Origin of the sequence: Mesorhizobium muleiense, assembly GCF_900099905.1 — a bacterium.
Classification (GTDB): domain Bacteria; phylum Pseudomonadota; class Alphaproteobacteria; order Rhizobiales; family Rhizobiaceae; genus Mesorhizobium; species Mesorhizobium muleiense.
In genome coordinates, this window is sequence record NZ_FNEE01000018.1 from 1 (window position 1) to 115,343 (window position 115,343).

General features: G+C 58.7%; 83 protein-coding genes and 31 pseudogenes. 37 read left to right on the forward strand and 77 right to left on the reverse strand.

What is annotated here, in order from left to right; translation table 11 throughout:
• The 17 genes and pseudogenes from BLT09_RS24505 to BLT09_RS24585 form a co-directional block, all read right to left on the reverse strand.
• Window positions 1–226: transposase (locus tag BLT09_RS24505; RefSeq protein WP_139172671.1), on the reverse strand; the 226-nt coding region annotated here is incomplete at its 3' end.
• 77 nt (window positions 227–303) lie between these two features.
• A pseudogene (locus BLT09_RS35870) lies at window positions 304–453 on the reverse strand (hypothetical protein); the annotation flags it as partial.
• Between the two features lie 183 nt (window positions 454–636).
• Window positions 637–1,332 carry an HAD family hydrolase gene (locus BLT09_RS24515; RefSeq protein WP_091597848.1) on the reverse strand — a complete coding sequence of 232 codons (696 nt, stop codon included), beginning with the start codon at window positions 1,330–1,332 and terminating at the stop codon, window positions 637–639.
• Complete coding sequence (locus BLT09_RS24520; RefSeq protein WP_029354781.1) at window positions 1,329–2,111, reverse strand: metallophosphoesterase; 783 nt, start codon at window positions 2,109–2,111, stop codon at window positions 1,329–1,331. Before BLT09_RS24520 ends, BLT09_RS24515 begins: the two co-directional genes overlap by 4 nt.
• Before the next feature lie 577 nt (window positions 2,112–2,688).
• On the reverse strand, window positions 2,689–3,420 hold the full coding sequence (locus tag BLT09_RS24525; RefSeq protein WP_051695327.1) for an HAD family hydrolase: 732 nt from the start codon (window positions 3,418–3,420) through the stop codon (window positions 2,689–2,691).
• A complete protein-coding gene (locus BLT09_RS24530) occupies window positions 3,417–4,226 on the reverse strand; it encodes a phosphodiesterase (RefSeq protein WP_091597850.1) in 810 nt (269 codons plus the stop codon). The genes BLT09_RS24525 and BLT09_RS24530 overlap by 4 nt, the downstream gene beginning before the upstream one ends.
• A 61-nt stretch (window positions 4,227–4,287) precedes the next feature.
• Window positions 4,288–5,523 (reverse strand): ABC transporter substrate-binding protein, encoded by a 1,236-nt coding sequence (locus BLT09_RS24535; protein ID WP_236387751.1) that lies wholly within the window; start codon window positions 5,521–5,523, stop codon window positions 4,288–4,290.
• Window positions 5,524–5,581: 58 nt separating this feature from the next.
• Window positions 5,582–6,415 (reverse strand): carbohydrate ABC transporter permease, encoded by an 834-nt coding sequence (locus BLT09_RS24540; protein ID WP_029354774.1) that lies wholly within the window; start codon window positions 6,413–6,415, stop codon window positions 5,582–5,584.
• The gene (locus tag BLT09_RS24545) at window positions 6,415–7,365 is read right to left on the reverse strand and encodes a carbohydrate ABC transporter permease (RefSeq protein ID WP_091597853.1); all 951 of its coding nucleotides are present in this window, start codon (window positions 7,363–7,365) and stop codon (window positions 6,415–6,417) included. Before BLT09_RS24545 ends, BLT09_RS24540 begins: the two co-directional genes overlap by 1 nt.
• Before the next feature lies 1 nt (window position 7,366).
• A complete protein-coding gene (locus BLT09_RS24550; RefSeq protein ID WP_091597856.1) occupies window positions 7,367–8,515 on the reverse strand; it encodes an ABC transporter ATP-binding protein in 1,149 nt (382 codons plus the stop codon).
• 74 nt (window positions 8,516–8,589) lie between these two features.
• Window positions 8,590–9,366, reverse strand: a complete 777-nt coding sequence (locus BLT09_RS24555; RefSeq protein ID WP_236387750.1) for a MurR/RpiR family transcriptional regulator — start codon at window positions 9,364–9,366, stop codon at window positions 8,590–8,592.
• A 197-nt stretch (window positions 9,367–9,563) separates the two neighbouring features.
• Window positions 9,564–11,042, reverse strand: a complete 1,479-nt coding sequence (locus tag BLT09_RS24560) for a sulfatase family protein (protein ID WP_091597859.1) — start codon at window positions 11,040–11,042, stop codon at window positions 9,564–9,566.
• A gap of 79 nt (window positions 11,043–11,121) precedes the next feature.
• On the reverse strand, window positions 11,122–12,423 hold the full coding sequence (locus BLT09_RS24565; protein WP_091597862.1) for an ABC transporter substrate-binding protein: 1,302 nt from the start codon (window positions 12,421–12,423) through the stop codon (window positions 11,122–11,124).
• 24 nt (window positions 12,424–12,447) lie between these two features.
• A complete protein-coding gene (locus BLT09_RS24570; protein ID WP_167366531.1) occupies window positions 12,448–13,272 on the reverse strand; it encodes a carbohydrate ABC transporter permease in 825 nt (274 codons plus the stop codon).
• A gap of 166 nt (window positions 13,273–13,438) precedes the next feature.
• Window positions 13,439–14,317 (reverse strand): carbohydrate ABC transporter permease, encoded by an 879-nt coding sequence (locus BLT09_RS24575; protein WP_091597867.1) that lies wholly within the window; start codon window positions 14,315–14,317, stop codon window positions 13,439–13,441.
• A 368-nt stretch (window positions 14,318–14,685) separates the two neighbouring features.
• Window positions 14,686–15,699 (reverse strand): SIS domain-containing protein, encoded by a 1,014-nt coding sequence (locus BLT09_RS24580; RefSeq protein ID WP_091597870.1) that lies wholly within the window; start codon window positions 15,697–15,699, stop codon window positions 14,686–14,688.
• Window positions 15,696–16,640, reverse strand: coding sequence for an N-acetylglucosamine kinase (locus BLT09_RS24585; protein WP_051695319.1), 945 nt, complete (start codon window positions 16,638–16,640; stop codon window positions 15,696–15,698). Before BLT09_RS24585 ends, BLT09_RS24580 begins: the two co-directional genes overlap by 4 nt.
• A gap of 290 nt (window positions 16,641–16,930) precedes the next feature.
• On the opposite strand from BLT09_RS24585, the gene BLT09_RS24590 reads away from it, so the two are divergent.
• On the forward strand, window positions 16,931–17,758 hold the full coding sequence (locus BLT09_RS24590) for a MurR/RpiR family transcriptional regulator (RefSeq protein WP_029354755.1): 828 nt from the start codon (window positions 16,931–16,933) through the stop codon (window positions 17,756–17,758).
• On the opposite strand, the gene BLT09_RS24595 is transcribed toward BLT09_RS24590, so the two are convergent.
• The 6 genes and pseudogenes from BLT09_RS24595 to BLT09_RS24620 form a co-directional block, all read right to left on the reverse strand.
• Window positions 17,755–18,972, reverse strand: a complete 1,218-nt coding sequence (locus tag BLT09_RS24595; RefSeq protein WP_164783573.1) for a D-arabinono-1,4-lactone oxidase — start codon at window positions 18,970–18,972, stop codon at window positions 17,755–17,757. The genes BLT09_RS24590 and BLT09_RS24595 overlap by 4 nt on opposite strands.
• 485 nt (window positions 18,973–19,457) lie before the next feature.
• Window positions 19,458–19,728, reverse strand: a pseudogene (locus BLT09_RS24600) (transposase); the annotation flags it as partial.
• Between the two features lie 224 nt (window positions 19,729–19,952).
• Window positions 19,953–20,683 (reverse strand): annotated as a pseudogene (locus tag BLT09_RS34660) (IS110 family RNA-guided transposase); the annotation flags it as partial.
• Between the two features lie 97 nt (window positions 20,684–20,780).
• A pseudogene (locus BLT09_RS34670) lies at window positions 20,781–21,421 on the reverse strand (restriction endonuclease); the annotation flags it as partial.
• Between the two features lie 217 nt (window positions 21,422–21,638).
• Window positions 21,639–21,998: pseudogene (locus BLT09_RS35875) on the reverse strand (M48 metallopeptidase family protein); the annotation flags it as partial.
• Window positions 21,999–22,223: 225 nt separating this feature from the next.
• A pseudogene (locus BLT09_RS24620) lies at window positions 22,224–22,505 on the reverse strand (DDE-type integrase/transposase/recombinase); the annotation flags it as partial.
• Between the two features lie 218 nt (window positions 22,506–22,723).
• Here BLT09_RS24620 and BLT09_RS24625 point away from each other — a divergent pair.
• Window positions 22,724–22,936 (forward strand): annotated as a pseudogene (locus BLT09_RS24625) (twin-arginine translocation signal domain-containing protein); the annotation flags it as partial.
• 485 nt (window positions 22,937–23,421) lie between these two features.
• Here the strand turns inward: BLT09_RS24625 and BLT09_RS24630 are convergent.
• Window positions 23,422–23,922 (reverse strand): hypothetical protein, encoded by a 501-nt coding sequence (locus BLT09_RS24630; RefSeq protein ID WP_029354753.1) that lies wholly within the window; start codon window positions 23,920–23,922, stop codon window positions 23,422–23,424.
• Here BLT09_RS24630 and BLT09_RS24635 point away from each other — a divergent pair.
• From BLT09_RS24635 to BLT09_RS35090, 3 genes and pseudogenes are all read left to right on the forward strand, one after another.
• Window positions 23,916–25,052 (forward strand): ImmA/IrrE family metallo-endopeptidase, encoded by a 1,137-nt coding sequence (locus BLT09_RS24635; protein WP_084831477.1) that lies wholly within the window; start codon window positions 23,916–23,918, stop codon window positions 25,050–25,052. The genes BLT09_RS24630 and BLT09_RS24635 overlap by 7 nt on opposite strands.
• 4 nt (window positions 25,053–25,056) lie before the next feature.
• On the forward strand, window positions 25,057–25,500 hold the full coding sequence (locus BLT09_RS24640) for a hypothetical protein (protein ID WP_029354749.1): 444 nt from the start codon (window positions 25,057–25,059) through the stop codon (window positions 25,498–25,500).
• 301 nt (window positions 25,501–25,801) lie between these two features.
• A pseudogene (locus tag BLT09_RS35090) lies at window positions 25,802–26,141 on the forward strand (Arm DNA-binding domain-containing protein); the annotation flags it as partial.
• 202 nt (window positions 26,142–26,343) lie between these two features.
• Here the strand turns inward: BLT09_RS35090 and BLT09_RS24650 are convergent.
• On the reverse strand, window positions 26,344–26,715 hold the full coding sequence (locus BLT09_RS24650; RefSeq protein WP_127220022.1) for a hypothetical protein: 372 nt from the start codon (window positions 26,713–26,715) through the stop codon (window positions 26,344–26,346).
• A 340-nt stretch (window positions 26,716–27,055) separates the two neighbouring features.
• Here BLT09_RS24650 and BLT09_RS24655 point away from each other — a divergent pair, with 340 nt between their 5' ends.
• Both BLT09_RS24655 and BLT09_RS35710 read left to right on the forward strand, forming a co-directional pair.
• Entirely contained in the window at window positions 27,056–27,439 is a 384-nt protein-coding gene (locus BLT09_RS24655; protein WP_091597881.1) for a hypothetical protein, read from the forward strand.
• Window positions 27,440–27,507: 68 nt separating this feature from the next.
• Window positions 27,508–28,407 (forward strand): annotated as a pseudogene (locus BLT09_RS35710) (DUF6615 family protein).
• Window positions 28,408–28,561: 154 nt separating this feature from the next.
• Here the strand turns inward: BLT09_RS35710 and BLT09_RS24665 are convergent.
• The gene (locus BLT09_RS24665) at window positions 28,562–28,864 is read right to left on the reverse strand and encodes a hypothetical protein (protein ID WP_127313414.1); all 303 of its coding nucleotides are present in this window, start codon (window positions 28,862–28,864) and stop codon (window positions 28,562–28,564) included.
• A gap of 62 nt (window positions 28,865–28,926) precedes the next feature.
• Here BLT09_RS24665 and BLT09_RS24670 point away from each other — a divergent pair, with 62 nt between their 5' ends.
• From BLT09_RS24670 to BLT09_RS24700, 7 genes and pseudogenes are all read left to right on the forward strand, one after another.
• Entirely contained in the window at window positions 28,927–31,923 is a 2,997-nt protein-coding gene (locus BLT09_RS24670) for an N-6 DNA methylase (protein ID WP_036268033.1), read from the forward strand.
• A 188-nt stretch (window positions 31,924–32,111) separates the two neighbouring features.
• Window positions 32,112–32,444 carry a hypothetical protein gene (locus BLT09_RS24675; protein ID WP_029354736.1) on the forward strand — a complete coding sequence of 111 codons (333 nt, stop codon included), beginning with the start codon at window positions 32,112–32,114 and terminating at the stop codon, window positions 32,442–32,444.
• A pseudogene (locus BLT09_RS24680) lies at window positions 32,429–32,980 on the forward strand (IS110 family RNA-guided transposase); the annotation flags it as partial. The gene BLT09_RS24675 and the pseudogene BLT09_RS24680, both read left to right, overlap by 16 nt.
• Window positions 32,981–33,136: 156 nt before the next feature.
• On the forward strand, window positions 33,137–33,517 hold the full coding sequence (locus BLT09_RS24685) for a hypothetical protein (protein ID WP_236473639.1): 381 nt from the start codon (window positions 33,137–33,139) through the stop codon (window positions 33,515–33,517).
• A complete protein-coding gene (locus BLT09_RS24690; protein WP_135927944.1) occupies window positions 33,462–34,205 on the forward strand; it encodes a hypothetical protein in 744 nt (247 codons plus the stop codon). Before BLT09_RS24685 ends, BLT09_RS24690 begins: the two co-directional genes overlap by 56 nt.
• Before the next feature lie 306 nt (window positions 34,206–34,511).
• Window positions 34,512–35,278 (forward strand): IS5 family transposase gene (locus BLT09_RS24695; RefSeq protein ID WP_236370666.1). Its coding sequence is split into 2 segments (ribosomal slippage): window positions 34,512–34,845 and window positions 34,845–35,278, totalling 768 coding nucleotides; the frame shifts between segments, so codons are not numbered across the junction.
• Between the two features lie 93 nt (window positions 35,279–35,371).
• Window positions 35,372–36,406 carry an IS110 family RNA-guided transposase gene (locus tag BLT09_RS24700; RefSeq protein ID WP_029354722.1) on the forward strand — a complete coding sequence of 345 codons (1,035 nt, stop codon included), beginning with the start codon at window positions 35,372–35,374 and terminating at the stop codon, window positions 36,404–36,406.
• 687 nt (window positions 36,407–37,093) lie between these two features.
• Here BLT09_RS24700 and BLT09_RS24705 read toward each other — a convergent pair.
• The gene (locus BLT09_RS24705; RefSeq protein WP_091597890.1) at window positions 37,094–37,798 is read right to left on the reverse strand and encodes a hypothetical protein; all 705 of its coding nucleotides are present in this window, start codon (window positions 37,796–37,798) and stop codon (window positions 37,094–37,096) included.
• A gap of 212 nt (window positions 37,799–38,010) precedes the next feature.
• Here BLT09_RS24705 and BLT09_RS24710 point away from each other — a divergent pair, with 212 nt between their 5' ends.
• From BLT09_RS24710 to BLT09_RS24730, 5 genes are all read left to right on the forward strand, one after another.
• A complete protein-coding gene (locus BLT09_RS24710) occupies window positions 38,011–38,508 on the forward strand; it encodes a hypothetical protein (RefSeq protein ID WP_051695310.1) in 498 nt (165 codons plus the stop codon).
• Between the two features lie 35 nt (window positions 38,509–38,543).
• Window positions 38,544–40,307, forward strand: coding sequence for a hypothetical protein (locus BLT09_RS24715; protein ID WP_091597893.1), 1,764 nt, complete (start codon window positions 38,544–38,546; stop codon window positions 40,305–40,307).
• Entirely contained in the window at window positions 40,274–40,522 is a 249-nt protein-coding gene (locus tag BLT09_RS24720) for a hypothetical protein (RefSeq protein WP_051695306.1), read from the forward strand. Before BLT09_RS24715 ends, BLT09_RS24720 begins: the two co-directional genes overlap by 34 nt.
• Before the next feature lie 367 nt (window positions 40,523–40,889).
• Window positions 40,890–43,052, forward strand: a complete 2,163-nt coding sequence (locus BLT09_RS24725; RefSeq protein ID WP_091597896.1) for a prolyl oligopeptidase family serine peptidase — start codon at window positions 40,890–40,892, stop codon at window positions 43,050–43,052.
• Between the two features lie 38 nt (window positions 43,053–43,090).
• The gene (locus BLT09_RS24730; RefSeq protein WP_091597899.1) at window positions 43,091–43,789 is read left to right on the forward strand and encodes an OmpW/AlkL family protein; all 699 of its coding nucleotides are present in this window, start codon (window positions 43,091–43,093) and stop codon (window positions 43,787–43,789) included.
• Between the two features lie 284 nt (window positions 43,790–44,073).
• Here the strand turns inward: BLT09_RS24730 and BLT09_RS24735 are convergent, their stop codons facing one another.
• From BLT09_RS24735 to BLT09_RS24775, 10 genes and pseudogenes are all read right to left on the reverse strand, one after another.
• A complete protein-coding gene (locus BLT09_RS24735) occupies window positions 44,074–44,301 on the reverse strand; it encodes a hypothetical protein (protein WP_236473638.1) in 228 nt (75 codons plus the stop codon).
• 410 nt (window positions 44,302–44,711) lie between these two features.
• On the reverse strand, window positions 44,712–45,137 hold the full coding sequence (locus BLT09_RS24745; protein ID WP_091597902.1) for a hypothetical protein: 426 nt from the start codon (window positions 45,135–45,137) through the stop codon (window positions 44,712–44,714).
• An 89-nt stretch (window positions 45,138–45,226) separates the two neighbouring features.
• Window positions 45,227–45,882, reverse strand: a pseudogene (locus BLT09_RS24750) (IS630 family transposase); the annotation flags it as partial.
• Window positions 45,883–45,950: 68 nt separating this feature from the next.
• Window positions 45,951–46,185, reverse strand: a pseudogene (locus BLT09_RS24755) (aldehyde dehydrogenase family protein); the annotation flags it as partial.
• Window positions 46,186–46,308: 123 nt separating this feature from the next.
• Window positions 46,309–46,452, reverse strand: coding sequence for a hypothetical protein (locus tag BLT09_RS35095; protein ID WP_236473637.1), 144 nt, complete (start codon window positions 46,450–46,452; stop codon window positions 46,309–46,311).
• Between the two features lie 41 nt (window positions 46,453–46,493).
• Entirely contained in the window at window positions 46,494–46,703 is a 210-nt protein-coding gene (locus BLT09_RS35550; protein WP_280141222.1) for a hypothetical protein, read from the reverse strand.
• Window positions 46,704–46,767: 64 nt separating this feature from the next.
• Window positions 46,768–46,926 (reverse strand): annotated as a pseudogene (locus tag BLT09_RS35555) (aminotransferase class III-fold pyridoxal phosphate-dependent enzyme); the annotation flags it as partial.
• A gap of 242 nt (window positions 46,927–47,168) precedes the next feature.
• Window positions 47,169–49,130, reverse strand: a complete 1,962-nt coding sequence (locus tag BLT09_RS24765; protein WP_236473636.1) for an argininosuccinate synthase-related protein — start codon at window positions 49,128–49,130, stop codon at window positions 47,169–47,171.
• Entirely contained in the window at window positions 49,127–50,044 is a 918-nt protein-coding gene (locus tag BLT09_RS24770; protein WP_236473635.1) for a DMT family transporter, read from the reverse strand. The genes BLT09_RS24765 and BLT09_RS24770 overlap by 4 nt, the downstream gene beginning before the upstream one ends.
• A 681-nt stretch (window positions 50,045–50,725) precedes the next feature.
• Window positions 50,726–50,944: a helix-turn-helix transcriptional regulator gene (locus tag BLT09_RS24775; RefSeq protein WP_029354714.1), complete on the reverse strand. Its 219-nt coding sequence runs from the start codon at window positions 50,942–50,944 to the stop codon at window positions 50,726–50,728.
• 109 nt (window positions 50,945–51,053) lie between these two features.
• Here BLT09_RS24775 and BLT09_RS24780 point away from each other — a divergent pair, with 109 nt between their 5' ends.
• Window positions 51,054–51,320: a DNA -binding domain-containing protein gene (locus BLT09_RS24780; RefSeq protein WP_029354712.1), complete on the forward strand. Its 267-nt coding sequence runs from the start codon at window positions 51,054–51,056 to the stop codon at window positions 51,318–51,320.
• A gap of 481 nt (window positions 51,321–51,801) precedes the next feature.
• On the opposite strand, the gene BLT09_RS24790 is transcribed toward BLT09_RS24780, so the two are convergent.
• Entirely contained in the window at window positions 51,802–52,035 is a 234-nt protein-coding gene (locus BLT09_RS24790) for a helix-turn-helix domain-containing protein (protein ID WP_091597910.1), read from the reverse strand.
• Between the two features lie 116 nt (window positions 52,036–52,151).
• Between BLT09_RS24790 and BLT09_RS24795 the strand changes: the two genes are divergently transcribed.
• The gene (locus BLT09_RS24795) at window positions 52,152–52,433 is read left to right on the forward strand and encodes a DNA -binding domain-containing protein (RefSeq protein ID WP_091597912.1); all 282 of its coding nucleotides are present in this window, start codon (window positions 52,152–52,154) and stop codon (window positions 52,431–52,433) included.
• A 547-nt stretch (window positions 52,434–52,980) separates the two neighbouring features.
• On the opposite strand, the gene BLT09_RS24800 is transcribed toward BLT09_RS24795, so the two are convergent.
• Complete coding sequence (locus BLT09_RS24800) at window positions 52,981–53,706, reverse strand: helix-turn-helix transcriptional regulator (RefSeq protein ID WP_413468423.1); 726 nt, start codon at window positions 53,704–53,706, stop codon at window positions 52,981–52,983.
• Between the two features lie 970 nt (window positions 53,707–54,676).
• Window positions 54,677–55,168 (reverse strand): annotated as a pseudogene (locus BLT09_RS35100) (DDE-type integrase/transposase/recombinase); the annotation flags it as partial.
• Window positions 55,169–55,876: 708 nt separating this feature from the next.
• Between BLT09_RS35100 and BLT09_RS24810 the strand changes: the two are divergent.
• Complete coding sequence (locus tag BLT09_RS24810) at window positions 55,877–58,321, forward strand: GcvT family protein (protein WP_091597918.1); 2,445 nt, start codon at window positions 55,877–55,879, stop codon at window positions 58,319–58,321.
• 754 nt (window positions 58,322–59,075) lie between these two features.
• Here the strand turns inward: BLT09_RS24810 and BLT09_RS24815 are convergent.
• From BLT09_RS24815 to BLT09_RS24840, 6 genes are all read right to left on the reverse strand, one after another.
• A complete protein-coding gene (locus BLT09_RS24815) occupies window positions 59,076–59,813 on the reverse strand; it encodes a class I SAM-dependent DNA methyltransferase (RefSeq protein ID WP_091598019.1) in 738 nt (245 codons plus the stop codon).
• Window positions 59,814–59,913: 100 nt separating this feature from the next.
• Window positions 59,914–60,333 carry an SET domain-containing protein-lysine N-methyltransferase gene (locus tag BLT09_RS24820; protein WP_091597921.1) on the reverse strand — a complete coding sequence of 140 codons (420 nt, stop codon included), beginning with the start codon at window positions 60,331–60,333 and terminating at the stop codon, window positions 59,914–59,916.
• A gap of 1,284 nt (window positions 60,334–61,617) precedes the next feature.
• Window positions 61,618–63,618: a coiled-coil domain-containing protein gene (locus BLT09_RS24825; protein ID WP_091597924.1), complete on the reverse strand. Its 2,001-nt coding sequence runs from the start codon at window positions 63,616–63,618 to the stop codon at window positions 61,618–61,620.
• Window positions 63,619–64,086: a hypothetical protein gene (locus BLT09_RS24830; RefSeq protein WP_091597927.1), complete on the reverse strand. Its 468-nt coding sequence runs from the start codon at window positions 64,084–64,086 to the stop codon at window positions 63,619–63,621.
• Entirely contained in the window at window positions 64,083–64,994 is a 912-nt protein-coding gene (locus tag BLT09_RS24835) for a hypothetical protein (protein WP_091597930.1), read from the reverse strand. The genes BLT09_RS24830 and BLT09_RS24835 overlap by 4 nt, the downstream gene beginning before the upstream one ends.
• A gap of 1,358 nt (window positions 64,995–66,352) precedes the next feature.
• Window positions 66,353–66,511: a helix-turn-helix domain-containing protein gene (locus tag BLT09_RS24840; RefSeq protein ID WP_245497214.1), complete on the reverse strand. Its 159-nt coding sequence runs from the start codon at window positions 66,509–66,511 to the stop codon at window positions 66,353–66,355.
• A 190-nt stretch (window positions 66,512–66,701) separates the two neighbouring features.
• Between BLT09_RS24840 and BLT09_RS24845 the strand changes: the two genes are divergently transcribed.
• On the forward strand, window positions 66,702–66,983 hold the full coding sequence (locus BLT09_RS24845; protein WP_091597932.1) for a DUF2285 domain-containing protein: 282 nt from the start codon (window positions 66,702–66,704) through the stop codon (window positions 66,981–66,983).
• 710 nt (window positions 66,984–67,693) lie between these two features.
• On the opposite strand, the gene BLT09_RS24855 is transcribed toward BLT09_RS24845, so the two are convergent.
• From BLT09_RS24855 to BLT09_RS24900, 11 genes are all read right to left on the reverse strand, one after another.
• Entirely contained in the window at window positions 67,694–67,996 is a 303-nt protein-coding gene (locus BLT09_RS24855; RefSeq protein WP_236473633.1) for an autoinducer binding domain-containing protein, read from the reverse strand.
• Window positions 67,997–68,621: 625 nt separating this feature from the next.
• Window positions 68,622–68,918: a cupin domain-containing protein gene (locus BLT09_RS35880; RefSeq protein ID WP_091597935.1), complete on the reverse strand. Its 297-nt coding sequence runs from the start codon at window positions 68,916–68,918 to the stop codon at window positions 68,622–68,624.
• A 63-nt stretch (window positions 68,919–68,981) separates the two neighbouring features.
• Complete coding sequence (locus tag BLT09_RS35885; protein WP_353830040.1) at window positions 68,982–69,164, reverse strand: hypothetical protein; 183 nt, start codon at window positions 69,162–69,164, stop codon at window positions 68,982–68,984.
• Between the two features lie 472 nt (window positions 69,165–69,636).
• Complete coding sequence (locus BLT09_RS24865) at window positions 69,637–71,043, reverse strand: aminotransferase (protein ID WP_091597938.1); 1,407 nt, start codon at window positions 71,041–71,043, stop codon at window positions 69,637–69,639.
• A 158-nt stretch (window positions 71,044–71,201) separates the two neighbouring features.
• Complete coding sequence (locus BLT09_RS24870; protein ID WP_091597942.1) at window positions 71,202–71,699, reverse strand: Lrp/AsnC family transcriptional regulator; 498 nt, start codon at window positions 71,697–71,699, stop codon at window positions 71,202–71,204.
• 226 nt (window positions 71,700–71,925) lie between these two features.
• Entirely contained in the window at window positions 71,926–73,470 is a 1,545-nt protein-coding gene (locus BLT09_RS24875; RefSeq protein ID WP_091597945.1) for a fumarate hydratase, read from the reverse strand.
• 6 nt (window positions 73,471–73,476) lie between these two features.
• On the reverse strand, window positions 73,477–74,910 hold the full coding sequence (locus BLT09_RS24880) for an NAD-dependent succinate-semialdehyde dehydrogenase (RefSeq protein ID WP_091598024.1): 1,434 nt from the start codon (window positions 74,908–74,910) through the stop codon (window positions 73,477–73,479).
• A 201-nt stretch (window positions 74,911–75,111) separates the two neighbouring features.
• Window positions 75,112–76,038 carry a LysR family transcriptional regulator gene (locus BLT09_RS24885; protein WP_091597948.1) on the reverse strand — a complete coding sequence of 309 codons (927 nt, stop codon included), beginning with the start codon at window positions 76,036–76,038 and terminating at the stop codon, window positions 75,112–75,114.
• 123 nt (window positions 76,039–76,161) lie between these two features.
• On the reverse strand, window positions 76,162–77,064 hold the full coding sequence (locus BLT09_RS24890) for an HpcH/HpaI aldolase/citrate lyase family protein (RefSeq protein ID WP_236473632.1): 903 nt from the start codon (window positions 77,062–77,064) through the stop codon (window positions 76,162–76,164).
• Window positions 77,065–77,194: 130 nt separating this feature from the next.
• Window positions 77,195–78,346, reverse strand: coding sequence for a CaiB/BaiF CoA transferase family protein (locus BLT09_RS24895; protein WP_091597951.1), 1,152 nt, complete (start codon window positions 78,344–78,346; stop codon window positions 77,195–77,197).
• A gap of 15 nt (window positions 78,347–78,361) precedes the next feature.
• The gene (locus BLT09_RS24900; RefSeq protein WP_091597954.1) at window positions 78,362–79,612 is read right to left on the reverse strand and encodes a methylaspartate ammonia-lyase; all 1,251 of its coding nucleotides are present in this window, start codon (window positions 79,610–79,612) and stop codon (window positions 78,362–78,364) included.
• 316 nt (window positions 79,613–79,928) lie between these two features.
• Here BLT09_RS24900 and BLT09_RS34435 point away from each other — a divergent pair, with 316 nt between their 5' ends.
• Together BLT09_RS34435 and BLT09_RS24905 are read left to right on the forward strand one after the other, a co-directional pair.
• Complete coding sequence (locus BLT09_RS34435) at window positions 79,929–80,231, forward strand: hypothetical protein (RefSeq protein ID WP_164891671.1); 303 nt, start codon at window positions 79,929–79,931, stop codon at window positions 80,229–80,231.
• A 96-nt stretch (window positions 80,232–80,327) separates the two neighbouring features.
• Window positions 80,328–82,118: pseudogene (locus BLT09_RS24905) on the forward strand (recombinase family protein).
• Between the two features lie 21 nt (window positions 82,119–82,139).
• Here the strand turns inward: BLT09_RS24905 and tnpC are convergent.
• The 3 genes and pseudogenes from tnpC to BLT09_RS24920 all read right to left on the reverse strand — a co-directional run.
• A pseudogene (gene tnpC / locus BLT09_RS24910) lies at window positions 82,140–83,405 on the reverse strand (IS66 family transposase); the annotation flags it as partial.
• A 99-nt stretch (window positions 83,406–83,504) separates the two neighbouring features.
• Window positions 83,505–83,849, reverse strand: a complete 345-nt coding sequence (gene tnpB, locus BLT09_RS24915) for an IS66 family insertion sequence element accessory protein TnpB (RefSeq protein ID WP_091597957.1) — start codon at window positions 83,847–83,849, stop codon at window positions 83,505–83,507.
• An 8-nt stretch (window positions 83,850–83,857) separates the two neighbouring features.
• Entirely contained in the window at window positions 83,858–84,187 is a 330-nt protein-coding gene (locus tag BLT09_RS24920; RefSeq protein WP_236473631.1) for a transposase, read from the reverse strand.
• Window positions 84,188–84,396: 209 nt separating this feature from the next.
• Here BLT09_RS24920 and istA point away from each other — a divergent pair.
• Window positions 84,397–85,967, forward strand: a pseudogene (gene istA, locus BLT09_RS24925) (IS21 family transposase).
• Window positions 85,900–86,203 (forward strand): annotated as a pseudogene (locus BLT09_RS35115) (ATP-binding protein); the annotation flags it as partial. The pseudogenes istA and BLT09_RS35115, both read left to right, overlap by 68 nt.
• A gap of 531 nt (window positions 86,204–86,734) precedes the next feature.
• Here the strand turns inward: BLT09_RS35115 and BLT09_RS24940 are convergent.
• A pseudogene (locus tag BLT09_RS24940) lies at window positions 86,735–87,561 on the reverse strand (IS110 family RNA-guided transposase); the annotation flags it as partial.
• A 107-nt stretch (window positions 87,562–87,668) separates the two neighbouring features.
• On the opposite strand from BLT09_RS24940, the pseudogene BLT09_RS24945 reads away from it, so the two are divergent.
• Window positions 87,669–89,058 (forward strand): annotated as a pseudogene (locus tag BLT09_RS24945) (IS701 family transposase).
• A 260-nt stretch (window positions 89,059–89,318) separates the two neighbouring features.
• On the opposite strand, the gene BLT09_RS24950 reads toward BLT09_RS24945, so the two are convergent.
• Both BLT09_RS24950 and BLT09_RS24955 read right to left on the reverse strand, forming a co-directional pair.
• Complete coding sequence (locus BLT09_RS24950; protein ID WP_091597960.1) at window positions 89,319–90,320, reverse strand: D-alanine--D-alanine ligase family protein; 1,002 nt, start codon at window positions 90,318–90,320, stop codon at window positions 89,319–89,321.
• A gap of 81 nt (window positions 90,321–90,401) precedes the next feature.
• On the reverse strand, window positions 90,402–91,142 hold the full coding sequence (locus BLT09_RS24955) for a condensation domain-containing protein (protein WP_091597964.1): 741 nt from the start codon (window positions 91,140–91,142) through the stop codon (window positions 90,402–90,404).
• Between the two features lie 377 nt (window positions 91,143–91,519).
• On the opposite strand from BLT09_RS24955, the gene BLT09_RS33880 reads away from it, so the two are divergent.
• The 3 genes and pseudogenes from BLT09_RS33880 to BLT09_RS24965 all read left to right on the forward strand — a co-directional run.
• On the forward strand, window positions 91,520–91,621 hold the full coding sequence (locus BLT09_RS33880; RefSeq protein ID WP_206629987.1) for a transposase: 102 nt from the start codon (window positions 91,520–91,522) through the stop codon (window positions 91,619–91,621).
• Window positions 91,622–92,485: 864 nt separating this feature from the next.
• On the forward strand, window positions 92,486–93,226 hold the full coding sequence (locus BLT09_RS24960; protein WP_091598030.1) for a class I SAM-dependent methyltransferase: 741 nt from the start codon (window positions 92,486–92,488) through the stop codon (window positions 93,224–93,226).
• A 214-nt stretch (window positions 93,227–93,440) separates the two neighbouring features.
• Window positions 93,441–93,569, forward strand: a pseudogene (locus BLT09_RS24965) (ATP-binding protein); the annotation flags it as partial.
• Window positions 93,570–93,656: 87 nt separating this feature from the next.
• Here BLT09_RS24965 and BLT09_RS24970 read toward each other — a convergent pair.
• The 6 genes and pseudogenes from BLT09_RS24970 to BLT09_RS24995 form a co-directional block, all read right to left on the reverse strand.
• Window positions 93,657–93,836: a transposase gene (locus BLT09_RS24970; protein ID WP_091597966.1), complete on the reverse strand. Its 180-nt coding sequence runs from the start codon at window positions 93,834–93,836 to the stop codon at window positions 93,657–93,659.
• A gap of 553 nt (window positions 93,837–94,389) precedes the next feature.
• Window positions 94,390–95,625 carry an ATP-grasp domain-containing protein gene (locus BLT09_RS24975; RefSeq protein WP_091597969.1) on the reverse strand — a complete coding sequence of 412 codons (1,236 nt, stop codon included), beginning with the start codon at window positions 95,623–95,625 and terminating at the stop codon, window positions 94,390–94,392.
• Window positions 95,626–95,855: 230 nt separating this feature from the next.
• Window positions 95,856–96,578 (reverse strand): annotated as a pseudogene (locus tag BLT09_RS24980) (ATP-binding protein).
• 15 nt (window positions 96,579–96,593) lie between these two features.
• Window positions 96,594–97,848, reverse strand: a pseudogene (locus BLT09_RS35120) (Mu transposase domain-containing protein); the annotation flags it as partial.
• Window positions 97,849–98,116: 268 nt separating this feature from the next.
• The gene (locus tag BLT09_RS24990; RefSeq protein WP_091597972.1) at window positions 98,117–99,145 is read right to left on the reverse strand and encodes an IS110 family RNA-guided transposase; all 1,029 of its coding nucleotides are present in this window, start codon (window positions 99,143–99,145) and stop codon (window positions 98,117–98,119) included.
• A 179-nt stretch (window positions 99,146–99,324) separates the two neighbouring features.
• Window positions 99,325–100,523: pseudogene (locus tag BLT09_RS24995) on the reverse strand (IS256 family transposase).
• Between the two features lie 906 nt (window positions 100,524–101,429).
• On the opposite strand from BLT09_RS24995, the gene BLT09_RS34440 reads away from it, so the two are divergent.
• Window positions 101,430–101,573 (forward strand): hypothetical protein, encoded by a 144-nt coding sequence (locus tag BLT09_RS34440; protein WP_164891740.1) that lies wholly within the window; start codon window positions 101,430–101,432, stop codon window positions 101,571–101,573.
• 90 nt (window positions 101,574–101,663) lie between these two features.
• Here BLT09_RS34440 and BLT09_RS25000 read toward each other — a convergent pair whose 3' ends face one another.
• The 8 genes and pseudogenes from BLT09_RS25000 to BLT09_RS25035 all read right to left on the reverse strand — a co-directional run bounded on the left by BLT09_RS25000 (window position 101,664) and on the right by BLT09_RS25035 (window position 111,958).
• Window positions 101,664–102,662 (reverse strand): succinylglutamate desuccinylase/aspartoacylase family protein, encoded by a 999-nt coding sequence (locus tag BLT09_RS25000; protein WP_091597975.1) that lies wholly within the window; start codon window positions 102,660–102,662, stop codon window positions 101,664–101,666.
• 171 nt (window positions 102,663–102,833) lie between these two features.
• Window positions 102,834–104,192 carry a CapA family protein gene (locus BLT09_RS25005; RefSeq protein WP_091597978.1) on the reverse strand — a complete coding sequence of 453 codons (1,359 nt, stop codon included), beginning with the start codon at window positions 104,190–104,192 and terminating at the stop codon, window positions 102,834–102,836.
• A gap of 80 nt (window positions 104,193–104,272) precedes the next feature.
• The gene (locus tag BLT09_RS25010; RefSeq protein ID WP_091597981.1) at window positions 104,273–105,298 is read right to left on the reverse strand and encodes an ABC transporter ATP-binding protein; all 1,026 of its coding nucleotides are present in this window, start codon (window positions 105,296–105,298) and stop codon (window positions 104,273–104,275) included.
• A pseudogene (locus BLT09_RS25015) lies at window positions 105,295–106,301 on the reverse strand (ABC transporter ATP-binding protein). Before BLT09_RS25015 ends, BLT09_RS25010 begins: the two are co-directional and overlap by 4 nt.
• Before the next feature lies 1 nt (window position 106,302).
• On the reverse strand, window positions 106,303–107,184 hold the full coding sequence (locus tag BLT09_RS25020) for an ABC transporter permease (RefSeq protein ID WP_091597984.1): 882 nt from the start codon (window positions 107,182–107,184) through the stop codon (window positions 106,303–106,305).
• Between the two features lies 1 nt (window position 107,185).
• Window positions 107,186–108,125: pseudogene (locus BLT09_RS25025) on the reverse strand (ABC transporter permease).
• Between the two features lie 5 nt (window positions 108,126–108,130).
• Window positions 108,131–109,727 (reverse strand): annotated as a pseudogene (locus tag BLT09_RS25030) (ABC transporter substrate-binding protein).
• A gap of 1,379 nt (window positions 109,728–111,106) precedes the next feature.
• Window positions 111,107–111,958, reverse strand: coding sequence for an alpha/beta fold hydrolase (locus BLT09_RS25035; protein ID WP_091597986.1), 852 nt, complete (start codon window positions 111,956–111,958; stop codon window positions 111,107–111,109).
• A gap of 522 nt (window positions 111,959–112,480) precedes the next feature.
• Here BLT09_RS25035 and BLT09_RS25040 point away from each other — a divergent pair.
• From BLT09_RS25040 to BLT09_RS35895, 5 genes and pseudogenes are all read left to right on the forward strand, one after another.
• A pseudogene (locus BLT09_RS25040) lies at window positions 112,481–112,802 on the forward strand (ABC transporter substrate-binding protein); the annotation flags it as partial.
• The gene (locus BLT09_RS25045) at window positions 112,792–113,736 is read left to right on the forward strand and encodes an acetamidase/formamidase family protein (protein WP_091597989.1); all 945 of its coding nucleotides are present in this window, start codon (window positions 112,792–112,794) and stop codon (window positions 113,734–113,736) included. The pseudogene BLT09_RS25040 and the gene BLT09_RS25045, both read left to right, overlap by 11 nt.
• A pseudogene (locus BLT09_RS35890) lies at window positions 113,733–114,152 on the forward strand (ATP-binding cassette domain-containing protein); the annotation flags it as partial. The gene BLT09_RS25045 and the pseudogene BLT09_RS35890, both read left to right, overlap by 4 nt.
• 80 nt (window positions 114,153–114,232) lie before the next feature.
• Window positions 114,233–114,666, forward strand: a pseudogene (locus BLT09_RS35125) (IS3 family transposase); the annotation flags it as partial.
• 175 nt (window positions 114,667–114,841) lie between these two features.
• Window positions 114,842–115,341: pseudogene (locus BLT09_RS35895) on the forward strand (transposase); the annotation flags it as partial.
• Between the last annotated feature and the right edge of the window lie 2 nt (window positions 115,342–115,343).

Genomic DNA, 115,343 nt, shown 5'->3' on the forward strand with positions numbered 1-115,343 from the left:
CCAACGGCTGACGAGCGGCCCGACGCCAGGCGAACAGCTGCTGCGGGGACAAAGCGTATCGCCGCGCCACCGCACTCACGGTCGCGCCGGCTTCGTAGCTTTCCGCCACGATCCGCACCTTCTCCTCCGGCAGCCATTCGCGCCGCCGACCGGAGCCCGTGAACACCTCGAACCGGCGCGCGGGCTCGTGATCGCTGGATGTAAGCGTAAGCTCTGAAATCGTCATGTGTCGAAGCCCTCAAAGGCTCCGAACATCGTCCCTCACGTCAACGCGCGAAAGGTGCCACCGGAACAGCGCTTACGTCAGTCGCCGGGCTTTATCGCGCTCAATCTCCCCGGTAACGCCACCCTGAACTCGCGAAACCCAGAGAGGCCAAGAGTACGGCAAAAACGCAAAACCGACGCTTCTCCGCTGTTTGTTTGACTTACGAGTTTGGAGATAGATAAGTCCCCAAGAAGCTCGGGGTTTTAGGCAACAAAATGCGCGATTCTGGATTGTGAGCTAGGCCCGCTGGCGACCAGACCGCATACCGCATCCCGCACCAAGCTTGATGACCTGTCCGCCATTGCACTGCCGCCGGGGTATGGTGTTCCGGATGCAGGCGCGGGCGGACCGTCCACGCCGCTGCCCTCTTTCTACATTGGGCAAAGCAAACCTTTAAGTTCCGCCAAGTTCAGCAACAATGCCTCCGGCTCAAAGGTCCGGAGGTCATTCCTCAGTCGACTCGTATGGTGGCGGGCGCCCCCGAATGCGCAGTAGCGCATATTTGCATTTCGCGCGGCACTAAGACCGATGACGCTGTCCTCAATGACAAGGCACTCTCTGGCAGACACGCCCATGATTTCCGCCGCCAATAGCAGCACAGAAGGGTCAGGCTTCCGGACACCGATGTCATCGGAGGAGAAGAACCGTGAGCCAACAAGCCCCAAGAGATTGGCGGCTCTCATGCGGTGGATGAGTTCGAAACGAGATGTGTTCGATGCGACACAAAAGGGAATGGAAAGCCACTGGAGCAGTTCAACCGCGCCAGGTGTCGCCGACAGGATCCCAGAGGCGGCCAGCTGGATCTCAGCCGCGGCCGTTTCCATGAAGTTCTTCGGCAGGCTTACACCGACAAGTCTTTCCAGATGCCGTTGTTGATCGTCTCGCTCAACACCGGAGAGCGTTGCCGTTATTTCATCTGGATGCACCTGGAAACCTTCCGCGGCAAGTTTTGCCGAAATCACCTCCGATGCTACGATTTCCGTCTCCGCAAGGGTGCCGTCAAAATCGAAGATGATCAGTCGAGGCCGCGACCGATCGGACGTTTTGATCGATGGTGAAGCCATCATTTCGGATCACCGGGACGAATGACAGGCAGCTGATCAAGTCCCTCGTGACGATGGACAACGACATCCGATCCGTCCAACATGACGACATCGTATGATGGCGCAGCCGCCACAAATATGGGCTTGCCATATTGTTCCCAGTCCAGAACGATATGCTGCGCCGTGCCACGGCTGGCAGTAAACGATATGCCCGACAAACTGCCTGCTGCAGCAACATGCCGGTGACCAAAGAGCATGTGGCGGACCGATGCGTTTTTCCGAAGGATGGAAAGGAGCCGATCGGACTCCTTCATATCGCTCGTCTTAAAACAAGGCACATGCAAATCCGCCGGCGTATGGTGCATAGCAACCACGACTGGTCGGCCGGCGGCACGGAAAAGCTGGTCCTGCAGCCATTCAAACCGGCCACCGTCAAGACAACCGAAATGGCTGATGTCGTCCTTTGTGTCGAGCAAGACGACGAGCCAGTCGTGCAAGTCGACAGCCGCCTGAACGAATCCTTCCCCGCCGAATACGCCTCGAAATGCGCCGCGGTCATCGTGGTTGCCGATCGTCAAATGGACCGGGAGCCGGACCTCCGACAAGATCTCGCGCAAGAGTGCGTAAGCGGCTGGATCGCCTGTATCAGCAAGATCGCCGGTAATAAGGATGAGCTTGGCATCTGCGTGTACGCGCGAGACATGGTCCAAGGTGTCGCGCAATCTCTGCGCCGGATCGATGCCGTAAAGCGTCTTGCCAGGGGCAACAAAATGAGGATCCGTGATATGAATGATTTTCTGCATTGCTCCACACTCAGATTGGGCCCGACCCTGGGAGGAAGTGGGACAAGAGACCGCTGCTGCGTCAGGCCACTTGATTGCCGTCGTTGTGGTGACCATCTATTCCAGGCGTCTGACAGCGAACCGTGAGCAGTGAGGGGTCGACCCTCTCTGCCGCCCGGATCGAGGTGTTCGATTCCAAGCAAACAGTTGACCGACGAACGGCCAATAAATGTCGCGAGTTGTAAATGCTCGGGCCGCATAAGGGACCTCGGTCGCTATCGCTTTCGGTTGATCATGAAGTAACTCGTCCATCATCGAAACGGTGCCACGGGCCTGTGCTTCGAGCTCCGGTGAGTTCCCCCACGCAGACACGAATGCTCCTTCTTGACCCTCAATTGTAATTTGTGAGCAGCTCGGTCGAACACCGTTGAGTGTCGCTTGCGCGCGCCCGCCCCATGCCGCATCCGCCTGTCAGACTTCGCCGATATCGAATGCAAGGGAGCTTTGTTCGGATTTATGTCAAGTGGACGGAATCGCCGGGACAGTCGGTATAGGAAGACATTTTTGTGGGGTTGAGTGGATGGGAAGCTGCTGCAGTTCACCTTACGGCACCTGCTGCCACCGGGTCCGCCTCCTGCCATTTTGTATTGGGCTGGACTTCGCTCGTCATCAGCAGGACGCTAAGTTCTTCGGCTGATCGCGCGACCACCGCAGCGCCGGCTGACAGCAATCGTTGACCGTGGTCGTCGTGGCAGTGGCCGCCCGCGGTGAAACCGATCACCATCATCCCCGCGGCCACACCGGCTCGAACGCCTGCAATGCTGTCCTCGACAACGACGCAGCGCGCTGCCTTAGTGCCCATCTGGGCGGCAGCGAACAGGAAGAGGTCCGGTGCAGGCTTACCGGCCTTTACCATGGCGGAGCTGAACACGTGGGGATGGAAGTATGCCCAAAGTTCCGTCAGTTCAAGACCAAGCCGCAGCTTGTCGGGGGCGCTGCTCGATGCGACGCAGCGCGGCAATCGCAACTGATGCAGGAGTTGGTCAATGCCGCTGATCGCTTGCAGTTCCGTCTGGTAGCTTTCCTTTATCCGGGATTGCACGATGACGTCGAAGTCGCTGGGTAGAGGGCGGCCCCAGTCTTCTTCGATCATTTTCCGCATGGTGGCTGAGGAAAGGCCGGTAAACCGCAGAATCACATCAGAATACGACATGGGATAGCCAATGCGGGTAAGTTCTTCGGCATCGATTCGACTTGCCAGCGTCTCGCTATCGATCAGAACGCCGTCGCAATCGAAGATGACCAGTTCATAAGAGGCCTGTTGATTCATTGCATGCCCTCGGGAACCCAACCTTCTGCGGAGACCTCGACCACATGTCGGTCGCTAACTTCGAAGCGATGCACCAGGACCCCATCAACGTCGATTATCGCGATGTCAAAAGCGGGCGCATCCTCGACGAAGTCCGCGTCTCTCCGCGTGAAATGTGGAATGATCTGATGCGCCACGCCGCGGTTTGCACTGAAAGGGATGCCGCTCCAGGTGCCGCCAACATCGACATGCACATGGCCGTGGAAAATGTGCCGCACATTGCCGGCGCTGACAATCGCCTGCATGATCGGGCGCCAATTCTCGGTGCTCCAGGGTTCGAAATGCGGCAGGCCGATCGGCTGCAGCGGATGATGGACGAAGAGGTAGGCCCGCACATCCGACGCCTCGGCCACCCGGGCCAGCAGCCACTCGAGCCGACCATCGTCCAAGGAGCCATGACCGAAACCTTCCACCAATGTGTCGAGAAAAATGAGGCGCCCGGCAGATCCGTCGTGAACCGACTGGATAAAGCCGTTCTCATCGCGCGGCTCTCCAGGAAACGCCCGAACAAAATTCTCGCGGCTGTCGTGATTGCCGAGCAGAAGGCGGGCGGGCACGCGCAGTTCCTGCAGCACCTCGCGAAGTAGGACATAGGAAGCGAAATCTCCCTCGTCAGTGAGATCGCCAGTCACGACGCAAAGCTCGGCGTCGGCGTGATCGCGGTTGATGCGCTCAATGGTCTTGCGAAGCCGTTGGGCAGGATCGAAGCCGAAGAGCATGGCGCCTAACGGCACAAGATGGGGGTCGGTCAGATGAATGAGTTTCATGGATAATCCCGAAAAAGGGAGGGATGCCGCACAGGAGCGTGCAGCGTCTCGGACGAGGCGATCAGTTCGTTTTCGGCAGGAGTGCGCGAACCTCGGACACCATGTCTGCGAGAGCGGCTTCCGGTTCCTTGGATCCAAGCGCAATAGCCGTCATCTCGTCGCGGAGGACCTCCCCGATCTGCACGCCGTTATCACCAGGCCAGGAGAACCACGGGCGGGCGCGGGGCGTCTGAAGCACGCTGGTGTACCAGTTCGGGTGCTTATCGTAGAAGCCGGCGAGATGATCCTTGTCGAGGGCAAGCGTGTTGGTCGGCATATAACCAGTATTCGGCACGACAATGCTCTGGCCTTCAGGACTTGTGGTGAACTTGACGTAGTCCCAGGCGGCGGCGCGCTTGGCGGGATCGTCGGTAAGGATTATCGCAACCATGCCGCCCGTCGGCATCGTCGCATCTTCAGCGCCGAGCGGCTGCTTGGCTGTGCGGAGCTTGAACCGATCTCCAATTTCACCTTCGAAACCGCTCACACTGCCGGCAGAGGCGAAGAAGAAGCCGAGCTTGCCAGAGGTGAAGAGCTGCCGGGCGGCATGGGAGTCGATCGCCGGCTGAGCGCCGTCGGTGTGGAACCGCTTGAACAGCTTGACGGCAGCCTGGCCTGCAGGACCGTCAAAAGCGATGTCGCTCTCCTTGTCGTTCATCATCTGGCCGCCGAAGTTGCGTACCAGGTTCTGCGTGGCCCAGTCGTCCGAGCCGAGCTGGTAATACATGCCGGACGTTCCATTGCCGAGCGCACCGACCTTGCCGGCCAGTGCGACGAAGCTGTCCCAATCGGTCGGAACCTTGTCGGGGTCGCCGCCCGCCTGCTTCACGAGATCGGCATTGTAATAAACGACCGGCGTCGACATGGCGAAGGGAAGTCCGTACAGATGGCCCTCAATTCTTGCCAGAGACAGGATTTGTTCCGTGTAGCCCTTATCGGCCAGGTGATCGGCGGCAACGAGATCGTCGATGGGCTTTACGAGCCCGCGCGTGACGAGCGGACGGAGCACGTTAAAGCCGACATAGTGAACGTCCGGCAACTCGCCTGCCATGCTCTGACGAATCAACGTCTGGACAGCTTCGTCATAACTCGGCGCAGCAGCGCGGAAGCTGATCTTGATTTCCGGGTGGTCCGCCATGAAGCGGTCTGCAATCGGCTTGTGGATCACTTCGTGTTCGGGCCAGGCGTAATAGACATTGAGTTTCGTCTCGGCTTGCGCTGGCATGGCTGCCGCTGCGACACCGGCAGCAAGGATCATTGCAACTGTTTTCACATTGCTCTCCTGAGTTTTGAGATGGGGGTTTTTAGAGACGGAGCTAGTGTCGGCCGAGCACCAGACCTCGGATGAAGTGTTTCTGCATGAGAAGGAAAAAAGAGACCAAGGGAGCAGTTACGAGAACGCCCCCCGCCATCAGCGCACCGACATTTCCGGCGCCCTCGCCGGCCTGCCGGAAATAGGCAATGCCGAGCGAAGCCGTCATCATGTCGGGATTGGTTATCACCACCATTGGCCAATAAAGATCGTTCCAATGGGCCACGATAGAGAAGATCGAGAAGGAGACGACGGCCGGCCAAGCTGCTGGCAGCATGATCCGCCAGGCGATCGATAGCTCGCTGAAACCGTCGAGCCGCGCCGCGTCGAGCACCTCATCGGGAAAGGTCACGAAGAACTGCCGGAACAGGAAGATGGCAAACACCGAAATGATCCAGGGCAGAACCAGAGCGGCATAGCTGTCGAGCAGTCCGGATTTTGCGAGGGCTATGTAGATCGGGATGGTTGGTATCTGCACCGGCACCAGAAGGCCGAGCAGGACGCCGACAAGCAGAATAGGGCGGCCCGGGAAGGACAGCTTGGCCAGCGCATAGCCGCATGGGATGGCGATCGCGATCTGCAACACAAGAATTGCCAGACACACGACAAAGCCATTTGCCATGAACCGAAGCAGCGGAATTGCCGAGAGCGCAGTGCCGTAATTGTCGATTGCGCCGTGAAGGGTCGGCGTTGGAAGCAGGCTGCCGTCAAAGATCTCGCTCTGTGGCGTCAGCGAGGCAAGGATCATCCACAGAAACGGAAAGACCATGATGATCGCGCCGGTGACAAGCACAGCATGCGAGACAATGCGGGAAGAGGAAGATTGCCCCAGGATCATCACTGGCCTCCATTTGCTTTCCAGCGCGCCCGACGCTCGGAGACGCGCATCTGGACGAGCGACAGGAAAGTCACGAAGACAAAAAAGGAAACGGAGATCGCAGAAGCATATCCGACGCGGAAGAAGCGGAAACCTTCTTCATAAAAAGTGTAAAGAACGACGGAGGTAGATTTCATCGGCCCTCCCTGTGTGAGGACCGCGACCGTTTCGAAAACCGAAAAGGCGCGGATAATTGTCATCACGGTGACGAACACCGTAACTGGCGCCAGCATCGGCCAGGTGACCAGAAGGAAGCGCTTCAGTCCCCTGTCCGCCCCGTCGATAGTCGCAGCTTCGTAGAGCTCCTCTGGAATGGTCGAAAGGCCAGCCAGGAAAAGGATCATGTTGAAGCCAACCAACTGCCAGACGCCGATCGCCGCGAGCGCATATATGGCCGTCGCCGGGTCGGACAGGAACCTGACGGGCGATGCGCCCAGGAGCTGCAGCAGCGTGTTGGCAAAACCCAGACTTGGATGCAGGATTGCTTCCCACGCGGTCGCGAGAGCAACCAAGCTTGCAGCCACGGGCAAAAAGTAAGCGGTTCGATAGAGAACTGCGAACCGTGATCTAGCGATCAAAACGGCGACGAGCAGCCCCCACCCGATTGCCGTCGGCACGACCACAGCCACATAGAGCGCGGTGTTGCGCAGACTCTGAGCAAAGCCAGGGTCGGTCAACATGCGCGTATAATTAGCAACCCCGATGAATTGGATTCCGGCCAAGCCGAGCGACGCATTCGTGAAGGACAGAAAGAAGACAAGAATGGCGGGTCCGATTACAAGGGCAACAAGCAACAGCGTCGCCGGCACGGACAGAATTATGCCAGCTTGCGCCTGGGCCCGAGCCGGCCGGTAGCTGCCTGCAGTGTTCGGAGCTAAGGAACTGAGCGGAATGTCGTTGGCTAAGGCCATGTCAGGCTGCCCCGCTGTGATCGCCACGCTGGCGCGAGCCGTTGGAAGGAAAGAACCATGCCTGTTCAGCGTCGATGGTCAGTCCCAGATTGTCGCCGTCACGCAGTGATCGCGCGCGCTCGGCGGAAATGCGGGCGACGAACTGAGCGCCGGCCTCGGCATCGACAAAGACGTGAGCGTCGATCCCTGCGTGCTCAATGCGCGTGACGCGAACCGGCAGGGCTCCTGGATGATCCTTCTCAGCCAGGGTCGCATGCTCGGGGCGGAAGGCCAGCGTTCCGGCCAGCCCGGATCCGAGCGCATCGCGAATGATGATCCTGCTGCCGCCGATCATGAGCGCGCCGCCTATAGGTGCGGCCACTGCCAGCTCGTTCAGGAATGGCTGCGCCAGGAAGCGCGCTACGTCTAGATCGACGGGTTCGCGATAGAGATCGGCAGGGGCTGCGACCTGACGGAGTTCGCCGCCAAAGATGACTGCGACGCGGTCTGAAAGCGCTGCCGCCTCGGCCTGGTCATGGGTAACGAAGATAGTCGTCGTTTCCATTTCCTTGTGAAGCCGTGCGATCTCGCCACGCGTATGGATGCGCAGCGCTGCGTCCAGGTTTGCCAAGGGTTCGTCCATCAGGAAGATCTTCGGCTTGCGCACCATGGCGCGTCCCAAAGCCACGCGCTGGCGCTGCCCGCCCGACAGCGCCGACGGTCGACGCTCGAGCAGCGCGTCGAGCTTGAGAAGCCCTGATGTCTGCCGGACCCGCTCCTGGATCGAGCGTTTGCGTTGGATGGCTCCGGGCAGCAGCGCGCCAATCACAGGAAGCCGTTCCAAGCTGCTTAGCTCACGCATGACCAGCGGGGCAGCAATGTTGTCGTGCACGCTCAGATGCGGATAAAGGGCGTAGCTCTGGAACACGAAGGCTAGGTCGCGGTCCTTCGGCGCCACCGCGTCCAGCCCCCTGCCGCCTGCACGCACATGGCCCTGGTCGGCACGCTCCAGCCCCGCGATGATCCGAAGAAGCGTTGATTTACCACACCCGGACGGCCCCAGCAGTGTCACAAACTCCCCCGCAGCAACCCTTAGACAGATGCCGCGCAGGACATCAATCGCGCCAAACCGCTTGCCGATGTCGTCGATGTGAAGGTCTAACGCTGCCATTCCGAGTTCCCTTTCGGTGGGCGTGACTTCTATCGGTGCTTTATTTCATTTTAGTGACAATATGGAGTTTAATTTCATTTGGCAACCGGTTTATCCATCGCCTTTCCGAGCGCCAGCATGAGGCTTTCGATCACAAAGATCTTGCCGATCGTCGATGTTAGGGTGCCGCCGATCGGGTGGTCTTGAAGGCCGGAGGCCTGCAGGGTGAAGTCAGCCGCTTTCTCGAGCGGGCTGCGGGCGCGGTTGGTGATGGCGACGGTCAGTGCCCCCGCAGAACGGGCGCCCTTGAGGAACTGGACGGTGTCAACCGTGAGGCCGGAGATCGAAAGGCCGATCGCAACGCATCCGGGACTAAGCCCGCTGGCGACTTCGTGAGCCATGTTGGAATTCCTGAACGCAAAGGCCGTTAGCCCGACACGCAAAAGCCGATAGGCAAGCAGTTCTGCCGTTATACCGGACATTCCGGCGCCGTAGAGGTCGATCCGTCTGCTTGCCGCAAGCGCGGCGGCGACCTTCGCGAGAGTTTCGGAATCGGCATTGTTGTGTGCGATGCTGAGGTTTTGCGCCATGGTGTCGTGCAAGGATTGCAGAGCGCTATCCGCAGTTCCAGCAGCAGTAGGAGGCAGTCCCGGGCGGCCAATCTCGGCCGCCAATGCCAGCTTGAAGTCGCGGAAGCCGGAAAAGCCTATCTGCCGGCAAAGCCGCAATATGCTCGCTTCACCACTGGCCGCGAATTCACCTAGCTCCGCGACCGATTGGTGCAGCACCTTTTCCGGGTTTTCCAGAATGTATTTGGCAATGCGAGCGAGCGCATTGGGCAATCGATCGATGTCGTCCTGCAGGCGAGCCAAGATGCTCTCGTGCGATGCCGCTTTCATTGCAGGTGAGTTGACGCTCATTTCCACAATCCTCACCCCTTATGAATGAAGGAAAGAGCAGCGAGATACCATAAATTATCGAACAATTTCTGGACAATCGACCGAGGGCAGCCCCAAGGTCGCGAGAACAATGCCTCGCTCGTGACCTTCCTGGCGTCGGTCCGCCAAGGTCAATAGTCCTCAATTCTCTCCGGGCCGGATCCACTTCTAAGCATCATTGCGGAAAAGCTGCGGCCTAATAGGTCGTATTTCAACCCCCTGTGATGGTGGCTATCCCATAGGTCATAATGCTCATTGGGGTCCTCTTTATGATCGAACAGCTCTCCTATTCCAACATCGTGATATACATTTAGTTTGTGACGTCCATCATAGTACATCGATGCGCGAGACCCTCGGCTGCCGCGGAACCTGAGGGAGTTGTGATACTCACTGACAACGTATGGCTTATGGCAATCCAGTGAAGTGTTCCCAAGCAGCATCTGGTCGAGTGACAGCCCCTGCATGGCCTTTGGGACCTCAAGCCCCGATAACGAGAGCAATGTGGGCGCAATATCGACCAGCTCGACAAGTGCATTCGACACCGATCCTTGGGCTGGGCTGCCAGGCACGGAAATCACAAGTGGGACATGCACCACACCCTCATAGAACCGGCAGCCTTTGTAGAGCAGGCCGTGGTCGCCCATCATATCACCATGATCGCTCATGAAGACGATGATCGTGCGATCCAGCTGGCCGGTTTCCGTCAAAGTGTCTAGTATCCGGCCGACCAGATCGTCCACCTGTGCCACCTCGGCGTGATAGGCCGCTCTCATCTCCCAAATATTGAACTTCGTTGGTGGCGCTTCATGCGTAGGTCCTGCCAATTCGTCGTTGTGCGCCTCACCCGCGTCTGTTGCTGCGTGCCAAGGATCCACCGCGAATTTCGCTTGCTGATCGACTCGTTCAAATTTCTTCTGGTGCTCGAGATCAATCGGCTTGAACGCAGGATCAGGCATATCATTTGGATTGAACCGCCTGAGGTAGTCTGGCGGGGGATTGAGGGGCGGATGAGGCGCGTCGATGTTAACGCCTAAATACCAACTACGATCAGAATGCATCTTGATGAAGCGCTCAGCCCGATCGCCTGCCCAACGCGCCTGCCGATATTCTGCGGCTGGTCCCGGACCATAGTGTTGGTCAAGATAGGGTTTGAAGTAGGCTTCGGGATTGACCCCTTTTGACCACATCCACGCATGATAGTCGTGGTTGCCTGACCACTCCGGAAATGGCTCAGGGCTCCAGTAGAACTCGGCAAATCCATCATCGGGGCGCTTTTCTATCATGCCACGTGTGGCAGACAGGTGCAGCTTTCCTATGTGCCCTGTATAGTATCCGGCGTTCGCCATCAGTTTTGGGAGCAAAACGAGATGCGAAGGAAATGTGCCGGCGCCGTTCTGATGCACTTGGTGTGCGATCGGATACAAGCCTGTCAGAAAGCTCGTTCGGCTCGGCGTGCAGATAGGGCTCTGACAATACGCACGGGCGAATGCGGTGCCCCTCGCCGCCAGGCGGTCAATATTGGGAGTCTGCGTGCCTTTGAACCCTAGGCACTGCAAGGTGTCCCAACGCTGCTGATCGCTGCAAATCCAGACTATACTAAAGTTCCTCAACTCTCATCCCACGCGCTATGGAGGTTCAGTTCGCGCGCGCACCGGCGCGCAAAACCGCGCCGGTGGCGACGTGTAACGGCTATTTCAGGTATCCAGCGCGCTTCACGATTTCGACCGCATCACCTTGAGCATCGTCCAAGGCAGCCTCTGGGCTCTTGCTCCTGACAACCGCTTCTTGCAGGGCACGGCCAAGGCGATCGCCGATCTCCTTGAATTCTGGAATGCGAGGATAATACCACTCGGGCGCCCCGCGAAGCGTTTCTGCATACGTTGCCGCAAACGATCCATGGCCATAATCATAGTCATGTTTCGCACGGATTTCCGGATCGTCCCACAGCGATGTCCTGGTGATGGCGACAAAGGTGCTGTCGAGCGAAATCCGCTTCATGAGATCTTTACTCGTCGCCCATTGAAGGAAGGCCGCTGCAGCTGCCTTGTTTTCTGATGCAGCTGGAATGACATACGCCTGTCCCGCAAAGGGCGGGAACCTCCCACTTACGCCGCCAGGGGGCAAAGCAAACCCAAGCTTGCCGACGACCTTCGACAGCTTGGGATCGAGAATGCGACCTGCGGTGGGAGCGCCTTCGACAGTCATAGCAATGCGGCCCTGCTGCATCGCGATGACAACATCATCGAAGGTTGCTGAGATGCTCCCAGGCACAGTGAAATTGGTCATCACATCCGTGTACCATTTCAGCGCCTCCACCGCAGCGGGCGAATTTACCGTGGGCGTCAGATCCGCTGGTTCGTCCGCAAAATATTTACCGCCAAAACCATAAAGAACCTGGCCCCAAAACCATATATTCTCGCCAGTATCCGGTTGACCCCGTAGCGCCGTGCACTGAATGTCTGCCTTTCTCAGCAGATCACAATCATTACGGAACTCTTCCCACGTTTGCGGTGGCTGTTTGATTCCGGCTTTCTCGAACAAGTCGGCACGATAATACAGGAGCTGTGTCGCCGCGAAATGCGGAAATGCCAGCTGTTTGCCGTCCTTATTGTAGAGGCGCAGCACGGGAGCGATGAAATCCTGTACGTCCGCACTCTTCATGTCTATGTAATTATCGAGCGGCTCCAGGATATCGCCAGATGCGTATCGCCCGAACTCCTCGCTCCCTAAGTATACCACGTCGTAACTATCTGAACGCGTTAGGAGCGCGACCGACACTTTTTGAACGGTCGGCGCATAACCGAAGAGATCAAACTGCACTTCAGCGCCAGTCTTCTCTGTGAATTCGTGCGCGAATTTTTTGAGCTCCAAATCGTATGCCGAGTTTGTCGATAGGACCTTTATTTTCGCGCCGTCATAGCGCTGTTGAGCCGTCGCTCCCCCGCCGACGGCAACACCGAACGCAACGGCAAGAATTCCAAGATACCTCATTGATTTTCTCCTTGAGCTAGTGTTTTACCCTTTCACGGAACCGGTCGTTGTTGGGCCGGCGACGTATTTCTTTACGAACGGCACGAAAACCACGATCGGGACCAGCATAAGCACGCATGCGGCTGCCGCCTTGCCCCAATCGGTCCCCTCAAATGGCATGAAATTCAGTATTGCGACGGCTGCGATTTTTGCGTCATCGCGTGTCAATGTCAGCGCGAAAAGAAACTCGTTCCACGAACCAATGAATATCAGTATTGCTGTTGCCAGGATACCATATTTGGCGATGGGTATCGAGATGAGCGTCATCGTCTGCAGCGTTGACGCGCCGTCTATCATCGCGGCTTCTTCGATTTCACGCGGCACTTGGTCAAAAAACGCTGACAAATACCAGATCGCAAGCGGAACCGCGAACATTGTGTTGACGATGATCAGCGCAATCTTCGTGTCGACGAGGTGTACTTGGCGAAAAAAGAGAAAGTAGGGGATGATGTAGATCATCGCTGGCGCCGCCCGGAGTGCCAACACCAGCGTCAATAGCCTTCGCATCGCAGTTTTCTGCAAATGAGAGATGCCAAAGGCTGCCGGGATCGAAAGCGCCATGGTCAATATGATGGTGCTGCATGAGACCACAATTGAATTGATGAGCGCGGAAGAGAAGTCCTTGTCAGCGATTATCGCGGTATAGTGCTGAGCGGATGGCTCCCCCACGATCACGGGCGGCCATTGAAACATCTCGGTCGGCTGTTTGAGAGATGTCGATAGGGTCCACAATATCGGCGAGAACAGGAATAGCGCAAAGGCAGCGGAGATAAGGTATCCGTAGATGTGACGTCCGAGGTCCCGACGCATGGGCTCACCTCCCAACGCGAGGGGCCGAGATTTGGCGAGTGGATGATATTCGGAGATGTGACGTCCAAGGTATCGATGCATGGGCTTACCTCCCAACGCGAGGGGCCGAGATTTGGCGAGTGGATGATATTCGGAGATGTGACGTCCAAGGTATCGATGCATGGGCTTACCTCCCAACGCGAGTGGCCGAGATTTGGCGAATAGACCAAAAACACACGCCGACGATCGTTGTTGTGAATGCCACGAGAATTGCGGCGGAATAATCGAGATCGAGATATGTAAATGCGGTCAGGAAAGCGTAGAAGTTTAGGGGTTCAGTCGCCCCAGCCGGCCCGCCACCTGTCAACACGAAGATCACGGGGAAAATCCCAAGGATCTCTAAGGCTTGAAACACGGCGACGGCTCCCATCGCAGGTAAGACGAGCGGTATGGAAATATGCCATTGCGCCTGGGCCCAACTTGCTCCGTCGAGGTTTGCCGCCTCATAAATCTCGTCTGGGATCGAGTCCAAAGACGAGAGAAGCAGCAAAGCAACTATGGGAACGCCAAACCAAATCGATACGATGATCACGGAGATAAGCGCTGACGTTTTGCTTCCAAGTAAGTCAGCTTCGAAATTGTGACCGAACAAGCTTGCGAGATAAGACAAGCCGCCCACACCAGGAATGAGGAACAGCTTCCACACAATTCCGCCTACCGCTGGCGGAATTATTGACGGAAGCAGGAAAGATGCTCGCATCCACCGTGTGCCAACGAGATTTTCCTTAAGCGCTATTGCCAACGCTAATCCACACAGTAATTGGAGGACGACGGGGACGACGACCAAAATGAACGTAACCAGCGCGGCGTTGATAAACCGACCGTCGGACAAGATCCGCGCGTAATTGTAAAGCCGGATAAAGCGCGTCTTTTCCGGGAAGGCTATGTTGAAGTCACCGAACGAGAGGGCAATGACAGCTGCAATCGGCACGACTGTCGCAAGACATAGGAACGCGATCGCGGGTGTAACGAGCGCCGAATACACTTTAGGCCGGGAAGATGCCATCGTCCGTTGCTCCTGGAGTTATTTATGCTCGCCTGGAATGGGCACCTCAGATGCTGCCAGCAACGCTTAAGCGAGCTTCAGCAAGCAGAGGACGTCAACGATGCAGTGTTCCCCGTGGTGAGTTACTCGCAGCCGTCAACCGTGCCGAGACAATTCCACGGCGTATAGTTTTATCGTAGAGTTACCTTTCCAAGTTTCATGCGCCTTTGGAAACAGAATGCTGCGCTCCATTCAATTGGCAGGCGAAGCACGACACATTCTGCCGTCGACGGCCTCGAGACAGCGTGAACACTGCACTGGCTCGCCATTGCTGTCTTGATCAGGGCCAAGAAGGATGTCCGGAACGTGTCATCTCGTGGCGCGCGTGCTCAGACCCGGGGCTCCGATTCGTCCATGGTCACCTTTGTGTCATTTTGGCTATAACGAAACTGGGCATCAGTAAGTCCGGCCGCGTCGGACAGTTCTGCGGCTAGCAGCTGAGCGGGCAGGATGTCCACGATTGATCGTGCCACGCGGTTCTGCAAAGATGGCACCTTCACAACTGCGAGGTTTTTGGCGTCCTGAGGCGACTCGCTTGCGGTTACCAGAAGAACTGCACAGCCGATTTCAGCCAATTCCTGCGCCAATCGCACTTCGCGGCCGTCACCAAATATCAAAATCCCGGTTGCCTGATCCATCGATTCCATCGGGCCGTGCAAGTAGTGCAGCGTGTCTGCGACGCCGGTGGGCACCCTCGCAGCCTCGCGAATGAGCAAACAAGCCTCGCCCGCCGTACCCAAAGCCGATATCGCGCCAACGCAATCGATCGCCCGCTGGTCATGAAACATTTCTCCAATGCGTGCCATCTTTTTCGCAGAGGTTTCCAAGACCTCGCTTGCTATCAGAGGAATGTCGTTCCAATTGAAGCTGTCTTCACCGCAGAGCGCATCTATCAGCAGCCCGCCTGCCAGCAGCGAGCCTGTGTAGCCGGTGCTCGACGGCAGTGAATCCGGACCGGACTCGAAGCGAAGTGCTGCCGAAGCGGTGCGTGACAGCGGGTCGTTGCCTCCGCTTGTAATCGCGAGGGATGGTAACGTGCTGTGGATGGTGAGTGCAGCGATTGGCTCGATGCTTCTTCCTCCGACAGAAAAGACTATGATCGCGTCGCCAGGGTCCCCCGGCTCCATGAGATCGACTGCGCGCCAAGTATTTGCTCGTCTGCCGCGGCGTTGCAGCTCACCGGCCACTACCCCCGCTGCCTCGTAACTCGCGCCTATTCCTGTAACGACGACAGTCCCCTTTTCAAATGGCGCGAGATCAAGGTCGCGAAGCTGCGTTCCGACCACTTCCAAGGTATGGCGAAACTGATTGGGTTGACGGGCGATCGTTGACCTGTAAATCATTGGATATCCATATGTTGAGAGACAATTGAGGTCTCTGGGCCATCCCCGGCACTGCAAAGTTGCCGCGCCAAGACGCAGGCGCCTAAGACCGGCGGCTTGTCGAGGAAGGTGACCGCCACTGTCGCCCCGAAACGATCGGAAATTTGATGGGAGAACGCATTGGCTAAAAGTGGCTGGGCGAGGATGACCCCTCCGCCTACCACCACGTCTTTGTCGGACACGCCCGCCAACTTCAGGTGGTGAACTAATTGGGTCAGGGCCGCTGCGCCCTCGTCAATAACGCGCTTAGCCAACGACGAGCCTTCATTGGCTGCGTAGAAGATAACGGGTGCGTGTCGCCCCAGAGCCGAGGCACCGCCTTCCTTCGCGATAGCGGTGCCGATGTTCGTGGGGCTATTCAGTCCAAATGCCTCACAAAGCGCTTCGACAAGCGGCTCTGACCTTGCCCCTCCGAGGTCAATGTGCCGTCGCACTGCTCGACCAGCCTCACGTACTAAACCGGGAGCGCTCCCTTCGTCTCCGATTGCCCAGCCCCAACCGCCTGCGACATGCATCCTGCCTTTCTGGTCCCGAGCAACGGCGATTGAGCCAGTTCCCGCGACGACACCAATTCCGCTGGAAAGCCCCATGGCTAGGGGAAATAGCTCTGCATCGTTGACGACCCTCAACGGGCAGGCAAAATGATTGGAAAGTGGTTTTTGCAGGATGGCACACTCGGCCTCATCATCACATCCATGAGAGCCAATCGCGATGCCGTTGGGAGTGGCGCCATCCGCAAATCCGCTGATTAGCGCGATTAGTCCAGGAATATCGTGGTCATAGGCTCCACAACGCCATTCACTGGTCCTCACCACCAAGTCGCGGCCCATGCCCTGTTCCAGGCAGCTTCTCAAATGCGTTTTGGTGCCTCCGATGTCGACACCAATCGATATAGAACCCATCTCGTCATCTCTGTTCGCATTCGCGCCCAGCGGCCGCGGTCCCAGTCTCTCGCTGAAGGAATATCACTTTTTTTTCGTCTGTCAAAGATGGTTTTTTTCATCATGCGCGACTCTTTCCCCGCGCGGCGATGATGGTCAAATGCCGTGCAAAAAGGCTGGCAGGCGGCTGGGGGCTCTAACGAAAACAATGTTCACGGCTTGGCAATCTGCTGAAAAATTCCTATTGCTTTCACTGCCTGTGTCAATCAAGCCTAGGGAGCTGGAGCTCGGCGACATCAAGGGAATCGTAAATGCAGGAAAAGATCTTGGCGCGCTTGCGTTCGTCTCAGCCCAGCCTCAGTCCGGCGCTCCTTCGCATCAGTGAGTACGTCCTTAACGATCCCGCGAAGGTCGTGAACCAAACTATCACGGAGGTTGCTGACGGATCCGGATCGAGCGAAGCGAGCGTCTTGAGGTTCTGTAGAGACATCAAATTTTCGAGCTTCCAGCGTTTCAAACTGGCATTGGGGATCGAACTCTCCACTCACCAGACAATCAGACACGCCAGCCCGTCTGGTGACGTCATCGACGACACGCTGTCGACGGCCATCACCGCGCTCAAGCAGACAAAGGACCTGTTGAACCACGCCGCTCTCGAATTGGCGGCAAAACAGATCATACGAGCAAAAAGCATAGATCTGTACGGGTTCGGCGGCTCTGCGAATGTGGCCCGATACGCGCATTACTTGTTTGTTCGATTCGGACTGGTGTCGCGCGTGCTGGACGACCCACATCTCGCCGTCATGAGTGCAGTGAATCTCGGGCCGAAGCAAGTCGCACTGGCAATTTCGGAATCTGGCTCGAGCAAGGATACAATCAACTCACTTATGGCGGCCAAGGCGGCTGGCGCATTTACCATCGCAATCACCTGTCATATACGCAGTCCGATCGCTGCCAACGCGGACGCTGTACTGGGAGCATCCTCAACAGACACGCCCATCACGCGAGGAGCATTCTCCAGGGTCGCTGGACAATATTTGATCATCGACATCCTCGCCAACATGATCGCTAAAGATGGCAGCAAGTTCCAGGCGGCTATGCAGCGAACCGCAGAAGCCACCATAGATAAAAGCTTTTAGCCGAAACGTTCGCGCAGGTAGTCGTTCAGGAAGCGACCGTCCGGGTCGAAGCGAGCCCTTTGAGAAATAAAATCCCCGTATCTTGGGTACAAGGCTTCGATCTCGGACCGGCCCAGGCTGTGAAGTTTGCCCCAATGCGGACGACCTTTTACCCAGGAAAAGATTGTCTCGCAATCGCGGATGAAATCCCAGTAGTCCTCTCCTGCTGCGCCGGACACCGATATCATTGCGGTCTTCCGCTCAAAGTATGGACTCAACCAAATATCGTCAGCCGCCACGGTTCTATACTCAACCGGGAATATCTGCGACGGATGCTTCGTCTGGATCAGCTTGCGTATTTCACGCAATACCGCCGGACCGTCCTCGTAGGGCACCGAGTATTCGCATTCGTTATGGTTCGGCATCGGAATTGAACCCGGAAATATCCGATAGCTGGGCCCTATTCTCTCGCCGGCCTGTGCTTCGACAGCTGCTGACGGCTGAGTTGTGACGTTCAGCGTTCTGATTTCGCAGACATCAGCTTTACTGCGCGTACGACCAATGCCAGACGTGTCGGGCAGGCTGTATAACGATGCCGAGTGTTCGGTCGGGCACCAGAACACGCGGAGGCTCCGGTTTTCCTGACATAGCTGATCCAAATGATTCATGCATTCTTCAAAATCCTCACGCCATATTTTGTCATGAAGATCAAAAGCAGGAACAAGCTTCATCGTGACGGAAAGCACCACGCCAAGCATTCCGAGACAAACTTTCGCAGCGTTGAGGACATCGATGTCTTGCGAAGCATCGAAATTGGCGATGGATCCATCGCCCATCGCTATCCGCATTCCAATTATCGGGCCCGCTAAGCATTGCAAACTATCGCCGCTGCCATGCGTACCCGTCGATACGGCCCCGCTCATCGTCTGCAGATCGATATCGCCCTGGTTGGGCAATGCCCAACCAGCAGAACGCAGTTCAAGGCCAACGTCACAAATCCGCGTTCCGCCGCGGAGGGTTACGCTGCCGTTGGTTGGGTCGATATTTTCGATCCCTGTTAGACGCTCCGCGGAGATTAGAACTCCGTCCGTGGGGACAATCGGCGTATAAGAGTGCCCCGTACCCACTACGCGGACGCGCAGATTGGTTGAAGCTGCTGTCTTGATCGTTCTGCAGACGTCATCGTCCGAACTTGGCATTTCGAAATGCTTCACCCGACAAACCTGATTGCTCACCCAGTTCCGCCAAATCATGCTAGGGCCGAGTGTCTGCGCTCTGGTCTCTGAAGAAGGCAATGGAGTTCTCCTTGCGTGTGTTTTCTCGCTGCTAGGTGCTGGGGCAGCCGCCTCGGCCCGCCAGAATAGGGTCGTCACGCTGTGCCCAGCGCCGACTCATTTTGGCAGGCATGACGGATATCATCATCGATCTAGATACAAAAGAAGATTATCTCCATTATAACTCGGTGCCCCGGCAGACCGACCATTGGCGCGGGGCAGCGGTGACCGCTGGTGGTCCACACTCGCTTCTCCCGTCGATGCGAACGGAAAATTATCGTTTCAGAGCCTTCACCCCACAAGAGCCGACGACTGGCACCGACCGGTTGCGTCGGGCCTCACCACGTATTTCGTGCGAGGCTTTCGCCGAAGGACGCGTATGCTGTCTTGTGCACGTCAATCAGCCTGTTGGACAGTTCTGGCTCTTGGCCCGGCGGCCTTGCAGTGCAGGAGCGTTTGGCGAGTCCTGGCCCCAGCTCTTGACCTTGTCCTTGCCCTTGAAGCGCATCATCAGACGCCGCCTCATAGAGCGCGCGCCGCACGTCGACGTCGCCTGCCTTCGAGATGCGGCCCTGAACGTCGATCGAGGTGCCCGACTGCCGGCGTCGCGACCTCAGCCCGAAGTAGGCCGCGACGTCGCGCGAGCGGCGGAACCGCGTGGGATCGTCCATCGCCGTTCATGAACGAAAGCGCCGTCACCGGACCGACGCCGGGGATGAACGCAGCGCTCGAACCGTCGTGACGCACTCTTCCATCGGACGGACGGAGCATCGAAATCGAGCGCGGTCCGGCTGTCTCATTGTCGGCGCGGCGGCAGGCAGGATAACGTGGTTCAGTCGTTCCTGGTTTGCATCGGTGCTCATCCGCCGGAGCGGATCTCCTTGCTCAGATGGGGTCCGTCAGCGCGCCGGCGCCATGCGTTTTATCTGCCGCCGCACCGCTCATCGATGCGCTCCCAGCAGCTTGCGGTCCTTGACATGGGCGCGCCGCGTGGCATCGGCCTCGCTCGCGGCCGCATCGCCGACGTAAACGTCCATCGCTCCACATGGCGTGTATGATCACCGCCAGCTTGCGCGCCACCGCAACGCAGGCCTTGCGGTGGCAGGAGCGTTTGGCGATGTCCCGGCCCCAGCTCTTGACCTTGTCCCTGCCCTTGAAGCGCGTCATCAGTCCTGACGCCGCCTCGTAGAGCGCGCGCCGCACGTCCGCGTCGCCGGCCTTGGAGATCCGTCCCTGAATGTCGATCGTTGAACCGGACTGCCAGCGCCGCGACGTCAGCCCGAAGTAAGCGGCGACGTCGCGCGAGCGGTGAAAGCGCGTGGGATCGTCGATCGCCGTCATGAAGGAGAGCGCCGTCACCCGACCACGTCGGGAATAGCCATGAAGCGCCGGCACGGCTCGCTGTGCGCGACGATCCTCACGACGAGATCATGCAGCCGGCAGTACTGTCGCCACAGCGCCGCGCGCGCCGTCAGCATGGCGTCCATCAGCTCGGCCGACAACGGATTGTCCGCCACCGCCTGGCGTACCGCGCGTTCGAAGGCGCCACGTCCGACCTTGCCTAAGGCGGATGCCGAACGACTTCAGCGAGTGGCGGATGGCGTTCTCCAGGTCGAGGAACTTCGGCCTTCAGATTGCGCCGGTGCGTCAGCAAAAGGCGCGTCCGGTAGCTCAATGGCTCGACGGACACGAACTCCGACGCCATGCTCGAACATCAAGTCGGCAAGTTGGCGCCCATCGAGCAGAATGACGCGTTGAGACAGGTGCTTCACGAATTCGTGGGCATGTGGGCTGAATGTCGAGGTGGTCACGAAAACACCCTTCGTCGCTCCTAGCCCTACCAGACTGCCGACGAATCCTTGAACATCAGGTCGCCCAATAGCGTTTGCGACAGCATAACGCTTCGCTTGAACATACACCGATCGAGACCGAGCCGATCCTCGTTGATTACGCCATCAACCCCGCCGTCGCCCGAGCGCCCAAGCTGGGCGGCTGCGTTCTTATGCGATCCGCCATAACCCATGGCGACAAGTAGATCGACAATGAGCCGCTCAAAGAAGGCCGGGCTGTTTTGGCCTATCCTGTCCAAAATGTCTGCCCGCAAAGCGGTTAGTACCGCCTGATAGGCACTTTCGATCTGCTCTTCCGGCGTCGCCTCCGTCGCGACGTCGGATGGCGTCTCCCCTGCACTATCATCGGAGCCGTTGCCCTTGTAAAACTTCCTAAACTCTGGGTGTTTCAATAGCAGCTTCACGTCGATGCGGTCAGGGCCGCTGGTGAGCAATGACAAACCTGCTTCGGTGGCAACGAACCGCCCTCGTGCGGGAGAGGCGAGCAGTCCCGCTTTGCTCATGTAGAATTTCGCCCAGTGGATACGGTTGTGTAGCACGTGCTGCTTGCCGCTCGGCAACAGCTGCTCACGCTCTTCAGCGGTGACACCAAACCGTGCAGCAATCTCGGCCTCGGCTAGTGGGCGGAGGTTTCGTCCTTCGAAGAGACCTCAAGAACCGGGAGCATGAGCGATTGGTAGTCAGGGATCGGCATCGTGCTTTCAGCCTTCGAATACACGGAATGCAGTTGAGGCGGCGAGCGCTGACACGTGGGAATATCCCCGACTGTCGGGGGCATTACTGTCGATCGGCTTCGCTGAGCTTGACCTGCGGCAACTCATCGCCGCGACACCTTACTCGTGGAGGCAATCCCTTCGCCAGCGGGGGCCTCCGACGGAGTCGCCAAAGCGAAACGCGCAAACCTACCCAATCGCGTTCCAATTCTTGCTTACGAACAAGCCAGTCTGGAAGCACGCTGTCCATCGCTTTCCAGAATTGCTTGGAGTGGTTGTGATGCAGCAGGTGAACCTGTTCGTGTAGCACCACGTAGTCGATAACCTGTACCGGCAGCTGTAGAAGTCGCCAGTTAAAGTAGAGTGTCCTATGCTTGCCGCACGAACCCCAGCGGAATCCAAGGTCCCTCACAATCACCTTAGATGATTGTCTGCCCGCTTAGTCGTTCAAGCTCGGCCGATCGTGATCGGAGCCATGCAGCCCCTTCGTCCATGAACCATCGCTGAAAATGTAGAGCAGCCTTCGGAGATCGTGGACAAGCGCGTGCGCCGTTACGATTTGACGGTGAGTGGTTTGAGCTCAGGCGCAGTGCAACGAAAGTATCTTCTATCTCGGCCGAAGCTACCGACTTCGCAGCGTTGCGGCGCGTTGGACGATCTCGTCGAGCACATATCCGTCCTGATCAACCGCTCTCCACACCCAGGATTTCTGACCGTTGATGCGCACCACGACTTCATCGAGGTGCCAGACATCGTTTTCGTTTGCGCCTTCGGCGTATGCGGCGGGCATAATCAGGCAGTGCATCGGCACCATCGGAGGATGGTCTCGTGGGGAACGACAATCCCGCGATCGAGCAGCATTTCCCTGACATCGCGCAGACTCAGATTGGAGCGGAAGTAGCCAGATAGCACGGGCCACAATTTCGATCAGGTAGTTCGATCACACGTCATTTCGTCAGTATCGATTGTCGCGCATCTCGGAACCAGATCCGCCCTGCGTGTGAACGATCTTGAAACGAGATGATGTGGGACGACAATCGGTATTTGACCACTACCATTTAAATAGAGATTCTTTGGCCGCTCGCTTCCGCTGAGCTTGATAAAGCGCTGACATTAGCACGAAACAATGAATGGGAGGAGGAACATTTCATGTCGCAAGAACTCGAATATCTTAGCCGTTACGTCGCTGCGGGCCGCCTGAGCCGACGTGAATTTCTCGGCCGTGCGACGGCGCTCGGCGTTTCAGCGACGTTCGCCAATTCGATCCTCGCCAGCGCTGCGCGCGCGCAGGGGCCTGTCCGCGGCGGTATCACCAGGGGCGGCCTTAGTGGTGCTGGGGCAACCGACAGTCTCGATCCGGCGACGTCCTCGAAGATTATATCAAGATCGTGGATATGATCAGGCGCTTAGCGTTATTGCGAGGAACGTTAGTGAAGGAACTTCAAGCGCGTCGTAACGACACTAGCTCCTGCGAAACGTGATCATCACCTAAGTGGAAGAACCGGAGCTGTGGCCGAACAGCGACAATCACCGCAATAGGTCGGAGAACAACCCGCTGCGCGGGATGGACGCGCGTGGTAAGGTAGAGGTCACGATCCGGTTGCCGCGCCCGCATTGAGCGTCGTTCGGCGGGGCAGAGCATCACAGGCTTCGTCAACAAGAAGCCTGACCACCCCCACCCTGTTCTCGATGCACCGATCAGCCCGCCGCGCCAATGGTTGATTGACGACATGACCATGCGCCGGTTCAGCCAGGAGGCGCAGCGCAACTACGTCCGCGATGTCGGGCGGTTCGCAAGCTTCCTTGGCCGATCGCCTTGCGAGACGCTGTGTTAGAGCAGCCAATTGTTATGCGAGTGCATCTTGCTTAAGCAAATTGCACTTTTGCCAAACGTCTTTATAGACAAAATGGGCTCTGGCGTAGAGGATTAGAATAGCCAATGGGAGGGGAACGAAATGCACAATGGTCGTAAAGAGAGCGAGCTGCTCGCCCATGCAAGACTGGTCCACGGCAGCGTAGAACGACCAATACAGGGCCGCTAGCCCGAACAAGGATGTGACGGCCGCGCAGCATGTTACCCAAGTGGCCAAACTATCGTCATTGATGACGATCTCTCGCTTTGCCGATTCCAAACGTGCCCGAAGGCTGCCGGCTGATGAGGGGTTTCTCACCTTTCTTGTTCCGATTAACGTTTCGATTGCCGCGATCTGGCGTGCAAGCGGTCCTCGAGGAACGATTGCCAGCTCTCTAAAAATCGACAGCGCCAAATTCAATCCGAACGCTAGTTGAAGCAGTCCGGAAAACTCATTCAGACGAAAACACTCTGTTGCGAGCGACTGAGATGCCATTGAAACTTACCCCCCGACCTTCGGCAGTGGAAAGCATCCGCCGCGCGCGACGATTGTCAATTGAAGCGGTCGCGATTGAGGCGAATATCCGACCAGATTTCTTGACTGAAATGGAAACAACCCCAACCGACGTCAGCAAGCGAGTGGCGTTTTCACTTGCCTCCGCTCTGGCTGTACCGGTCCAGTTCCTGTTCGCCAAAGACGTAGAAATCGACGCCAATATGCCTGATTTTCGCGCCGCCAATAATAGGCCAGCGGTTCTTACATCGGCAGGACTAACGCGAATCGCGCGTGCTCGTTCTATCGCCGCCTACCTGGCGGACCGAGCGTTCGAAGACTGCGCCAGGTTCGCCAATACAAATAGCGTGACCATCCATCAGCAGTCGACCGCGCGAAAGCTATTGAAATCGCTCTATGTCCCCGTCCAGCGCGTCGATGGATCGGTGGATCCTACCCTAACGTTCAGGGAGACGCGTGTATCGCTAGAGCGGAAAGGCATCATCGTGCTCTGCGATAGGGTAGCGGACCCGTTCCGTGGGTTTTGTTACTCTCCTACCGGTGACTTTCCCATCATCTTCGTGAATACAACCGGGCAGCGGCCCGCTACCAAGCTGTTCACACTGATGCATGAAGTGGTGCATGTGCTCCTTGGCAAAACGGGAGTTTCAGACCCCGCCATTCTCAACAACCAGGTTGAAAGATTCTGCAACTCGGTGACTGCCTCGGTCATGATGCCTGCGGAGGAATTTTCCCAAGCCTATAAAAGCGTCGCGGGAAGGGGTGCTAGGGCCGTCGTTGATCTCCTTTCCAGACGATTTGGCGCCAGTAAGCAGGCGAGCGCCTTACGCGTCTCTGATTTGGGCTTGAGCAAAGGCTTTTACGCTGCGTGGTCTGCGACCCTGCCGTCTGAAGTCCCCATGATCGAAGAAGAAGACGAAGGTGAGGAAAACAGCGGGGGCGGTGGAATTAGCTCGCAGATTGCCAGGTTCGGATATCTTCTGCCTAACATGCTCACCGCCGCGGTCGACAGGAAGGCAATCTCTCAGTTCGATGCGTACCGGCTCACCAATCTGAAGCCAAGTACGATAAAGCAGATCGCCGCCATCGGTGTTAACCGGCTGGGGCCATAACAGCATGGCCTATAGCGGCATCAACTTTGTGCTTGATCTAGAGGCATGCCTCTATTTTAGCGAAGCTGGCGGAAACCTGAAAGCCGCTCTGTTCCAACGAGCGAAAGTCGAACGCATTGCGGTACCCAAAGAGGTTTTCGACCAGGTTCGTATCTTCGACAAGAGCTTGGCCGATGAGATATCGGAGTCGGACATCGAAATTGTCGAACTCGATTCCGACGTATACGTGGCCGCTTGCGCACTCAACGAAATCTTTATGACCTCAGGGCATCGGTTAAACGCGGCCGCAAACGAAAAGGTCCCCTTCATAGCTCTCGTCCATTGTGCGCAAAATGGCGCTAAGCCGCCATGCCATTTGGTATCCGGCGACAACGGACTCCACTCCTCGTCGATGAGAAGCCTCTGTGCCGCCCTGAAAGTCCCTTTCATGGAAGTCACCAGCTTCTAGCAGCATTTTGGCGCTGTGCGGGAACTTGGTGTGGGACCAAGTGGCAGCTTTGCTCGAAAACCCATCTAAGCGACTGTGCCCTTCCCGAGAGATGGGTGCACTTCACCATGTCTCCGGTATAAACCGTAACCTATGTGTCCAGAATGGACCCCTGATTTCTTTGGCGCACCCTATCTCTTAGAAACTTTTAGGCAACTTGAAATGCCGAGCGACGCTCGAATCCGAAACTGCGCTCCGACTTCCGCCCTCGTGCTTACGTGGTTGCTTACGCGAGAGATCGGTGCTGGTTGGAGAGAACGTCATGACTAAGATCACCAAAAGGGTTGTCGACGCCGCCCAGGTCCGCGAAAAGGACTACGTCATCTGGGATGAGGAGCTGCTCGGTTTCGGCCTTCGTGTGTTCGCATCCGGCAAACGCAGCTATGTCATCAATACAGGGCAGCCGGCCGCTCGCCTCGCTACACCATCGGCCTCCACGGGATTGGACGCCCGAGACGGCACGACCGGAAGCGAATGTCCAGTTCGGCCGTGTCGCTCAAGGCGACAATCCTGCCGACGAGCGTGAACTCGACTACAAAGCAATCACCATCAAAGAGCTGTGTGCGCGATATATCGCCGATCTGAACGCGGGGCTTAACCTGCAAGCGGTATGAAGCCCCGCTGCCGATTTAGTATTTCTCGAAGGTCGGATTGTAGTCTTTACAGGCCATTTCGCTCAGAATCGAATTCGAGTCGCGCAAGGCACGTAGCAAAGACGGTTTAGTAAGGCCGGCCAACGTCACTTTCTCTGCCGAAACGCCAACAATGACGCGCAGAAGAACGGCGAAGACGTGACGAACGAGATCAAGAGAGTGATCGTCCGGCCCAATAGTCGCTGACTGGTCTCTTTCGCTTCTCGCCATGCCAGCGAGGATTGTTCATGAATGTCAGCGTGTCTCCCAAATTGGTGGGCACGCCATGAGCGATGTCATTCCTGATCGCAAACGCGAGACGGGCTGCATTGCACCATGTCTCAAGCAGGGGTGCGCTCCTCTCCTGCTGGCAGGGTTGAGGCGAATGTTTCAAGCATCCGATCAAATCAGAGATCATCTTCGCGTCGGTCTCGGGTCGAATGCCCGTTGGATTGGCGCCCTCGAGCTTCCACAGTGCCCGCTCCAGGTGATGTTCGATGGCGGCGGCGAAGATGATGATCGCCGCGATACGCTGGCTGACCATGGGCGTCAGCCCAAGCCGCTCTTCGAGGGTGTCGGCCCTTCCATACGTCATTACAGGGGTAGTTTCATCTCGCTCACTCCTGACCGTATCCCCACAGCCGTTTCTGCCGCGCGATCTTGAGCCCGACCGTATTGATGGAACCCCCGGCCGCAGGGCAGATCCCCTGCGATAGTCACGGAGCGAGGAAAAATCCATCCAAATCGAATTATCCTCGTTGATGGACTTCGTGACGTGAATTTCCGACGCTAAAAAGGTCGAAATGCCAATTCTTCTCAGTAGGATCAGGCTGTCGAATTACTTATCCTAAGGCATCATCGTCATCTTCGGAAAGGACGCCCCGATGACTGACGAGCGTTCCCGCGGCCGCCCTCGCGGCACAGGCAAGAACGATACAGTCTTCCTGACCATGGTTGCAGATCTCATGGTGAAGACGCCTGGCCTGAAGTATACCACAGCCATGACGCGCATCGTTCGGCAGCGCACGGACTGGGATGCGGCGAGTCCAGAGGCGGCGGTCCGTCGCTGGCAAGTGAAATGGAAGGTGCAAGGTGAGGCACTTCTCGCCGCTGCGCATGAGCGCGCCATGCCGAAGCCTGTAGCTCGGATAGGCCGTCATTCGCGCTTGCCAGACATGAGCGAGGCGCAGGCGATCGTCACGCTGATCCTAGATGCCGTGCGGAACCACGACCCCGTTCATTACCGCTCGCTTGAAACCACACGCTAACTCCCTGCGCTGAGTGTAGGTGATTATGGAATTCGCGGAGCGGCAATAGTCATCGTAGGATTACAACGTTGGCAACACTTTGCGACCTGGCAACACGGCTACCTCTTGTGATCGGGGGACTGCTCGACCGCGAGACCAACCTCAAGCGCGGTAGGTTCCGGGAAGAAACCATGACCGACATCCTCACGGGCGCGCTGGCCGCGTTCGCCGGTCCAGAGCTCGTCATCTCCTACCCGATCGAAAAGGACACCGGGGGTGATCTTGATCTGCGGTTCTGGAACGTGTCTGAGGGTCGCGACCTTTGGGTGCGGATCCAAGCCAAGCGCCTAAACGCCGCCGTGGTCCAAAACAAGAACCGCTCCTACAGCGAGCTGCTGCATAGGCCCTCGCCCAAGCATGACTATCAATTCCGCACCCTGCGGGACACGCCCCCGCCGTGGGTCCCACTTTACCTCTTCTACAATCATGCGAGTGTGACGATGGACCCTAACTTCAGGGGGGCTGGTCCCCTCTGTCAGCGGGGCGAACCTAGCCTTTGCGAGCGACATCGCCGCCGAACTGGAGGCGAAGCTCGCTGGTGCCAGTGGGACGCCGAAAACGGGAGCGCTTAACAAGCGTCTGTCCATCTGCGGCCTCATTTCTTTTGCCTCGAGGCACTACTTTGTCCTCGGAGCACGGTTCGGAGCGAGACGGTTCCGACACCTGATACGGTCTCTGCCTTCCTGAGAGAGCGATATGTTCGTAGCGCCCCTGCCAGGCCTCGCGAAAGGTACGGGGACGAAACCTTCCGCCGGCTATCTGAACCTCATGAGCTCATGACAGCTGATGGGATTGGTCGGACCTTGCAGGACGGTCCGGCGGTACGTATCGACCGGCAGCTCGATTACCCGTTAGTTACGTTCATCTCCGGTCGCACCGGAGACTCCCGTACGCCTGTCATCAGCGACGTGCCCTCACAGCGAGGCTGAGCTGGGGCTCGCCATTAATAGGGATTGGCTGGCTAAATTGGGGGGCGGACTAAAGACATTTGAGCCCAGCGGCCCATTTCAGGCAAAGCTTGCGTAGTAACTTTGCGCCTCATTTTGGCTCTGGTCGACTTCCAAGCACTTGACAAACTACTGGTCAATTCGTCGATCCAGCGGAGCGGAGGTCGGAAGAGAACCGCGTCGCGTGGAGCCGGTCCATCTCTGTGTCGAACCGGTGCCACAGAAGAACGCCCTCCTCACCGAGCATTTCGCTGTCGCGTTGGAAGCGGTTCTCCTCGTGCACGGCGTCCAGCGGATCGCGCCAAGGGAAGATTGCCGTGGCTTCGAGCTTGGCCAGTGTCGTTTCCAGACGCGATCGGATCGCTACCCGCTCTGATTGCGATAGCGTGTTGCGTTCGGCGTCGTCTTGCGCGAACAAGTCTGCTTGAGCGAATCTCATGGTGGCAACTTATGCTCTCGCGCATGCGGCGGCAACGGTACAGCCTCAAGCGGGAGGGGAAAGTGGCAAACAGTTGGCGCGGAGATCGTCTGCCCGACATCGTCCGATCGATGGCTTCCCGGCCACGACACGAGGCGTTGCGGGGCCTGATCACGGAACTGCTGCGAGAAGGCTTCGGCGCCGCGTTCAGCGAGTTAGAGCACGAGCGCTACCTTGTCGACAACAGTGGGCGGATCGACGTGGCGTGGGGCGCCACCGTGATCGAGCTGAAGAGCGATCTACGGCGCGAAGAGCGTGATGTCGTCGCCCGTATGCCCGACTATCTGGCCGATGCAAGCCGCGGCAGCGCACCTGGCCGTACCACCGTCGGTCTTGCCACCGACGGCGCGACGCTGCTCGCTTACACGCTGGATCTCGGCAGGCTCACGAGCATCGGCCGCTATGACGTCGACGTCGACCACCCCGAACGGTTGCTGACCTGGCTCGAGCCGCTGCTCTCGCCCGTTCCCGAGGTGATGCCGACACCGATCGCTGTCGCGCTCGCGTTCGGTCGATACAGCCTTGCCTTCGGCCGCGCGCACGCGCAACTGCAGCGCCTGTGGTCCGAGGTCGGCGACCATCCCGAAGTGCGGTTGAAGCGGAACCTGTGGGATGGGTTGCTGCGCCAGGTATACGGCGATGACGTGGGCAGTGATGCGCTGTTCCTCCAACACACCTACCTGACTATCCTCGTGAAGGCGATCGCGGCGCGCGTCCTCGATCTGGAAATTGGCGATCCGGCGGAGATGCTGTCGGGCCGGTTGCTGGCGAATGAGGGTATTGTCGGCGCCGTCGAGGCTGACTTCTTCGACTGGCCCCTACTCGCAACGGGCGGCGATGACCTGGTGCGTTCGCTTGCCGCCGAAACGATTCGTTTTCGCCTGCGCGATGTCAAGGTCGACGTGCTCAAGAGTCTCTACGAGAGCCTGATCGACCCCGACGAGCGCCACGACCTCGGTGAATACTACACCCCCGACTGGTTGGCCGCGCGGGTGGTCACGGCGGCTATTCCTCGCCCGCTGGAACAGCGGGTGCTCGATCCGTCCTGTGGCTCTGGGACCTTTCTGTTCCATGCGCTTCGCCGCCTGATCGAAGCCGGTCGGCAGGCTGGGGTGCCACCAGCCGAGATCGTCGAGACTTGTGCCGATCGCGTGTTCGGGATCGACGTGCACCCTGTCGCGGTCGCGCTCGCGCGCGTCACGTGGCTGCTGGCACTCGGCGATTTGGTACAGGATCGGCCGCCCACGCTCAGCGTGCCGGTTTATATGGGCGACTCGATGCAGTGGAACCTGCGACCGCTGGGCGCATCGGCCGAAGTGCTGGTCGACGTGCCGCCCAACGATCCGCCCCTGCGCATCCCCGCCGGCTTGGCGAGCGACCAACATCTGTTCGAGCGTGCGCTCGACGAGCTCAACCGCGGGCTCGACACGCTCGCCGAGCCGGAGGCCATTCGCCATGCCATCGCTCTCGCCGGCGCGACCACCGAGGACGCGGCCATGCTCGGCCAAACGTTCGCGCAGCTCAAGGAACTCTATCTTGACGGCCGCAACCACATCTGGACTTTCATTCTGCGCAACTTGCTGCGCCCAGTGTGGCTGTCGCATCCCGATCACCGGGCTGACGTCCTGATCGGCAATCCGCCCTGGATCGTTTATCGCCACCTGAGCGCGGACATGAAGGACCGGCTGCGCGAGGCGCTGCGGAGCTACAATCTCTGGGTCGGTGGCAGTCTGGCCACACAACAGGACATGTGTGCGCTGTTTTGGGCGCGCGGCGCGGAACGCTACCTGCGCGACGGCGGCGTGCTGGCGCTCGTTCTGCCCTATGCCGCGCTCAACGCTCCCGTGTTCGCCGGAATGCGCGACGGGGGCATGGAGCGCGTGCGGGTAGCGATCATCGGCGGTTGGGGTCTGGAGCGGGTGTGGCCGATCTTCGGTGCGCAATCCGGCAGCAGCACGACGAGCACCTGTGTGCTGTTCGGTGAGCGTGACCGTGCCGGGCCGCCGCCGGCGGAATTCGATCGCTGGGTAGGTGTGCTTCCACGGCGTGATGCCAGCGAGGCCGAGGCGGCCGAGGTGCTCGCGCATATGCGCGCGGCTTGGCCAAGGCCGAGAACGCTACTTGCTGCATCTCCATATCGGACACGCTTCCGTAATGGTGCAAGCCTCTTTCCAAGGCGCTTTGTTCTCGTGGAGTATGCCGCAGCCGGACGCCTGCAAAGCCGCCGCGATGCGCCGCGCCTGCGCGGCCGTGTTGGTAGTCTCGACAAGCGGCCGTGGACCGGCGTCGAGCCTCCCGAGGGCCCGGTCGAACGCATATTCGTGCGTCGAATTGCGCTGGGAGAGTCCGTCGCACCTTATCGGGTCCTCGACCTCGTGACGGGCGTGGTTCCGATGGAGAGCGGTGCAATCCTCACGGCGGCAAGCGCTGACGCACGAGGCCATCGTGGCCTTGCGGCGTGGTTGCGCGATGCCGAAACGAAGTGGAACGAGCATAGCAACAAGGGGGTAGACGGCGCGCCTCGTATGACGCTGACGCGGTCGCTAAACCACCTTCAAAAACTGGTGGCGCAGGCGGCGAGATCGCCGATTCGAGTTCTCTACACCAAAGCTGGAACGCGATTGAGCGCGTGCTGGCTAGAGGACGACGATGTGATTATCGACCACAAGGCCTATTGGTCGGCCGCCAACTCACTCGAAGAAGCCGCGTACGTTGCTGCCGTCCTGAACACGAGTATTGTGCTTGATCGCGTAAAGGACCTTCAGCCAGTCGGACAGCGAGATCCGCGTGACTTCGACAATCTCGTCTGGACGCTGCCTATCCCTGAATTCGACGCTTCCGAGGCACTGCACGTGGACCTTGCCGCGGCGGCGCTGCACGCTGCCGGAATCGCCGCCCGCATCGAACTACCCGACAGCGCGCACTTCACCGCCAAGCGGCGGGCGATCCGGCAAACACTAGTCGACGACGGCGTAGCGGAAACGATCGAACGCCTTGTCGACGCGCTACTTCCACCTTGACACCCGCACTAGAGAAGGTCCGCTATCGGAACCAATCCGCCCGTCCCCTGCCGTCCGCTCCCGGGCCTTATGCTGCCCCTTAGCCTGACGAATTGCAGAGTGCCGTTAAACCAAGTCATATAATTCGTGTCCACTTGCTATGCATTCGAATGTTAATATATTGTGCGTATGAGAGGTCGTAATTTGTCATAACCTACGCACAGCTCGCACACTCCAAGGCGGTCTCAGGCTTTGTCGATAGCCTTCAGGAGCCGCGCACGCCTTATATCTCGCCGAAGCGCCTGTCGCAGGCGCTGGGCGTGAAGGTGGCCAATCTGGCACAGTTGACCGGGGTTCATCGCAACACGCTCCGCAATCCCTCATCGGAACGCCTGCAGGGCCGGATGCGCGAGATGGTACAAGTGATCTCGGCCGCGACGGAGCTCACCGGCGACGTCGACAAGGCGATCTACTGGTATCGCAACGAACCGATCGCCGACTATGGCCACCACACGGCTGCCGATAGGGTGCTACAGGGCTGAGCATGCTCGTCGCGTTGGTTGAGGACGAGGGGCACGACCTCATTCCCCCGCTTGCCCGATCGGCCCTACAGCAATTGCGTGAGGTGCACGAGAAGGTCGGTGAGCTGGACCGACAGATTCACATCTGGCATCGTTCGCACGAGTTGATCCGTCGCCTCGAAACGATCCCCGGCATCGGTCCGATCACCGCCAGCGCAATCGTTGCGACCGTGACAGATGCTTCCCTGTTCAAATCCGGCCGGCAACTCGCGGCTTGGCTTGGCCTGGTGCCGCGACAGAACTCATCCGGAGGAAAGGATCGGCTCGGGCGGATCAGCAAGCAAGGCGATCCCTACATCCGTCGCCTTCTTGTTGTGGGAGCCCATGCCGTGCTTCGCTTCTGTCGTAAGGGCAAAGCGGCACCCACTCGCTGGGCTGCCGAGCTTCTGGCGAAAAAGCCGTACAACGTCGTTGCGGTGGCCTTGGCAAACAAGATGGCCCGGATCGTCTGGGCGCTGATGACTACGGGCAAGCGCTTCGCGGATTCACCGGCGTAGTGACGTAGTCGCAGAGGATGCACAGAGGTTGGTGAGGTGCTGATGGTGTGATGACCGACGGTCGAACCGGGATCGGAAAAACCCGCTCAGTGGGTGCCGCTCAAAAAGCGCGTTGACCTGTCTGGGATCCGATCCGCGGACTTCAAGGCCAGCGGCATGAACAGGCCGCACTCAAAGGCCGAATACATGCCTGCACCCGACCAACCTGTCATCAATGTCAGAAAGCCCTTGCCACGCGGAGGCTGTCCATACATGCACTGTCTTCTCGGATCCGAGACCGGAAAGGCCGCGCTCGGCGATCTCGATCTTGGCGCCGACTGCGTGCGGCACGCACGAATGTTTTTCGACCGTCCCGACTATGACCTCGCCTCAGCAGTCCCGGGCAGCTTCGCGATCGCGCCCGCTCCAAAGATGGTGGACGCGCTCACGCGCGACTATGCCAATACGGCGGCCATGATCTTCGGCACTCCGCCGAGTTTCGATGACATTCTGGAATCAGCACGGCAGATTGAGCAGGACATCAACACCCATTCCTAGTCGCCTGGCCACGTCGCCGGGGCATCATCAAGGCGGTGTCGAGCAAATGGTCTGCTACTTCAAACCCGAGGGCATCGAAAAACATCACGCTGGCCGAGAGGACATGCATTGGCAGTTCGCTGAACTGCGGGATCGCTTTCTTGGTCGTAAGTATCAAACCGAGCGTGGCCACGAGTTCGAAATCACCGAGAGGGACACGGTCTTCGACGCGACGCTGACTATCCAGGCAGCATTGGCAGCCGCACAGCAGGCTGCGGAGGACGAGGATTTATTAGGCGAAGGCACCGCCGACGTGCCCCCTGTAGAGTCGCCTGACTGGCTTCTAACCAGAGAAGAAGTAGCCATTCTCCAAGAGGCCGGCGTCGAACTGGAAGATGAGTACGCGCGCAACCTCGAGCGCTTAATGGAGGGTCCTGCACAGTCTCCGTTTCGTCTCCCAACGCACCAAAAAGGCAACTGCGCAGAGCAAGCCTTCTATCCATCAATCTCCCTTTTCAAAATCATCATATCTCTGACCAACACTGCGATATTTTTCGCGGCGGAAGGAGCCAGGCACAGTCATTTCATGCGCAACAGCATTTCTAAGTTTCTCAGCTCGCCGGAACACGTCGGCGGCCGATGTCGCGCTCCGGGGGAGCTCTATTCCTTTTCGAACAATATCAGATTTGTCGCAGAACTGAGTGAATAGGATCTCGTCCACAAATCCATCATCACTCTTCGCATCGGCGATCACTTGAGAAATCTTCTTTCTTCTTTCGGCGCTAAGCTTCTCCAGCCAGCGGCCCGGCGTTTCGAAGCGTCTCCCTATCGCATCCGCCATGGACATCTCGAATGCTGTCACGAGAGCAAAGAGCGCTGCTCGCACTGGCAATTTCTGCATGCTGAAATGCTGACGAGACCTTCGATCTGGCGTGAGGAAACAACTAGGGTCAGGACCCATTAAATTGTTGAGTTGAAGGAGCGATGATGATTCAAGGTGGCTGGAGGTGCCACCATGGGTGATTTGTTACTGCTGTCGCCGACGCAGATGCGGCGGATCGAGCCATTCTTTCCACGCTCGCACGGGGTACCTCGGGTCGATGACCGACGGGTGCTGAGCGGGATTCTGTTCGTGATCCGTAACGGGCTGCGCTGGCGGGATGTGCCGGCCGCCTATGGTCCGCACAAGACGATCTACAACCGGTTCATTCGCTGGAGCCGGCTGGGTGTGTTCAACCGCATTCTGGCCGAACTCTCGGCCCGGGGCGGCGGCACAGACAAGCTGATGATCGATGCCACCCATCTCAAGGCGCATCGCACGGCAGCCAGCCTGCTCAAAAAGGGGCTCTACCCCGATGTATCGGACGGACCAGAGGCGGTCTGACCACCAAGCTGCAGGTGGTTTGCGACGACCAGGGACGTCCGTTGCTGCTGCACCTGAGCGAAGGCCAGGCCAACGATCACAGAACCGCCGCTGCCGTGCTCGACGAACTGCCACCTGCCCGCCATCTGCTGGCCGATCGGGCCTACAGTTCCACTGGCTTCCGCGAGGCGCTCATCGGCAAGGGCATCACACCCTGCATCCCGCCTCATGCCAAGCACCGTGTCCAGCACAGCTATGATCCGCTGCTCTACAGGCAGCGCCACAGGATCGAGAACATGTTCGCCCGCCTCAAGGACTGGCGACGCATCCACACTCGATACGACCGATGCGCGCACACATTCTTGTCAGCAATCGCCTTCGCTGCAGCGTTCATCTTCTGGATCAATGAGATGCTGTAACGGGGCCTGCGTCGTGCGCTGCCCGTTACCGATTGCATGCTGACCGGTTGCCGCCGACGCTCCCGTATCTGATTCTGACAGGAGGATTACGGGATGAAACTGTTCATTGGGTTGGATGTCTCACTCGCCAAGACTGCGGTCTGCATTGTCAGCGAGCACGGCAAGATCGTGAAGGAGGCTGAGGTCGGCAGCGATCCCGCGGCGCTGACGCAATTCGCGCTGGAGCAACAGGGCGAAATTGCGATGATCGGGATGGAAGCCGGGCCGTTGTCGCAATGGCTACACCGGGGGCTGACCGAAGCCGGCCTGGAAGTGGTTCTGATGGATACCCGGCAAGTGAAGGGTGCTCTGAAAGCCATGCCGATCAAGACAGACCGGCGCGATGCTGAAGGTATTGCCCGGCTGCTACATTTGGGCTGGTTCCGGCCAGTCCATTGCAAGTCGGTGTCTGCCCAGGAGATCCGCGCACTCCTCGGGGCGCGCAAATCCATCCAGCAGGGCGTGATCGCTCTGGAAATGTCCTTGCGCGGGTTATTGCGGAACTTCGGCTTGAAAGTCGGCGCAATCTCCAAAGGACGGTTTGATGCTCGCATTCAGGAACTGGTTGCCAGCAACACTACGCTGGTGGCGGCAACCGAGCCGATGCTTCGCGCCCGTGCCACCCTCCGCCATGAACTGGCGCGACTGGAGCGGCATGTGCGCAGCCTAGCACAGGACGACCCGACCTGCCGCTTGCTGATGACCATGCCGGCCGTTGGCGCGGTGGTCGCATTGACCTTCAAGTCGGCCGTGGATGATCCGGCTCGGTTCTCGTCGTCGAAGAAAGTCGGCCCGTGGGTCGGCCTCCCCCCTTCACGGCAGCAGTCCGGCGAGCGCGACGTGACAGGCGGTATCACCAAAGCCGGTGACGCCCATTTACGCCGCGCCTTATGCCAGGCCGCAACCGTCATGATGAACCGGGGCCGTGGGTCGTGGTTGCGGACATGGGCCTCGCGGGTCGCGAAACGGCGCGGCACCAAGCGGGCCATGGTGGCCTTGGCGCGTCGGATCGGTGTGATCCTGCATCGGATGTGGCTGGACGGAAGAAACTTCCGCTGGGAAGGAGCGCCAGAGCCGATCCATGCATGAGCTAATCTCCGTGTTGATGTCTGCCTGAGCGCAGACCTGCGAGGTCCCCGACCCGGGACGTGGTCCCGATGACGCCGCGGTCTGGACTGATGCCGCCCCGCCGGGCGAGCACGCCAATGAGATGGGCGCATCGGAACCATATTGGACAAGCATCATGTTGGCGGCCGCCGCGCCGACCACGGACCGAAGCATGAACCCGGGCAGAACCTCATACGGCAGGAAAGCAGGCGATATAGCACAACCAAAATGCAATCACGCTCTCCGCACACCCGGATGGGCGATCCCTTCTTGCATCAAATTTGCCTTGACGAGGACGGCCCCGTTACCGAAGTCCTGACCCTAGCCGACACGGCCTTTGGTCGGCGTCTCGGATGAAGTCTAGAAATGCTTGCGTCGGCTCCAACCAACGTCTCTTCTGGAGCGGAAACACGCTCAGAGATTTTTCCACTCGGCGGTGTCGCGTCGAAGAAGCGTTCTGCAAAGAATAGTCCCCCGAAACCACCGTCATGAACCACAGGGACATAGCTGTGACGATTGATATTTCGCGTAGTTAGATCGGAAACCGACTCGCAAGTCATAAGATGAGCTCTAGGTGTCATTATCATTCCAACCGTAAGGCCTGCCTGTACGTGCCAATTTCCGCACTTACGTCGGCGAGTTCTTGATAATCGTTTTTCCGCACGAAACTTAAGCTCCCATGGGAGAAGGCGAGGAAATCAATGCACGGGTAGCAACAACGAGCCTGTCTCTCGAGTAATTGTAGAAGCGAGAATCAATTCTGAGTTTCACGTTTGAAGGACGATTCCCAGTGCAGCGTCTGGACCCGGAGGCGTCTAGGAATCCAACAGCAGCATTCAACCAGAACCGAAATTCACCCACGTCGAAATGCGCAATGTTCGAGCGTATGGTCTCAGCGGCATGCTTTTCATGGACCCGCGCCAGCTTGCAGATTGTCATTGCCAGCATGATTGGCTGGTCGTTAGCCCGCTCCCACAGGAAGTCGTCGTCTAGAAATGATGCTTCGTCAGCATCCGAAAACTCGAATCCACGAATGTCCCGTACCTCGGCAAGATTTTCATAGGTATGACTGTGGAAATCACCGATGAGCGTCAAGTGTGGTGCCCATCGATCCATCAGTTCGCTCTTCAGGCGGACAGCCTGATCGTTGGGCTTCACGCTGTTCCGTGATCGCTTGGCTGAAATGCTGAGACTCATAAGATCGACATGGAAATGGGTCGTTCCTTTCGAGTCCTCGCGACTGAAGCCCCAAAGATACCCCAGCGTTTCCAGCTTTGTTCGGCGCGGACGACCATCTCCGAGAACATAGGCTTCCAGTGTGGCAAGCGTAATAGTGTGACGAGCTGCATCAGAAAGGGAAATGGTGAACTTCATCGTGCGTTACCTGAAGGTGCCTCCGATTCGTTTCCGATCAACGGCCAGCCACGATCCTCACTGGGGCTTCGCTGGTCCAAATCGCGATATATCCGACCTAGTCGGCCCGAATCCTGACCTTGATCAGGATCTCGCACGCGAAGTCCTGACCAAGAAGCAATCGCTGGTACGTCGGGGGCTTTATCGTTCCCGCCTACGACGGTGTTGCGCCTGTGATACCTGACGGCGAGGAAACCATCGAAGAAACCGCCGACGACCTTCTCGCCAGTGAGACGCTGGACTCCGCTGTCGAGGAGGAGGTCGATGAGAAGGATTCGACTGACCAACCACCGCGGGACAGGTTTCTTCCGTCGTCGATAGGGTTGACGGTGGTTCTTCCGGAAACGGTGAGTCAAGTCACGCTGCGCGCAACATGGGGGAACTATAAGACGGAGCCCCCATTGCCCGATGCGCTCCTCATTCCCGAAGTGTCGGGAAAGGGCAAGCCAAAGCCAGAAAAGCCCGAGAACCTCCGTTGGGTTCGGGTTTCCGGCGAAGCCGCGATCGTCCTCGACGTCACTCGGAACCAGTCCGGGATCCCGCTGCCGGAAAGCGCTGCGCCTCACAGGCCGGGCGGCGGCATCGAAGTCGCCGTTCACACCGTGTGCTCCGTTAAAAGACTCCGGAAGGGGCTGAAGAGCGTCTGCGCGTCATCACCGTCTTCTTGGTAAACCGTCGACGGAGCACAAAGGCTCCGTACAAGGACGTGGCCTACGCGTTCCAGACCCGGATCGAGCTCGAATGTGCGGATGGATTTTATCCGCGCAGCGACCTGTCCACCTACCAGTCCGATGATTTCGAACTTAGGCTGGGCGATCTCCATTATCGCGATGTCCGCGAATATGCCGTTGGTCGCAACACATCTGCCGGCTGGCAAGAACGGCGTGACGCGACGAACGATCCGCTCCCCGTGACGCGTGTTTGGACCGATTTCCTTCCGCAGCAGGAGGTGGAGCGTGTCGTCCCGGCAAGGAGCGATGGCGTCGAGTTCGGCATGGAGGCTCTCGCTCGGGCTGCCGTTTCCGGAGCCGAAGCGGTCAGTGCAGCCTTGGATTCACTGCCTGAACTTTACGCCGAGTGGCGGCGGGGTCAGGAAGGAATGATGACAGGGCTTGCGCCGAGACGGCTAAAGACGGGCCAGGCGCTTCTGGAAAAAGTTGACACCGCCGGCAGCAGGATTCGCGATGGGATAGATCTCCTTAAGCGTGATACGGTGGCGCGTGAAGCATTCGGCCTGATGAATACGGCGATGGCGATGGCCAACCGCCGGCGCGAGGCAGTGATCCAGAAGAAGCTGCCGGGCGATGTAGACCCGCCAACATGGCGGCCGTTCCAGCTAGCCTTCGTCCTCCTCAATCTCGTTGGCGTGACCGACCGAAACAGTGGTGAGCGTGAGATCGTCGACCTGCTTTTTTTCCGACCGGCGGCGGCAAGAGCGTATCTTGGACTTGCCGCCTATGCGATTGTGCTGAGGCGGCTCCGCGGATCTGGCGTGCTGGGTGCGGGCATCAGCGTCATCATGCGCTACACGTTACGCCTGCTCACGCCGCTGGTCTCGTCTGCGCGCTCGAATTCCTGCGGACCCATGATGACAATGGCCGGAAGACGCTTGGCGAATGGCCGATCGAGATTGGACTCTGGGTGGGCGGCGCAGCCTCACCGAACAATCCAGCCGCGAAATTCTTCCGACAAGGACGCCGCGACGACCTGGCTGAAGCGGTACCAGAGCAGACCTAAGACGAAATCCCCGGTGCCACTGAAGGCATGTCCGTGGTGTGGTGAGCCCTTCAAGCCAGAGAGCTTCCACTTCACGCCCAACAGGACGGCTCCGCAGAATCTAGTGCTCAAATGCGAGAACGCCGAATGCGACTTCACGCGGGATCGACACCTGCCGGTGCTCGTGGTGGACGAGCCAATTTACCGCCGTCTTCCCGCATTTCTCATCGCCACGGTGGACAAATTTGCCTCCCTTCCATGGATTGGCAAGAGCGGCGCATTCTTTGGACACGTAGACCGGTATGATCCGGACAAGGGGTTCTTCGGCGCGTATGGGCCAGGCGAAGGTCGCCCCTTCGGAAACGGGCATCGGCTCGATCCGCCGGATCTTGTCATCCAGGACGAACTGCACCTGATCTCTGGCCCGCTTGGAACGGTGGCCGCACTCTACGAAACAGCGATCGACCTGCTGTCGTCGCGGCCGGGTCTTCATGGACTCATTCGTCCAAAATCGTCGCTTCGACCGCGACCGTCCGAAGGGCGGAGAAACAGATCGCAGCCTTGTTCGATCGTTCGGAGACGGCCGTATTTCCGCCACCCGGCATCCACCGTACCGACAGCTTCTTCGCCAGGACTGTGCCATCGACACGAGAGCCAGCCCGCCTCTACATCGGTGTGGCGAGTCAGGATCGCGGGCCTAAACTCCTCTTTCTTCGGAGCATGCAGACCCTGCTGGCAGGCGCGCAGGCACTGACTTCCAGCCCGACGCAAGAAGGGGAAGATCCCGCCGATCCGTATCTGACAGTGCTCACGTATTTCAATGCGCTTCGCGAGCTTTGGGTGGCGCTCGTCGCATCTCCTCAGAACTCCGCTGCTTCCAGCTGGCGGCTGAAACCCACAGGCGCAGCCAGCTTGGTCGCTAACCGCATCGATCGCCTCATGGTGTCTGCCATGAATCCGTGTTCGTGAAGCGCTCCAGAGCGAAGATGTTGGGCGTCAACCAAGTTCACCAATGAGCTTCACTGCTCGAGTTCTGCACGGTGTCACCGACTGGCGCCGGAGGTTGATCCGGTGATTAGGAGGAGCACTCGTTGTCGGATTCTCGACGATGTCGGACATGTGACACAACGCTTCCAGAGCGATCGCATTGTTCCGAAACGATTTTCCCAGTTGGCACGACGGTTGCGATCCTATGCGCAAAAGCCCTGCGATGCCGCACCGACTGGAAGAACTCATCAATGATCACGCTTTTCGAACATGTGGGCGCCGCTACCAACACTGAGCGTTCCCGAGCCGACGGAAGCCTCTATCCCTTCTTTCTGAAGGCTGTCCGGACATGAACGCATTTGATGTCCGTCCAACGCTGGATGCTCCCGACGACGATCCCTATCTCTGGCTTGAAGATGTAGAGGGCGAGCGGGCACTTGCCTGGGCCGCCGGCCAGTCGGCAAAGACCCTGAAGCACTTCGGTGGAACGCAGTTCGAGCGCGACCGGGCGGCTCTGACAGCCATTTTCGACAATTGCGACAACCTTCCCCTGATCGCGCGCCGTGGTCAGTACCTCTACAATTATTGGCGAGATGCCGGAAATCCACGCGGACTGTGGCGCCGGACCACCCTTGCCGCCTACATGAAGGCGGATCCCCAATGGGAGCTACTGCTCGATCTAGATGCTCTCGCGGCTAGCGACGGAGAGGATTGGATCTGGGACGGCGCGTCCGTCGAGCCGGAGAGACGGGAAAGAGCCGTTCTGCGCCTGTCGCGCGGCGGCAGCGACGCGGTCGTGCATCGCGAATTCGACCTGATCTCTCTGAGCTTTGTCGCCGACGGTTTCAACCTCCCCGAGGCCAAAGGCTACGTTAGTTGGCTGGACCCTGACACGCTTCTGCTTTCCAGTGCGCTTGGTAATGGCATGGCCACCCGCTCCGGCTACGCGCGCACCGTGCGAGTGTGGAAGCGTGACGCGGATCCTCTCACCACGCCGGTAATCTTCGAGGCCGGGTTCCAGAGCCTCAAGGTGTCTGGTCATTCGGACCGCACCGGCCGCAGCGAGCGCCTTTGGTTCATCGAGCAGCCGGCCTTCTTCGAGAAGATCAGCTGGATCGGCGACAGGAGCGGGCCGAGGAGGCAGATCGATCTTCCTCGCGACGCGTCGCGGCAGGTCTTCGGCGACTGGCTGGCGGTAAGGCCGCAAAAGCCCTGGACGGTGGGAGGCACCACCCATCCCGCCGACGCGCTGATCGTCATCTCGCTTTCCTCTTTCCTCGCCGGCGGTCGCCGTTTTGAGACCCTGTTTCAACCAGGGGAAAGGCGCTCCCTGCAGTCATTCTTCTGGAATGACGGGAAGCTCATTATCTCTTACCTCGTCGATCTCGTACCGCGTTTCGAGATGTTCACTCCCGGCCACCAGGAATGGACGCGCCGAGTCCTGAACACCCTGCCCGCCGAAGGGACTGTCGACGTCTGGTCATTCGATGCGGCAGTTCACGAGACCAATGGAGAGGTCCTGGTCTGTGCTCAGGATCCGATCACGCCGCCGCAGCTCTTGCTGTTCGATCTCAATGCCGCGCCGTCTCTCAGCGCTTCAGCAATCCTGAAGCGTAGCCCGAAGAATTTCGATGCATCCGGACTGGTGGTCACGCGCCACGAGGCAATCTCTATCGATCATGAGCTGATCCCCTATACGCAGGTTGGTCCGGCGAACGGGAACGGAGATGCTCCGATTCACCTTTCCGCTTATGGCGGGTTCGGCGTATCACTCCTGCCCTACTACAACTCCCCGCTGGGCAAGCTGTGGCTCGAGCGCGGCGGCACGTGTGTGGAGGCGAACATCCGCGGCGGCGGCGAGTTCGGCACCCGCTGGCACGATGCCGGGCGCAGGGAGGGCAAGCGTCTCGCCCATGACGATTTCGCCGCCGTTGCCGCCGACCTCGTGCGAAGGGGCATCACCCTGCCGAGGCGGATTGCCGCCGAGGGCGGCTCAAACGGCGGCCTGCTGATCGCCAACATGCTGACCCGCTATCCTGAGCATTTCGGGGCTCTGTTCTGCACAATTCCGCTTATCGACATGCGTCGCTACACCAAGCTCTTAGCGGGCGCGAGCTGGATCGACGAATATGGCGATCCGGACAAGGCTCACGATTGGGCTTTCCTGAAGGAAATCTCCGCCTATCACGCCGCGGCGCCGGGACAGCCCTATCCGCCTATCCTGATCGCCACCACGAAACGCGACGACCGCGTCCATCCGGGCCATGCGCGCAAGATGGCCGCAAAACTGCAGGCTCTTGGCTATCCCGCTTACTTCTACGAGGCCAGCGCAGGCGGGCACGGCTACGGCAAGGACAATCGGGAGCAAGCCGCATTCATCAGTCTAGGCACCAATTTTCTGCGCAGCGCAATCGGCTTCAACGATCACCTTCCTGAGATGGCCGTACGCGTTGCAACGCAAGAGGAGCATTTGAGCTCCATCAACGATTCATTCGAGCAGGAGACGAAATAGTGCAGTGCATCCTTTCTGAACATCAAGGAGTGAATATCATGGCGAGAACGCGAATGGGCGTAGCGCGGGCAATAGCAGCGGCGGTGGCCCTAATCATGGTGGGACAGCAGGCCGTCGCCGCGGAGCCTGGGCAAGCAGAGACCGTCCTGGCGGAGACGGGAGCCTCGGTCACCGAAGCGCCAAGCCTTTGGCAGGTCCGCCTGCGGGCGTTGGGCGTCGTTACGAAAGATCTGGGCTACGTTGATACGCTTCCCGGCTCCGGTCTTTCCTATTCGGACACGGTGACGCCGGAACTCGATATCTCGTATTTCTTTAACGACAACATCGCCGCCGAACTCATACTCGGTACCACCTATGCCAACATCGCGGGCCAAGGGACGATCGGTGGGTTGGGCAACATCGGCAAAGCTTGGCTGCTGCCGCCGACGCTCACGTTGCAGTACCATTTTACCGATCTCGGCGCGTTCAAGCCTTATGTCGGCGCCGGCGTGAACTACACGATCTTCTATAACCAGGACACCGGCAGCGCTGACGCTCTCAAGGTGAAGAACACGTTCGGCACGGCGCTGCAGGTCGGATTCGACTACATGGTGGACCAGCACTGGGGCCTCAACTTCGACGTGAAGAAGCTTTTCCTGAGGCCGGACTTCGACGTCACGGTGGCCGGCGCGAAGCTGACGGGGAAGGCGGAGCTCGATCCCTGGCTGATAGGCGCAGGTGTCACCTACCGCTTTTGAATATCAAGTGAAGTCCGCTTCCCGACTGCCGGTTTAAGATGAAGGGCGCCTCGCGCGCCCTTTTTTACGGTCGACACTGCAGGGCGAGACCTCATGAAGCCATTGTCGAGAGGCGGGGCTCTCTTCCGGCGGACCAAGAGGGTGCACTGGCCAGCCGGCCTCGCGCCTGAGATCGAGTGCTTAGAAGCGCTTTGGATCGGGACGGGCTTTGGTATTGTGGGTGGAATGCTTCGGCCAAATCCTTTGCGGCATCGTCTCCCGGACGTCATGTGTGAGCTTCTTTGTCAGCGCAAGGCGAACACGGATCTCCTACCAGGCCGTTGAAGAAGTGTCCCGTTTGGCCTTGAGGATTGCCTCGTCGCCATTGTGATAACGAAGGTGATCTCGATGGAGCCGTCGTCGAGCAGTTCAGCATGGCCGTCGCCTGTGACCTCGTCCATTTCGTCGAATCCGACCCATGTGAAGAAGACCGTCGACGGGCCGTAGCCGAGTTCGAGGGTCAGATGAGCCAAACGCCAGTGGGGCGTCCTGGGGACGACGCGCGCGAGATTCTGGTCGTGGTGGCCAGCCCAATACAAAAACCGAAGAAATGTCCGGATGTGAGAAGTTGCTGCGGTGCGGGTACCGGAGGTCGCCGATAGTGACAGCCGATGTTCGACAGCGGCAAGGACATGCTCAGCCGTCAACGCGCCGAGGTCTTGGCCGGGAATGGTGGTGATGGAACCAATCCAGAAAGCGGCGGCTGCCTAGGAGAACGCCTTCGCGGGACTTTGACTCCAGTCCGCACACCCTGCTCAGATAGTCCGAAAAAGAGGTCAGAAGCGGAGCATCCGGATTATTATCTACACTGGGAACAGAAGCAAGGAAGCGTTCTGGAGCCACTCGCCGCGCGTGTCCCAGTGCCGACACTGCTCCAAGCTGACTATCTGCCATGACCACCTGCCGAACGTAGTCCGTTGACGCCACCGGTACCCTTCGCGGTCTGCTCCAGCGGGAAAGATCGGGTCTGAACGATCCTGCTGACCTGTGCGGCGGCCTCTCTCGCTAGGGCGTCCCCCTTCCTGTCGTCCTCCTCCGCCGCTTTCGGCTGCTTTCGGCCCGCCGCCCTCGCCAAGGCGTCGTAGTCGGTAAGCGCGTCCTCCGTCTCCTTTAGGGGCTTCATCGCGTGACTAGAGTTTAGCGCGTGTTTGTAGGCGGCGGACCGAATGGTCGTCGAAATGCCACCCAGCGCCACCGCAAGATGCCTTAGGGCTTCCGCCTCATAATCTGAGAGCGGCACGTCACGATTAGAGCCGGTTGCCCTGCCTTCTTCCACTTTCACAATGTCTGTAGTTATTTCCTGCTCCATCGCGTTGACTGAGATACGATGGAGACGGAAGTGGAGAACAAATTGTTACAAGCAACTAAGATGATATTCTCGTCAACGGGACAATAGTGGACGTTAAGGGCGGCGAACAGGGTGGTGGTGCCGTTGCGCTTGTAGTCGTGCCTCATCGTACCGAGCCGCCCCTTCTTCATCGGCAGGCCGGGTTGGGTGCGGTCGAGCGCCTGGATCTGGCTCTTTTCATCGACCGACAGAACGATGGCATGGGCCGGCGCATCGAGATAGAGGCCGACGACGTCGCGCAACTTGTCGACGAACTTCGGATCATTGGAGAGCTTGAACTGGCGCCAGCGGTGGGGTGCGAGACCATGCGCCTTCCAGATGCGCCTGACGGCGCTGGCGCTGATTGCGGCGGCTTGCGCCATCATGTCGGCGGTCCAGTGGGTCCTCTCGCCCGGCGGATCGGCAAGCGTCAGTGCCACGACGCGCTCGCCGACATCGGGACCGAGCGGCGGAATGCGCGACTGTCGCGTCTTGTCGCGCAGCGGCCCGTCACAGCCTTCCGCGGCAAAGCGCTCCTGCCAGCGCCAGACGTCGGTCTTCGACTTGCCGATGCGGCGCATGACCTGCCGGTGCCGACGCCGTCGGCGGGCAAAAGCACGATCTCGGCGCGCCAGACATGCTTTTGCGGGGCGTTGCGATCCCTGATCAGCGCCGTCAGACGGACGCGATCGGCCGACGAAACGGTGAACGATCTTCCTGTGCGCATGCGCCAGACTCGCACGCGCAGGCCAGAAAGGGAATCTCTGATTGGACTCCTATGTCAGGCGGGAACCACTAGAGGCCGAGACCGCCGATGCAGACATGTTTGGTGTCGAGATAATCCACGATGCCCTGGAGGCCGCCTTCCTTGCCGAGGCCCGATTCCTTGACGCCGCGGAACGGCACCTCCGGCGTGGTGATCAGGCCTTCATTGACGCCGGTACTTCAGTCCTTCCATCACGCGGAAGGCGCGACCGAGACCGCCGGTGTAGAAGTAGGCCGCGAGGCCGAACTCGGTGTCGTTGGCGAGCGGCGTGCCCGACCTGAGACATGGGTGACGTTTTGTACCGGACACGGATGAAGTGCACCCCTCGGGTGAGCGTTTGCTCGATAATATCCACTGAAGTGAAGCAGTCGGTCTTAATGCTGGAACTCATGCCACCCGACCGACCCGGGAATTCGCAGCAGCGGCGCCGTCGAGTGCAGAACGAATGCCGTCAACCAAGGCGTCGATCTCGCTTTCGGTGATTACATAGGGCGGACAGATTGCAAGCACGTCTCCCATATTGCGGATCATGACGCCGTGCTCGCGGCACCGCCGCTCGACATCGCCGATCCTCAGCTCGGGCGCGAAGACGCGACGGGCGCACGATCCTCGACGATCTGAACCCCCGCGATGAAGCCGCGGCCGCGGGCTTCACCGACAAGCGGATGGTCGCCGAGCGCGTCCGCGAGGGCATGCAAGTGATCGCCGAGACGACGCGCCTGGGTCACGAAATCGATCTCGCGGTAGATCCTGATCGCCTCGGCGGCGACGGCCGCTATCACCGGATGACCGGAGTAGGTGAAACCGACCGAACACGCCGACCTTGTGGGCCTCGTCAGCGACGCATTGATAAATCTTGTCGGAGATAATGACGCCGCCAATGGGCAGGTGACCGGATGAAAGCCCCTTGGCGATCGAGAGCATGTCCGGTTCCATGCCAAATGTCTGGCTACCAAACCAGTTCCCGGTGCCTCCGAAGCCGCAGACCACCTCGTCGGACAGCATGAGGATAATTTCTCACTTTCTTGCGAAGATCGGGGGTGACCACGGTCATTCGTATTACGCGAGATCCGCGAGGCCAAAAACCATCATACCAGAGGAGGCGAAACTGCTATCTAGGTGTTTAGATGCAAGAAATTAATCCTGCATTGTTCCCGCACCAGGAACACCCGAGAGGATACCAAGCCGTATTGAACCTTGTTGAAAATGCTCTCGGCGCGCTGGGCGTTATAATTTCTCGAAGGCGATCACAAGGACGTCGCGATAAGCGTACGGCTTTTCAGGTTTTCGGCCACAATCGACGATACATCGTGAAAGGTTTCGCGGTCGTTGCAGATCACAAAATCATTCGGGGAGTTCATTTCGACCTCGCCGAGGAACTCCTTTGAGGCGTCGGTGATCATGCTCATGCCGCCGGTGACGTTGACCCGCCCAATCATATAGCAAGCAATGAAGTCCACCCCGTCCTGGTGAAGGCCCTCGGGTGCCGGTTTGCCGTTTACACCATCGCGCGCGACAATCCGGTAGGGATGGATTTTGATATTCCAACGATCATGTCGGGCGGCTTCACATAGAATTCTGCAGAAACCTGTCAGAATCTTTTCTAAGACGGGATGGTCTATAAAGGAGTTTTCAAGGGGCTCGAAGTGGCGCTTGAAGCCGCCATTCAGATGATTGACACTTTTTGATTGTTCGTAGGGGGCGTGGGGTAGCAGCCTAAAGATTCCGTCAGTTGCGTCATATTCAAAAGCGCTATAGCGCCGGTAACGATATGTTCCGCCGTCACGCATGTATTCATCGAGAAGAAGTCGATTCCAATGGTCAGCAAAGTTCTTCCAGGCTGCATCAATTTCGATGCCAAAGCAGGCTTCGGCGCGCTCGCCTTTTGAAAACCACCATCCATTTGTCACCAGACCGTCAGTGCATTGTTGACTGAGGTTGGCCGGCGCCTGGGGTGCGTTGTTTTCCACGGGTGTCTCCCTTTTGGCGACTTGGCGAGGACGGAACGCTTTGGACGACGCTATGTGGGTTGCGGCTTGGTATTCCCAAAGGTGGCGGTCCCTAATGTATCTCGGCGTCCTGGCTCGGATCGACCGAGGTAAAAAGCGTGTGTGATCGACTATGTAGCTGACGCTCCCGCTAACGCCCTCGAGGGCGGATGCAATGGCCCGTTCGCACATCTGGTGAATAGTACTGCCCCATGCACCTGAAACCGCCTCTTGGGACCAGGCTTGCTCAAGCCCTTGCTTCAAAACGATTGATGCCACGTCAAGAGAAGCGGTTTCGAGGTGACGCAGCGCGTCGAAGATAATGGCCGCCGCAGGGGCCTCGCGGACTTCGAGAACCTTTTGGCCGGTTGTGATGTGTTCAAGCCCGACAAAGCGGCCGTGCCCGAATTTGCCGACCGTGTTATTCAGGAACGGGATTGCGTCGACCAATGCAACATCACGGTCATCAATTGACACGAGACTTCCGTCTGCAAACCCGAGTTTGATCTCTACCGGCTGCTCTGCGGGAATGTTGCGCGTCCAAGCAAATGCCTCCTCGGGGATGGAAAAGTTCTCGGGATCTTCCAAAGGCCCCGACTCGAATTCCCGACACCAGAGGTTTTCGTCCGCGCTCCACGTACGGTCCGCCACAAAAGTCGCTCCACACTTGGACAGGTCGGAGGTCTTCTGTTGTCGGGATATCACAGAGCATTCATACGGACTGCCGAAGTTGCCGGAAAATCCTGAGCGCTTAATGCTATTGTTAAGGCGCGGAAGACTGTTTTGAGAAAGGTTTGCTGTATGAAGAACCAGCCGTGAGCCGATTGACCTTGCATGATTAACAACCAAAGATGCGATTATGGGACGGCTCAACGAACTGCTCAACGGATAGATGCCAAGGTACTTGGCGTGGGCTCGAATGGCTGATTTCACGCCTTGTTCGACAAAGGCATCCCGCCCTTCGAGGCAGACAAAGCGCGCGCCGAACATGGCTGCCGTCCGTTCCAACAAAGGCTGATCGATGCGCGTTCCGACATCCGCTGCGACAGCTTCAATGTTCGCAAAGCCAAGGCTTTGCAGCTTGTAGAGAAGATAGGTGCTGTCGAGACCGCCGCTGAACATGGTTGCAACTGGTGCGGTTCGGTCCGGAAAAGCCTCCAGATCTTCAAAACTCGAAATGCCGCCGATGGCGGGTTTGGTGGAAGCCAAGAAGGGGTTCATTTGGATGTCCTGCTCTCAAACCAGATGCCAGCAAACGTCCCAGCGAGGACGAGGCCTGCGCCTATCAAGCTCGGTACTGTCAAAGGCTCATTCAGAAGAAGGTGCGCTAGAACGAAACCAAAAAAAGGTTCTGTTCCCATCAAGAAGCCAACCCGTGTCGGTGTGGATTTTCTCACTGCGGCATTTTGAATGTAGAATGCAGCGAGGGTGCAGAAGAGTGCAAGGAAGGCAACAGCGCCCCAAAACTGAAGGGTGGCCCTCACAACAAGGCCTGAAATTCCGAACTGAGCGACGGCCAAAACGAAAGTAAGTGTTGCCACCGTCGATCCCTGGATGGCCGTCAGGGCTGCAGATGAAATCTGCCGGCCGGCCAGAAGGCGTTTGGTGGAAACGACCATAACCGCTCGCAGAATCGCGGCCCCCAAGACAAGCGCGTCACCCGGGCTGAACCTGCTGATCCCGCCAGTGAGAATGCCGACACCGATGCACGCTATGGCAGCACTTGCCAAAATGCCCGTAGGTGGAAGTCGCCGTGATAGCCCATAGTCGATGATCGGCGTGAAAATCACACAAAGCGATATGATCAAGGCCGTGTTCATTGCGCTTGTCGATGCAACGCCGTAAGTTTCAGCAATAAAGATGCAAAAAAGTATTGTTCCCAATGCGAAGCCGCGGATGAAATCGCCCCAGGAGACCAATGCGATCTCATGTCTTGCAGCCACTGCCGTAATTATCGTAGTAATCAGGAAGCGATAAAGAACAAGTATCGAAACCGGCGCGTAGAACAGTGCGCCTTTCCCGACCGGATAGCTCGCCCCCCAAACGAATGCGACTCCCAGCAAGGCTAGATCCACCGAGAAAGATGGCGTCCGTGTTTTCCTGACAGGTATTGGAGAACTTTCGAAAACGTCCACCTTCAAAGTTTCCTTTGTGTTAGCCATCCACCCTGCTGCGAGGGTCAAACAGATCAGGTCGTTCAGCCTCTTGGGCGATCCGTGCCGCGGCGTACTTGTTTTTGGTAACGCAAGTGCCGTGCCGATTCGGAAAACCATTGCTAGACAACAACCTGGTCGCCTTAGTTCGGCGGTTCATGTCCATCGTTGTCAGAATGCCGACAATGACTTCAACTGCAGGGATCCTACCGGCAGGGCCTCAAGGCGAACACGCGGCTCCTAGATGCCGACAAGATGGCTGGTTCAGCCATGCTGCGACAGTTGCCTGTTTTTTTCAGTTCCTTTGCTGTTCGTGCGCTAACCGCAACGCTCCATACTAGTCTCGCGTGCCTGTCCCCGTGGGGTGGGCGGCAGAAAGCGATTAGGCCCGCTGAAAGAGGCGAACCGCATCCGAAGGACCGTAACCAAGAGAAGGACCTGAAGCGAGAGCGAAGGTTGCGGGAGGCCGCGGCGGGCCTAAAAGGCAATGCCGACCGCCCCAGGAAAGGCTGACAAAAACCGCAGCGGCCGACTGTCCAATAGGGTGCGCCGCGCCAGGGCGAGCCAAATGGCAGGGGCTGCCGGGGGGCCCTAAGAAAAGCGTGGGTTCACAAGCACCCGGCGCGCGCCATCAGGCCGCCAGCTACTTGGAGGGCGGGTGTATCAGGCCTGTTTGTCGGGCCGAACCAGATCCATGTGGCTGACGCCGAGGGCCAATGCCAGTTCATAGATCGTGATAATTGTCGGATTTCTTCGGCCTTTCTCCAAGCCGCTGATGTACTGCTGACTGAACCCGGAAATCTCCGCAAGCTGCTCCTGCGTCAGACGCTTCCTTTGCCTGATCCTCTGCACATTCCGTCCGACCAACTTGCGCATATCCATGCACGCAAGCCAGCGGATCAGGCGGCTTGAGTTTATCAACTATAATATGTAATCCACATTTAGCAGCCAGCGGGCTTCGCCGGTCCATTCTCCGGAGATAGAATTAGCGATGTTACAGCCCAAATCGAACACGCCGTTTGCCGACGAGGTCCCCTGGTCGGACCGCATTACAGCCTACGACAAGGACCACTTTACAACCTATATGAGGCTCCTGGACGCCTCAGCCGACAACGCCACTGAAGAGGAAATGGCCCATGTGATCCTCGGCATTGATCCGGCACGCGAACCGGAGCGCGCACGGAACGTCCTTCGCAGTCATCTCGACCGTGCAAACTGGGTGGTGACGAGCGGCTACAAGGATTTGTTCGCCAGTTGACGAAATGGGCGGCGCGGTCGCTTCGCTTGAAGCAACGAAGTCGCGTAACCACCATGCATCGACGCATCACCACAGCGCGAATGCGCTCGAAGATGATCGCGAGGACTTCCAGTCGGCGCGGATGGCCCAGCCCTTCGCTGTCTCATCGTTTTGTCCTCCGCTCGCCAATGGCTGCTTCCCAGGAAGCGGTGCGGCGGCGAGTCATGACAGGAACGGGCCCGCCGTCTGAGCCTCACCGCATCCGAAGGACCGGATGGACAACCTACTGAAAGCTCACACCTAGCTAAGGGTTGCGGGACGCCGCGGCGGGCCTAGAAGGATGGGGCGCCACCTGCTGGGAAGGGCACAACAGAGAGAATTGCGAGAGTCTAACGACGCGCTAGGAGGAGGCGCAGCGGAATGGTCGAGACGCCCTGAGCCAAGAAAAGCAGGGATCGACCCACCGGCACCCGGCACGCGCGGTGATGGGCGCGGGCGCCCACTACGTCCGCAGGCTCAACAGAATCTCACACGGATCAGCGTCGAGGGCCGCAGTTACGTCGAGAAACTCAATGATATCGAGACGCCGCTCTCCACCCTCATATTTCGCCACGAAAGATTGCGGACGGCCAAGCATCTCAGCCACCTGCGCCTGCGTCAGCCCTTTGACCTTGCGCAGTGAGATCAACTGGGCCAGAAACCGCTGGTGGCGGGGAGATCGAAGAGATTTTGGCATTTAGGTGAACCGGTCAGGTAGAGACCGGCTCAGCGACTAATCCCCGTTTCGGATTATCCCATTTTGGGATATTCTGCCTTGAATCCAGCGATCAACATGCGAGGTTCGCGGCAGACATGAATCGATCAACGGGAACAGATAGGATTCAAAGCCCAACACTGCTCGACGAAGTCCCTTGGTCTGACCGTCTTACCGCCTACGACAGGGCGCACTTTACCACCTATATGAGGCTCCTGGACGCCTCAGCCGATGAGGCGCCCCAAGAGGAAATGGCCCATCTGATCCTCGGCATTGATCCGGCACTTGAACCGGAGCGCGCCAGGAAGGCGCTTCGTAGTCATCTCGACCGTGCGAACTGGATGGTGACGAGCGGCTACAAGGAATTGTTCGCCAGCTGACAAATGCGCAGTGCTCGGTCATACAAGTAGGCAGTTCCGGTGGCAGCCAGTGGTCAGGCTGATCGGGACCTGCACCACAGACGCGCCGGCAAAATGGACCCGGTGGCGAGCACAATTCAGTTCCCAGGAAATCGGGTTTTGGCAATTCGCCCGAGCGTCTGACGTGATAGAAGGTTCCGCTCTGTCTGGATGGGTATTAGCCCGGAGCAGCACTCCATATCGTGCCGGCGCTCGACCCCGAAGGGTCCACCTCTTCGCTTTCAAGCCGGATAACCGATAGCCATCGCCCTAAGTCAACGGTTAGAGATTGCCGGCAGGCAAGTTTGCAAGCGGGCCATCCTCGGAAACTATATAACCGCACGACTAGCTCGTCAGCGACGAAACACCCGCTCGAGCACCGATAGACTAAGATCACCGGCGCGGACTGGAAGAATACGGCTGCATCGCCCTGACCGAGCCGGCGGAACAGAAGATCTCGGCATCCAGTCAACGCTCGATACAAAGCGCGCGATCGAATGGCCCGAGCACAAGGGGATCAAAAAGCTTCTCAGAGAATTGAGGACCCTTCGGACCCCAAAAGGGCTATAGCCTGATTTTGGGTTCGCACGCCTAGCTTCTTCTTGGCATTGTCCAAATGAAAAGCGATCGTGCGTGGCTTGATGCCCAAGATGCGGCCGGTCACCCAGGCTGAATTACCCCGCGCTGCCCACCGCAGGCACTCATATTCGCGGGATGTCAGCGAAATCCCATCCACTGTTCGATCGCTCGGCAGTTTGCGGCGAACGCAACGATGAAAGCAAGCCGCCATCAGCTGAAGAGCTTGTTCGTACCGCTCAGCGACCCGAAGAAATACTGGACGAGGCTCATCGGCGGCAAAAGTAACCGCAGCGATGCGGCCGCGGAGATCGACAATTGGGATCGTCAAACCGCAGCAGATGCTGAATTGAGCCGCCTCATCGAATAGCTGCTGTTGAGCCGGCGACATTTTATCGCCTCCCAAATTCGATCCCCAGTGAAACGGGCAGCCGCCATTTCGAGCACGCAAGATCACAGGATCGAGTTTCTCATACTGATTTTCCAGATACTGTCTGGTCCAGCGGGGTGGATAGTTCGAAATTAGCCTCGGTTTGCCGGAAGGCCGTGCTGGCAAGGAGAGGTAGGCAAAGGAGATTAGGTCAAGCCGTCCGGCCGCCTCAGCCATGGCATCCCGGAAATCTGCCTCATCGATACTCTGTGACAGTCTTTCAAGGAATGTCTCGAAAACAAGTGGCAGGTCCCTCGTCATCGTCGCGCTCGATTCTTCCTCTTTCTGCACGCCTTCCGGCTGCGTCGTGTATGTCCCGACAAACGCGATTGACTTCGCGGGCGTCGCTGGGCTGACCAGGCTCCAGAATGCTGCCACACTTTCGATCTTCGCCGGTCATCCCAATCATGCTGGGCTCGCCCGATGGGCGTCTGGCAGACGCCTCTTGATCTTTCAACAGCTCAATCAGAGAATCTCCATGCATTAAATCATGACCGCCCCTGCACCGTCCGAATCAGGAGAAATCATCCTGCGCTGACCAAAAGCCATCATTGACCCAGCTTTTGCAGGAATTTGGGTCGGCATTAGCATAACAATTCGGGTAGCCGTTCATCCCCCACCCGGGGCGCCGTGATCCGGAAAGAAGTGTTGCGATGCTTTCTTTTCATTGACAGGCAAATCGTCTCAACAATGTTAAAATGCCTTTTCCTTGTGAACGGGGATGGCGTAAGAGTATCGTCCTTTTATATGCCTGGTGTGATAAAATTCACCGCAATGATTATTCTGCTCTTTGTGATCTGAAGGAAGATATCTTCGGCGTTGCCGCACTTTGGAACCGGCGACCGTGGCCCGCTGCAATGATGTAAAGGGCGCGTCTAAGCTCAATCTGCATCGGAACGTGCAGATGACCTTTACCAGACCCTCGATTCCGGACGGGCCATAATGATTCTGATTACGTGGGTCAAAAAGGGCGCCCTGCCGGCGGGGAGGTACACCCGCAGGGCGCGCCGCACAGAGGTCCTGGTCGTTGGGCAACAGGACAGCGGCGGCAGAACTGGTTCGGTTACAGCTTGCGATCGAAATCCGGAACATGGTGGGCGGGTTGGGTGGAATTTGTTGGTTGAGCCAAGGAGGTCGCTCGCTTATATCAGCTTCACTGGACCGATTTGCACGATTCATCGTCCATTCGCGCAGGGAATCGGCGTTTTACCCCCCCAATGCGTAGACCCAGACGTTTGCAGGCTGCCCGCAAAGCCTTTGACCGGTAGCAGGAGCCACTGTCGGTTATCACGGGCTCGACCCGGATGCCCAGCTTGGCATAATAGGCGACGGCGGCCTCCAGGAGGCAGCGGCGCTCGCCTTGCGCTCATCCGGCATGACCTGCACGAAGGTGACGCGAGAGGCGCCGTCAATGCAGACGTGGACGAACTCCCAGCCAATGCCGAGATGCCGGTTGACCGTGCCTGTCCGCCGTCTAGTGATGCGATGCCCCACCTAGACTAGCCGATGCGGCCAAGTTTGTTGAGGTCGGGATGAATGAGTTTGCCCGATGCTCCCGTTCATAGCGGCGAACGGGTTCGGGTTCCAAGGCGCTCAGCTCCTTGAGGCCCAACCGGTGTAGAACGCGGCTGACAATTGCCGGCGAGACACCCGCCTCGGCAGCGATCTGCTTCCCCGTCCAGCGCTGGGGACGCAGCCGCTCGATCGTCTGCACACGGATCTGTGACGATGTCGGACATGAGACACAAATCCCGTCAGAGCGACTCATTGTTCTGAAATGATTTTCTCATTTGGCACGACACGTGCTGTCCCAATCTACCAAAGCACTGCCGCGCCGCACGGACCAATCCCATGATCACGTTCGCCGAACATGCGTTCGCCCCCGCGACACCGAGCGTTCCCGAGCCGACGCAAGAAGGTGCGTTTGCTTTCCAATCGGCATCGAGTAACGCCGGCACGTCGAACGTCCCGAGCTTGGCTACGGCTAGACGATACCGGAAAGTTCGTGACCACAAACGCAACTTCCAGAGCAATCCGTTCTACTCATTCGCCGAAGACAGCCGCACTTGGATCGGAAAGAATTTAGTTGCGATGGCGCTCGCCCGACCAAGCGCGCGCCATCGGATCAGGACAGGTGCTTTCCGCCGTTACATGCCCGACCAAGACTATTCTGGTCCTGGCGCCATACGGCCGCGGTCCGTCGCCCGCCAGCCCGCCATGCGGCTCTGGCCGGGCACTCTTCGCGAGGGCGACAAGGGATAGCGACCTGCGGTGGCCTCGTGGTCTCGCCAGGCTCACCATTCATCCCGAACAACTGGACGGCGCGCCCCCCTGGCTCTGGCGAGGGTGCCGAAAAGAAACTGAACAGGAGCTTACAATGATAGTCGCACCAGAATTTTGCCGGGTTGAGGTATCGGAAATGAAGCCACTGCCTTCCAAAGCACGAGCCGTCATAATCGGAGGGGGCGTGTCGGGGTGCTCCGTCGCATATCACTTAGTGAAGCTAGGATGGACGGACGTGATCCTGCTCGAGCGTAAGCAACTTACGTGCGGCACGACCTGGCACGCCGCCGGATTACTCAGCGAGCTTCGCGGGTCTAGCGACATGACGAAATTGACCAAGTACTCAATGCAACTCTACTCGAGCCTGGAGGAAGAGACAGGGATTGCAACCGGACTTCGCCGCGTCAGCTCATTGTCTATCGCAGTTACCCAAGAGCGCAAGCACGAGCTCTACAGGCAACTCTCTCTCGCACCCGCCTACGGCGTGGAGGCGCGAAAGATCTCTGTGCGAGAACTCGAGGGAATGTACCCTCATATCGATGTGTCTGATGTCACTGCTGCGCTTCATTTCCCTAATGATGGACAATGTGATCCAGGCAACGTCGCGATGGCGCTGGCCAAAGGCGCACGCCAGCGTGGCGCCGCAATCTTTGAGGGAGTGAAGGTAGCCGGTGTTCAGGCGAGGAACGGACGGGTGTCGGGCGTGACATGGGAGAAGGATGGTGAGCGAGGGGTAATTGAAACCGATAACGTAGTAAACTGTGCGGGGATGTGGGCACGGGAATTCGGCGCCAGAAGTGACGTCGCGGTTCCATTGCATGCGTGCGAACATTTCTACATGATTACAGAGCCAATAGATGGGCTAAATCGACTGCCGGTCCTACGAGTTCTCGACGAATATACGTACTACAAGGAGGATGCAGGGAAAATTCTCTTTGGGGCAGTCGAACCGAAGGCGAAGCCGTGGGGGATGAACGGCATCCCGGAAAGCTTCTGCTTCGATCAGTTGTCCGAGGACTTTGCGCATTTCGAACCCATTGTTGAGAAGGCTCTCAAGCGAGTTCCGATGCTGGCAACAGCCGGTATTCGTACTTTCTTCAACGGCCCGGAAAGCTTCACTCCGGACGACCAATACCACCTCGGTGAAGCTCCTGGTGTTAGGGGCTATTGGGTCGCATGTGGTTACAACAGTACAGGAATAGCTGCCTCAGGGGGTGCGGGCTTAGCGCTGGCGCAGTGGATGAATGACGATGAGCCGCCCTTCGACTTGTCGGGCGTGGACATCCGTCGGATGGAGTCCTTACAGAAAAACCGTTTGTATTTGAGAGAGCGGGTTTCGGAGGTAGTGGGACTCTCGTTTGGCGACCACTTCCCCGCTCGTCAGATGACAACAGCACGCGGCATTCGACGCTCGCCAATTCATGAACATCTCAAGGCACGTGGGGCGGTGTTCGGTGAGATGGTGGGCTGGGAGCGAGCCAACTGGTTTGCCAGGAAGGGCCAGGAGCGTGAATACCGATACTCCTGGTATCGCCAAAACTGGTTCGATAATCAGCGCGAAGAGCACCTGGCGATACGCGAACGCGTTGGTATCTTCGACTTAACCTCATTCGGAAAAATCCGAGTGGAGGGCCGAGACGCTACCACGTTCCTCCAGCGACTTTGCTCCAATGATGTCGACGTGCCGGTTGGCCGGATCGTCTATACGCAAATGCTGAACGAGCGAGGCGGGATCGAGAGCGATCTGACCGTGAGTCGTCTCACGGAGACTGCTTTCCTGCTGGTCGTGTCAGCCCTCACATTACAAACCAATCTCTGTTGGCTTAGGCGGCATCTAGGCGACGAGTTCGTTGTTATCGTCGATGTGTCGGCGTCGGAAAGCATCCTGGCAGTGATGGGACCGAAATCGCGCGAACTGCTCGGCAAAGTGAGTCCGAATGACTTCTCCAACGAGAACAACCCTTACAGCACCTGGCAGGAGATTGAGATCGGGATGGGTCTGGCGCGGGCCCATAGAGTGGCCTCTGTCGGCGAGCTGGGCTGGGAGATCTACATTTCGACTGACCAAGCCGCACATGTGTTCGAAGTAATCGAGGCGGCGGGTGCCGATGTCGGACTCAAGCTGTGTGGGCTCCATGCCCTCGGCTCGTGCCGCATGGAGAAGGCATGTCGGCACCTCCCCGACGATGTTGGCAGCGGGGAACACGTGCTCGAAGCGGGGCTGGGCTTCGCTGTCAAGACGGCAAAGCCTGGATATATTGGCCGCGATGCGGTGCTGAGAAAACTTGAGACGGGACTCGACCGTCGGTTGGTTCAGTTCCGCCTTAAAGACCCTGCCCCTCTACTTCATAAGAACGAAGTCGTTTTCCGAGACGGTCGGATCGCCGGAACAATCACTTCCGGAGACTACGGGCACACGCTCGGTGGAGCTATCGGCCTTGGGTATGTACCGTGCAAGGACGAAAGCGAGGCAGCTCTGCTCTCCTCTTCATACGAGATTGAGATCGCCGGCGAATGCTTTGCCGCGGAAGTCTCCCTCAAACCGATGTATGACCCGAAGGGCGAGCGGATGCGGGCTTGATTTACCAATTGGAGCCGTTCGGCATGCACGAACGTATCCTAAGTATCGAAGCTCGCAGGCCGCGCCTAATAAACGGCCTTCTGGACCTCGAAGGCGCGGTTCACGAGCCAATTGGTGCGGATGCCACGTGTTCGACTGGATTCAGCTCGAGCGCGAACGCAGGGGATGGGCGTAATCTCCGGGCGAATCGAAATGCTGGCCTCCCCGTTCAATGCGATCAAGAAGCACTGTTATAATGTCACTCTTCTACTCGCCGAACGGACGCCAAGTTGCCAAGAGGTATCGTTTACCGAGAGCGCGGTCGTCTCGGGGCGACATGAGGCCGCCAGATAAGGGCTTTGCGAGGGATGAGCTTTGAGCAGCAATCGCGGGCCCTGTGACAGAAAGGAGGCAACTGAGACAGCAGAATGAATTAGCCCGCGTGCCCGTGGCAGTTTTGTCGACCAGCCAGTGGTCACGTGGTGCCCAGCATGGGTAGGCGTCATGTCGGTCTTGGCCAGGTCTCTTCGATGATGCCCAGGCCGGACGGATCGATCAAACCGTTATAGGTGTAGCCGCTGGGCATGGCGGGGACTTAGACCAGGGCGGTCTTTACCGCGCGGCCAGCGCCATTTTTGAACGTGAGTCGGCGCAAGTACCGGCCCAAGGTTGAGGTATGGCCCCAGGCAGCGTCCGGCCAAGGGCGGCCCAAAGATTGACATCGGCTGACCGCCGAGGCTCTCACTAAGACGAACCTTCAGAGGCAGGTCACCAACTACAAGCTGGTTCGCCGGTAAACTGAGATGTGACCTTTGGATTCATTGGTGAACGCGCCCCTCGCCCAATCTCCCCAACGCTCCGCCAGCTCCAGCCCAACGCATTCGGCCATTGTATCGAGCTCCTGGTGATAAACGTACCGAACGCGTTGTGGTAAACGTCTGACGGATGTACCAGAAAACCAGAGGATGGTTGAAGTCAAGTTCTGGTTTACTGGGTCATGGAGTACCGCATTGACAAAGGTATTCTCATGATCAACGTACATCGTAGTAGTTTTCTGGCCGCCGACAAAACCGTCCAAGGGTGGAACACGAACTTCTATTACCACAACCCCCTTCTCTGTTAGCGCCTCCGCAGCCGATCGAAGGCAGGCTATTTGCTCTTCGCGCGTGGAGAGCAGGGTGAATGTGCCATAAACACAATAGACCAGATCGTAGCGTTGTTCTGAGCTGAAATCGGAAATGTCCCCCTTCCAGGCTTTGATCACATCAGTACGTTTGGCGAGAAGTTTTAACATGCTTTCTGAATTGTCGATGCCTTCGACCCTGACTCCCCGCTCGCTCAACGGCACCGCTACGCGCCCATTGCCAATACCGAGCTCAAGAGCCCCTCCTCCTCTGGAAAGTTGCTCGAGGAGGGCAGCAGTTTCGTCTGCCTCCGCAACTTTCCCTAATAAGCTGGTAAATTTTTCATATGTGGAAGCCCTACTCTCGTCATAGGCAAAAATGTCTGACATGCTATTCTCCACATTGAACCTTCGTTGTTTTTTACAAGTAAATTAAGGATGTTTTTCCGAGTTTTGCCAAATATGACCTCTTCGTTCTGGCTGTCGCACATCATTCAACGAACTTAATAGTCTTCGGATAATCAGAGATGTTCGTGTATGTTTGTGTTATTTCCTCGTCCGCCTTTATGTCTCTAATTGCTACAAGGCTGGCCCATGCGCCGGATTCTTCATCAGCCCAAACCGTTTCTGAATTAGGGTTCACAGAATGATTTACCAACGACGCGAGTCCAAAAACAACATAGCGCGCCAAAGGACCAATTTTTTGATTTTTGTCGCCCCGAACGAAGTAATATTGAAGTACCCCTGTGAGATCTATGACATTTGCTTGTCGATCGTCAAATTCCCACGTTGGAGCTCGCTCAATTAAATCTCCAATCTTAAAATTAATATTGGCGAATAAACCACGCCCTTTTCCGGGAACTGTCTTCACATAGAGAGCGTTACTGCGATCAAAAACCCTATCGACCATCGTGTGTACCTTCTTAATCCTGAGTTTGGAGCTGATGGGCAGCGTTGAGCTTCCGGACGCGATTCACCAGCAATTACTTCAACGAAAGTCGGCGGCGTGTTGACCGAGCGCTCAGCTACGAGGCCCACTGTTCTCGCCCCAAACCTCCTCCTCACGGAGGTGCCATTGAGGCCTCGACCAAATCCAAGTATACTTTCGCCACTTCGCGTCCTCTGATAACCGGCATCCCCACTAAGGAGCGCATCGGTGGGATCGGCAAAGCGCTTCTAGGGGACGAGGTTCAATGGCTCATTCCACAACTTGTTCTCCGTGAGAGAACATAGCTAGTTCTCAACCTCGTCATACCTACCAATATGCGTGGGTTCGTTAGTTGACTTACGTTTCGCTCCAACCAACCCGGTTCACGCATTCCAAGGCCGGGACCACGTACTCGAATGGGAACCGATCGGCGAGCGCATCAAAGACGCCTTGGGAAACGAGAACGATCTTGGGTACGAACGGCAGGCATTCTATCATCCGGCCCGAACGGCGATAGGATCGGCCCGATCGAACCAGGCGAGTTCCTTGGGACTTACAGCTTCCGATCTCACGATGCAGCATCTACAACGAGGTTCATCACCAGCCAACAGCGAACTACATCTCGATCTATTCACACCCCTGTTGAGTCGTCGGCGTAATGTCGGGGATCTGAGGTTCGACTCCAAAGCCTCCTTTCGCGATGATATCTTTCACGCCTGGGTCGAGCGCAACGATCCGGTGCCGACCTCGGGGATGGCCCGTATCATTCTTTCGGCGAAGTCAGAATGTGGATACGTCTTCGGTCAGTCCGCTCGCCACCGGTTAGCGCGTTATTTCGGTGACTAACCTCGACGAGGTGGGCCGCCGGGCTCACATCACCTCAAGTCAGCGACCCGCACGCGCCGCAAGGCCCCAAACGTCGCCTGCACCGAAATGCTTGCCGCCAATGACCTAGGCGGTGATGCCGAGCCCTTGGATGAACGACACGGGTTAGGCGAGCCCTTGCATCTCGGGGGCGGTAGGCTTTTGCTCACAAGCCGAGCCGAACCCTACTGCGGCACAGATACGCGGTATCGTCGAGAATATGGCAGCCGCTCCCGGGCTCCCTCATGAACGGCTGAACGACTGCGGTTTCGGAGTGATGTAGCCCGCAGCCCCTCGTCGATGAAGCGCCGCGCCAGCAATCCTCGTGATGCGGATACTGCGCAGAATGATACTTGGCGCACTGTGGGCCGTTAGCAAAAGGCACGAGGAGGCGATGAAGCTCTATCGCAGAATATACTCTGAACCGAAATCGATGACGTGCATGTGAAGGCCTTGTGCCCTCGCCCGAACCGCGTGATCCTTGTCAGTCGCGGCAACGATAACCTGCCCCCCCTTCCTGCAAACGTCTGCGACGATATCGAAGAACTTGAGGTAATCTTGTCGGTCGATGTTCTGCTGGGCAGGCTCGTCGAAAACAGTCAGATTCGGATGGTTGCTTTTCTGGGAGTTATCACGGCTGGCGTGAAGGGCGAGCACGAAGGCCGTTATGATGCGGATCCAGTCACTAGCCGAGGTCCCGAAATCGGCCCGAACCCGCCGGTCACGATCGTTTACGATGACTCTCGGCATGAAAGAGCCCTCATCGATCACCATGGAGCCGATCTCGAAAGAATTGAAACCTAGGCGCCCGAGATAATCTCTGAACGTTCTTTGGAATTGCCGTAGAAGGCTTTGGTCGTCAGCGCTCAGGTCACTCCTCAGTTTCGAAAGCTTTCCAGCAACGTCAAGATACTCGTTCCAAATGTTCAGAAGAGCGGCAAGCTCGCTGCTAGTCTGGTCGAGCAGATCGCGATAACTCCCTATCGCGTTCTCTATTCGCGCGATGTCGCGGGCACGCGCCATTAGTTCCGATGGAATTGCACCAGCCAGGCTTTTTTGGATTTCCGACTGCTGGGTCAGAGCAATACTGATTTCGTTTCCAAGCTGCTCTGATTCGACCTGGTGACGCTCACGCCTGGCGATCTCGACGCTAATGATGTCCTGCAAGAGGTTTCGTTGGTCGGTAATGTATTCGACATTTTCATCGATTGACATGGTCGGAAAGCTGCGCATCTGCGACAGTAGCGTGCCATCGATCGACTGCTCGCAAACCGGGCACGCACTTGTGATCGCCCATTCGTCCCGGTTGAACAACCGGCGGATTTTCAGCTCCTCCTTGTTCTTTTGCAGGTCCCGTGCGAGCACCTCCAGACGCTGCTGATAACGACGAACGTTGCCGCGAATGGCCGCTATCGCGTTGTCGAGCTCGCTCTTCCTGGTGACCAGCGCTGTGATCCTTTTTGAGATCTCGTCTATCCGACTTTGCAGGCTAGGATCTGGAGGCGTAAGATCGGCTAGTGCGATTTTGCTGGCGAGATCTGCCTCAGCGGCTGACAGCAAATCTGCCAGGGATTGCTGTTTTTCTCCCTCCGTCACTCTGAATATCTGCGGGCTGAATGAACCTACGCCGATGTCCGAGGGAATACCCTTAATTGAAAACTGTCTGCCGTTTACGTGACGTCTAAGAATGGCGATTCCGGTGTCGTAGCGCGCCTTCAGCCGTTGCTCGTCCAGCCTAAGGGCATTCCGTTGCAGATTGTTCCTGATGTAGTCGAGTCCCAGAAGTTCGGCGATGGTGGATTTCTTGGGATCACGGACCCGATAATAAGGCATGTTCGCCATGATATCCGCCCATCCGCGCTTTTGTTCGATGAAAATCGCGGAGAATATGTATTCCAGGTAAAGCCGCATCACGCCGTCGTCTTGAGAGATAACTTGAACCTCCGGGAAGCCGATGAACTCGGAGAGCAAACGGTGGAAACCTCTAGTGTCCGTGTAAGATCCTGACCCCAAATAATATTCCTCCAATCCGGCCTCGCTCCATTGGCTGAGCGGCCCGCGCCGAACCAGCATCCCGCGTGACAATTCCGGTTTGACGGATCGACGGATGGTCAAGAGTTCATTAGAAGCGTTGGCAATCTCGAGGAGAATTGCCGCTTCGACAATCCTTTGATCCCCTTGTGCGCCCCTCAATGTGTCCTTTACCAGAGCGGCAACATTGCCTTTCACGAGATCGTCTAATCCTAGCCCGACCGCGAGAGCGTTGACGAGCGTGCTTTTGCCTTGTGTGTTGCTGTCCGTCAGGATGAGGTTTGCGCCGGGACGAAGTTCGACCTCGCATGAGGCGAGCTTACCGTTGAAAAGCTTCGCCTCGAGGCGTACTCGACTATATCTGAGATGCATTTAGATGCCCTCCCTCATGACGGTCTGAACTTCGTTCTCAGAGATCCTGCCTACTTCCCTGGCCAGTGCAAATACGTCCAGCGCCAGTTGTTGGCTCCTGAGGCTTTTCACAAAGTCCGTTCCCTTATCGGTCAGTTCCACCCTAAAGCCACGCTGAACGTCCTTCTGATCGAGGAGACCCGCTCCCATGGCATAGTTCACACATCGGTTCAGGTAGGGGTCGGCAGACGGCGCAAGGATCCTTGGCGAAAATCTGACCGATCTGAACTCCATGTACGGACCTCGGAAATCCTCGTTTATGAATAGCGAATTGATAAAATGAAGCTGCTTGAACGATGCGGAGCCGGCGCGGCAGCATTCCGACACGGAGATGCAGACCATGGCTAGCCGCCGATAGAGCCTTAGGTCGGCGGGCACATCGACGGGTCGCTGGGTGAACTCGATTTCGATCTTTTCGGCAGGGTTCACTGCAGCGACCTTTTCCTCTTAAACCTCAAAGGGCAGCGAACCAGCCAGTCTGCAATCGTAAACTTCCTGATCCTGCTCAGCGTCTTGGTGCCGAGACGGCTGCCTACGACAGCGTTGAGACGGGCCTCGAGCGTCGTTTTAACGTGGGAGAATGAGTTCCAGGAGCCGACCGCGATGCTGCCCTGCTCGGCATCATTTTCGATGTCTGAACGAATTTCCTCAATTTGGCTGAAGAAGTCAGGTTCTCGGCGTTGGATTTCGCTGAGCTGAATCGAATTTTCCAGAAAGTTTTTCAATTCGAAATAGGCAAGTTGCTCAGCCTCCTCATCATTGTCCGTAATGACACGGAACTTTTCATAGACGAGCTTAAAATTTTCATTTTGTCGCAAAACGACGAGCGCGGGGACGGGCTGATCCTCAACCGTGACTTCTATCCTGTCGTCGCGCCGTTTTTGATACTCCAGCCATTCCGTCTCAAGAAACGATGGTGTCTGAATGGATACTTGAAAGTCCGGATCTATGATGGAAAGGCCCCACGATTTGACCTCTGTCTCTTTTTGCTTTGCGTATCGATGCAGGTCGTTGTGGGGAATTTCCTTGTTAAGGAGCAGGGCCCAGTTCCGAAGCTTCTTACTACCAATGATCGCGGCTATTTCGCTTTCGTTCAGTTGCAGCTTCTTGAGGTCAGTTCCGATCTTTTTGCGAACGCCGGATACTGGATCCTTGTTTTCAGGCTCCTGCCCGTACGCCTGGTATGCCGTACCGGCTCGTAGATTGAGCCCGTCCAATCCTAGATCGCCACCCTTGTCGCCGATGGGCTGATAATCCGTCCCGTATTTCGTGCCGAGGAGAACGTTGCAAATGCCTTCCCAAGCATCCCCATTATAATCCAGATACCAAAGACTCAATTTACCGCCCCGAATTCAGCACTGTTCCCGCGACGGTAGAAGGCACGTCGTCCTCTAAACAGCAAAGACATAACACAACGTCAGGCTGCAAACGTCGGACTATGCGTCGCGGAGTACCAGAAGATTCGTAAATCCGCCAACACGGCCTCTGCAAATAACGGAATACGGTCTGCTCATTCCTGCGGACGGCTAAGACTAGCTCTCTTCACGTCCGCGTCGTATCGCGCCGGCGTAAGACTTCGTGACGGATCAGGACGTATGTGTCAGGTGCGGCTCAACGCTTACAGACAATCCGCCCGCGATGCAGCACCACGACCGTCGATGTGAACAGCGCCTCTTCGAAGCGGGAGGTGCCGCTGTTCATGTCAATTAATGTGAGCGCATCGTGTCGGCAGCCTTGTCTCTGCGCTCAAACGTGGTCGGCCGGTCCGGCGAAACCCTCATCCCGGCCGGAGTTCGCGCGGATCGGAAGCGAGGCCCTCGAGGTACTACCGTCCGTGAGTTCGAGTGTGCTCGATCGACCGCATCACCTCGAAGTGCCTGAACGTTGTCGAGAGGTGCAGGCCAATTCAGGTTCTATCATAAGCTCGCTCAAAATTTCAGTCTTGCATGCTGCTACCGCATTTGCGGCGTAGGCGTTCAAGCCCTTTTACAAAGTTGGGACGCCTATCTGCGGGGTGTTCGTGAGGATTGATGGCCGCGCAGCCTATGTCAAATTCAGTTTGCATATGCTAGTGATCTGGACGCAAGATGGGCGTGCAGATAGAGCCCGCGGGGGCCGCTAAGCCACATACAAATTTCGCATGGGCTTGGACCATGGGACGGAGCCGCGCTCGAGTTCGGCAATGACGCGGTTTGACCTGCTGATGAGGCAAGCGCCTGAGCGCCCGCCCTTGGCGGCGCCAGCCTCTCGGCTGCCGGAAAACTTATTGTTTGCACGCATTGTCTGGTCCTCCGTTCGCCAATCGCGCCCTCCCCCCGGACGCGGGGTGGGCGAAAGCGACCGGAAAGGCCGCCGTAGAAGGCGGACCACATTCGAAACACCGGAACGAAGAGGACCCGGAGCGGCCACGCAGTCGCGCTGTCACAAGAGACGCGGATGCGTCGCGCACGTAATCGAGGATAATTCCAGTCGGACTGGACGCACCCCGTTTGCCGAAGAGCGCCTCAGCGAAGGCGGGATGCTTCCAGCTAGTGATCCGAGCGCACGAAGAATGGTCGGTCAGGCGCCACGTCATTCAATAGCCGAAAGGCTGCCGCCCGTCAGCGGCGCGCTGGATGCCTGAGACGCATGAGCTTGCCGAAGAAGAGCCGGCGGTCGCGGCAGCCGGTGCGCTTCGCGAGCCCGCCGGCGCCAGCTATGATCGTAGGCTCAACAGGATCTCGCACGGGTCAGCCTCAAGGGCCGCGGTTACGTCGAGAAACTCAATGACATCGAGACGCCGCTCTCCACCCTCATACTTGGCCACGAAGGATTGCGGCCGGCCAAGCTTCTCGGCCACCTGCTCCTGGGTCATGCCTTTTGCATTGCGCAGCGATGTCAGCTGGGCCAGAACCGCTGGTGGCGGGGAGATCGAAGAGATTTGGGCATGTAGGCGAACCGGTCAGGTAAAGACCGGCTCAGCCACTAATGTCGGTTTCGGATTATCCCATTTTGGGATATTTTGCCTTGAATCCAGCGATCAACATGCGAGGTTCACGGCAGACATGAATCGATCAACGGGAACAGATGGGACTCAAAGCTCAACACTGCGCGACGAAGTCCCCTGGTCAGACAGCATCACGGGCTACGACAGGCAACATCGCACCATTTACCTGCGCATCCTCGACGCCTGCGTCGATAATGCCAGCGTAGAGGAAATGGCCGAACTCATTCTCGGCATCGACCCGGCCCTTGAACCGATCCGTGCCCGCAAGGCTGTTCGCAGCCATATCGATCGCGCGAATTGGATGGTGACAACCGGTTGCAAGCAACTGTTCGCCGGCTGATTACAGCGCGGGTTGCGACGCCTTTTTAGACGAGGAAATCTCGGTACCCGCTATTCATCAGCGCGTGACTACGAGAGACGGCGCGGCGGGCGCGATCGCGCAGATGACCGCCAGGATCCCTCAAATTGGCCTGGATGAGCCCTTCGTCGATCAGCGCCTCAACAATCTCGCGGTGGACGCGAGCGACCCGTCGAGGGCCCGACGAACGAATGGCAACCGGGCTGCAAATTTTTGAGGGAAACAAGCGGCGGGCAGTTCTCCATCGAGACAAAGGGCATTGACGCATTCGAGCGCCCAGAAGCGATGCTTCGAAAGTGCTGCGGGCCAGATCGCCTCAGCACGCAGGCAAGCGGCCGCAGGATGTCCGCCGGGAAATACGAGCTGGATGGTGTGCCCAGCTTTGCGGAGAGGGACGTGCTGACACTTGCCGGTTCCCAGCAGGACTGTCGTCCGACATGACAATGACCTCATTTCGAAGGGAGTTGGCGACGCGGACGTCTGTTTCGCGACGACCGACAACACATGGGCGCACCGACGCACACCAGAACGACCGCACTGCGAGCGGGCGAAACAAAACTCCTAATTAGCGCGAGAGATCGCGGAGAGGCGATCACGTCGACAAGGGCTCCGCGAGACAGTGTATTGGCCTCCTGGAGCGCAGCGAGCAGAAAGCGCCGGAATGCCGGTTTGCGACGCAAGAACTCCCAGGCCTAGCCACTCGACGTCAAATGAGCGGTGAAGTCATAGGAGCAGCGATCCTGCCAGTCCATCGGCATCTGGAAGGGGCATTCGCCGACGCGGGCACGCACGATGACGGGGTCGATGCTCTGGTACTGGTGCTCGAGATAGCACGCTGTCCAGGGCGCCGGATAGTTGGAGATCAGCCTGGGCTTGTCACCTGGCCGCGGCGGTAGCGAGAGATAGGCGAAGGCGAGCAGGTCGGGTTGTGAGCTCACATCGGCCAAGGCGCTGTGGAAATCGACCTCATCGACGCCTTCCGAAAGCTGTTCCAAAAACCTTCGAAGACAGATTGCATGTCTGCGTGTCAGAACCTTCACTGGGTCTCCGGCCACTTGCTTGGGGGTGGAAACAAGCCCGGGTCCTCGGCATCATAAGCGTGCCTTGCGGAGCATGGTTATTCGTCTCAATATTCATTCACTGGCGCGATGGTGGACCTGCTACGTCTCAGAAATACGCCCTGGCCGGCGGGGAGGTGCGCCGGCAGGGCTTGCCGCGTAACGCCAGCGGTCAATGGGAGGACCGGACGACAGCGGCAAAACAAAGTCGTTTGGCGCTCACGAAGATTATACGGCCCTTCCGCCTTCGAAGCGGGGTACCTTGTGTCAACTGACTTCGCCGTCGCGTCGACGATGATGTCGACTTCGTATTCCTGGCGATGATCAGTGGCGGGGCAAAGCCGGGGGTATCGCTGTGCGGGCCCCCTTGCGGCAGCTCGCCTCAGCACCAGCGGGTACGTCGTCATGATCCAAATTTCTCCAATCGGCGGGACACGCTAGCTATACGGGTCACGAGCAGACGGGTCACGGAACTCAGATCGTGGCATATCTTAGCGAGATTGGGCATACCGGGCATACCGGGTATCGTTTCTCCAGTCGGACGGAGAAATTGCATAGTACATCAAAGCAAGGCCGGTGGACCGATACCTCGCGACGGTACCGTTGGGGAGCCTATGCATTCTCCTCTTGCCAGAGAATACGCACGACCATCCACTGTCACCTCGAGCAGTTGCCCTGGATCAATGCATATCATCTCGTCATACCATAGTGTCCACTCGAAATCAGAATCTCGAAGATACGTGGTGCCTGAAGCTAGAGGTGAGTCGTCTTTCTCGTTGACAAACTCATGCCACGACGTACCCCTGTGGTTGTAGTTTTGCTCGACGTCCGTGGGCTTAAACAGTTTGACTTCAGGCACGTAGTTCTCCTGAGTATTCGGGACGAATGGTGGGGTCTTTGTGCATGCTTACGATATCAGCCGTCACCGGCTGTTTGCTGCAAACCATATTCGGCTGATGCAGAAAAACCGCGTCTCTCTGACTTTCTGGGTTGTGTTAGCCGCGCTGCGACGAAGCAATGTCGAGCGCGAAGCGGCTGCTTTCCAATATGTTCGGATGCTCAGCGCCGTCTTTCCTTCCAACAGCCGGAAAATGTCGCAAAGCATAGTCGGCCCTGTGGAGGGCAGGAGGCGCACGCAACCATCGACGGAACCGTCGATACCGCGGAGGAGCAGTTAATGAGCTCTCAACACGTTAAGGCGAGTAGGTCGAGTCGTGAGGTCACATAGGCCAAGGCGCTGTGGAAATCGACCTCATCGTCGCCATCCGAAAGCTGTTCCAAAAAATCTTTCGAAGACAGATTGCATGTCTGCCCTTGTCAGAACCTTCACTGGGTCTTCGGCAACTTGCTTAGGGGTGGAAGCAAGTCCGGGTGCTCGGCATCATAAGCGTTTCTTACGAAGCATAATTGTTCTTCTCAGCATCCATTCACTGGCGCGATGTGGTGGACCTGCAATGTCTCAGAAATACGCCCTGCCGGCGGGGAGGTACACCGGCAGGGCTCGCCGCGCAACGCCAGCGGTCAAATGGGAGGACCGGACGACAGCAGCAAAACAAGTCGTTTGGCGCTCACGAAGATTATACGGCGCCTTCCGCCTTCAAGGCGCGGTACGTCGTGTCAACTGACTTCGCCGTCGCATCGACGATGATGTCGATTTCGGCCCGGGTGATGATCAGTGGCGGTGCAAAGCCGAGGATATCGCCATGCGGCATGGCGCGGCCGATGACACCGTTTTCAAGCAGAGCAGCGGCGGCACGCGCGCCGACCTGCAGCTCGGGCTCAAACGGTACGCGCGCCTTGGGATCCCGCATCAGCTCTACTGCTGACAGGATTCCAACGCCGCGAACTTCGCCGACAATGGGATGTCCCTCCAATTCGGCTTTCATGCGGGAAAGCCAATACGGCCCGACATCCTGGACATGCTCCAGGATCTTTCTTTCCTTAAGTACTTGAATGTTGGCAAGTGCGGCCGCCGCGCAAAGCGTATGCCCTGAATATGTCCAGCCATGGCCGAGAGGTCCATTCTTCTCGGTTCCTTCTTCCAGGACAGACCAGACGCGGTCGCCAATAATTGACCCGGAAATTGGGAGGTAGGCGGAACTAACGCCCTTGGCGATGGTGACGAAATCCGGGCGCATCCGATAGAGGTGCGAGCCGAATTTCTCGCCGGTTCGCGCGAAGCCACAAACGACTTCATCGGCGATCAGCAGGATATCGTGCCTATCCAGCACCTCTTGAATAGCCGCCCAGTACCCCCTTGGGGGCGGAACGATGCCGCCAGTCCCAAGTGCCGGTTCTCCGATAAAGGCCGCAACAGTTTCCGGGCCCTCGGCAAGAACAAGGGCCTCGAGTTCGTCGGCGCAGCGTTTGGAAAAGGCTTCTTCGGTTTCGCCCTCATGCGCCTGCCGATAGTAATGTGGGGTCGTTGTGTGGCGTACCAGATTCAAAGGCAGGTCGAAAAACTTATGAAAAAACGGAAGACCTGTCAGGCTTCCAGTGACCAGGCCGGAACCGTGATAACCGCGATGTCGCGAAATGATCTTCTTCTTTTCGGGACGCCCGAGAACGTTGTTATAATACCAGACGAGCTTGATATTGGTCTCGTTGGCGTCGGAACCGGAGAGGCCAAAATAAACTCTTTGCATGTTCTGCCCGAAATATTCCACCACGGCCTCCGCTAAGCGGGCAACGGGCTCCGTGCCTTGGCTGGCATAGACATGAGCGAACGGTAAGTCGTGCGCTTGCTTGGCAATGGCGTCAGCAATCTCCGTGCATCCATATCCCATGTTGACGCAATAGAGCCCACCGAAACCGTCGAGGCTCTTTCGGCCTTCAGTATCCCAGATGTAGACGCCTTCCGCTCCGGCCATGATCCGGTTTGGCGTCTCGCCGCGGCTGTGTTTTGCCAAGTGCGTGGAAGGATGAAAGACGAAGGTCCGATCCTTTTCTTGGACTTGCTTGGTTCCCAGATTGGTCAGACTCATTGTCGCTCTCCCGTTTATTGCCCGGCGGAGAACACTCAGTCCCCGCTCGTCTAGGGCTGACTATACCGGCGGACACACTCCACGTTCCACGGCAATGCACGTCCGCGGCCGATGAAATCACGGAAGTTGCGTCAATCTCCGTGGAAAACACGGACAACTCAGCGTTGTCTTGGCGCGGACAAGGGAATGGGCGAATTGGATTTTACGGATTTCGTCACTATGAGGCTGTAATATTGATCGATCCCGAGTCCAACCTGTAGCAAACCCTCCATGAATTCCTGGTAGGCAGCCATAGAAGGAGCTGCAACGCGCATCAGGTAATCTACCCGGCCCCCGATCGCCCAGCAGTCCAAAATTTCGGAGATGCCTTGAATTGCCGTCTCAAAGTGTCTTTGGTCTTCGAGGCGGTGACGATCCAGCACGACCTCCACCATCACGAAAATCACGCCCCCGGTGAGGGATGGACTCAGCCGCGCGTAATAGCCTTCAACAATCCCTGTTGTTTCGAGTATGCGGAGCCGCTCCGAGCAAGCCGAGGCCGACAGATGGACGCGCTTCGCCAGTTCGCTCTTCGATATCCGACCGTCTGTCTGAAGCTCCGCGAGGATCCGAAGGTCCCAAGCGTCCAGGCGAACTGTGTTGAGTTTCGACTTCATGGGATTGCCGGGCTGAGTATGGCTTTACGTTTAGTCTGCCTAGGGTCTGCCGCCAATTGCATCCATGGTCCGGTCGTGCCAGCCCAGCGTTGCCTTCGTCGCAGGCGATGCTGGTGTAGGCATAAGCCCATGCGCACAGCTTGCCCGATACAAAGACAAAGCTTCTCACTGCCTTTTGATAGTCTACGCGTAGCCGACACAGGACTAATTGGCCTAACGGGAATAATCAAACGCCGATGTTGCGGGCGATCGTATCGGCGGCCATGCGCTTACGCCACTCGATTGGCCCGGAATTATGAATAGAGTTTCCTTCAACATCGACAGCCATGATGACTGGCATGTCCTGCACCTCGAATTCATAGATGGCTTCCATGCCCAGGTCTTCAAAGGCCACGATCCGCGCCGTCTTGATCGATTTTGAAATCAGGTACGCAGCACCACCCACTGCGATGAGATAGGGCGTTCTGTATCTCACAATTGACTCGATGGCCGCCGGGCCCCTCTCGGCCTTGCCGACCATCGCATATGTCCCCGTCTCGGCGAGCATCTTTTCAGTAAAACTGTCCATTCGGCTCGAGGTTGTTGGGCCAGCCGGCCCGACAACCTCATCCCTCACCGCGCGGACGGGTCCGACGTAGTAGATCACGCGACCCCGCAGATCTACAGGAAGCTGCTCGCCGGCATCGATCAAATCGACCATTCGCTTGTGGGCGGTGTCCCGGCCGGTCAGCATCTTTCCGGACAGAAGAAGGGTTTCCCCGCAACGCCATGATGCCGTCTCTTCTTTTGTGAGCGCATCGAGGTTGACCCGCCTGACCTCAGCAGTGTGCAATTCTTCATTTCCGATCTGTGGCCATTCAGAAAGGTCAGGCGGCTGGAGCTGGACCGGCCCTGTGCCGTCCAATGTAAACGTCAGGTGCCGGTTGGCGGCGCATTGTGGAATGAGCGCGACTGGCTTCGACGCGGCGTGCGTAGGATAAGTTGCAACCTTGACGTCCACGACTGTTGTCAGGCCACCCAGGCCCTGAGCGCCGATGCCAAGCCCATTAATTCGCTCATAAAGCTCAATCCGTAGTGCCTCCTCTGGGCTTGCCGGCCCCCTGGCGGTCAGTTCCGACATGTCGATGGGTTCGTTCATGGCCTCCTTTGCGAGCAGCATAGCTTTTTCAGCGCTGCCTCCGATGCCGACCGAGATAAGGCCGGGTGGGCACCATCCGCTGCCAAGGGTCGAAACGGTGTCAACCACCCAGTCGGCAACGGACGCGCTGGGGTTAAGGGTGGTGAAACGCGCCTTGTTTTCGGACCCGCCCCCTTTGGCTGCGATGGTGATTTCAATCTGGCTACCAGGCACGAGGTCCACGTGGACGACTGCCGGCGTGTTGTCACGAGTGTTCACCCGTCGGCCAAGCGGATCCGAGACGATCGATGGTCGGAGGGGATTGTCCGGGTCGAGATATGCTTGGCGAACGCCCCTATTCACGAGGTCGGCGAAACTCGCCGCTGATTTAATGCGGACCCCCATGCCGACCTTTGCAAAGACCACCACAAGACCGGTGTCCTGGCAGATCGGGCGCCGTCCGAAGCCCGCCATGCGCGAGTTCAGCAAAATCTGCCCGATAGCATTCTTCGCCGACGGGCTCTGTTCGCGCGCATATGCCTGCGAAAGAGACCGGACATAATCTGGAGGATGGTAGTATGAGATATACTGAAGAGCGTCTGCAACGCTCCTTGTGATGTCCTTGCCAGCGATGATCCGCGATCTATTTCCCACCGGATCTCATCCAAATGAGCCGAGGCCATTAACCATTTTCAGGCTTTGGAAGCTCCGCACCCCTTGGTCACCCCCTTCGTATCCATAGCCGCTCTGTTTAATGCCTCCATACGGCGCATCTGCCGAAACCCCCTTCAGGTAATTCACACTGACAGCGCCCGCCGAAAGACCATCGATCAGCGCCCGTTTCGCATTAGCGGCGTCGGTGAAGAAGTAGGCGGCCAAGCCATATTCAGTGGCGTTGGCTTCTTCGATCGCCTCCTCAATCGTGTCGAACGGCGCCACGGTGAGGATCGGTCCGAACGGCTCGTCATGAAGCACTTTGGCATCTTTTGGCACCCCTGTCAGGATGGTTGGCGGCCAGTAAAAACCGGGCTGGTCGAGGCGGGTGCCACCAGTCTCGATGCGGGCGCCGCGATCGACCGCATCCTGGATCAGACGCTGCATGGCTTCAATTCGCCGCGCGTTCGCCATGGGGCCCATCTCGGTCGCCGGGTCGTCCGGTGGACCGATCTTGATTTTACGAGCGGCTTCCGTCATTCGGGATAGGAATTCCTGATAGAGAGTCCGCGCGACCAGAATTCTGCTCGGCGCGTTGCAGCTCTGGCCCGCGCACTCGAACTTGTATTCCGATATCGCGGGGACCGCCTGCGCGAGGTCCGCATCCGCGCACACAACGACAGGGGAGTGTCCACCCAGTTCAAGGACGCAGCGCTGCAAATTATTCGCGGCGAGCGTGGCCAGCTGTTTTCCAACTGCCGTGCTGCCCGTGAAGGTCAAGACCTTCACGATTGAGGAACTGAGGAGATGGCGCGAAATATGCACCGGTACACCGAAGACGAGATTGACCACCCCGTCCGGGACACCCGCATGGCGCAAGGCTTCTACGATATGAACGGCGGCGCTCGGCGTCTCTTCCGCACCTTTAAGAATGACCGGACAGCCTGCTGCCAGCGCAGGGGCGAGCTTGCGGGCGATGAGAACGGCGGGATAGTTCCAAGGCGTGAAGGCAGCAACGACACCGAGGGGCTCCGGGACGATCATCCTGTTAGGGCCCAACGGAATCGGGGCCGACAGCTTTTCGGCGTGGGTGCCGTTCCACTTCAGCGTTTCGACAGCGCGCGCGTACTCACCTGTGGCCTCGGCAATCGTCTTTCCCTGTTCAACCGACAAATCGTTCGCCGCGTCGACTGCCTTTGTGGCAAGAATCCTGGCGGCTGCTACAAGGATCTCGCCGCGCTCTTTTACAGGCCGTGAGGACCAAGCCTTGCGGCTGCGCTCTGCCGAAGCGAGGGCCTCGCCCAGATCCGACACCGTCGCCGAGGCCACCGAGCCAAATACCTTCTCCGTCGCCGGGTTAATCACGGGCAACGTGGCTCTGTTACTAGCGGCTCGCCATTTACCGTTGATAAAGAGCTCGTAGCTCGTGGCGTGGGACATAGCGTGCTCCGCTTGACTGAATTCAGTGCGATACCAGCCGACATCCGGACCATGAGCTCGCTTCTGCAGTTTCATCGCGATGGTCACGCCCGGTCAAATATGGAATGTCGACCAAAACCATCTCGAAGACAGATTGATAGAGCTCAGGCAACCGCGAACGAGCGCGGCGATAGCACTGGAAGAGCTTGGTTCAAGAATGGCCTAAGCCAGGTCGGGAGCCGTGGCTGACCAGTGCCCGCCCTCGATCAATGTCCTGACGACCTTGGGGATCAGGTTGCGGACGGCAGAGACGGCTGGAGAGCGCTCATCTTTCGGGTTAACGGCAAGGACAACGGATCGGGTGATCACCGGATCAACGATCTTCACCGTCCGGACGCGGCCTTGAGACGCCTCTTTCTGAATGGCCGACGGCGTGAGGACAGAATAGGCCTTTCCTTCCATGACCATATTGATGATCGTAGAAAGGGAGTCGACTTCGAATCTTACGTCGAGCACACAACCGTGTTGCGCAACGACATCAGCCACCGAACGCCTGACATTGTTATTGCGCATCGGAACCGCCAGGGGAAACGCGTGCAGATCGACGAGCGGGATCGAATTTTCGAAAGGCGGTTCACCCGGCGGTACCACCAGGTAAAACTCTTCGCGGGCCAGCACCGTCATTTGCCCCACGCTCTCGGCAGTCCGATACAATACTGCCAGATGGAAGCGGCCAGCAGCCATCCACTCCTCCAGCGGTCCCGTCATTCCCTCGATCATCTTAAGCGAGATCCTCGGCAGTTCACTTCTTACCGATTCGAGCAGGGGACCACTAAGCACGCGTGCGGCGCCGGACGGGATGCCAATGGTCACTTCTCCGGAAGGAGCAGCCACCGAGTTGGTCAGTTCCGCTTCAGTGAGCTGAATTTCCCTTAGAATAATCCGGGCGCGCTCAAGCAGCCTGTGTCCGGACGCGGTGACGCTGACACCCGTCCTATCGCGAACGAGCAGCTGGGTTCCGAACCCTTCCTCCAGTTGACGTACATGCAGGCTTAAGGCGCTTTGAGCAACGTGAAGGAGCGCAGCGGCCTTCGTAAAACTGCCGGCCTCCACGACGCCGACGAAGTATTTTAACTGCCTGATATCCACGGTTTAAACCAACTGAGGCACTTTCGCAGTCCCATCCTATTATCTCGAAACTAGATAGCCGGCAAGTAATACTTGCCTACCCCACGCCGGGAAAGATGCGCGGTCTCATTGATCGGAGGTAGCTCAGTTCCTGCCCGCGAGAGCCAGAGTGTCGTGGGCGCGCCGAACCACCGGCGGATCAACCATCTTACCGTTCAACGGGAATGCAGACAGCCCGCGGGCGGCCGCATCGTTCTCTGCAGCGATGACATCACGGGCCCACTTGATTTCCTGTGCGCTCGGGGAGAAGGCCTCATTGAATATGGCGACCTGTGTCGGATGGATCGCCAAAGCTCCGGCAAAGCCAAGCCGCCGCGCATGCGCCGCGGTCTCACGAAGTTTATCAGTGTCTGTAACCTCGCCGATGCTTCCAACAAAGCCCAGAGGGAGCAATCCGGCCGCACGGGCGGCAAACAGAACGGAAAGGTTCGGCGTCAAAAGGAGGTCGAACTCCGGCGTGCCTCCAACAGCGGCACTGAAGTCTTCAGGACCGAGCGCCATTGCAAGCATCCTGGGATGAGCCGAGGCTATGGCCGCGAGCCTTTGCAGTGCTGCGGGCGTCTCGATTTGGGCAAGGAAACGGATGCGTCCTTGGACAAGATCTCTTTCTCTTTCAAGTTCCAATACGGCATTCGCGATCTCTAATACCGACTCCGCCGAATCCGTCTTCGGAAGGACAAGCGCATCAACACCTGCCACCACAGCTGCATCGAGATCCGCCACCAACGCCCGCAAGCCACGATTCACGCGGACCAAAACAGATGCGCCCTTGCGCCCCACCTTTGCCACCGATTCAGGGAGCTGCCGCCGTGACTCAGCCTTTTGATCCTGGGGAACGGAGTCCTCGAGGTCGAGTATGACGCCGTCCGCCCCGCGCTCGTGAGCCGCCTCCACGAATCGGGGAACGTGAGCGGGAACGAAGAGCAGGGATCTCCAGCGAGGCACAAACGTCGCGCTTTCAACGGCCGGAACGGTGTCCTTGATCACGGAGTGCCTCTGCGGCCGATTTTAGCGAGGGCGGTAGCAGCCAGTTTGCCGAGTGCCCGCACTGGATGGCAAGTAACCGTCACGCTTTTTGCAAATCGCGAGCGCGTCCACCTCCCGACACGATGCGCGCTCATGCTGACGCGGCCCTATCGCCCAAACGCCTCAGAGCCTCTTCCCGGACGGTCTGCGTATGAGCGCCGAGAGCCGGAACCGGGCGCAGCGAGGGACGCTCCGCGTTGAAGATCGCCGCCGGCGCTATCGTCTCTACAGTTCCTTCGGGTGTGCTAACGGCTACCCTGCGAACGTGGGGATGCCTAGAAACATCAGCCACCTCGTTCAGTCGGCCATATGCCAGACCGGCTGCCTCAAGCTCCTGCATTGCTTCGTGACAGGACAGTTCGGAAAAGCGCAGCGCGATGATCTCGTCAAGTTGCACCCGATTACCGAGGCGCTCCATGTTGTCGGAAAAACCAGGTGCGCGTGTCAGCTCGGTTCGCCTAAGGAACTTCTCGCAAAAATTTACCCATTCGCGGTCATTTTGCACCGAAAACACAACCTCCTTGCCGTCGGCGCAACAATACGCGCCATATGGCGCCAGCGACGGGTGTTTCACGCCGGCGCGCACCGTCTGATACCCGCTGTAGTCGTTTTGCAGAACCGGCACGTTCATCCAATCGGCTAGAGCATCGAACAGTGACACCTGGATGCTGGTCCCTTCGCCGGTGACTTCGCGGTGATACAGCGCCTGAAGAATGGCGCTATGCGCGGTCATGCCCGCCGAGATGTCGCAAACCGACACCCCCACACGCGCGGGTCCTTGTTGGTTGCCGGTGATCGCGCACAGACCTGTTTCAGCCTGAACGATCAGGTCATATGCCTTCAAATGGGAATACGGACCTGTCTCCCCGAAACCAGAGATGTCGCAGGTGATCAGCCGAGGAAACCGCTTGCGGAGATCCGTAGACCCGAACCCTAATCTTTCTATGCTGCCCGGTTTCAGATTCTGGATGAAGACGTCAGCACTGGCAATAAGCGTGTCCAGCACGGCGCGGTCAGCCTCCGATCTCAGGTCCAGACACACCGACTCCTTGCCCCGGTTGAGCCAAACGAAGTAAGCGCTCTGTCCCCGCACCAACTTGTCGTAGTTTCGGGCAAAATCCCCTTCCGGCCTCTCAATCTTAATGACACGTGCCCCAGCATCCGCAAGCCGTGACGAGGCGTAAGGCGCCGCCACCGCCTGCTCTACGGCTACGACCGTAATCCCCTCAAGAGAGTTCTGCATGCGACACCGTGCTTTTCATCCAATTTTTTCGTTTTGAGACCGACCACGGTTCAGTATCGCCAGCAAACGGTTTTGTTCATTCCCAACAATTGAGAATGCCTCGTCGACACCCATTCCGGGCTTTGCAAGCATCATGTCGGCTTGGGTCGCTACAGAGACGTGGACTGAAGCCTGGGCGGAGAGATCCGTTTCAGTACAGCTCCCACCGACATACGCCCCTACCTTGTTTTCCTTGCAGATAAGAACCGCGCGAGCCGTATCGGCGATTGAGCCGACGTCTGGCGTCTTGATTTGGACCACATGCGCGGCCCTCGCTTCGGCAAAGACCCGAATATCCTCTAAGGTATTGCATCTCTCATCCACCACAATGCGAGCGCTGGAACCCCGGTGGTCCAAGATCGATACAATCTTGGCGAAATTCTCTATCTGCGCTTGCGTCGAACCAAAGTCGGCCGGGGACTCAACATTAAGCGTGAAACCCGGGACGCTATCTGCGACCTTGCAGATAAAGTCAGCTATCTGTTGCGGTTCCAGACCTATTTCCAGGCCGATCCACCCATATACATCGAAATGCAGCACCGGATGGTACCCCGGGCGGCCGATTTCGTGCGTGCGTGTTGCAACCCACTTCACGAAATCCATGAAGCTCTGGCCGTCGACGCCGAATTTCTGCCGCGAGTTGATCAGGCCGTGGGGAAGCACATCCACGGACTTCAGGATCATTTTGTCGACGTTGATTTCGCGAGCATCGCCGCTCTGACAGTAAATCGGCACCCTCCGCGTCGGCAACGGCAGTCCAAACTCCGCGCACATGACCTCCGCCATCGTCTTACGCTGAAGATGGGCAGCTGCGCGAAGAAGAGCTTGACTGACCCCATACTCAACAGCCGGAGGTAACAGCTGATGTCCGACTAATTTCAAAACATTGCAAGAATCACGAAACCGAGAGGCATCGACCTCGAGAAGCCGCGGCGCGACAACACGGGAGGTTAAATCTGAAATTTTATCGGTGTCGAACAGAGGATCGCGCCCACCAGCACCAGAGTACTGGACATTCATCATGTCGCCCCAAACGACGGTGTCGTCGGCAAGGACGAGCCCGACGCTGAGCGAAGATGCTGGCGTCCGAATCGATTTGAATCCGGGCGTTGTCGGCGCGCCGACATAGACGAAGCCGTCCTGGACAGCGCCGGACCTAATGGCTTCCTGATCGTCATAGAAAAACGCGCCATTGCCAGGCGCGAGCAGGACATCTTTGATCTGCACTTCACTTCGCTCGATTTTGCGGATTGCGTTGACGGGCGGTTGCAGTTTGTTCGCTGCCTGCCAAGTATGCGCCCCTTGGTGTTGATTTCACCAATATAATGTTCCGGACGTTGCCATCGCGTTTTTAGATGGCGACGGCTACCTTTCGACGCCTTTGAGGATGTCTGGGGCCAGTCCAACGTGAATCATTTTGCCGCTCCGCTCCGTAGCTGAAACATTCGACACCCTTCGCCCAAAGCATAACATTGCCACGAGCTGGCTCCCCGCAGGATCGGAAATTGGCGGCGTCTAGTTTTACTGAGTCAGAAAGTCGCGGATGCGGGGGGAGCGCGCCGACGGCCGGATCATTCATCTCGTCGTCGCGCCCGGGCATGTCATTACCGCTCCGGCCTGGATGATCGATCCCGTGGCTTGCGCGGCGATGGACCTGGGCCCCCCGCGCGTATCGCTTGCCGCGCTGCTTGAGCTTAACAAGCTCTTGATCGAACGCCGTTTCCGGCGAGGCTCTCCGGATGGTTTCACCATCGCGGAGGCGCAACATGAGAACCCTGCCATCCCCCGACACGATCTCTCGTGGTCGTTCGCCAACTCAGCTTGCCGCTCGACTCGCAGAAGCTGAACGGGCTGAGTTCAACGCAACGGACCATAGTGATCGCTCGGCTCGCCAACGTACTGAGGGCCGCCGCCGGCGTGGCAACGGAGGAGGAGAGCTGCGATGACGAGCGGTAATCTGATTCCGACTGCCGTCCTCAAGCGCAAGGCCGTCGTCTATGTGCGTCAATCCACTCAGGCGCAGGTCCAGCTCAACCTTGAGACCCAGCGTCGGCAGTATGAGCTTGTCGACGTCGCGCGGCGTTGGGGATTCCGCAAAGTAGAGGTGATCGACGAGGATCTGGGACGAACCGCAAGCGGGGCTGTGGAGCGTCCCGGTTTCGAGCGCCTGGTCGACGATCTGTGCACCGGCCATGTGGGCGCCGTGCTTTGCCTGGAGGCGTCCCGCCTGTCGCGCAACGGGCCGGACTGGCATCGGCTGCTCGAGTTGTGCGGCGAAGTCGATGCACGCGTGATCGATCTGGACGGAGTCTACGATCCGGGATTGCCGAACGACCGCCTGCTGCTGGGTATGAAGGGCAGCATCAGCGAGTTCGAGCTCGGCGTGCTGCGTGCCCGCATGTACGAGGCCGCCCGCGCCAAGGCACAGCGCGGAGAACTGCGCATCTCCGTGCCCTTCGGCTATGTCTGGCACCGCGATTACGGTCTCGGGTTCGATCCCGACATGCGCCTGCAGGAGACCATTCACCTGATATTCGCGCGCTTCCGCGAACTCGGCAGTGCGCGCCAGGTCCTGATCTCGATGATCGACGATGGCGTGCATTTCCCCAGACCCTCCGACGGCAAGAAGATGGTGTCCTTCGACTGGGTTCCGATCCGCTACCGCAACGTGATCTCGATCCTGAAGAACCCATTCTACGCCGGCGCGTATGTCTATGGTAAGAGCGAGAAGCGCACTGAGATCGTTGATGGCCGCGTTCGCAAGAGCTATGGCCTGCATGTCGTTCAACGGCTTTCGCACCGACGCGGCGGTGGCCCGCGAAGCGCTGGAGGCGGTTGCGCCGATGGCGATCGAAGCGGCGTTGGAGGCTGAACGGATGCAACTGGAGAGCGAAGCCAAGCGGCGGCAGATGATCGAGATGGACCTGCAGCAGGCGCGCTATGAGGCATCGCTCGCCGAGCGCCGCTATGCCGCTTGCGACCCGGAGAACCGGCTTATTGCGGCCCAGCTCGAGAGGAGTTGGGAAGCCACGCTCAGGCGCGTGGAGACCTGCGAGGCCCGGCTGAGCGAAGTCCAGCGTGTGGAGCCTGTCGACGCGGTTCCGGACTTCACGGGCCTCGCCCAGGATCTCGAAGCCACCTGGAATGCGCCGGGTGTCGACATGCGCTGTCGTCAGCAACTGCTGCGCGCGCTCATCAAGGACATCGTGGCGGATGTCGATGACGATGCGCGCGACGTGATCTTGACCATCCACTGGCATGGAGGCCAGCACTCGCAGGTACGGGTTCGCAAGCCCAAATCCGGAGAGCATGGCCAGCGTACGCCTGAGGAGGCTCTGGCGATCATGCGGTCCATGGCAACCCGATGGTCGGATGCCGAAATCGCTGCCACACTCAATCGCATGGGCATGCAAACCGGTCAGGGAAAGACCTGGACGGCGCGACGCGTCCAATCGCTGCGCACGGTGCACAAGATCAGCGGCTATCGCTCTTCGACAAGAATGGCGAGTGGCTCACCATGTCGGATGCGGCCGCGAAGCTCGGCGTGTCGCACGTCAAAATCCGCCGGTTCATCAGGGATGGCCTTTTGCCGGCCGAGCAGGTCATGCGCGGCGCGCCCTACCAGATCCGCGCCAGTGACCTCGAAGACGAACGGATCAAGGCCGATTTGGCGCGCAATACTCCGAGTCGCATCCACGACGACAACCAGGAATCGCTGTTTTCCGCCATTTAAAAAGGAGGTGCATAATGAATCGGTCTTCGCAATTGGACGGATGGCGCGCTCGACGACGTTGGAGTCGATCTCGATCGGACCGTTGTCGAGGAATCTTGTCAGATCTTGCCAGCGCGAGAGCGCGTAGCGGATAGCTTCCGCCAGCTTGGTCTTCTGGCTGATAAGGGTGAGTTGCTGCCTAAGCCACGGCTCAAGGGCATTGATGACGGGACGGCTTCTCTCCTGCCGGACGGCGCGGCGTTCGTCGGCGGAACGACCGCGGATATCGCTCTCAATGTGGTAGAGTTGGGCGATGCGGGTGAGCGCCTCCGTCGCGATCGGCGCGGGCCGGACTGCGCGAGCTCATAGAAGCGGCGACGCACGTGCGACCAGCAAAAGGCCAAGCTCACGGCGTTGCGTTCGGCCAATGCCTTGTAACCCGCGTATCCGTCGACCTGCAGGGTTCCGACAAAGCCCTGAAGATGCCGGATCGGCTGTTCGGCCTTGCGGTCCGGAGCGTAGAGATAGGCGACGCCGGGTAGGTCCATTCCGCCCCAAGGTCGGTCGTCTCGGGCATAGGCGAACCAACTGCCCCGTTTTGGTCCGCCCCCGGCCCGGATCAAGCACAAGCGCAGTGGTCTCGTCCGCGAAGAGCTTGTCTGAAGCCTTCAGCCGCTCGAACAGCCGCTCATGCACAGGGCGAAGCAGGAAAGCTGCCTTGCCCACCCAGTCGGCGAGTGTCGAACGGTCGAGATTGACGCCCTGGCGGGCGTAGATCTGGGCCTGGCGATATAGGGGAAGGTGGTCGGCATACTTCGACACCAGAACATGAGCCACCGTGGCCTCTGTAGGAATGCCGCTTTCGACGAGACGTGCCGGCGCTGGCGCCTGCACGACCACCTCTTCGCAGGCCCGACACGCATACTTCGGTCGACGGGTGACAATCACCCGGAACTGGGCGGGCACGATGTCGAGACGCTCGGAGACGTCCTCGCCCATTACATGCAACTGGCCTTGGCAGCACGGACAGATCTTGTCGGCGACGTCGATTACCTGCTCGACGCGCGACAGATGGCCGGGCAACGAGCCGCGGTTGGCGCGACGCTTACGAGCCCTGGCATCACGCTTTGAGGGGTCCGCGGCTTCCGCGCTGGCGAAGCCCTCCGCCTCTACCTGCTCGGCTTCCTCCAGCCCCAGAAGCAGCTGGTCCTCAGGCAGGCTCTCCGCCCTTCGCCCGAAGCGATAGCGCTGCAACTCCTTGATGATTTGGCGGAGCCTCTCATTCTCCGCACGCGCGGCCAGAAGCATCGCCTGAAGCGCATGAGGATCGTCGGGTAGGGCAGCGGCCGCGTCGGTCACGAAGCGGATTCAAGCATGGATTCCAGTGATTTGGCAATAATGCAATGGTCAGCTCGCCGTCGTTGGAACACGCATCTCGCGCGTCTCGTGCACCCGCCGCCAGTCGAGGCCTTCCAGGGGTGCCTGCAACTGTGCCGCCGTCAGTCGCACGACACCATCGGTAATGCCCGGCCAGCAGAACTTGCCATCCTCCAGCCGCTTGGCGAACAAGCATACGCCCGTGCCGTCGAAGTAGACGAGCTTGATGCGGTCAGCCCGCGTGGCCCGGAACACGTAGACCGTGCCCGAGAACGGATCCGCGCCCATCGCCTCGCGCACGAGCGCTGCCAGAGCTTCCGCTCCCTTGCGGAAGTCGACCGGCTTCGTCGCCACCATGACCTTGACCGCTCCCATTGGCCCGATCACGACGTTGCTCTCAGCGCACGGATCACCGCTGCAACCGTCTTCGAATCCGCCCCACGACCCACCCTCATTGCGATGCCGTCGATCTCGAGCTCGATCACACCAGCGTCTCGAGCCGGCTCCCGCTTTCTAGGCTGTGGCCGATGCTTCGCCGCAGGCTTCGGAAGCGCTGCCGTCACCACCGCCGGCACGAACATGGATTCCGATATCGCTGTCTCCCCCATCGGCCGGCGAGCAGCCCGACGCCAGGTGAACAATTGCTGCGGGGCAAGTCCATACCGGCGTGCCACAGCACAAACCGTCTCGCCCGCCTCGTCGCTCTCCGCCACTATCCGGGCCTTCTCCTCCGGCGGCCACTCACGCCGCCGACCCGAACAGTGAAGATCTCCAGCCGACGGACCGGCATCCTCGTCCTTGGACTTTGTGATTTTTCGTGGAATGAGGACCCTGTTTGAGGGGTGATTTTCGTCCAAACGGGACCCCTTAACGTGGGGTCATCAAGATGCCTCCGGTTTGATCGGAGGCATTTGCGTTTTGGATGTTGGTTGTGGAGACGATTGCAAAGATTCGCCGGCTGTCGCTGGTGCAGGGGAAGTCGATCAAGGCGATTTGCCGGGAGTTGAAGATCTCCCGGAAGGTGGTGCGCAAGGTCCTGCGTTCGAGCGAGACGGAGTTCCGCTACGAGCGCAAGCATCAGCCTTATCCCCGGATGGGAGCCTGGCGTGAGAAGCTGGATCTGCTGCTGTCGGCAAACGCGGCCAAACCGCAGCGGGAGCGGCTGACGCTGATCCGTATTTTCGAGGAGCTTCGCGGCCTCGGCTATGACGGCAGCTACAGTTCGGGGTGGCGGCATGCTCAGAGCTGGGCGGCGGATCGCGGCAGCGCCGTGGCCGAGGCCTACATTCCGCTGAGTTTTGCACCTGGCGAGGCCTACCAGTTCGACTGGAGTCACCGAGATCGTCCTGCTCGACGGCGTGACGGTGAGAGTGAAGGTCGCGCACATGCGGCTCTGCCACAGCCGCATGTTCTTCGTGAGGGCCTATCCGCGCGAGACGCAGGAGATGGTGTTCGACGCGCATGACCGGGCGTTCGCCTTCTTCCGTGGCGCCTGCACGCGCGGCATCTACGACAACATGAAGACGGCGGTGGACGCGATCTTCATCGGCAGGGATCACCGCTACAACCGCCGCTTTGCGCAGATGTGCGGGCATTACCTTGTCGAGCCGGAGGCCTGCACACCGGCGGCCGGCTGGGAGAAGGGGCAAGTCGAGAACCAGGTCGGGCTGGTGCGCGAGCGCTTCTTCACACCGAGGCTGCGCTTCAAGACGTTGGAGGATCTCAACGGCTGGCTGGCCGACAAATGCGTTGCCTAATGCCAAGGCGCGTCGGCATCCCGAACAGGGTGAGCGCACGATCTGGGACGTACTCGAAGAAGAACGCGCCAGCTTCATTCCCTATGCCGGTCGCTTCGACGGCTACCATTGCATTCCCGCGTCGGTGTCGAAGACCTGCACGCTGCGCTTCGACAACAACAAATACTCGGTGCTGTCGAGCGCCGTCGGCCGGCCGGTCGAGATCCATGCCTATGCCGACCGGATCGTCATCCGCCAGGATGGCGCGGTCGTCGGCGAGCACGCACGCTCTTTCGGCCGCAACGAGGTCGTCTACGATCCCTGGCACTACGTGCCGGTTCTGGCCCGCAAGCCCGGCGGACTACGCAACGGCGCGCCGTTCCGGGCCTGGGTTCTGCCGTCAGCCATGGAGAAGGTGCGCCGCAAGCTCAAGGCTGCCGATGACGGCGACCGGCAGATGGTGTCGATCCTCACTTGCGTGCTGACCGACGGATTGAACGCGGTCGAGGCGGCCTGTCAGGAAGCCCTCGATCATGGTGTCTCATCGGCGGCGGTGATCCTCAACATCCTGGCCCGCAGCCGCGATCCGGCGCCGGGCACGATCCTTTCCATTCCACAGGCGCTGAAGCTGGCTCACGAGCCGATCGCCGACTGCGCCCGCTATGACAGTCTCAGGAGGACAAACAGCCATGGAACGCACCGAAGTGCTGGAACTGAGGGGAGCGCTGAAGCTCTACGGGATGCGCAGCGCCTATGACGAGATCATGGGCGTCGCCATCAAGCGACGGCACGAGCCGCCCAGGATCGTCAGTGATCTCTTGCAAGCCGAGATATCGGAGAAGCAGGCCCGCTCCATCAAATACCAGTTCGCCGTCGCCAAGTTGCCGCTGGCCAAGGACATCGACGACTTCGACTTCGCCGACACGCCGGTCACCGAACCCCTGATGCGCGATCTCGCCCGGCGGCGCCTTCGTTGCCGATCAGCGCAACGTCCCGCCGCATCGGCCGGATCTCGCTGTGCGGTGATGGCAACGTCTTTCGCGGGGTCTTGCTTGCCGGAATGTCGATGGTCGCGGTGTAGGCCAGCGCCACGACCGGGCCGACACCGGGGATCGACATCAGCCGGCGGCAGACCTGATCATTCCGGACGATCACCAGAAGCTTGCGGTGAAGGGCGGCAGGATTCCGGCGCAGCTTGCTGCGCGCGTCGAGCAGCGGTTCGATGATCTCGGCCAGATCGGGCATGCCATCGACGAGTTCACGGATACGTTGTTCGAATTTGACGGCACCGACCATGCCAACCTTGAGCCCGAAGTTGCGCAAGAGCCCGCGGATGTCGTTGTCAATGGCGATCGCTTTTTCCTGCAGCAGCTTGCGCGCCGTCAGCAGCGCCCGGCGCTTCTGGCTTGTCATTGTCTTCACATGCACCGGGCGGAACAGATTGACCCGCATCATCTGAGCGATCCCGCGGGCATCTATGCGATCGGATTTGTTCGGCTGCGCTTTCAGGAATGCCTTCGTGTGCCGGGTCTTTGTCTCTCCAGTCGATCGCTCGCCCGGAACGAGGCCGAGGTAGCCCATGAGCTGGCGAGGGCTCTCAAAACGGCTCACGTCGCCGACCTCGGTAGCGAACGTCACGGCGACAATCAGATCGACCCCACGCAATGTCTGGAGCGCTCGTACGATCGGCGCCAGCGACCAGGCTGGAACGAACTCCTCGATCACACGCTCAAGCCGCTCGGCCCGCTCTTTCGAGATGCGAACCGCCTCGACCATCTCCTGGAGCGCAATCTGATGTGCGGGATGATCGAACTGCTGCGCCTGCAGCCAGCAGAGATAGCGCATCGTCCAGCCCTTTTTGCGCGGAAAGATACGTCCGTGCTTGAGCATGAAGGCGCTCACATGCTGCCGGTGGACCCGAAGTGTCTCAACTGCGGCCGCCCGGGCGCGGACGAGATCCCGCATGGCTTCGTGGCCTTCATCGGGAACCCATACCGCCGTCAGTTCGCCAGCGCGCAGCAACCTGGCCAATCCGAGGGCATCCCGGCGGTTTGTCTTCACGCGATCGCTGGGCTTCCTCGGAATCAGCGACGGAGCGACTACCGTGCATTCGTGACCCAGCGAACGGATCAGCCGATAGAGACCATAGCCGGTCGGGCCGGCCTCGTAGCAGAAATGGACTCGATCGAACCTGTTGGCGATCCGCTGGATAACTCGGCGCATGCTCTCATCCGAGGCGTCGACCTCGCCGAAGAAGCGAACTTCTCCCTCCCGGCCGGCATCCGCAATCGCGATGGCGTTCCTAAGCTTTGCGACATGATTCCGACAAATGCTTCCCTATAATCTGACACGGCTCGTCCTCCTGTGATGAGGATCGGCTCGGCCCGCCGAGCAACCCTCGGACGCGCAGTGTAGGGCGAGCCACCTCACCGGCAGAAGCGGACATACGTTACCCTATATCGATGCTTTGATCGGGGTGATCGGCCACGCCGACCGAGCTGAGCCGCTGAAGGATTATTGCCTGGGACTTCTGATGCCGATGGAGCGCAAGAGCGTGGAACCGTTGGCGGCCGTCACGGCACCGTCGCGGGTAGCGGCCAAGCATCAGTCTCTGCTGCATTTCGTGGGACAGGCGCCGTGGTCGGGCGCGGCCTTGCTGGCGCGGGTTCGCGACTGGGTTCTTCCACGGATCGAGCAGCGTGGACCGATCCGGGCATGGATCGTCGACGACACCGGCTTTCCCAAGAAGGGCAAGCACTCGGTGGGCGTGGCGCGCCAGTATTGCGGCCAGTTGGGCAAGCAGGACAACTGTCAGATTGCGGTTAGCCTGTCGATCGCAAATGACGCAGCCTCGCTTCCGATCGCCTACGAACTGTATCTCCCGCACAGCTGGGCGGAGGATCCGGAACAACGTAAGAAGGCCAAGATTCCGGCGGAGATCACGTTCCGGACCATGCCGCAGATCGCGCTCGAGCAGATCAGGACGGCCAAGGCCGAGGGCGTCGCGCCCGGCGTGGTTTTGGCCGACGCCGGATATGGCGCCGACGGCGGTTTCCGCGCGGGCCTGTCCGAGCTCGGTCTGACCTATGTTGTCGGCGTTCAGCCCACCCTCAGCGTCTGGCGCCCAGGCGAGAGCCCGCTGCCGCCCAAGCCTTGGAGCGGAAGAGGCCGGCCGCCGTCTCGAGTCGCCGAACCGACAATCACAAGCCGATCTCGGCCAAGGCCCTGGCCGAGGAGTTTGACGCCGAGACCTGGCGCACGATCGCCTGGCGCGAAGGAACCAACACCGAGCTCAATTCCCGCTTCGCCGCCGTGCGCTTGCGGCCGGCATCCAGGGACTACAATCGGCCCGAGGCTCACGCCCAAGAGTGGCTCCTGATCGAGTGGCCTGAAGGCGAGGTCGAGCCGAGCAATATTGGCTCTCCACCTTGCCGGCCGACGCTACGGTCACCCAGTTGGTCGGCGCCGCCAAGCTGCGTTGGCGGATCGAGCGAGACTATCAGGAACTCAAGCAGGAACTGGGACTGGGCCACTCCGAAGGCCGAGGGTGGCGGGGCTTCCACCACCACGCCAGCCTCTGTATCGCCGCCTATGGCTTCCTGGTCTCTCTGCGGGAGACGATTCCCCCCTCAACTCCAACTCGCGCCCAGGGCCGCCAAACACTTGGTCTTCCCGGCGGTAATCGACCCCGCGGATCCTCCAATCCGACCAGAGCGGCACGTCCCGACCTCGATCCCGACCATCAGGCGACGCCTGACCGTGGCCCTGGCCAACCGTCTGCAACGATGTCCGTGCTGCACAAGGGCCATGGACAGTCCGCGTCAGGCTCGCAATTTATGACGCAGTAGTACTAGTCGCGCGGGAAGTGGCCGCCACTTGCGCCGAGAATACTTAAGGCAAAGGGGCATCGCCTCACATCTCACATCGAGATGCGCGACGGCGGAAGCTGCAACGCCTCGCAACTCAAATGGCCGACCTCTTTTCGCGATCAAGATCAGAGCTCTTCGGCGATCGTCTGCGCGTCGAGGGCCTCGGGAGCGGCACGAAGAAGTCTTACCTAGCGCCTGCGCAGACCTCACCTCACCGTCTCGTCGAATCCGTCGCGTATTCAGCTAGGAATGCCGATGCCGAAGTGCCTCGTGTGGGCTACATCGAGGATGCGATTGACCAAACTAGAGTAGCTGTGTCCTCTAGCCATCCAGGCTATGACAAACCCGGAACTCATGCTGAGCCCCGGCATAGAGTTGATCTCTAGGACAAAGGGCTGGCCGCAATGGTCGACCCGGAGGTCGACGCGAGCGTAGTCCCGGCACTGGCAGGCCCGGTAGGTCGCCACCGAAATCTCCCGCAGCATAGCCGCAAGGCTGCTCCCGATTTGCGCCGGGCAAATCTTCGGTGGCGCCGCGATCGCTGTGTACTTCGCGTCCCAAGTCATAAGACGCATTTCGCGGTCCCCGAAGTCCTGCTCCACCAGCGGCAACACCTCGGGCTCTCCGTTTCCCAGCAAAGCGACATGAATTTCTCGCCCGTCGATGTATTCTTCCACGAGTGCGTCCTGCGCATAACGCGCAACGATTACTTCCACGGCATGCCTCAACTGAGCAGGTTCATGTACGAGCTGTAATCCGATGCTGCACTCTGCGTGACGTGGCTTCACTACCACAGGGAATCGCAGGTCGCAGGTACCCTCGGTTCCGCGACGCATCACGCGAAAGTTGGGGGTGGGCACGCCGCAATCGCGGATGAGTCTCTTGGTGATGACCTTGTCGTGCGTCAGCCCGATCGCTAGCGGGCCACATCCAGTGTATGGTATACTGGCCATCTCAAGCATGGCGGGAACGTGGGTGTAACGGAACTCGCCCTGAATTTCCTCCGCCCTATTGAAGACGAATCCTGAAGGGCGGCCTCGCGAATCGACTGGCATGAATCGCTCGAGCTTAGTGAGCAGTCCTAAATCGCATTCACACAGGAGTGTCTCGTGACCGCCCTCTTGCAGGGCTGCCGCCACCCTTTCATCTGTCGGGCTGGGGCCGTATTCCTCGGGACGCGCCTGGCCAAACTGATTGGTCACCTCCGTAGGCTTATAGTTCCACACGATGGCTACCCGCATGAGCTACTCCTTTGTTTTTGCCCGCTGTCAGTTCATTTGATCCGAATTTAGTTGGCTGATCGATAGGGCCAGATGGTCTACCTACGCGCGTCGCGGTACCGCCAGGCGGGGGCCGTCGCGGAAATCGCGGTATTGTTGACATGCTGCGCCAACACAGTTCCGAAACTCGGGAAGAGGTCCAGCGGCCAGGCAGGCGCACGATGAACAAAGCTCCCACGGCGCTGACAGGCCGCGTGGTCCGTACACTGCACCGGCAATCGCGTTTAGCCGTTCCGCGCGGCCCTCCCGGGCCGTGGCGTAGAGCTCGCGTGCCGCGAGGCGTTGTGATCGAGCGTCCCAGATCATGTGGTGCATGATCAACACCACATGATCGTCCCAGGCCAGGCATACCAGCCGTCCAGGGATCAGCGGCCCGGCTTCCATCTCGAACGCCGCGCGCGCTTCATGGCGCATCAGAGCAGTGGCTGTCGTCTCCACATCCGCTGCCGGCGTCCGATCGTCTCGTTTCAGCGGCCGGCCGGCGTCCACTAGCCCGAACAGCTGAAACTGGTGGCCGTCCTCCACTCCGAAGGCGGTGGGCATGACCTCAGGACGCGCCACCAAGCCGCCCAAGGCCGACTGTAGGGCCGCCTCGTCCAGATAGCTGCGAAACCTGAGCCTCATCCGGTTGTAACAGCCCTCGCTGCCGCCCATCAGACGTGAAGGGAGCCAAACCCGCTGCTGGCGGGATGACAGCGGCACCCAGCACCGCAAATCTTCAATCGTCGGCACCGGACTCCAGAGTGCAAGGTCCATCGCATGGATTGTTCGAGCAAGTTTCATTTACCCCTGGCCCGCCAGCCTCGAGACCACTATGGCAAGACTGATCTTACCCGTGCCGCACGCAATTTCCGTGCCACGGAAGCAAGAGGGTAAACAATGTGTTTGGCGCCAGCAACGGCGGAAAACTTGAGCCTCCGTGTGTCAGGTTCCGAACACTGAAGTCTTCAACCAAAGACCGTTCAGCACAACATCAGGGTCCTTAAACGCGACGGTCGCCCCCCGTGCCAAACTCGAAGGTCTGATCGTTGATGGTATTCTTTTTGGCAATCTGATTCACAGCGCGCGGCATCGGTTCATCCTAAAGTCATGCAGCGCTCCATGCTATCCTCTTGGTCGAGGAGCTCAGACATCCTCGAGGTTGCCAAACTACAGGTTTGATGGCGGGCCTCCCAGGCATCGGACCGGTCATCACGTTGGCCATCATTGCCGAAGCCAGCGATCGTGGCCGTTTCGCTCATCATCGCCAGTTTCTTCCGTGATCGGCGATTTCAGCGGGGAGTGTCTGGCCACGGTCGCCGACAACTCGATCTCGGGTGTGTCGTCCGGGAACTCGACATCATCGCCAAGCCTCGCGGCTACCCGTGCCTGATGGTGTCGGATAACCTCCTAAGAGCCGCGAAAGGAAAAGGGGGAGACGCTCAAAATCTCCGACGATTGTCAAGTTGCCGGGTTGAACCAGGCGGCTTCCCCAGGTCCTCAAGCACAGGGCACGCACCTGGTGGCCGATCTCTCCTTGGACGAGGAGATGCTGCAGGACGTCATTCGCCGAAAACTGTGAGGCCTGATCGCAAACGCGAGCTGGTGGCAGTGACGTGACGATTAGAGACGCGAAACCTTCGAACCCCTTTCGCTCTTTCAATAGTGGAGGTCCGACAAGATTGTGATAAAGCAAACTCGCCGAATTGGAGGCGAAAAGCGGACATAGGACTAACACCTATCTCGAGTTGGCACGCCTCTTGCTTCTGCATTTGGTGCGTTCGCCCAGCAACGAAGCCGTTCGATGTCCGCATCGACGATTTCGCTTGAGAGTTGCCCACACGAAGGAACAGGCTCTATGCAGGAGACATTATCGAGAGGGTTGGGCATGCTCTTGACGGAGAAAGTTCGGGGCTACTCAATATGCGCGCTCAATTCTATAGCGACGCTTTTTGCTCAGTTGGCGACCACGGGCGCACCTCGGCAACTGATAGACATCCGCCAAGCTCCTGTGCTTGCGCGAAGCACGTCGCGGGTCAGCTGGAAACTACGCGTATTCGGTAATGGGCAACACAAATCAGTTTTCGAACCGTCACGATATGAGAAAAGTCAAGAAATGGCTAAAACTAGCGTCAGGAGAATCGAACGTGTCTGATGAGTTAACTTATGGCGAAATTTACGCTCCGATCTATGAAGAATACACCAATCTGCAAGGCAAAATCGCAGAGGTGAACGACACGGTCGCCTTTCTAGAGGGATATTGCAGCGGGGGCAGTGCTCTTGAACTGGGTATAGGCGACGGGCGAGTGGCGGTGCCGTTGAGCGAGCGCGGGGTCAAAGTCGAAGGTATCGACAATTCGTGCAGCATGTTGAAACTTCTCGCCAAGCGCACCGATCTAATCACGGCTTGGGAGGGGGATATCGCCCATTTTAGATCAGAGCAGCGCTATGATGCGGTGTATTGCGTTTATTTCACGTTCACCCTGCTCTCCACGCGCGAAGCGCAAATAGCTTGCCTCCGATCTGCCGCGGAGGCGCTAGATCATGAGGGGGTTTTGGTGATAGAATTGGGGGTCCCAGGCTTAGATCCTCTCGTCGGCGGCCAACAAACTGCAAAGGCGCGGCTAGTGGATCATGAGAATACGATCCTCAATGTGGCTGTCCATGATCCACTAAACCAGAATTTGGTTTCAACTCTTCTCTGGTTTTCCGATACGTCGGTTAGACGTTTGCCGCAACGCGTTCGTTACGTTTATCACCAGGAACTGGATACCATGGCCGAATGCGTGGGGCTGGAGCTAGGGGAGCGGTGGGGAGATTGGGCGAGAGGTGCGTTCAGCGAACGATCCGAGCGCCATATATCGGTATACCGCCGAAGCAGCCCGTAGTGATAGCGGAACTGGAGAGTGGAAATGCAGAAGGAAGTTCAGCCGCGAAGTCAGCTTGAGGCAGTGAGGCTGGTAAAGGAACGGGGTGTGCCAGTCGGCTAGACCGCCCGCGAAAAGCGGACTGGTGGCCGATGGTCTAGCTCGACGGTTTTGAAGCCCCTCGCGCGAGCTGGGGGACTGTCAGGAATCGTATGCGTGAGGCTTGTCACTGTCGTTGGCTGACGAACCTTTCGCCGACGCCATCCTGGATCGCCTCGTTCACAACGCCTATCGCATCGATCTCACCGGTGAAAGCATGCGAAAACAGCGCCCGCCAATCGTACCAGAAAACACCGAAGCTTGACCCGAAACAAAACCCAACCCAAACATCAACGAGACCCAGGATCAGTCCGAAAAATGGCCGGCTTCAAATCGGAATCGGTGGCCGGCTTCATCGGAATACGCAGGCTTCGAAGGCATCGAGCGCGGCCAGGCCGGCTTCGGCGGCCTTGGCCCGGTATTTCGCCCGCACGCCGGCACGACAGGTTGCGGTCCTTCCATGACACGAACTCCAATAATGGCGGATGAGGTGCACAATGCAGGTCTGCACAAGCGGGAACACGGCGGTCATCGTTACTGGAAAGCCTTTTTGGCCGCAACCACGGCGTCGGCAACAGCTCGGTTTTTCAACTGGTTCGCAACGCTCGTTGCCGCCGTTGGGCAAGATACTGAGCGCGATGTAGCTCGCCTTGTTGCGGACGAAGCCCTCGTTGCGAACCTCGACCCGGGTGGCGTTCCAAGAAGACTAAAGGGAAGCAGGGTCCAATGGCAGAACCCAGGCGCACCAGGTATGGCAGGTTCGGCTCCCTTATCCAGCCGCTTGTGGTGATCCTCTACATGGACGGACGGCTCTCCCCATGTGGCTTTCGACAGCCACCTTTGGCACACTGCGGTGCCGGGAGCGGAGGCTGTCCACCACATTAAGTCAAAGGTTCTCCTGAAGTTTGATCTTAGCAACTTCAGCTTCGGACGCTCTGAACGTTTATCAAGTCACCCGTCTCACATCTATCTGGACCTGCCCACTCCGCCAGTTATCGAGTGCACAAATATCCTACTACGGTCACTTCTCGGCGGTTGCCCCCTCCGCCGGTGCGGACAAGGTTGGGGCCGCTGATTGCCCTTGTTCACCCAATTGCCGGAAACGGTGAGATCGAAAAACTAATCATGTTGACGGCGCGCTCGAGTATTTCCTGGGTCTGAGCAAGAGCGGGTGAAACGGCAATGACATGCCCTACGCGATCACGGTAGTCGCCTTTTAAGGCGATCAGCGTCTTGGGTTTAACATACAACTCGACCTCGGCAACACCCGGCACAGCAACCGCATGACGGTCGCCAGTGATCCAATCGAGGGTGCCATCGCGATCAGGAACCAGGAATCGTGCGCCCGCAGCATGGGAACACCTTTTGTGCAAATCCCAGTCCTCGCCGATGACAAGCTTGATGTGCTCGGTTACTAAATCGACACCGTAAGCCAGTTGAACCAGGCGGGGATTGGGGCCGCCCGCAAGACGAGGATTGACTTCGATCACGACTGGGCCACGCTTTGTCAGCCGGAATTCAATGTTGGTTGGCCCCCAGCCAAGGTCGAGTGCTCTCAAACAGCTCAGCGAAACATCGGCGATACGTTTATAGACCTCATCATTCAGCGGGGCCGGATGCGTGTACTCATGAAAGACGAAATGCGGCGGGGGGCCAAATTTCCCAGCAGCAATCCCAATGACTTCATCGCCCATTAGGTCAACCGCATAGTGTGGACCGTCCGCGAATTCTTCGACCAGTGTCCTCGGCGAGGACCTCCGCAGGTGTTGGTTCGCGCGCAACAGATATTTCGCATGTCCGGCCAAGTCGTCGACGCTGTGGCACAAACGGACTCCAATGCTGCCGCTGCCTAAGATTGGTTTGAGAACCACCGGCAACCCGATGTCCACGGCAGCGCTTTCAATCTCCACCGAATTGGCTGCCAAGCGATAATCAGGGATTGGAATGCCGGCCTGCGCGAGGATCTGACGTTGGATGAATTTGTTGCAGCACCGTTCAACGGACGCAGGATTCGGTCCCGGTAAATTGAAGCTCTGGCAAAGCTTACCTACTGTTGCATAGATCGACTCATCGTCACCCGCAAAGCCGGTAACGCCAGCAATGTCATAGCTCGCACCTAGCCGCGAACATTCCTGGATCAGCGCATCGAGATCGTCTGTGTCGACGCGGATTGCCTCACTCCCTTCCGCCGCGAGATAGTCGTACTGAGCTGGGCTAGCCGACAGTGTAATTGGATGAAGACCAAGGCTCCGGGCTGCTTTCACGTATAGAAAGCCAATACGTGTATGGCCCTCAACCAGGATTAGCGCTCTTTGTGCCATGGGCTGTTCTCTCTTTCAAATGAAGGTGAACCGGTTTTTCAGATAGAATCGGCTTCTTTCTTGCCTGAACTGAGGTCTTGCACTGACGGTACCATTGTCAGCCATTTGCGTTTGCAAAGGTTCTGTGAATTTATTTTCTGCTCTGCGGTACCTTCGGTGCCCGGCTGTCTGAAACGGATGAGCGGCCGCTTCGACCGACCTGTTCATTGATTCAGGTGTTTGCGGCTGCGTCAAGAGCATGGGCGCGGGGCTTGTTTTCGCATGCTTTCTACGGTGAGTTGAAGGCGATGAGCGTTTTGAACTAAGCGATCTAGGATCGCATCACCGAGCGTGGGATCGCCGATAATGTGGTGCCAGTGTTACAGGGATTTTGGCTTTTGACGATTGTGGATGCGCGGCCGTGGCGATCATCGAGGATCAAGAGGTCGCTGCGCTCGGCCGAGCGCCATCAGGCTCCAGCCGTCAATGATGAGGAGTTGAACGCGCCCGAGCGTCTCGAGCACGCGGCCATAGCCTCCGTCGCCGCCCGCCAGCGCGAGCGCCTCGAAGAGACGCGGGACGCGATGATAGAGTACTGATCATTGTCGCGGCAGGCTTTGTGGCCAAGGGCGCAGGCAAGCCAACCCTTCCGGGCCGGTTGCGCCCGTGAACGACAAGTTCTCGTAGCTGTCCATCCAGTCGCCGCCGTCGAGTCTGGCGAAGACGGCGCGGTCGATACCGCGCGGCATGCGCAAATCGACATCTTTTAGGCATGCGCTCTGGCGCAGCGCGGGGAATTTGTGACCCGTCTTGATCTTTTTGGTGTCGCGCTCGGCGGCTTCGCGATCGACACGAAGCCCGATTCGCTCCTCGAACGACAGGGCATCGAGATCCGGTGATCGTCGCTGCTCTCGAAGGCTTTTGCCCGTCAAGCCGAGTGCGATCAGCCGTTCATGAGTGGGATGGGCGAGCATTGAGAACTCCATGGTTCAGTGGAAATAGCCCTGACCGCGGATGGTTGCCGTGGCGCGCAGGGATTGGTGGTCGGGCGTCTCGTCGAGGAAAGCGCGTTCAGGCCGTTCTTGAGGATCGAGCGGATCGAGGCGACGGAGCGCGCCTGGATAAGGATGCTGCTTGGCAGGCTGCATCAACGCGCTTGTTGCCGTAGCTTTTGGTCAGCGCCAGGATGCCGAGACAGGTGCGAAAGCCCTGTTCGGGATGCAGCCGGTCAGCGATGACGGCATGGAAGACGGCGGCGGTGGCAGGACCGATCTTTCGCCGGCCGCGATCAGTCCCCGGCGTCCACTCGCTGTTAGCGGCGATGCGCGCTCGGCATGTGATTGGTAAGGGCCGTATGGCGGCGCCGGTTGAGCGCTCGGGCGTTGGCTGGCGATCCGCTGCCCCATGTGGAAGATCTCGACGGTCTTGTCGGCGATACGCCGAGCTCGCGGATGAGGCAGTAGGGCGTGGAATACCAGTGGCCCTCGACCTTCGCGTGACAGTCGGGCGACGCGGCAATGCTTCCAGCGCGCAAACACGTATGGCTGATCCGGCAGTTCTCCCAGCTTCGGCCTGTCGATCTCCCGGCCAAGAGTTCGGCGCGGCTGGAGCCGAAGCCGCGCATCCGGCGGGGGTTGAGTTCGGGGACGAGCAGCGGATGGCGGCGTCCAGCCCGGCCAGGGAAAAGAAGCGCTGGTTGCGCAGCCGCGCCAAGACCCAGCGCTGGGCAATTTGCACGGCGACCTCGACTTTGCCTTATGTTTGGGGAGTCTCGGCCTGGTTGCGAGAACTGCGGTGCTGTAATGGCTCGCCATCTCCGCATTGCTCCGGTGAGACCTGGGGCGTAGCGGCGGGGTTGGTGACGGCGGCCTTGAGATACGCAGACCACGAACTTCGGCACGCCATCTAGAAACCGGATCAGGTTGATATGAAGGCCGATCCAGTCGGGCAGGCTCTCGCTCGGGCACGCCTCGGCGTAGATATAATTAGACGCGCCTAGCGCTGCGACGAACAGCTTCATGGGACGCGCTTCGCCGGTGACGGGTTCGAAGATGTCGCTGGTGTCGCCGGCGAAATCGACTAAAATCTTCTCGCCGCCCAAGTGCGTCTGGCGCATCGTCGGGCGCGCGGGCCTTACCAAGCCTCGAGGGTCGTACAAGTGTAGCCAAACCCTGTAGCAGCACCCATTACGCTGCGGCGGCGCAACTTCCTCTCCACATAGCTCCAATCGGGCACCGAGTTTTGTGCGTCAAGTTCTTGTGTGGATGCCAGCCATTTTGCAAGGAAGAACCTGAAGCATTGGACGTGTGATCGAGTGCGGTTTTGCGGCCGTTCCATGTGCCGCGGGCCGGTATGGTGATGCGCGGATCAGGTCCAAATCAGCAAAGCGAGCTTGCGTGGGCTCTCAACTTGACTCTGGTTTTCCTGACCCCGATCTGATCGATCATTTGCCCATGCAGTTCACGCCTTCCTCACATCTCCGACGTCCCGGTCTCAGGTGCGTTGTTGCAAATCACGCAGGCAACGTCGCCGGATTCCGGTAGTCCTCCTGTTTCGTCAGCATGGCCCAGATGCCACGCGCCATCTTGTTGGCCAGCGCGATTGCCACCAGCATGCGCGGTTTCTTCAACATCAAGCGGGCAAGCCAGGAACCGTCGGGCGCGCGCCTCCGAGACGCCCATCGAACCACAGCCATGGCGCCGATGATGAGCAACCGCCGAATATCTCGCTGGCCCATCTTCGATATCTTCCCTAATCGTTGCTTGCCGCCGCTCGACTTCTGCCGAGGGACCAGCCCGAGCCAGGCGGCGAAATCGCGACCGCACTTGAAAGCCTCCATCGGCGGCGCAAAGGTTTCAATGGCAAGGGCAGCGATAGGGCCGACACCGGGCATGGTTTGCAACCGCCGAGATGTTGCAGCTTGCTTGGACAGCGTGTCCATCGTCTTCTTCAATGCCGCGAGCCGGCTGCTCAACTGGTCGATTTGGTCAAGGAGAGCGCTGCAGATGTCGCGGACCAGATCCGGCAGGTCTGCGCTCTCGTCCTCGACGATCTCTGCCAGACGTGGCAGGTGGCCGATGCCTTGCGGAGCAACATAACCGAACTCATAGAGGTGCGCGCGCAGCGCATTCACCAATTCGGTTCGCTGATTCACGAACTGCTCTCTGGTGCGAAACACGATAGCCCGGGACTGCTGCTCCTTGGTCTTCGGTTCGACAAAGCGCATTGTCGGTCGTTGCGCTGCTTCGACGATCGCCTCCGCATCTGCGACGTCGTTCTTCTGCCGCTTGACGAACGGTTTGACATAGGCCGGGGCAATCAGTCTTGGCTCATGGCCAAGCCGAGCCATCTGACGGGCCCAGTAGTGCGAGCTGCCGCACGCTTCCATCGCCACGACACATGCCGGTTGACTCGCCATGAACTTGCAAAACTGCAGGCGCGACAGCTTCTTGCGGAACACAACCGATCCATCAGCTGCCGCCCCGTGCAGCTGAAAGACGTTCTTTGCCAGATCGACCCCAATGATGGTAACCTTTTCCATCGATGCCTGCCTCTCCTTTGCGTGGCGCTAACACCACAAACTTTGGCACATTGCGATGCCGTCGGAGAAGGCTGGCATCCACCCCATCAGCAAAAATGGCGTGGCATTCAGCGGTGACGTTGGCGTGTCCGCCGCGCAGCCCCCGTGTTTAGCGGAGCGGCGGACATGGCGGCCGCGTCTCAGGCGGCCAGTGCCCTCAGGTTCTCCTTCTTGTGCTCGCGCAGATGATCCGTGTTGAGGTAGCGGGTCGCCTCGAGCCAGTTCTCGTGGATCTCCACCGCCAATGCCCGAACCAGCCGCAAACAGCTCTGCGGGTTGGGGAAGATGCGAACGACCAGGGTGCGCCGCTTGATCTCCTGGTTCAGCCGCTCCAGCATGTTCGTCGACTTCATGTGCTTGTGATGCGGCAGCGGCAGCCGATAGAAGCTCAGCGTCTCCTCGATGTTGTTCTCCACCCAATCCACCAGCTTCGGGTATTTGGCCTGCCATTTGGCGATCCACTGCGCCAGGTCGCGCTTGACCTCGGCTAGGTCGCGCCGGTCATAGAACCATCTGAGCTCCATCAGGCAGTCGTCATCGACCTTGCGCGGCACATAATCGAGCGCGTTTCTGAGGAAGTGCACGTAACAGCGCTGCCAGACTGCCTCGGGCAGGACTTCCCGGATCGCTGCCCTGAGCCCCGGATGGTCGTCGGAGACGACAAACTCGACGCCGGCAAGTCCGCGCTGCTTGAGCCCTGCCACGAACGCGCGCCAGCTCGAATGGCTTTCCCGGTTGGCCAGTTCGACACCGAGCACCTGGCGCCGGCCCTCCCAGTCGACCCCGATCGCCACCAGCACCGCCTGGCTGGCGATCACGCCGGCTTCGCGCGCCCGCTCATAGCGCGCATCCAGAATGAGGTACGGGTAAGGTTCGGCAAGCCGCTGCTCAAAGAACGCCTTCAGGGCTTCATCCAGCCGCGCCGTCGCCTAGCTTACCGTCGAGGCCGAGAAGGAATGGCCGCACAGCTCCTCGGTGATCGCCTTCACCTTGCGCGTCGACACGCCTTGCACGTACATCTCGACCAGCGCCGATACCAGTGCCTTCTCCGAGCGCTGATAACGCTCAAACAACTCCCTCGAGAACCGGCCGGCCCGATCTTGCGGAGCCCGAAGCTCCAGCACGCTAACCCGCGTCACAAGCTTGCGTTCGTAATAGCCGGACCGGTAACCAACCCGCTCCGTCGTCCGCTCGCCTTTCTCGGCCCCGATCGCCTCGTCATCTCGGCTTCCAAAGCCTCCTGCACGACAGTCTGCAAAACTCTGCGAAAGCCGTCCTCATCCGACAACAGCAACGCTTTCAACTCGCCTCTGTTCAGTCTAACGTCGCGCTTGGTCATGGCACTTACCCTTCCACGGGAATCGGTGATCGCAACGTCACCAGCGTGCCATGGCCGCCCCTCGCCTCAGAGTAAGGGCTGTTCTCTCTCCAGAGCTTTTTGCAGAACCTTCAGGACACTATCGGGCACCGGCCGCCCGGGGCTTTGCGGGCCTGGGAAGAGCAGCAGCTCAAGGCCTTCGTCATCCCATCCCCGGGCAGTGGCCAGCTCATCCCGGGGAGACGGGTCCGCCGCAGATAACCATGCACAACGCCATTGCTCACCCGAGCGTGTGCGCGATAGCGCGTGACTTATATGTAAAGCTTCTCTTCCGGCGCATCGACAATCAGGGGGTTGGCATCCGGCTTCCTCGTTTTGAAACGAGGCATCCTGTAGACTGGCTGAGTTGTCGGCCGAAGCGTCCCACACCTCCAAAAAGGTGCTCACGATCACCTGAAATCGCTGCTCACGATCGTCTGAAATCGTTGCTCACGATCCCGAGAAATCCGTGCACACGATCGCCTGAAATACGCAATTTGGAGGACGCTAGGCTGATGGTGATATCGACTCCATTATACATGTTTGCGAGAGTTCGCAGGCACATGGTTGGAGTTGGATGTTCGTCAGAACCCGCCGGCAAAAATGAATGTCCTTCGATCTCCTTGTCGAGCAGGTCGGGCTCGATGCATGCTGCGTGTTCCGTGGTGGCGGGCAGCGATTTCGGAGGAGGATGGGCGCGCATTTCGCTCGATGATGGGCAGCATTCTTGCGGGACCATAGGCGGGTCTGGTCAGCAGACCAGCGATAGAAGCCGTTTCTGGATGAGGGAGCTGGCGAGATGCCGACGGAGAAGATCTACATCGACTTCGCCGGGAACACGGTCGACGTGATCGACGCGATGACAGGCGAAGCGCGGGCGATGAAGCTATGAAGCTGTTCGCTGCAGCGATGGAGGCCTCGAACCACACCTCTGCCGAGGCCGTCGCCACCGAGGAGCTGGAGGACTGGACCGGCGCCCAAGTCCGGGGGCGTGCCGATGGTGAAGGCTGCATCCTCACAAGCCTGCCGTAGCGCGGCTGGTGGTGCGGTCCAGACCTTGAGCGGCAACCTGGCGGCCCGACCGTTCCGTCTTCTCTGCAAGCTCGAAGCGCCTGATGACCGTCACTGATTTACCGGTCGTGCAACGAGCGCCACTGCTTCGTTCATCTCGACATAAGCGCCGGATCGAATGGCATACACGATGGATGTCCCAAGCGCGCGGATAGCAATGACATCGGCAGTCAGCGAATCCATCGGATACAAGGCGCCAATAATATCTCCGTGCTTCACTTGGTCCAATACCGAGCAGCGAGGTTCAAAGATGCCGCGTGCAGGCGATTTTAGCTCGTCGGATGAGCGCCGCGTTTCGAATGTCTGCGTAACCTTCTGTTGGCGGAAGGTCGGATACTCGGGCTTTCCCTCGACGAGTCCGAGCGCGATGAGTGCGTTGCGCAATCCAGCTTCGTAGAGCGCGATCGCGTCGAAGCTGACCGTGCCGCCGCCGAATTCAGCGCAAACGAACACCTTGCCCTGGTTTTGGGCCAAAGTATCAAACATTCCCGGCGAACCTGGATGTTCCCAAACCAACGTCATGGGCAGCTTGAACGCTTCTGCCATTTGGAGCGTCTTGGCCATCAGAACGGGATCAGCAATTGGGTGCGTCGTGCTCGACGGGGAGAAATCCCAGTTTAGTCCAAAGCTGTGCAGATCGAAGACAGTGTCGGTCCATGGCAATAACACACGCGCAACCGCATCCGCGATCCGTTCGGTTACTGATCCGTCGCTGCGGCCCGGAAAAACTCGATTGAGATTTAAACCATCGATCGGCGTATTGCGGCTGCATGCCTTTACGGCTGGTGGATTGAGCATCGGCGCGATTACAACTCTTCCACAAACTTGCGCTTCGGGAAGCCACTCGAGAAGTCGTCGCGCAACAATCGGCCCTTCCAATTCATCGCCGTGACATCCGGCAGTGATCAGGAGCCGTGGTCCCTCGCCTTTGTTGAGACTGACGACCGGAAGTGAAAGAGCTTCGCAATCGGCGCCTTCTGGGACAACAAGATGTCCGTTGCTCATGCCGGGCTTTTCGAGATCAAACGTAAGGTGTGGTGCTTCGCTCATTGCGGAGATTTCCTTGAATTCGAAGTACGAGATTATGGTCGCCAATTCCGGTCAGCTTTGGCATTTGCGTGCATTGCGCCACGCGTTCAATCGTGGAGGTGGGTTGCCCGCACATCGCAAGCAAAATCCAAAGTGCCTCGCGGGCTGTAATTGGGGCCTAGAGATAAGTTATTATGATGCTCCAAGCCTCAGCCTTATCACACCAACATCGTTCTCGATGGCAATCTCGGTCCCAAACGGCTCGGAGAGCTTCTGTAGACGCTCCAGAATGGTCTTCGCTTGCTCCTGATTGACTAAACGTGGGACCCCGCGATCGGCAAATCTCCTCAACCGACCGAGTTCAATCGGATATAGCCGCAATTCGGCAAGCTGGTTCTGCTTGAATCGGCTCCGCGCCGCGATGCTTTCCCAAAAGACCGGGTCTGAATAACTGGCCATTTCCGCGATCTTGACCTCGGCATCCGTGTGTACCCGAGGGTCCTTGGCGTAGTCGCCGAACATTTCGGCACCCGCAGGGGTACCCAAGTCATCCTGGAAAAAATTTCCGAGGCTATAAAAGATCGGGCGGCCCTTAAATATCTCGATGCCTCTCAATTGATGAGGTCCATGGCCAATGTATGCGTCGGCCCCGGCATCGATCAGCCCATGAGCAAAGGATCGTTCGTAATCCGGCGGCTCGTCGCTCCAGTTACCAGGCTCGTGACAGTGGTTCGCGACGATGCAAAAATCGGAGAACTGCTTGCCCCGCCGGACATTTCGTAGAATGTCGGCAACATCGCGTGAGTCTGGTTCGAAACTGTATCCGACCTTGTCGCCAGCCTTGTATGTTGTTCCGGCGAGCACGACCGTAACCGGATCTTCCCGGAAGGGGATGTCGCTAGGCAAGGCAGAACTTATTAGCCTCACATTTTGGAGCATTTCGGGCGAAACCACGATGGCTTGCGCTAAACGAAGGGCGTTCAGTCCTGGTCGTCCTGGGGCCTCACCAGCAGGATCGCCCGCGCGGGCCATCGGTTTGAATGTTGAAGCACATGATAGCAACGCCACACGGCCACGTGTGGTCTCGAAGAAGCGCGCGGCGCCGGCTTGTGCGAGATTCTCTCCCACCCCTGCATGGATAATCCCGTTTTGATCTAGCACTCGGCTGGTCTCGCGCATGCCTTCAACGCCCCAGTCAAATGAATGGTTGTTTGCGCGGCCGAGGATGTTGAATCCCATCGCCTTCAAATCTTGGCCAACCTCTGGCAAGCTGAGGTGATACGCACCGCCGTATTCAGCCTGCGGGTGTCCATTGAACGATCGGATATCGAAGGCATTGACCTCCAGGTTGCCAAAAGTGGTGTCAGCATCGCGAAGGATCCTGACGACCTCGCCGAAGCCAGAATCCTGAGATTTGGTCACTGCTCGTGATACGATGAGGTCGCCGACTGCCACCATCGTGAAGCCGTCCGCCACGTTCGTTGAAATCGACCCGATCACATCATAGCCGGGTGCCCCGTCGACCGGATGACCAGCGTTCTCGTTGCTCATAGATTTCTCCTCGTCTCGCTTCGTCCTGCCGTACTTGGCATGATGTTCCGTGTTCGTGTCGGCGGTGCCAAGTCGAGTGGCTATGCGACGGGAGTGAGCGAAGAATTAGCCACCGCGGGCGCCGGCATGCCCATGGCCGGAGCGCGCACATGGCAGGCCACAACGCGCCCGTCTGCCATTGGCACCAAAGGCGGTACCTCGATGTGGCACCGCTCGATGGCCAGTGGGCAGCGCGGATGAAACGCGCACCCGCTCGGAGGGTTGATGGGGCTCGGCACCTCGCCCTCTACGGGTACCTCTAGCCGAGCTCGGGTGGGATCCGGCACCGGAGCCGCCGCGACCAGCGCCTCGGTGTAGGGATGGACCGGTTTCGCAAAGAGCGCCTCGCTCGGGGCAAGCTCTACGATCCGCCCCAAATACATGACGGCAACGCGATGCGCGATATGCTCCACGACCCCAAGGTCATGTGAGATGAAGACGAAGGCGATGCCCATCTGCTGCTGGAGTTCCAGAAGCAGATTCAGGATCTGAGCCTGCACGGACACATCAAGGGCTGACACCGCTTCGTCGGCAATAATCAGCGAAGGGTTGAGCGCCAGAGCGCGTGCAATGCCGAGCCGCTGCCGCTGACCGCCCGACAATTCGGATGGCAGCCTGTGCATCATCTCAGGTGACATTCCGACTTTTCGCAGAAGGTCTGCAGCGAGGGCCTGGCGCTGCTTCCTGCTGAGGCGCTCAAAATTCTCGACTGGTTCGGTGATGATCTGTCCGGCGGTCAGGCGCCGGTTCAACGACGAGTAAGGATCCTGAAAGACCATCTGCATCCGACGGCGCCATGCGTGAAGGGCATCCTTCTTGAGGCTTGCAATGTCGGTCCCGTCGATCAGCACGCGCCCGCCCGTGGGCTCGACGAGCCGCATCAGGAGCCGCGCCACGGTGGACTTGCCGCAGCCGGATTCACCGACGATGCAGAGCGTCTCGCCCGCCTCGACGCAAAAGGATACATCCTCCACCGCCCGGATCACCGGAATGCTTTTCTTGAAGATTCCCGAGCCAAGCGGATAGTGCTTGGTCAGATTCTCGACTTTCAGCAGAGGACCGTTCATGCGCCCATCACCTCTTCGGCGCGCCAACAAGCTGCGGCGTGGCTTGACCCGACATCACGCAGGGCGGGCGTCTTGTCGCGGCAAATGTCGATCGCGACCGGGCAGCGAGGCGCAAAGCTGCAGCCGACAATGGGCTCGCGCAGGCTTGGAACAATGCCGGGAATTTCCGGAAGGCGGCGCTGTCGGCCGCGCCGCCGGTCAGGCACCGATCGCATGAGGCCCTGAGTGTAGGGATGCGCCGGTCGCGCAAACAAATCGATGACGTTCGCTTGTTCTACGATCCGGCCAGCATACATCACGATCACCCGTTGGCATGTCTCGGCGACAACGCCCAGATCATGCGTGATGAACATCACGGCCGTTCCCGTGCGCTCTTTCAGATCGACGATGAGCCGCAGGATCTGCGCCTGGATGGTGACGTCAAGCGCTGTCGTCGGCTCGTCGGCAATCAACAGTTCCGGTGAGCAGGCAAGAGCCATAGCGATCATGGCGAGCTGGCGCATGCCGCCCGACATTTCATGCGGATAGTTGTTGACGCGACGCTCGGGGTCGGCGATGCGGACGAGACGCAGCATCTCCTCGGCTTTTGCCATCGCGACCGATCGGGACGCTTTTGTGTGGATCTGCACCGCCTCTGCGATCTGGCGGCCAACCGTATAGACCGGATTCAGGCTGGTCATCGGGTCCTGGAAGATCATGGCGATCTGGTCGCCACGGATCTGTCGCATCTCGCGGTCGGACAGTCAAGCAGGTTGCGCCCGCGAAAGCGCACCTCGCCGCGGACGGTCCTGGCGGTCAGTTTAGGCAGGAGCCGAAGGATGGAGAGAGCGGTGACGCTCTTTCCGCACCCGGATTCGCCGACGACGCCGAGCGTTTCGCCTTTCATCACCTGGAAGCTGACGCCGCCGAGGGCGCGGGTGACGCTTTCTTCGCCGTAAAAGTGCGTCTCAAGGTCTCGAACGTCGAGAAGCACGTCGTTGCCTGCCGTTTGATGCATCTGCATGTCAGCGCCTCCGCTTCGCGCGAGGATCGAACAGGTCGCGCAGGCCGTCCCCGAGCAGATTAACGGCAAGGACCGTGACGGCAAGGCAGATACCGGGGGCAAAAATCGTCATGGGCGCGATGGCGAGGTAGAGGCGGGAACTGGCGATCATGTTGCCCCAGCTCGGAATCTCGGGTGGCACGCCCACGCCGAGGAAACTCAGCCCGGCCTCCGTCAGGATCGCGCTGGCGCAGACAGTAGCGCCCTGGACCATCAGCGCCGGAACAGTGCTCGGCAGGATATGCCGCCACAGCACCTTCGGCAGACGGGCCCCGCCACAGAGCGCGGCCTCGACATACGGACGCTCGCGAACACCCAGAACCACCGAACGAACCAGCCGCGCGACGGCTGGCGTCTCGGGAATTGCGATCGCGACGATGAGGATCCCGATGCCGGGGCCTGTCAGCGAAATAAGGGCAATCGCCAGCAGTATCGTCGGAATCGACATCAGGCCATCCATGATCCGCATGACGACGTTGTCGAAGCTGCGGCTGTAGCCGGCGACGACTCCGATCAGAAGACCGACAAGAGCCGCGCACGCCGCCGACAACAATCCGACCATAAGGGAGATGCGAGCGCCAAAGATCGTTCGGGCAAACACGTCGCGGCCCAGATTGTCGCTCCCGAACCACATCTCGGCGGAAGGCGGCTGGAGGCGCTTGAACGGATCCATGTTCACCGGATCGCCGGCGTAAATCGGGGCAGCCAGCGCCAGGACGATCAGGAGCATCAGGAGACCGCCGCCGATCATCACAAGCGGGTGCCGCCTTGCCAGACGGGGAACATCGGATAACTGCAGCCGACCCATCGGCACGGCTTCAACTGGTGCGGAGAGGAGGGTCATATCAGTACCGGATACGGGGATCGATCAAGGTGTACGCCAGATCGACCGTGAGGTTGATAAGGACGTACAGACCCGAAGTCAGGATGAGCACACTCTGAATACCGGATAGTCGCGATTGTTGATTGCATCCACGACCAGACGACCGATACCGGGTATGTTGAACACCGTTTCCGTAAGCACGACTCCGCCGATCAGATAAGCGAAGCTTATGCCGATCACCGTCAGGATCTGGACACCCGCATTCTTCAAGGCATGGTGGAAAAGCATGGCATAGGACGAAGCGCCTTTGGCGGCGGCCGTTCGCATATAATCTTCCGACAGGACCTCAAGCATGCTCGCCCGCGTGATCCGGGCGATAAATGCAATGTAGGCAACACTCAAAGCTACCGTTGGCAGGATCAGGTGCTCAATCCAGGCTCCAAGGCCTTGGCCAATGGGCTTGTATCCCTGAACCGGCACCCAGTGCGCCTGCATGGCAAAGAAGTAGACGAGAAAATAGCCAACAACAAAGACCGGAACTGAAAACCCGAGCGCTGAGAATGCGGTGAGAACACGGTCTATTGGACCGCTGGCGCGCCAGGCAGCCAAAGTGCCAAAGGACACGCCGATCATGACTGAAACAAGCATGGTCAAGCTAGACAGAGAGACGGTCGGCTCAAGCCGCTGCGCGATGAGTTCGAGAACCGGCCGTCCGGCAAAGATCGAGGTGCCGAAATCGCCGCGCAGCATGTCGCGCACCCAACGTATGAACTGAACCGGCATAGGATCGTTCAGGCCCAGCTTCTCGCGGATGCCGACGATCATCTCCGCTGTCGCCGACCTGCCTGCAATCATCGCCGCCGGATCGCCGGGCGCCAATCTGAGAAGCAGGAACACGAAATCCCGACCATCGCCATGACGGCGATGGTCGAAACCAACCTGCGAAGGACGTAAGCAGCCACAGTGCTCAGGCCTTCTGCATGTTCCATATCGGAACGACCTGCGGCATGCCGATGAGGCCCGTGAGCGTCTTACGGCGCGCCATCGGCGAGACATAGTGCCCCAACCTCACATCGCCCACGAAGTCCACCAGAGACCTTGCATCTGGCGAGCCAAGGCCTTCCGCTCCTCAAGCGTTGCTACAGATGCCCACTTGGCCCGCAGCGCTTCATATTCATCATTCTTCGGCCAGCCATACCAGGCGCTCTCTCCGTTCGCGAGGAGAAGCGGGGTAGCTAACGGATTGGCGAGGGAGAAATCCGCCTCAGACGTAATGAACATGCTCCAGCCGCCATTCTCGACGGAATCCTTTTTCGCGCGGCGCGTGGAGAGGCCACCCCAGTCGCTGGGCGCAAGCTCGACATTGATCCCGATGTTGCGCAGGGCCGCAGCAAGCAACTGCGAACCATCGTTGCTGGGCGCCCAATCCGTGGCCTGCAAAACCACGATCTTTTCGCCCGCATAACCGGCCTCCTTGAAGAGCTGTTTGGCCTTTTCTGGATCGCCGCCCTTCTTGTCCCAGCCCGTATTCTCATCGTTGGAATAGAGCGTATCGCCACCAAATATCGAAGTGACCGAGCGGCCATACTTCGGCGCCAGGACGTTCATGAACGCCTCCTGATCGATCAGGTGAAGCATCGCCTGCCGCGCCTTCACATTGTCGAACGGCTTTTGGAGAAAATTCAGGCGCAGCAACATGCTCTTGCCGGTTTTGTCCAGCACATCGACCACAAGGTTGGGATCACTCTCGATCACCGAGACAAGGTCGTTGGGCGGCTGCTCAACGTAGTCGATCTCACCTGCTTGCAAGGCCGCGAAGGCTGTCTGCGGGTCGGAGATATTATCCCAGATTATACTATCGACTTTGACGATCTTACCGCCAGCCAATCCGTCCGCCGGCTCCTGGCGAGGAACATATTTTCATTGCGATCGTAGGTGTAGCTCGCGCCCGACTTGACAAGAGCTTCATTGAACCTGAACGGCCCCGACCCGACATTCGTAGCGACCTGCTCAGTTGCTGGGCGACTGGCATCTTTCTCGCGCATGATGAACAGGCATGGGGGTGTCAGATCTGCCAGGAGATCGATCAGAATGCCGAGCGGTTCCTTCAGGGTGATCAGGAATGTCTTGTCGTCTTTCTTTGAGATGTCGCTTGCGCGCTCCATGATCAACTGTCCGCCTGGAGCCACCTGGCCCCAGCGACGAATCGAAGCCACACAGTCCCCCGCGGTGACGGGAGTGTCGTCGTGCCAAGCTAGGCCGTCCCGCAGTTCGAACGTGTAGGTCTTTCTGTCTTCGGACACGCCCCACTTGCCGACCATTTGCGGCTGCGGCATGAATTTCGAGTCCACCCCGAACAGAGTATCGTAAATTGCCAAGCCGTGGTCGGCCGTGACACTGGTCGCCGTAAAAATTGGATCGAAGATGCGCAGGTCATTCGCCTTGACCATGCGCACAGTTCGCGCGCCGGCTGGTGTCGTCTGCGCCCGCAGGACAGAAGGAATAGACAAAGCCATTCCTGTTAACAAACCCGTTTTGATCAATTCGCGTCGAGATATCGTCATGTTTATTCCCCTTGCCAATCGCGCTGTTGATCCGCGCTTGTTTGCTGGATGAATACCGAGAGGAGCATTCATTACTCCTATGCTCGGTCGCGCCGCGCCTGGGTCAAATTCAGTTTGCGTATCGTCGCCATCTCGTTTTGAGATAACTCAGAGCGCGGTAGCGCATACGTCGAGGCAGTGTTGCCGACAACCTTCAGATTTATCGAAGTGCTGCTTCGGTGCGGCTGTGGTTTCCTCCTGAGTTCCACTATCACTGCGCGGTCCCGACGAAAGCGCCCCGCCCTGGCAACGGAGCTTCTGAAAGTCTTTCTGGATAAGCTGTTTATGACTTGCTCCTGCGAAGACGCCCAACCGCGACGGTTCAGGATCTGAACGGCCATGTCATCTTGCGAGCGCTCGAAGTCGCACGCGTGCGTCGGTCCCGTCTAACCGGGCTGCTCGCAAGCCGTAAATGCAGTCTGCTGGTCGGCAATGTTGTCCCGCATGACATTATCGACCTAGCTATCTTGCCTCTCTTTCTCGTGACAAGTGTGCCCTTTTCGCGTGATGAGCAAGGCAGGGCGAAAAGTCCCAAGGGATATCGCTGTGGAAGGCCTCGGTCGTCCTTCTTCGACCCGTCGCTGGCGCGCACCATGTTCACTGCCCGCCGGAATGCAGCTGGCCCCAGCGGCCGATCGATGCCACACGGTCCGCGGCGCTGACTTGGATGCCGTCGTGCCAGACCAGACCGTCCGCAGCTCGAATTAATGTCCTTTATGATCGGAAGCACTTCACTTGCCACCATTTGCGGCAGCAACATAAACTTCGCGTCGTAATTCCGGTCCCATTTCTTGGTTAGTAGCGCGGTTGATCTACGTGCTTATCTGCTGGATGAGTACTGAGCCAGTCAGCGGCCGTGTTGCATGCGGCAGCAAAGATGCGAGTTTGACCATCATCCGGCTCCGTTTCGGTTGAGGAGCGGAGATTTCTCGCCAAACATGGATTTACCATTCGGCATAGCAGATCTGGCGATCGGCGCTATGATCGCGTCACGGTGAACGGGCGGTGATCCACACGGCTGAGCTGAGGCTCCTTCGTACGTCCCAATTTAACTTCGATTGGGTTTGCCCATCTTCAGGAATGCAGCAAGGTCATCGGCATGCCCACTTGAGGGGAGCAAGAGAATGGCTATTTTGCACGCCCGAACTCGACTGCGAACGTGGAGCATCATAACCGATAGTCATTCAGGCGGTCAGGGGTGAGCGCCGCCGACAAGTAACATTGAGCTCAGCCTCATCGGATTTCCAAGCACATGGCGGCTGCCTCGGTAAGGGTCGTACCCCGGAGAACCGTGCGCGTCCGCAAATGTTGGCCTTCGAGAGTTCAATTCGCCCTCTCACCTACCCGTGCCATTGACGGATGAGTCTGTTCACTGCCTCGCTCTGATCGATGTGCACGGCATGCCCTGCATTGTTCAGCAGGTGGAAATCCGAATTCCTGATCAGCTTTGCCAGCTTCAGCCCTTGTTCCGGCGTCACGGTCGGGTCGTTCTTCGACCAGATAATCAATGTCTGGGCCTGAAGCCGATCAAGGTACGGGAAGATGTATCTGTGCTGTAGCGCAACATAGAGGCGCTCATTGGTCTCTTCTTCGGGCAAGTTCTGAAACATCTGGTATTGTCCGCGCGCCGCAGCCCGCCGATAAGCCTCTCGCTTTGCGCCTTCCACATCCTGCCCAGAGGCGCGGGTGCCTTTCCACCATCCGTTGATGTATTCCTCTTCGCTTGGCATCGGACCCGAATAATCATAACTCTGCCGGCTGGCTTGGATCCAGGCCTCGTCACGGTCGTCTCCAAACGCTGGGGACACGGAGTTCGCCGTCAGCAGTACGAGCTTGGAAACAAGATCAGGACGCACGATCGCGACCCGCGTGGCGACGAATGATCCTTCTGAATTGCCAGCTAACGTAATCTGCTTTAACCCCAGCGCTTCGATGAAGCCAATCACGTGATCCACGCGACCGAGCCGGTTTATGTATCTGTGATCAGCGGGATAATCCGTTCCACCAAAGTGGAGCTGATCAACGGCGATCACCCTGAAATGATCGGATAGGCCGTTCAGCTGCAGAACAAAGGAAGCCTTTCCCTCCGCGCCGAAGCCGGCACCGTGTAGAAATACAATCGGCACACCGGCTCCGTTCTCACAATACGAGGTCGTGATACCACCAACCGAAATGAGGTGTGCAGTGATCATTCCATTTCCTCAGCAAAACTGGTCGTGTCAGGTCGGCTAGATATTGCGCGGTGCGAACCGCTCACTTGTGAGTGTACCAGCGTCACTGGGCCGCCTTGTGCTAATTGATGCCTACCACCGCAGAAAATCCACGTTTTTCTCGGTGGATAAGCACATAATCGCCGATTAGCGAGTGTATGATCCCTCTCTCCGCGCCCGACGCGAAAGGCCGGCCAGGGCGCAGGACGAGTGCATCCCGAGTAGGTCACGCCTGGCAGGGAAATCGCAAGGGGCAATCACCATGAGGAGTGCGGCGCCGGTCACCCTCGCCGGTCCTCCGGGCCAAAACCAGCTGAGAGAGAAAAATAGCGTAAGCGACTTGCCGCTGGACGGGCAGGTGGTGGATTGAGTGGGCGATGGACCTCGGGCGCGTTACGCCTTTTCGATACCTGCTATCTTCGTTCATCAGTTAAGCGTGAAAGTGACGGTATGGAATTTGCCATTGCGCTGGATGAAGACGGAAGCGCTGTGCGAGGCACGCGGGATCCGTCCAACTTCTACGGCCCGATCCCCGGCTGCGCCGGTGCGGTGCGGGGTGGTGGAACTGGTCATGGTGCAACAAGGATCTCGACGCCAGGCGGCCGAGGCCGACTCGGTGGTCGACCCGCGAAGGCTGGCAAGCGAGACAAGATGTGGAGGGCGACCTACGACAAGATCATGGCCGACGCACCTTGGGCGCCGGGCCTTCAACTAGCAGCCCTTCACTATGAAATCGGCCCGGATGGGCGGCGCCGACAATCTCTATGTCGACCCTGTCCATATCCCGATCAACTATGACAATGTGTATGTGACCGATGTGCAATAACTGCGACTACACCATCCACGGGCGCCATCACCATTTCGGCTGGGACAATTCCTTTGTCCCGACTGAGCGGGTGGCGCCCGGTTCGACGATCGAGTTTCAGTGCCTGGACTCGTCCGGAGGCCAGTTGACGCTGGACAGCACTGTGGACGACGTCGCTTTGCTCGACTTCGCCAAGGTGAACCCCGTCACCGGGCCCATCTATGTCGACGGGGCTGAGCCGGGCGACGCGCTGAAGATCACAATTGAGGCGTTCAAGCCGTCCGGCTTCGGCTGGACGGCGAACATTCCGGGGTTCGGGCTGCTCGCCGACGATTTTCCGGAGCCGGCGCTGAACATTTGGACATACGACGCCGCCTCGCTCGAGCCGGCGCTGTTCGGCAAGCATGCGCGGGTGCCGCTAAAACCCTTTGCCGGCACCATCGGCAACGCGCCGGCTGAAATGGGCCTCCACTCGGTGGTGCCGCCAAGGCGCGTCGGTGGCAATCTCGACATCCGCGATCTCGCGGCCGGTACCACACTCTATCTGCCGGTGGAGGTGGCCGGTGCGCTGTTTTCGGTTGGCGACACGCATGCCGCGCAGGGCGACGGCGAAGTGTGCGGCACGGCGATCGAAAGCCCGATGGATGTCGTGCTCAAGCTCGACCTGGTCAAGGATGCGCGGCTGAAGACACCGCGCTTCACCACGCCGGGTCCGGTGACGCGCCATATCGACGCCAAGGGCTATGAGGTGACGACCGGCATCGGACCGGACCTGATGACCGGCGCCAGGGAAGCGGTCTCGCAGATGATCGACCTGCTTGCCGGCCGCTACGGAATGGACCCGGTCGAGGCCTACATGCTGGTATCCGTCTGCGGCGATCTCCGGATCAGCGAGATCGTCGACATGCCGAACTGGGTGGTGTCGTTCTACTTTCCGCGCTGCGTCTTCGAATGAGCAAAGGCGCAGGCAAAAAGCGGACCGGGGTTTTTGCCCCGGCCGCTTCGAGGACGGCCGGAGCGGTGCTGGAAGTCTCCGGCCTGACCGTCAGCGTGCGCGGCGAAGATGGCGAGCGGCCGGTGGTATCAGAGCTGTCGTTCTCGCTCGCGCGCGGCGAGACGCTTTGCATTGCCGGCGAATCCGGCTCCGGCAAATCGATGACGGCGCTGGCGATCATGCAGCTCTTGCCGTAGCCGGCCGGCTGGATCTCGTCGGGCACCATTCGGCTTGGGGAGACCGACCTTGCCACACTCAGCGAGCCCCAGATGCAGCGCATTAGCGGCATCGCATCGCCAAATCTCCAGGAGCCGATGACGTCACTCAACCCGGTGCTGTCGATCGGCCGGCAACTGATTGAATCCATCGAGGTTCATGTCCGCCGTTAGCACCAATGAGACAGAATTGGGCTAATTGAGAGAGGAGGTCTTCTGGGCCATGGTAGTGACGAAGCCTTCTGCGGAGAAGGTCAGGGTCACCCGGAAGCATGGCCGGCGGGGAGATTCGCATCCTCCCTGATGGCCTGCGTGGCGAGGACTCGATCGCAGCACTTTGCCGCCGCGAAGTGGATCGCCGATAGCCTGTATCACAACTGGTCGAAGGAGTTGCTCGAAGCCGGCAAGAAGCGGCTGGCGGGTGATAACTGTGCGTGCCGCCACCACGACAAGGTCAAGGTTCTTCGAGACGCGCGATCTGAAAGAGGTCGTTGCCGAACAGGCGCTGGAACTGTGGTGCTCAAAAGCATAATCGCTGATGGGGCGACGACAAATGACATATGCCCCCTCGGAGAGCTCGAGATCATCCGGATCGTCGAGCGATCCCACCTGTCGACGCCGCACGCAACGGCTCGGCATCCCGCGCGCCACTTTCCACTGCTGGTATGACCGCTTCCTTCCTAGTGATCGAGACTGTCGAGACCCATGACCGGATCGTAGGAAAGACCTGGCGCGAGGCGAACCGGCTGCGTGGTGAGCGGATTCTAGAGCGAGATGAGGTTTATGGGAGTCGTGGGATTTCCAAATCAGCAATGATCTAATTCAACCTTGATGCTGGGCAGAAGGCCAGCATGGATGTTGGATACTCGATGGACCTGGGCGAACGGGGTTGTTCGTGCGGTCAAGGTTGAAGGGCTTTCGCGGCGCGCGGCTGCTTGATTCGGCGTCAAGTGCAGCGATCGAGTGGCTGAAGCGGGTGGGAAGACCGGGAGCGTGGCGCCCGCCAAGTGGGTGGCTACAAGCCCGAGCGATATCGGGGGCGTGGCGCGACTGGCTTGTCGAGCGCTGCCGAGAGAAGGACTCCACCTTGCGCGGGCTTGTGGCCGAACTCGGCGAGCGCGGCCTGAAGGTCGATTACCGCTCGGTGTGGGAGTTTGTGCAGGCCGAGAAGCTGCCTCACAAAAAAGACGCTGATCGCAGTCAAGCAGGATCGCCCCGACACCGCGCGCAGTGGGTTCTGTACTAGATTCGGATCGATCCCGCCCGCCTGGTGTTCATCGACGAAACCTGGACCAAGACCAACATGGCTCCGCTCAGGGGCTGGGCGCCGGTCGGACAGCGGATCAAGGCCAA

Bases quoted from the DNA above. Each gene is read 5' to 3' on its own strand.
- BLT09_RS24515 (WP_091597848.1), bottom strand. From the start codon at position 1,332: ATGATGGCTTCACCATCGATCAAAACGTCCGATCGGTCGCGGCCTCGA.
- BLT09_RS24520 (WP_029354781.1), bottom strand. From the start codon at position 2,111: ATGCAGAAAATCATTCATATCACGGATCCTCATTTTGTTGCCCCTGGC.
- BLT09_RS24525 (WP_051695327.1), bottom strand. From the start codon at position 3,420: ATGAATCAACAGGCCTCTTATGAACTGGTCATCTTCGATTGCGACGGC.
- BLT09_RS24530 (WP_091597850.1), bottom strand. From the start codon at position 4,226: ATGAAACTCATTCATCTGACCGACCCCCATCTTGTGCCGTTAGGCGCC.
- BLT09_RS24535 (WP_236387751.1), bottom strand. From the start codon at position 5,523: ATGATCCTTGCTGCCGGTGTCGCAGCGGCAGCCATGCCAGCGCAAGCC.
- BLT09_RS24540 (WP_029354774.1), bottom strand. From the start codon at position 6,415: ATGATCCTGGGGCAATCTTCCTCTTCCCGCATTGTCTCGCATGCTGTG.
- BLT09_RS24545 (WP_091597853.1), bottom strand. From the start codon at position 7,365: ATGGCCTTAGCCAACGACATTCCGCTCAGTTCCTTAGCTCCGAACACT.
- BLT09_RS24550 (WP_091597856.1), bottom strand. From the start codon at position 8,515: ATGGCAGCGTTAGACCTTCACATCGACGACATCGGCAAGCGGTTTGGC.
- BLT09_RS24565 (WP_091597862.1), bottom strand. From the start codon at position 12,423: ATGAGGTATCTTGGAATTCTTGCCGTTGCGTTCGGTGTTGCCGTCGGC.
- BLT09_RS24570 (WP_167366531.1), bottom strand. From the start codon at position 13,272: ATGCGTCGGGACCTCGGACGTCACATCTACGGATACCTTATCTCCGCT.
- BLT09_RS24575 (WP_091597867.1), bottom strand. From the start codon at position 14,317: ATGGCATCTTCCCGGCCTAAAGTGTATTCGGCGCTCGTTACACCCGCG.
- BLT09_RS24580 (WP_091597870.1), bottom strand. From the start codon at position 15,699: ATGATTTACAGGTCAACGATCGCCCGTCAACCCAATCAGTTTCGCCAT.
- BLT09_RS24585 (WP_051695319.1), bottom strand. From the start codon at position 16,640: ATGGGTTCTATATCGATTGGTGTCGACATCGGAGGCACCAAAACGCAT.
- BLT09_RS24590 (WP_029354755.1), top strand. From the start codon at position 16,931: ATGCAGGAAAAGATCTTGGCGCGCTTGCGTTCGTCTCAGCCCAGCCTC.
- BLT09_RS24635 (WP_084831477.1), top strand. From the start codon at position 23,916: ATGCCATTGAAACTTACCCCCCGACCTTCGGCAGTGGAAAGCATCCGC.
- BLT09_RS24630 (WP_029354753.1), bottom strand. From the start codon at position 23,922: ATGGCATCTCAGTCGCTCGCAACAGAGTGTTTTCGTCTGAATGAGTTT.
- BLT09_RS24640 (WP_029354749.1), top strand. From the start codon at position 25,057: ATGGCCTATAGCGGCATCAACTTTGTGCTTGATCTAGAGGCATGCCTC.
- BLT09_RS24650 (WP_127220022.1), bottom strand. From the start codon at position 26,715: ATGGTCAGCCAGCGTATCGCGGCGATCATCATCTTCGCCGCCGCCATC.
- BLT09_RS24655 (WP_091597881.1), top strand. From the start codon at position 27,056: ATGACTGACGAGCGTTCCCGCGGCCGCCCTCGCGGCACAGGCAAGAAC.
- BLT09_RS24665 (WP_127313414.1), bottom strand. From the start codon at position 28,864: ATGAGATTCGCTCAAGCAGACTTGTTCGCGCAAGACGACGCCGAACGC.
- BLT09_RS24685 (WP_236473639.1), top strand. From the start codon at position 33,137: ATGAACAGGCCGCACTCAAAGGCCGAATACATGCCTGCACCCGACCAA.
- BLT09_RS24690 (WP_135927944.1), top strand. From the start codon at position 33,462: ATGACATTCTGGAATCAGCACGGCAGATTGAGCAGGACATCAACACCC.
- BLT09_RS24700 (WP_029354722.1), top strand. From the start codon at position 35,372: ATGAAACTGTTCATTGGGTTGGATGTCTCACTCGCCAAGACTGCGGTC.
- BLT09_RS24705 (WP_091597890.1), bottom strand. From the start codon at position 37,798: ATGAAGTTCACCATTTCCCTTTCTGATGCAGCTCGTCACACTATTACG.
- BLT09_RS24720 (WP_051695306.1), top strand. From the start codon at position 40,274: ATGCAGACCCTGCTGGCAGGCGCGCAGGCACTGACTTCCAGCCCGACG.
- BLT09_RS24725 (WP_091597896.1), top strand. From the start codon at position 40,890: ATGAACGCATTTGATGTCCGTCCAACGCTGGATGCTCCCGACGACGAT.
- BLT09_RS24730 (WP_091597899.1), top strand. From the start codon at position 43,091: ATGGCGAGAACGCGAATGGGCGTAGCGCGGGCAATAGCAGCGGCGGTG.
- BLT09_RS24745 (WP_091597902.1), bottom strand. From the start codon at position 45,137: ATGGAGCAGGAAATAACTACAGACATTGTGAAAGTGGAAGAAGGCAGG.
- BLT09_RS35095 (WP_236473637.1), bottom strand. From the start codon at position 46,452: ATGATCCGCAATATGGGAGACGTGCTTGCAATCTGTCCGCCCTATGTA.
- BLT09_RS24765 (WP_236473636.1), bottom strand. From the start codon at position 49,130: ATGAACCCCTTCTTGGCTTCCACCAAACCCGCCATCGGCGGCATTTCG.
- BLT09_RS24775 (WP_029354714.1), bottom strand. From the start codon at position 50,944: ATGGATATGCGCAAGTTGGTCGGACGGAATGTGCAGAGGATCAGGCAA.
- BLT09_RS24780 (WP_029354712.1), top strand. From the start codon at position 51,054: ATGTTACAGCCCAAATCGAACACGCCGTTTGCCGACGAGGTCCCCTGG.
- BLT09_RS24790 (WP_091597910.1), bottom strand. From the start codon at position 52,035: ATGCCAAAATCTCTTCGATCTCCCCGCCACCAGCGGTTTCTGGCCCAG.
- BLT09_RS24795 (WP_091597912.1), top strand. From the start codon at position 52,152: ATGAATCGATCAACGGGAACAGATAGGATTCAAAGCCCAACACTGCTC.
- BLT09_RS24810 (WP_091597918.1), top strand. From the start codon at position 55,877: ATGAAGCCACTGCCTTCCAAAGCACGAGCCGTCATAATCGGAGGGGGC.
- BLT09_RS24815 (WP_091598019.1), bottom strand. From the start codon at position 59,813: ATGTCAGACATTTTTGCCTATGACGAGAGTAGGGCTTCCACATATGAA.
- BLT09_RS24820 (WP_091597921.1), bottom strand. From the start codon at position 60,333: ATGGTCGATAGGGTTTTTGATCGCAGTAACGCTCTCTATGTGAAGACA.
- BLT09_RS24825 (WP_091597924.1), bottom strand. From the start codon at position 63,618: ATGCATCTCAGATATAGTCGAGTACGCCTCGAGGCGAAGCTTTTCAAC.
- BLT09_RS24840 (WP_245497214.1), bottom strand. From the start codon at position 66,511: ATGACCCAGGAGCAGGTGGCCGAGAAGCTTGGCCGGCCGCAATCCTTC.
- BLT09_RS24845 (WP_091597932.1), top strand. From the start codon at position 66,702: ATGAATCGATCAACGGGAACAGATGGGACTCAAAGCTCAACACTGCGC.
- BLT09_RS35885 (WP_353830040.1), bottom strand. From the start codon at position 69,164: ATGCTTTGCGACATTTTCCGGCTGTTGGAAGGAAAGACGGCGCTGAGC.
- BLT09_RS24865 (WP_091597938.1), bottom strand. From the start codon at position 71,043: ATGAGTCTGACCAATCTGGGAACCAAGCAAGTCCAAGAAAAGGATCGG.
- BLT09_RS24870 (WP_091597942.1), bottom strand. From the start codon at position 71,699: ATGAAGTCGAAACTCAACACAGTTCGCCTGGACGCTTGGGACCTTCGG.
- BLT09_RS24880 (WP_091598024.1), bottom strand. From the start codon at position 74,910: ATGTCCCACGCCACGAGCTACGAGCTCTTTATCAACGGTAAATGGCGA.
- BLT09_RS24895 (WP_091597951.1), bottom strand. From the start codon at position 78,346: ATGCAGAACTCTCTTGAGGGGATTACGGTCGTAGCCGTAGAGCAGGCG.
- BLT09_RS34435 (WP_164891671.1), top strand. From the start codon at position 79,929: ATGCGGGGGGAGCGCGCCGACGGCCGGATCATTCATCTCGTCGTCGCG.
- tnpB (WP_091597957.1), bottom strand. From the start codon at position 83,849: ATGGGAGCGGTCAAGGTCATGGTGGCGACGAAGCCGGTCGACTTCCGC.
- BLT09_RS24950 (WP_091597960.1), bottom strand. From the start codon at position 90,320: ATGCGGGTAGCCATCGTGTGGAACTATAAGCCTACGGAGGTGACCAAT.
- BLT09_RS24955 (WP_091597964.1), bottom strand. From the start codon at position 91,142: ATGAAACTTGCTCGAACAATCCATGCGATGGACCTTGCACTCTGGAGT.
- BLT09_RS33880 (WP_206629987.1), top strand. From the start codon at position 91,520: ATGGCGGGCCTCCCAGGCATCGGACCGGTCATCACGTTGGCCATCATT.
- BLT09_RS24970 (WP_091597966.1), bottom strand. From the start codon at position 93,836: ATGACCGCCGTGTTCCCGCTTGTGCAGACCTGCATTGTGCACCTCATC.
- BLT09_RS24975 (WP_091597969.1), bottom strand. From the start codon at position 95,625: ATGGCACAAAGAGCGCTAATCCTGGTTGAGGGCCATACACGTATTGGC.
- BLT09_RS24990 (WP_091597972.1), bottom strand. From the start codon at position 99,145: ATGGAAAAGGTTACCATCATTGGGGTCGATCTGGCAAAGAACGTCTTT.
- BLT09_RS34440 (WP_164891740.1), top strand. From the start codon at position 101,430: ATGAAGCTGTTCGCTGCAGCGATGGAGGCCTCGAACCACACCTCTGCC.
- BLT09_RS25000 (WP_091597975.1), bottom strand. From the start codon at position 102,662: ATGAGCGAAGCACCACACCTTACGTTTGATCTCGAAAAGCCCGGCATG.
- BLT09_RS25005 (WP_091597978.1), bottom strand. From the start codon at position 104,192: ATGAGCAACGAGAACGCTGGTCATCCGGTCGACGGGGCACCCGGCTAT.
- BLT09_RS25010 (WP_091597981.1), bottom strand. From the start codon at position 105,298: ATGAACGGTCCTCTGCTGAAAGTCGAGAATCTGACCAAGCACTATCCG.
- BLT09_RS25020 (WP_091597984.1), bottom strand. From the start codon at position 107,184: ATGACCCTCCTCTCCGCACCAGTTGAAGCCGTGCCGATGGGTCGGCTG.
- BLT09_RS25035 (WP_091597986.1), bottom strand. From the start codon at position 111,958: ATGATCACTGCACACCTCATTTCGGTTGGTGGTATCACGACCTCGTAT.
- BLT09_RS25045 (WP_091597989.1), top strand. From the start codon at position 112,792: ATGTGCAATAACTGCGACTACACCATCCACGGGCGCCATCACCATTTC.